This is a genomic window from Streptomyces djakartensis, from assembly GCF_014651075.1.
GTDB classification, from domain to species: Bacteria; Actinomycetota; Actinomycetes; order Streptomycetales; family Streptomycetaceae; genus Streptomyces; species Streptomyces djakartensis.
Genome location: NZ_BMWE01000009.1, coordinates 57,672 through 173,014 on the forward strand (window position 1 = coordinate 57,672; position 115,343 = coordinate 173,014).

Sequence of the window (115,343 nt, forward strand, 5' to 3'; positions counted from 1 at the left end):
GCCGCACCGTCCGCGGAGCCAGGCGCCTCGCCGGGCCGGGAGACCCACGATCCGGGCACCTCGCCCGGATCGGTGCCACCGGTGCCGGGCACGTCGCCGGTGCCCTCCTCCGTTGACCCGCCCACGGCCGGAGGCCTTGTGCCCGCTGTGGCCGACGCCTACCGCAGGGGGCGGCCCCTGTGGCTCCGGGGTGCCGCGCTCCCCGGCCGTACGGAAGCCGAAGCGGCCGGTTCCCCGCTCGGGGCGCTGCCGCTGGGGGCCGCGGGCGGGTGGCTGGGGTGCCTCGTGGTGGTGGGAGAGGCCGGGGAGCAGTTCGGCGGCGAGCAGCGGGAGTTTCTGGAGCGGTACGCCGATGCCGTGGCCGAGCGCCTGCGGGGGGAGGCCGACCGGTGCGCCCCCTCGCCCCTGCTGGCTTCCGCCCTGCGCGCCCTGGGAGTCGGTTCCTTCGCCCTGACGCCCGGCACCGGACTGGTCGAGACGGACGCGGCCCTGCTCGAACTCGTCGGCGTTCCCGAGGGCGGCTTCGACGGCAAGACCGACACGCTGCTCTCCTGCAGCGTGCCGGAGGACGTCCCCGCCCTGATGGCGGTCATCGAGCCGTCCGCGCAGACCCCGGCGCGGCGGGAGCTGGAGTTCCGGATCCGCCGGCCCACCGGCGAACTGTGCTGGCTGCGTCTGAGCTGCCGCGTGCTGAAGGAGCCCGACGGTGCTCCGAAGCGGGTGCTCGGGGTGGTGACCGCGGCCCCCGTGCTGCGCCGGAGCGCCAGTGACGTCGCCCGGATCCAGTGGCTGACGGCCGCGCTCGACGACGCGATGACGGTCCGGGACGTCAGCCGTGTGGTGGTCGCCGCGCTGCGCGAACCGCTGAGCGCCGACCGGGTGGCACTGGCCGAGCTGCTGGAAGACCGGCTGGCCGTCACCGTGCTGGATCCGCCGGGCGCCGGCGCCTGGCCGGAACTGTGGCGGTCCGAGTGGCGTTCGGAGTGGCCGGACGCGCCGGTCAGCGCCCTGCCCACACTCCAGGCGGCGCTGCGGGACGGGCGGACGAGCCTGTGGCCTGCGGGTGCCGAGCTGGAACCCGGACTGGCGGGGATCGGGCCCGGCGGACTCGCGGTCCTGCCGCTGCCGGCGAAGAGCAGGATGACCGGGGTCTGTCTGGTCGGCTGGGAAACGCCGCACGAGTTCACTCCCGAGGAGCGGGCCCTGCTGACGGCGACCGCGGGGCTGGTGGGGCAGGCCCTGAAGCGCGCGCACGCCTACGACGCGGAGCAGGAGCTCGCGACGATGCTCCAGCGGAGCCTGTTGCCGCGCCGCCTCCCCCGGCTGCCCGGGGGAACCGCCGTGGCCCGTTATCTGCCGGCCCGGCGCGGGCTCCAGGTGGGCGGCGACTGGTACGACGTGATCGCCCTGTCGGAGGCGAAGGTCGCCCTGGTCATCGGTGATGTGCAGGGGCACAGCGCCGGGGCCGCGACGATCATGGGCCAGATGCGCACCGCGGTCCGGGCCTACGCCGTGGAGGGTCATCCGCCGGACGTGGTCGTCGGGCACGCCAACCGGCTGCTCGTCGGTATGGAGACCGACCTGTTCGCCACGTGCTGCTACGTCGAGCTGGACATGGAGGAGGGCAACGCGCTGTTCGTACGGGCCGGGCATCTTTCCCCGCTGGTGCGTCACCCCGACGGCGGCACGGAGGAGGTCGCGGTCGAGGGCGGGCTTCCGCTGGGTGTCCTCGCGGACGCGGAATTCCCGCTGACGGCGCTGGCGCTGGCCCCGGGCACGGTGCTCGCACTGGTGACGGACGGGCTGGTCGAATCGGCGGATCTTCACTTGGACGAGGGGATGCGGCTGGTGCGCGAGGCACTCGCCGCGGCCGACCCGGCCGACCCGGGGCGGATGGCGGACGGTCTGCTCGGCGAGGCGGGCCGCCGGGAGGACGACGTGGCGCTGCTGCTGCTGCGCTACGACGGGATGCGGATTCGGCCGGTGCGGGCGGGGTGGGTGGTGTGGCGGCTGCCGGACGCGGTCATGCACGCCCGCCGGTTCAGCGCGCGCACGCTGCGTTCCTGGGATGTCGTGGAGGAGGCCGACACCGTCCTGCTCGTGGTGTCGGAGCTGGTCACCAACGCGCTGGTGCACACACAGGGCGCGGTCCGCCTGGACCTGACCCTGGCCGCCGACCGGCTGCGGGTGACGGTGAGCGACTCCTCACCCCGGGCCCCGGCCAAGCCGGTGGTCGTGGACTGGGAGTCGACGGGCGGCCGGGGCCTCTTCCTCGTCGAGGCGATGTCGTCGGCCTGGGGCTCGGTGCCGGTCGGCGGCGGCAAGCAGGTCTGGAGCGAGATCGTCGTGTCCCCTCCGGAGGCGGAGGGGACACCGGCGGCGGAGCCCGAACCGGCGGCAGAGCCGCGGATCGAGGCGGGCGAGGACCGGCCGCCGGGCAAGGACCGGCCGCGGGGCAAGGAGCGGGGCTGGAGCCTCGGCCGCGGCCGGAACCGGACCCCGGACCAGGACCGGGACCGGGTGTGGGGCATAGGCAGGAACCGGGACCGGACCAGAGCCCGGGGCCTGAGCCGAGACGGAGCCCCGGACCCCACCGCCCACCAAACCCGGGACCGGGACACGGACCCGGAACTCACCCAGGGCCGGAGCCGAGGCAGGGGCCCGGACCCCACCGCCCACCAGGACAGGAACCCGGGCACTACCCCGGCCCCGTCGGCCGCCCGGACCGGAATCGGGGCAGGGGGCCGGGTCTGGCCGCGGGTCAGCGACGGAAGTGGGGAGGGCCGGGATGAGAGGGCGTAGGTGGCGGGTGGTCGCCGGGCTGCTCGCGGGCGTGCTGGCGGTGTCCCTGGCCGGGTGCACCGAGGACGGCGGACAGGGCGATGACGCTCTGACCGTGGGGCTGCTGCTGCCGAGCCGTGCCGTGCCCCGGTGGGAGCAGTCCGACAAGCCTCTGATCGAGAAGCGGGTGAAGGAGCTGTGCTCCGACTGCACGGTGATGTACGCCAACGCCGAGAACGACGCGGCGAGCCAGCGGCAGCAGATGAACTCCATGATCACCAGTGGCGTCTCGGTCCTGATCCTGGATGTCGTCGACCCCGGGGCCCTGCGCTCCTCGGTCCGGGCGGCGGCACGGGAGGGCATCCCGGTCCTGGCCTACGACCGGCTCGCCGAAGGCCCGATCTCGGGTTTCGTCAGTTTCGACGGCGGCCAGGTGGGCCGGCTCCAGGGCCAGGCGCTGCTGAAGGGCATGGGAGCCAGGGCCGACGGTGGTGGCGTCGTCATGATGAACGGCGACCCGTCCAGCCCCAACTCCGCCTGGTACGAGGGCGGGGCCCGGTCCGTGCTGCGGGACAGGGTGCGGACCCTCAAGTCGTACAACACCCTGGGGTGGCGCACGGAGAACGCGCACGACCACATGTCCGCCGCGATCAGCGACCTCGGCCCGAACCAGATCGACGGTGTGCTGGCGGCCAACGACTCGATCGCCGCGGGCGTGGTCTCGGCGCTCAAGAGCGCCCGCATCTCGCCTCTGCCCCCGGTCACCGGCCAGGACGCCGACCTCAGCGCCGTGCGGCGCATCGTCGAGGGCGAGCAGTACATGACCGTCTACAAGCCGTTCCGGCAGGAGACCGAGGCCGCCGCCGCGATGGCCGTCGCCCTGGCACACGGCAACGATCTCGCCGCCCTGGTCACGACGCGTGTGGACAGCCCGACCACGAAGGAAGTCCCTGCGCGGCTGCTCGACCCGGTCTCCGTGACGCAGGACAACATCCGCACGACGCTCGTCCGGGACGGCGTCTACACGATCGACCAGATCTGCCCCCCGCAGCTCCGGTCGGCCTGTACCCGGATCGGACTCATCCGGTGAAGGAGGTGGTTCCCGGTGGTGGCCCATCCGCCCGTGCTGGCGTTGCGCGGCATCTCCAAGCGGTTCGGCGGCGTGCAGGCGCTGGTGGATGTCGACCTGCAGGTCCGGGCCGGTGAGGTCGTGGCCCTGGCGGGCGACAACGGCGCCGGCAAGTCGACACTCGTGAAGGCGATCTCGGGCGTCAGCCCGGCCGACCGGGGGATCATCGAGTGGGAGGGGCGGCTCGTGCAGATCAAGCGCCCCCACGACGCGCACGCCCTGGGCATCGCGACCGTCTACCAGGACCTCGCCATGTGCGACAACCTGGACGTCGTCGGCAACCTCTTCCTCGGCCGCGAGATCGACCGGGTGGGCGTCCTCGACGAGGTGGAGATGGAGCGCCGCGCCCGCGATCTGATGCGCGCGCTGTCGATCAGTATCCCCGACGTGCGCATACCGGTCGCGGCACTGTCCGCCGGGCAGCGGCAGGCCGTCGCGATCTCCCGCTCGCTCATGGGCGCTCCCAAGGTCCTGCTGCTGGACGAGCCGACCGCCGCCCTGGGGGTGGAGCAGACCAGCCATCTGCTCGACCTCATCGAGGAGGTGCGCGACCACGGTATGGCGATCATCCTCATCAGCCACAACATGGGCGACATCAAGGCCGTCGCCGACCGTGTCGCGGTGCTGCGGCTGGGACGCAACAACGGGTTGTTCGACGTGAGCACCGTGACGCAGGAGCAGATCATCTCCGCCGTCACGGGGGCGGCGGACAACGCCGTGGCGCATCGTGTGAAGGGCGACGAGGAGGCGTGGCCGTGAGCCGGGAGAGGCCGCACCGGGACGGCGGACCGGCCGGGGCGGATGGCGCCGGGCCGGTCACTGCGGACAGCCGGCCGCGCCCCCGCGGCTGGTCCGGCAACCTGCGCGACTACGCCCTGGAGGTCCGCGGCAGCGTCCGGGACGGCGAGCGGGGCCCGCTCCTGGTGATCGCGGGGCTGATCGTGATCTGGATCGTGTTCCAGGCACTGGACGACAAGTTCCTCTCGCCCCGCAACCTGTCCAACCTCAGTGTGGAGATCGTCGGCACCGGCCTGGTCGCCGTCGGCATCGTGTTCGTGCTGCTGATCCGCGAGATCGATCTGTCGGTCGGTTCCGTCAGCGGCCTGGCCGGGGCCGCGTTCGCCGTACTGAACGTGAACCAGGGGGTGCCGGAGTGGCTCGCGGTGATCGTGGCGGTGGCCGTCGGCATGGCCGTGGGCGCCTTCCACGGGTTCTTCTTCGCCTGGCTCGGCGTGCCCGCGTTCGTCGTGACACTGGCGGGGCTGCTGATCTGGAACGGCCTGACGCTCTACCTGCTGGGCGCGAGCGGCACGATCAACATCGACGAGGAAGGCCTGGTCGCCTCCCTCACCAGCCGGCACTTCGGCGACGACCTGGCGGCGTACGCGGTGGCGGCGCTGGGCACCGCCGGGTACTTCCTGGCCGCCCACCGCAAGCGCAGCCGCCACCGCGCCGCCGGGATGCCCTACCGGCAGACGCCCGAGATCTGGGTGCGCACCGGTGTCCTCGCGGCGGTCTCCTTCACCGCCGCCTACACCCTCAACCGGTTCCAGGGGCTGCCGTTCGCCCTGCTGATCTTCCTGACGGTCCTCGTCGTCTCGGACTACGTGCTGCGCCGCACCCGCTACGGGCGGCGTGTGTACGCGCTCGGCGGCGGGGTCGAGGCGGCGCGGCGCGCCGGTATCGGCGTGGAGCGGGTGCGGGTCGCGATGTTCATGGTGTCGGGGACGCTGGCCGCCTTCGGTGGGCTGTTCGTGGCCTCGGGTCTCACCTCGGCGAGCCCCACGACGGCCCGTGCCGCCGGCTCCGGGATGCTGCTGATCAACGCGATCGCGGCGGCCGTCATCGGCGGTACGAGCCTGTTCGGCGGACGCGGCTCGCCCTGGTCCGTGCTGCTCGGCGTGCTGGTGATCCAGTCGATCGCCTCGGGCATGGGGCTGCTCGGGGTGGAGGACGCCGTGCAGTTCATGATCACGGGAGGAGTACTGCTGGCCGCCGTCGCGGCCGACGCGCTCACCAGACGCACGGAGGCCCGGAGAGGCCGTCCGTAACACCCCTTACACCCGATAAACCTCTTTCCTTGTAAAATGTCTAGATGGGTGACGGGGGTGGGTAGGGGCCACGCGAGGGCCAAGGACCGACATCCTGTCCATCGGAGCGTCATGAAACGTAGCCGCCTCGCCCGGCTGGCCGTTGCTGCCGCGGCCGTCACCGGCCTGATCCTCTCGGGCTGCGCGGACGCGGACCCGCCGCCCGGCGGATCGAACGGCAGCATCAACGTACTCAGCGTCGGCAATCCACCGATGCAGAACCTGAAGAAGCTCACGAAGAAGTACTTCACCGCGGAGACCGGCATAGAGGTCAATTACACGCTGCTGCCGGAGAACGACGTCCGCAGGAGGATGGACCGCGAGTTCGCCCGCCAGGGCGGGCACTACGACGTGGCGAGCGTGAGCGCGTACGAGGTGCCGATCTACTCGGAGCGCGGTTGGCTCGCCCCGCTGGACTCCTACGTGAAGTCGGACGCGGACTTCGACCAGGGCGACATCTTCCCCAACCTCGTCGAATCCCTGACCGGGGCCGATGGCAGGATCTACGCCCAGCCGTTCTACGGGGAGGGCTCCTTCCTGGCGTACCGCAAGGACCTCTTCCGCAAGGAAGGGCTGTCCATGCCCGCGAACCCGACCTGGGAGCAGGTCGCCTCGCTCGCGAAGGAGATCGACGGCACCGACGGCTCAAGCGGCATCTGCTTGCGCGGTCTGCCCGGATGGGGGCAGAACCTGACCCCGATCAACACCGTCGTGAACACCTTCGGCGGCGCCTGGTACGACATGGAGTGGAACGCCCGGCTCACCTCACCGGAGTTCCGCAAGGCGGTGCGGTTCTACGTCGATCTGATCCGCGAGCACGGTCAGGCCGACGCTCACCGCATGGGCTTCCTGGAAGTCCTCGACGCCTTCGTGGCGGGCAGATGCGCCATGTGGTACGACGCCACCGTCCTGGCATCGTCGGTCGAGGCCGACGGCTCGGCGGTCAAGGGCAAGGTCGGCTACGTCCCGGCGCCGCATGACAGGACGGAGAAGGCCGGCTGGCTGTGGACCTGGGCCTGGGGCATCCAGGAGGCCAGCGAGAACAAGGACGCCGCCTGGAAGTTCATCTCCTGGGCCTCCTCGAAGGAGTACCAGGAGCAGGTCGCAGGGGAACTCGGCTGGACGTCGGCGCCCGCCGGGAACCGCAAGTCGCTGTACACCAACCCCGAGTACCAGCAGGCGGCCGAAGCCTGGTACCGGCAGGAGTACAAGGCGGCGACGGACTCCGCCGACCCGAGGAACCCGGGCGTCGGTCCCCGCCCCTACCCCGGCATCGGCTTCGTGGGCATCCCCGAGTTCGCCGTGCTCGGTACCGCGGTGTCCGAGCAGATCGCCGCGGCCATCGCGGGGCGGCAGTCGGTGGACGCGGCTCTGGAGAAGTCGCAGGACATCGCCCAGGCCGCGGTGGCGAAGTACCGCGGCGAGTGAGCCGGCGCCGGCCGGGCGGGCCGGCGCGGGCCCGGGAAACAGCGCGGCCCCGGGAAACGGCGCGGGCCGCGCCCCCGGTCACCCGGGAGCGCGGCCCTCGATCCGCCGTGAGGCGCCTCGCCGGTCCGCTTACTTGCGGATCAGGCTGCGCAGCACGTACTGCATGATGCCGCCGTTGCGGTAGTAGTCCGCCTCACCGGGGGTGTCGATGCGGACGACCGCGTCGAACTCGACGCCGGTGTCGGTGGTGACCTTCACCGTGCGCGGCGTGGTGCCGTCGTTCAGCTCGGTGACACCGGAGATGGAGAAGGTCTCCTCACCGGTGAGGCCGAGGGACTCGGCGGACTGGCCCTCCGGGAACTGCAGCGGCAGGACGCCCATGCCGATGAGGTTCGAGCGGTGGATGCGCTCGTAGGACTCGGCGATGACGGCCTTGACGCCGAGGAGCGCGGTGCCCTTGGCCGCCCAGTCGCGGGACGAGCCGGAGCCGTACTCCTTGCCGGCCAGGACGACCAGCGGAATGCCGGCGGCCTGGTAGTTCTGCGAGGCGTCGTAGATGAAGGAGACCGGGCCGCCGTCCTGCGTGAAGTCACGCGTGTAGCCGCCCTCGGTGCCCGGCGCGATCTGGTTGCGCAGGCGGATGTTGGCGAACGTACCGCGGATCATGACCTCGTGGTTGCCTCGGCGCGAGCCGTAGCTGTTGAAGTCGCGGCGCTCGACGCCGTGCTCCGTGAGGTACTTGCCGGCCGGGGTGTCGGCCTTGATGGCGCCGGCCGGGGAGATGTGGTCGGTGGTGACCGAGTCGCCGAGCTTGGCGAGCACGCGGGCACCGGCGATGTCCTCGACCGGGGCCGGGTCCATCTCCATGCCCTCGAAGTACGGGGGCTTGCGGACGTAGGTCGACTCGGCGTCCCACTCGAAGGTGTTGCCGGTCGGGATCGGCAGCGCCTGCCACTGGGCGTCACCGGCGAAGACGTCGCTGTAGGACTTGGAGAACATGTCCTCGCCGATGGCGCCCGCGACGACCTCGTTCACCTCGGCCTCGGAGGGCCAGATGTCCTTCAGGAAGACCGGGCTGCCGTCCTGGTCGGTGCCCAGGGCCTCCCGGGTGATGTCGACCTTCATGGAACCGGCGATCGCGTAGGCCACGACCAGCGGCGGGGACGCCAGGTAGTTCATCTTGACGTCGGGGTTGATACGGCCCTCGAAGTTCCGGTTGCCGGAGAGGACCGAGGTGACGGCGAGGTCGTGGTCGTTGACGGCCTTGGAGACCTCCTCCGGCAGCGGGCCGGAGTTGCCGATGCAGGTGGTGCAGCCGTAGCCGACGAGGTTGAAGCCGACCTTGTCGAGGTACGGGGTCAGGCCCGACTTCTCGAAGTAGTCGGTGACGACCTTGGAGCCCGGGGCGAGGGTGGTCTTGACCCACGGCTTGCGGGTCAGGCCCTTCTCCACCGCCTTCTTGGCCACCAGGGCGGCGGCGACCATGACGTACGGGTTGGAGGTGTTGGTGCAGGAGGTGATGGCCGCGACGGTCACGGCGCCGTGGTCGATCTCGTAGGTCGATCCGTCGGGGGCGGTCACGGTGACCGGGTTGGACGGGACGACGGCACCGGTGCCGCCGGCGTGCTGCGGCGCGCCGGCGCCGTTCTCCTGGCTGCCGTAGGCGGGGGCGTCGGAGGCCGGGAAGGACTCGGCGCTCGCCTCGTCGACCGGGGAGGCCGAGGCGGCGGCCTGCTGGGCGACGGGAGCGTCGACGTAGTTGAGGACGTCCTTGGCGAACTGCTGGGCGGCCTCGGCCAGGACGATGCGGTCCTGCGGGCGCTTCGGGCCGGCGATGGAGGGGACGACCGTGGAGAGGTCGAGCTCGAGCTTCTCGGAGAAGTCCGGCTCGGCCTTCGGGTCCAGCCAGAGGCCCTGCTGCTTGGCGTACGCCTCGACGAGTGCGACCTGCTGCTCGGAGCGGCCGGTCAGGCGCAGGTAGCTGAGGGTCTCGTCGTCGATCGGGAAGATCGCGGCGGTGGAGCCGAACTCCGGCGACATGTTGCCGATGGTGGCGCGGTTGGCCAGGGAGGTGGCCGCGACGCCCTCGCCGTAGAACTCGACGAACTTGCCGACCACACCGTGCTTGCGCAGCATCTCGGTGATCGTCAGCACCAGGTCGGTGGCGGTGGTGCCGGGCTGGAGCTCACCGGTGAGCTTGAAGCCGACGACGCGCGGGATGAGCATGGAGACCGGCTGGCCGAGCATGGCGGCCTCGGCCTCGATGCCGCCGACGCCCCAGCCGAGCACGCCGAGGCCGTTGACCATCGTGGTGTGCGAGTCGGTGCCGACGAGGGTGTCGGGGTACGCCTGGCCACCCCGGACCATGACCGTGCGCGCCAGGTGCTCGATGTTCACCTGGTGCACGATGCCGGTGCCGGGCGGGACGACCTTGAACTCGTCGAAGGCGGTCTGGCCCCAGCGCAGGAACTGGTAGCGCTCCTTGTTGCGGCCGTACTCCAGCTCGACGTTCTGCTTGAAGGCGTCGTTCGTGCCGAACTTGTCGGCGATGACGGAGTGGTCGATGACCAGCTCGGCCGGCGCCAGCGGGTTGATCTTGGCCGGGTCGCCGCCCAGCTCCTTGACGGCCTCACGCATGGTCGCGAGGTCCACGACACAGGGAACGCCGGTGAAGTCCTGCATGATCACGCGGGCCGGCGTGAACTGGATCTCCTGGGACGGCTGGGCCTGCGAGTCCCAGCCGCCGAGGGCGCGGATGTGGTCGGCGGTGATGTTCGCGCCGTCCTCGGTGCGGAGCAGGTTCTCCAGCAGGACCTTGAGGCTGTAGGGAAGGCGAGCCGAGCCCTCCACCTTGTCCAGCCGGAAGATCTCGTACGACTCGTCGCCCACCTGCAGCGTGCTGCGGGCGTCGAAGCTGTTCGCCGACACGACAGTCTCCTTCATTGATGTGCGCGTACCACCACGATCCTGCCGCCACGGCATCTCGGCCGATCCGCTAAGGTAAGACTAAGTTAGGTAACCCTTACCGGTGCGTGGCGGCTGCGGTGCTCTTCGGCAGATATCTCGATGTCGAGATAACTCTAGTACACCCGGGCCGGTTGGTCATGCCCCGGCGTCCGCTGTCCGCTGTCCGCTGTCATCCAAGGCGGAAGTCCGACGCACTCCTCACACCCTCAATCCAGGCGTCAGTCCTGCTCAGGGAAACGGCTCGCCAGGAACTGCTCGAACGTGACCTTGCCCACGGCCCGCTCCGGCGCCAGATGCCCGCCCGCGCGGAACCCGTGGTAGGTCTTGCCGGCCAGGGGCACGTTCAGCAGGGGACGGCGCCGTCCGCTCGCGCGCAGATAGGCCTGAGCCACCTCCGGAAACGTACGGACCTCGGGGCCGCCCATGTCCGGCACCCGGCCCCTGGGCTCCCCGGTGGCGATCTCGGCCAGCCGGGCAGCGACCTCCGCCACCTCGACCGGCTGGCCGGCGACTCCCGCCGGGAGCAGCATGACCGGCAGCTTCGCCGAGCCCCGCAGGAACCGCAGCATCAGGTCGTGGAACTGCGTCGTCCGCAGCACGCTCCAGCCGAGCCCCGACTCCTCGATGAGCCGTTCGACGGCGAGCTTGGTTCGGTAGTAGCCGAGCGGCACCCGGTCGACGCCGACGATCGAGATGTACACCAGATGCGGCACCCCGGCCCGGCGGGCCGCCTCGATCAGATTGAGGGCCGCCCGCTCGTCACCGCCACGCGGCGACGTCGCACAGTGCACGATCGTGTCCACGCCCGCGACAGCCGCGGCCAAGCCTGTGCCCTCACGAAGGTCCACGGCGTACGGCTGGGAGTGCCGGCTCAGCACTCGCACCTCGTGCCCGTCCGCGCGCAGCCGCTCGGTGAGGAGCCCGCCGAGCGTTCCGGTGCCGCCAGTCACCAGGATCGTGGTCATCGCAGTTGCCGTCCCTTCGGTGGGCGTGCGCTCCCCGGTGGAGCGCACGTCATCCGCTGGGAACCGACGACCGCCCGCAGATGTGACAGCTCCCCGGTGATCCCACTCCCCCGCGGGTCACGCCCCGGGAGACATCGCGGCGAACTGCCGGCCCGCGAACACGAGTTTGCCCGGGTTCACGACGACCTGCACCTGGACGATGCCGCTGTCGCGCAATTCGAAGGACGCGACGGCGACGAGCCGCCGCGCCGCGTGCGCCACCAACGCCGGCGCGCCGTTGACCTCGGCGACGGTGAGGTCCAGGCCGCTCGCGAACCGTTGCACGCCGCCCAGGAAGCGCATGACCTTTTCCCGGCCGACGATGGGACGCAGGGCCGCGCTGACCTTGCCGCCGCCGTCGCTCCACCAGATGGCGTCATCGGCGAGCAGTCGCTCCAGTCCGGCCAGGTCTCCCTCACGAGCCGCCGCCACGAAGGACTCGACGAGCGCGCGCTGCCGCCCGGGCGTGGGCTCGAAGCGGGTGCGCTCCGCCGCTACGTGCCGCACCGCCCTGCGGTACAGCTGGCGGCAGTTGGCCTCACCGAGATCGAGCACTTCGGCGATGTCCCGGTGGCTGTAGGCGAACGCCTCACGCAGGACGTAGACCGCGCGCTCGGTCGGCGTCAGCCGCTCCAGCAGCATGAGCAGGGCTGTCGACACGGCGTCGCGCTGCTCCGCGGACTCCATCGGACCGAGCGTCCCGTCCTCGGTGAACACCGGCTCCGGCAGCCACGACCCCACATACCGCTCGCGCTGCACACGGGCCGAGGTGAGTCGGTTGAGGCAGAGGTTGGTGACGACCTTGGCGAGCCAGGCCCCAGGGTGTCCGATCGCCGCACGGTCGGCGCCGCGCCAGCGCAGGTACGCCTCCTGGACGGTGTCCTCCGCGTCCTCGGCGGAACCAAGCAGTCGGTAGGCGAGGCCGAACACACGGGGGCGGTGCGAGGTGAACTCCTCGGCGGTGCCGGGCGCTTGCGTCATGCGCGCAGGATGTCAGAGACGCGGAACCGTGCGGCGCGGCCCCCTGGCCGGGACGCTGTCTGTCGATCGGGAGCGACAACGCCTCGTATCGGCGTCAGAAACAGCCTGGCCGGTGCTCGGCGGAGAGATCATCATGAGGGGATGCCTGAGAACCGATCCTCTGCGGCACCGGCTGTGCTGCGGCTTCCCCAGTACACGAAGGCGGACCAGGAAGAGATCCTTGGCAACGGTGATGACCCCTTCGGTGTCGCCTCGACCGGTCTGACCTGGCTGCCGAAAGAAGAACACTTCGGCATCCGTCACGAAGGCCGGCTCGTGGCACACACTGGCCTGCTGCGACTGCCTGTCTCCATCGGCGGCACCAAGACAGAGGTGGTGGGCGTCGGCGGAGTGGCCGTCGCCCCCGGCATGCAAGGTCAGGGGCTGGCACGGCTCGTCGTCACAGCCGCCCTGGAGCACGCCCGCACGATGGGTCCTCAGCACGCGCTCCTCTTCTGCCGACCTCCCCTCGTGCCGCTCTACCAGCGCCTCGGATGGCACCCGCTCGACAAGGACGTGATCGTCGAACAACCCGCAGGCCGCCTGGTGACCATGCCACTGCCGACCATGGTGACGCCCCTGCGCAACGGCGCCCGCTGGCCCTCAGGGCCAGTCCGACTGTTCTCGCTCCCCATGTGACGGACCCTCACTGAGGCCACAGTCCGCCATGCGGTCATGCACACCTCTCTCCGGGGTATCCGAACCAGGTATCCACCCGACGAACGGAGAGGAGACAGGCATGCCGCTCACGTTCCGCAAGAGTTTCCGGATCCTTCCCGGGGTGCGCCTGAACATCAACAAGCGCTCCTGGTCCATCACCACCGGCGGCGGAAAGAACGGCCCCCGGTACACCCGCAGCAGCACGGGACGTCGTACGACATCGATGGATTTGCCCGGACCTTTCGGATGGCGGCGTACACATACCGACAAGCGACACTGAGGCCACCGGGACGGATTGACCGCCCGTCACCCGAACGAACCTCCCATCGTGCGTCATCTCATATCTGAGATAACCTCAACCCCATGGGAGACGACTACCTCGTACGTATCGGCAGGCTCATCCGTGACGCCCGGCAGCACCGGGGCTGGACCCAGTCGCAGCTGGCCGAGGCGCTCGGCACCAGCCAGAGCGCCGTCAACCGGATCGAGCGCGGCAACCAGAACATCAGCCTTGAGATGATCGCGCGCATCGGTGAGGCCCTCGACAGCGAGATCGTGTCGCTCGGCTACGCCGGTCCGATGCATCTTCGGGTGGTCGGCGGGCGCCGGCTGTCCGGCGCCATCGACGTGAAGACGAGCAAGAACGCGTGCGTGGCGCTGCTGTGCGCCTCACTGCTGAACCGGGGGCGCACGGTGCTGCGCCGCGTCGCGCGCATCGAGGAGGTGTACCGCCTCCTGGAGGTGCTGGGCTCCATCGGCGTGCGCACCCGCTGGATCAACGACGGCGTCGACCTGGAGGTCGTGCCGTCCGCCGAACTCGACCTGGCGGCGATCGACGCGGACGCGGCACGCCGCACCCGCTCGATCATCATGTTCCTCGGTCCGCTGCTGCACCGCATGGACCGCTTCAAGCTGCCGTACGCCGGCGGCTGCGACCTCGGGACGCGCACGGTCGAGCCGCACATGATCGCGCTGCGCCGCTTCGGTCTCGACATCGCGGCGACCGAGGGCCAGTACCACGCCGTGGTGGACCGCTCGGTCCGCCCCGACCGTCCGATCGTGCTGACCGAGCGCGGCGACACGGTGACCGAGAACGCGCTGCTCGCCGCCGCCCGGCACGACGGCATCACGGTCATCCGCAATGCCTCCTCCAACTACATGGTCCAGGACCTGTGCTTCTTCCTGGAGGCCCTGGGCATCAAGGTCGACGGCATCGGCACCACCACGCTCACCGTGCACGGCGTGCCGGACATCGACGTCGACGTGGACTACTCCCCCTCCGAGGACCCGGTCGAGGCGATGAGCCTGGTGGCGGCCGCCGTCGTGACCGAGTCGGAACTGACGGTGCGCCGGGTCCCGATCGAGTTCCTGGAGATCGAGCTGGCCGTGCTGGAGGAGATGGGCCTCGACCACGACCGCACCCCCGAGTACTTCGCCGACAACGGCCGCACCCGGCTGGTGGACCTCACCGTCCGGCCCTCCAAGCTGCAGGCGCCGATCGACAAGATCCACCCCATGCCGTTCCCCGGCCTGAACATCGACAACGTCCCGTTCTTCGCGGCCATCGCGGCGGAGGCCCAGGGCAAGACCCTCATCCACGACTGGGTCTACGACAACCGCGCCATCTACCTGACCGACCTGAACCGCCTCGGCGGCCGGCTCCAGTTGCTGGACCCCCACCGCGTCCTGGTCGAGGGCCCGACCCGCTGGCGCGCCGCGGAGATGATGTGCCCGCCCGCCCTGCGCCCCGCGGTGGTCGTCCTGCTGGCGATGATGGCGGCGGAGGGCACGTCGGTGCTGCGCAACGTGTATGTCATCAACCGGGGTTACGAGGACCTGGCGGAGCGGCTGAACTCGGTGGGAGCGCAGATCGAGACGTTCCGGGACATCTAGCGACATGACGAAACCCCGCCAGGGACGACCTGGCGGGGTTTCGACTTCATCGATCTGCCGAGTTCACTACTCCTTACTCCTCCAAGGCCGCTCGCAGGTAAGCGATCAGATCGCCGGCCGACACCTCGGCCCAGGAGGCCCCGGGCACCCCAGGGCGAATGACCTCGTAGCGCTCCTCGTCCGGCTCATGCACGAGGACCTGACGGCTCGTCCCGTCGAACAGATCCACGCGCAGCCGGACGGCACCGTGCGAGATCGTCGGGAACATGTTCCGCAGCACCTCATCCGCATGAAGGCGACGGAGAAGGTTCCGTTGCCTCCGATGGAAGTCGGACGACAGAAGGTCGGCCCACTGCGACGAAGTGGGCTCTCCCCTCTCGATCGCCCTGGTGAATTCGTCGAGCTCCAGGAACGTGTATCTCGCCGCCATCTCGTCGAACGGCACACCTTCCCGCCATGCGGCGACCACCTCGACGAGCGATCCGAGATCGTCCGTCGAGCCGACCTCCCAGGTGAACCCGGGAACGTCCCAGGTGAACCCCGGAACATGGACACGCACCCGGAACAGACGCCTCTCGGCTGCGGGAACGACCGACACGAGACCCCTCGCCGTCTCGACGATGATGCCGTCGGTGGTCGAGGGTGCCGGCCAGATTTCGCCTTCGCCCGGTTTGACGGCCTCCTTCATCGCCGCCATGAGGCCGCCCGCAGCGGTCACGTCGGGGTACAGATCATTCCGATGGGTGCTCAATTTCGATTCCTCAGCAGTGGCAGTAACCGATGACCGAACCCTTCACCGGGGGAAGTTCTCCCAGCACCGACAGGTCCGGCATGCCGGTCGGGGAATCCAGGCGCATGGCCCCGTCTGGCCCTGACGGGGAGTAGAACTTTATGGAATCCCACGAGCGCTGACCATTGGCGAGGGCCCTCGCGATCATGGACATCTCGTAGTCGGTGGCATGTCCGGCCTCGCCGGCCCTCAGGCCGCGCCGGGCGGCCGCCATGAAGCCTCCGAGTTCGTTCAGTCCCGTCATGTTCACGTGGAGCGTCACGTTCGGGTCGGCGATCGCCATTTCCGCGATGCGCGCGAAGTCCCTCGGGGACGCGTTGGAGAAGGTGGTGAGCTTGTTCTCCCCGGCCCACTTGTCGAGCTTGCCGTTGTTCTGCCACCCCAAAGCGACTTTGCAGTTGTGAACGAGTATCGGAGTGACGCCCGCCAGCACGAAGAACGTATGCAAGTCGTCGACCGTGAGGTCGTAGACCGTGCGCGGGGCCAAGCCCGAGCGGTCGTGGAGGCCGGTCACCGCACGGACAGACCCGTCCGGAGTGCGCAGGCGGTCGCCGGCACGCAGGTCGGACACCAGCGTCCACCCATGATCCACCACGTAGAACTTGTGGCCGGCGGTGCTCTTCAGCCTCCCCCCACCGGCAACGGTGATGTCCACCAGCCGCTGGGTGTCGTGCTTGAAGGTGTCGGTGACCTTCCGGGCCCGCAACTGGCCGGTAGCCGGATCCGTGGCCTTGACGTGGTCCCCGACGCGCACCTGGCTGATGGGCCGGCGAGAGCCGTCCGCCATCAGCACCTCGGTAGTGCCAGGGAAGCTGTTCACCTTGCAGGCGGTGTACAGGTCCTCGTGGGCGTTGACGATGGCGTTGAGCTTGGCGAGGGTCCCTGGGTCCAGGTCGAGAGCCTTGAGGGCGTGGAACGCGTCACGTACCCCGGTGCCGGTCTTCATGGCGGCGTCCAGAGCCCGGATTCCTTCGAAGACCTTGCCGAAAGCCTTGCCGGGGACGAAGTTGCTCAGCGCCCAGGCGCAGCCGCTGGCGCTGCCGTGCCAGCAGTCGACGAAGTCCTGGACCAGGACCGCCTTGATGAGCTTGTAGGTGAGGGTCTGCTGGATGAGTTCCAGCTTGGAGAAGTACCGGGTGACGTCCTTCTTGAGGCCCGGGATGCGCTTGCTTTCGACGAGCAGCGTGTCCGCCCGCGGACAGCCGTCGGCGCTGGCCGTCGCGTCGGGGTTGGTGCAGAGGAAGAAGTCGACCACGGCGCTGAAGGTGACCGTGAACGTGGTGGTGCAGCCTTCGAAGCCGATGTCGATGACGCAGGGGTCGTGCTGTTTGGCGTCGGTGATCTCGATGCTGTCCTCGTCGACGACGTACCACGTACCGCCGACTCCGGTGCCCGCACCCGTCGAGACCTGCTTGTTCGAGGCCTTGCGTGCCGCTTCCTCGGCTGCCTTCTGTGCCTCCTTGGCATACTTCAGGGCGTCCTTGGCCGCTTGTTCGGCTTCGGTGGCGGCGGCATCGGCACGGCTGGCGGCGGCGCGGGCGTCCTTGGCGGCCTGTTCGGCCTGTGCGGCTGCGTCGCGTGCGGCCTGGGCGTCGAGGGCCGCCTGGTCGGCGGAGGCGCGGGCGTCCTTGGCGTGGGCTTCGGCGCGGCCGGCTGCCTTGTCGGCTGCGGCGGCGTCGGCGGTGGCCTGCCGGTTGTAGTCGATGGTGCGGGCCAGGGATGCCGATGCCTGTGAGGCGGCCTTGGCTGCCTCGGCGGCGTAGCCGAGTGCCTCCTTGGAGTAGGTGCGGGCGGTGGCCGCGTGGGCGGCGGCGTTGGCGGCGTGCTGGTAGGCGGCCTTGGCGTCGCCGGTCGCCTGTTCGGCGAGGTTCTTGGCCGCGGCCGCTTCGGCCTGCGCGTTCTTGGCGTGGGCGTCGGCGACGGCTTGCTGCTGTTCGGCGATCGATTTCGACGCCTGCCCGGTCAGTACGACCAGGCCGGCGGCCGAGTCGGTGGTCACGTAGGGAGAGCCGAGCTCGATCGCGTCGTTGGCCGGCTTGGCGACCTGGACGGCGGCGTTGCCCGCGTCGGTGGCGGCCCGCGCGGTGACGTGGGCGAAGCCTGCGGCCTTCGCGGCGGCGGCCAGAGCCTTGGCGGCTTCCTTGTTCGCCTCGTCCGCCTGGGTCTTGGCGGTCTTGGCCTGCTTCTCCGCCTCGTTCGCCAGCTCGACGGCTGTCTTGGCTTCGGCGGAGGCGTGCTCGGAGGCCTCGATGGCGTCGGCCGCCGCGCTCGTCGCGGTCTTCATCGCGGCGTCGGCCTTCAGTTTGGCGGCGTGGGCGGCGTCCGCGTGGGAGCGGGCCCGCTTTGCTGCGGCTTCGGCGCGGGTGGCCGCGGCGTCGGCCTCGGCCGCCGCCTCGGTGGCCGCGTTCGCGGAGGCCCGGGCCCGGCCGGCGGCTGCCTCGGCGTCGTCCGCGTGCGCGGAAGCCGCGTTCGCCGCCGCTCGGGACTCCTGGGCGTTGCTGTCGGACTCGTGGGCCTGGGCGAACGCCTCCTTCGCGTCCGCCTTCGCACGGGCGGCGTCCGCCTTCTGCTCCGCGTCCCAGGCGTCGTCGCGCAGCTCGCGTGCCTTGTCGCGGGCCTTGACCGCGTCGTTCTTGCGCGCGACCGCGGTCGCCTCGGAGGCTTCGGCCTTGTCCCTGGCTTCCTTGGCGTTCTCCGCCTCGGCCTGGGCGTTCTGCTTGTGCCGAGCCGCTTCGGCCTGCTTGGCCTCGGCGGTTTCCTTCTCCGCCTTGGCCGTCTTCTCCTCGGCCTCGGCCGCGAGCCGCTTGGCGTGCGCGTCGGCGGCGGCCGCCTTGGCGGCACCTTCGGCCTTCAGTGCCTCGGCCAGCTTGGCCTGCGCGGTCTCCGCGTCCTTCTTGGCGTTGTCGCGGTGCACCTTCGCCGCGTCAGCCGCGGCCTTGGCCTGGGCCTCGGCCATCGCTGCGGCGGCCTTGCGGAACTCCGCCTTCGACTGCGCGGCCTGGGCCAGTGCGCGCTGGGCGATGGTCTGGCTGTCGCCCGCGGAAGCCCTGGTCGCGGCCTCGGCGGTCTCAGCGGCCTTCACCATCGCCGTCAGCGCCGCCACCGACCCGTTGGTGACCTGCGCTTTCTGCTGGCCGACCAGGAGCCCGCGGCCCCGTGGCGCACCAGCGGCGTCCGCGATGTCGTACGCCGCCTGCTCCGCCTTGTCGGAGGCGGTGGCCGCCTTCTTGGCGTTCTCCAGGTGGGTCTTGAGCGCGGCCAGGTGCTTCTTCGCCGCTGCCTGGGCGTCGGTGACGAGCTTCTTCGCCTTGGCGAACTCCGCCTTCTCCGGGTACAGCGGGCTGTCCGTGCCCTTGCGGCCGGACGGCTTGATCAGGAACTTCTGCGAGGCGGCGTTCTTGCAGTCCCACAGCCGCGCGTCCGTGCTCTTGGTGAACGCGCTCAGGTCCAGGCACTTGCCCGTGCTGACGCTCTTCAGGGGCCCGGCGGCACGGACGTCGCCCTGCCACGACTGGCCCTTGGACTTGTAGCAGTCGTAGATCTGGATCTTCGTGCCGTTCGCCGAGTTGTTCCCGGCCACATCCAGACACTTGAAGGAGTTGACGTTGCGGAGGTGCAGGTCGTCCTCGTTACCCTCCAGAGTCCACTGCTGGGCCGCGCCGCCATTGCAGGTGTAGATCTGCACGGGCGTGCCGTTGGCTTCCTTGCCGCCCGCGACGTCCAGGCAGTTGCCCTTCGCGCCCGGCACCTCGATCGTGACGGGACTGTCGCCGATCCAGCCCAGTCCGCCGGCGGAGTAGTAGTCCTGCCAGCGCGCGGAATAGTCCGCGATCCACGACTGGCCGAGGATCTGCCCCAGGGTGAACGTGCCGTCCTGCAACGCCTTGGTGGCGGTGACGTTGGCGGCGAGAATCTGCTGGCGCTGCGTGGCCTGCGAGGCGATCTCCTGCTGCCACTCGGCGGACGCCTGCGCCACCTCCTTGCCCAGCACCCGGTTCGGGTCGATCGGGGCGTGCCAGGCACACGAGGCGAAGCGGGCCTTCAGATCCTCGACCGCGATGCGGTACTCCGGAGTGTCCGGGACCGGGGCCGTGCGGGGGAAGCCGCCGGAGGCCAGGAAGATACGGGCGTCATCGGCGAACACCCTCGGCACGAACAGCTCGTTGGGCTCGATCTTCCCCGAGTTCTTCTTCCACAGCTTCCACGCCTGCTGCTCCTGCGGCGTCCCCCCGGAGGTGTACAGCGGGTCACCGATCGCGAGGGCGGCGGCCTTCGTCTTGTCATCAGCGGTGGGCGACGGATCGTAGAACGGGGAGAACAGGTCGACCGACTTGAAGTACGACTGGTACAGCCACGGAACCAGGCCGGTCTGGTCGTAGATCTTGTCCTCTCCCTGCGGCTCGCCGGGGTAGGACGTCAAACCGCTGACCGAATCGGACCAGGCCCGCTCCTGGTCATTCGCCTTCTTGAGCCACTGATCGCTGCTGGCGCTGTCCGCGTAGGCGGCCTGATGCAGAGGGGAGTTGTTGTCGGAGAGGTCCCGCTTGAGCTTCTGGTGGAGCTGATCGGGCGATAGCCCGATGGCGCCCTGCGCCAGAGCGAACAAGCTGGGCCCGCCCTTGCGCAGGGCGTCGACGGCCACGCACTGGTCCTCGCGCAGCTGCTCAGCCGCCTTGGTGTCGAAGCCGTCGTACGAGTCGCCCGCCGCGGCGACAGGGACGGTGCGCTGTTCGGCGCCCCGGCCGAGCTGGCCAGGCTGGACGACCAGGCCACCGAGCACGGCCAGTGCGGCCACCGACGTGACAGCCGAAGTGACCATCGCGGACATGGGTGATCTGGGGTTCAACGACCCCGGTCTGAATCGCAAAGGGGGGCATCCTTCGTAGCGAGCGAACGAGAGCAGGCGGGGGCGACCGCCCGAACAGGCGGTGGCGAAACGCGCGGGTCGGTCAGCCCAGGGAGCAGGGGCAGCAGGCAGCAGCGGCCAGGCGGGCGTTCACGACGAGCCGGTATCGCGGCATGACGAAGCATTCCTCCCCGTAGCGGCACAGTCCCCGCCGCCGAATGACGAGCACACGTCACGACAGGGGATGGTCAAGGCCCCTGACGCGTTGCGCGGCGATCAACTAAGCCACAGGCCAACCAGGCAGGGCAAGCACTTCTCCAGGCGCCCGGACCACTCCACGGAAGCAGTGGGGCGCGGCCCCTCACGGCGCGGCATCTGCAAATGCCGAGCTCACAGCAGGAGTCACATGTGTGAAAGATGTAAGGAAGTAGGGCGCATGTCGAAGATTCCCCGCCAAAGGTTGACCGAAAGTCACCTACTCGCGGGTAATCCGTTGGTGCCGCACGCTGCGCGCAACCCATCGGCCGCGATACGGGGCAAGAAGCCGAAACCCACACCAGCCGCCCAGTCAGGCGGTAAGAATTCTGTCGCGAAGAAGTCGACGGCGAGCGCCACGGCGCGGAAGCCGAAGCTCACGCCTGCTCGCGACCTCGGCGACCGCTTCATCAACCGTGCGGCCCTCGGCCACGAGACGACCGACAAGGTCTGGGGCAGCGGCAAGGCCGACTGTCCCGAACCGAGAACAGCCCCGCACCACTCCGCAGCGAGGAGCGCCCATGGAACCACGCGGCTACCGCATGGTGGTTTCGACCGAACTCAACTACGTCAAGGCCTGCGGCATCGCGGAGCGGCAGCTGATCGAATGGATACGCGGCAAGGGGTACGACCCGTCAGGGCTCGACGAGGGGCGGACCGAGATCGCCCCGCACGCCACCCTCGACCGCGACTCGGAAGGCGGCCGCAAGGGCGCGTACAGCCGGTGGCGCATGCGGGAGACGCCCTCCTCGACCTCCGGCACCTGGCAGTCCACGCTCGTCGTGCGCTCCGGCCTGGAGGAGGACGGAGGCCGTACGTGGGTGCAGATCGACATCGAGCACCAGCCGGCCCGCGAAGGCGACGTGCCCAAACGCGCCAAGACGCCGAACATCGTCCGTTCCGTCCTGGACGCACTGGAGGCACGTGACGCTCTCGCCGATGTCGCCTCCGCGCCCGTCTTCATCGAGGCCGAGGACGTCGACGACGCCATCGAGGAACTCTGCGACACCAACCGCCGCCTGCCCGTCGTCATCGCCACGGTGCCGTACGGCAAGGATCCCGACGGCTGGTCCCGGTCGGTCGTCGAACCACTCTTCCACTGTCTGCACGGGCTGGCCGTGCTCTACGTCCTCACGCCGGAAGCGCAGGCCAAGTTCAACGCCGCACTGGAGTACCACCCCGTGTTCGGAGGTGGCGTCCGCACCTACCTGCCGGGGCTGGACCCGGCGTGGAAACCCGACGCGCAACGTCACCCCGTGATGTCGCGCCGCACCATCGAGGCCGATCCCCGCCGCGCCGCCTCCACCCTCGCGGCCCTCCCCCAGCGACTGTCCTCCCGGCAGCCGCTGCCCGCCGCTCTGCTCGGCATTCCGCGCCAGCGCACTCGTCCCCGCTCCGCCCCGGACGGCACGGACGTCGCCAGGCTCCGCTCCGACAGGGCCGCCCTGACCGCTCTGTTGGACGAGGCGGAGCGCGCCGAGCTCAGCCGGGTCAACGAGATCAACGACCTGTACGCGGAGCTCGCGAAGGCCGAACAAGCCAGCAACGAGCTGCGAGGCGAGAACGAGGAACTGTACGACAAGGCCCAGGAGTCCAAGCGGGTCATTCGGTTCCTGCGTGAACAACTGCAGGAAGCAGGGAAGTTCGCCGTCGCGCACATGGCAGCCGTCGCTGCCGACATCACCTACCCGACGACCTTCTCCGAACTGCTGGACCGCCTGGACGAGCTGCCCGGCGTCTCGTTCACGGGGAACCCCAAGACCACCCGGTCCCTCGACAGTCAGTCGGTGGACAACTGGCTGTACGTCGCCTGGGACGGTCTACTGGCCTTGGACCACTTCGCCCGGTCATCCGCCGACGGCGCGACCTCCGGCGATTTCCTCAGCTGGTGCAAGTCCGACGCCTCCAGCGCCTTTCCCTTCCCGGCGGCCAAGGTGGCCATGCGCGAGTCGGACACCGTCGCCCGCAGACCGAAACTACGCGTCGAGCGCATGCTCCCGGTTCCGAAGGCGGTGGACCCCGACGGCCGGGTCTTCATGCAGGCACATCTGAAGATCGGCGGGGGCAACACCATCGCCCCACGCCTGCACTTCTACGACGACTGTCCCCGCTCGGGGAAGGTGTACGTCGGTCACCTGGGCCCGCACCTGCGCAACACCCTCACCTGACGCCTCCCGCACACGAAGATGTGCTGTCCGCCGCCCCATCCTCAGACGCGGCGGCCAGCACACCTCAGGCTCAGCACTCCGACGCGAACCGCACGAACCGCCCCCAGCCGTCACGGCTCACCGCGAAGTCCGGCCGGCTCACGTCCTTGGAGTCCCTTACGCGGACGGTCTGTTCGGCGACCGCTACCTCCACGCAGTCGTCGCCCTGGCTACCGCTGTAGCTCGACTTGAACCAGGCGAGATACGACGGGGACTTCGACATGATCGCCTCCTTCACCGGCCAACCCACCGAATGGGTCGTCCCACCCGGCAGCGCCGACCGGTGAGCGCGTGGTTCAGGTCGCCCTGGGCCACGCGCTCTTCTCGTGGTCATCCCCGCCACCCCTCCTGACCTCAGGCAGCGCTCAGTCGAGCGGCAGCGCGTCCATGTAGCTGTTCGAGGGGCGCTGCACCTTCTTCACCTCGCGGGCGTCGAGGGCGACCTCGGCGGAGTCCGTGCCCAGGGTGCCGCCGGGGTGCCAGCTGCCCGTCACCGTCACCCAGGTGTCCGCCTTCGGCGTCGCGACGCCGTGCACCCGCACCTTCAGCGACTGGGCGTCAGCGGCGCAGCAGTTGAGCAGCAGGCGGGTCAGGTACCAGCCGTCGCCGTCGTCGGCGGGCGTCACGAAGCCCGTCATCCGCACGGTCCGCTCCTCGATCGCCCGGGTGCGGTCCTGCCGCACGCGCCGGGTGAAGTCGCCCAGGGTGATCGGGACGGGCGAGGTCGCGGGCAGTGGCTCGAAGTCGTCGTCCCCCGCGTCCCGCGTCTGGGTCGCCCGAGGCGCCTCGCGGGCCGCGGTGTAGGAGCCGAGAGCGGGTGGGGCGTAGAACAGGAGGCTCAGGGCGGGGAGGAAGAGCAGCCACGCGACGTGGGGAGGCGGGTGCCCCTCGTCGCGGCGCGCCGTGCGGTACGCGCTCCACGCCTCCGCCAGCCCCAGTGTCAGCAGCACGAGCCCGGAGACGATCAGCAGCGGGCGCATGCCCGGCTTCACGTACCGCAGGAACATGTCGGTGAAGAGCGACGCCTGCAGCAGGCCGAGACCGCTGAGGACGAGCAGGAGCGCCTGTACGGGCCGCTTCACAGCAGCACCCCTCCGATCAGCGCGCTGCACGCGATCGCCACCACCGTCGTGGCGGCGGAGAAGCGGACGGCGAAGGTCCGCCCGAACGTGCCGGTCTGCAGGGCGATCAGCTTCACGTCGACCATCGGTCCGACCACCATGAACGTCAGTTGGGCGACCGGCGAGAAACCGGACAGCGAGGCCGCCACGAACGCGTCCGCCTCCGAGCAGACCGCGAGCAGGATGGCCAGTGCGGCGAGGAACAGCACCGACAGCCAGGCCGAGTCGGCGAAGGTGCCGAGGACCGAGGGCGGTACGGCGACGTTGAAGGTGGCCGCGGCCAGCGCCCCCACCACCAGGAAGCCGCCGGCGTGGAGGAAGTCGTGCTGGAAGCCGCCTCGGAACTCGGCCCAGCGGCTGTGCCCCGGCTGGTGCCCGGTGTGCCGTACGGCCGGTCGCAGCCACTCCTCCTTGCCGAGCCAGAGCCACAGCCAGCCCATCGCGGCGGCCGCCAGGAGCGAGGCGAGCAGCCGCGCCGCCACCATCTCGGGCCGGCCGGGGAAGGCGATGGCCGTGGCGGTCAGGACGATCGGGTTGACGGCCGGGGCGGACAGCAGGAACGCGAACGCGGCGGCGGGCGCGACGCCGCGGCCGATCAGGCTGTTCGCGACCGGCACTGACGCGCACTCACAGCCGGGGAGCACCACCCCCGCGGCACCGGCGACCGGCACCGCCAGCGCGGGGCGCTTCGGCAGCAGCCGGGTGAACACCGATGCCGGCACGAACGCGTTGATCGCCCCGGACAGCGCGGTGCCCAGCAGCAGGAACGGCACCGCCTGCACCGTCACGGAGAGCGCGACCGTCCGCCAGGCCTGTAGCGCCGGGGCTTCCCCCCACCGCCCGACGAGGTAGAGCACCAGACCGGGCAGTACGGCGGCGCCCAGCAGGAGCGGCCAGTGCCGCGGCCAGGCGCGGGCACCCGGCTCAACAGCCGCGGGCGCTTCCGGGGAGCGTTCCTCTGTGTCCTGCATCCACGCTCCGACCCGTCACGGTTTCTCCATAAGACATAAGACCGGATCAACATATCGGGTGGGGCGTCCATCGTCCGACGCGGCTGACGGCACCGTCTTCGTTTGGGCGATGCGGGGCCGGGCAACCCGGACCGCCGCATGCAGCACGTGATACCCGGTCAGCAGGAGTCAGATGAGCCACGACCGTCTGGAGGCGATCTGGGACGAGCCCGGTCACCGGTGGCCGGCCGGTCCCTGACCGATCCTCCGACGAGCAGGAGCCACTTGTGGACTGGTACCCGCTGCGCCTGACCACCCCGGTCAAGAGCCACGTCTTCGGCGGCCGGGCGCTCGCCGAGCGGTGGGGCCGCGCCGGTCTGCCCGACGGGCCGGTGGCGGAGACCTGGGAGGTCAGTGACGTCGACGGCGAGGGCTCGCGGGTGACGGACGGCCCGTTGGCCGGACGCTCGCTGCGCGGCCTCACCGAGAGCAACCCCGACGAACTGGTCGGCCACGGGTGGCGCGGCCCGCGTTTCCCGGTCCTGACCAAGTTCATCGACGCGGCCGGCCCCCTCCCGGTTCATCTCCACGCCGACGACGCCACCGCACGCCGGCTGGAGGGCGAGCCGAACGGCAAGACCGAGGCATGGCACGTCCTCGACGCGGAACCGGGCGCCACCGCCCTGGTCGGGGTGAGGGCCGGCGTCGACCGGGACCGGCTGCGCCAGGCCCTGCTGGCGCAGGACTTCGACGCGGTCATGCGCCGGCTCCCCGTACGCGCGGGGCAGACGCTGTACGTGCCCGGCGGGACACTGCACAGCTTCGGGCCCGGCACCCTGGTGTACGAGATCGAACAGACCTCCGACATCCAGCAGCACGCGATGCCGTGGCGCATGGAGGACGGCTCGGCGCTGGACGAGGAGGAGCGGCGCGCCAATCTGGAGCGGCTGCTCGAGCAGTGGCGCCCCGATCCGCGCCCCGACTTCCGGCCAGGGCTGTGCGTCCCGGTGGACGACGGGGTGGAGCGCACGGTGCTGTGCGCCGGTCCGCACTTCGCCCTGGAGCGGTGGCGGGTGGGCACCGCGGCGCCGCTGGTGCGCGACTTCTCCACCGCGCTGGTGCTCAGCAACGCCGGGGCGGCGGTCACCGTGGAGTCCGGCGGGCAGCGGGTGCCGCTGGAGCGCGCCGGCTCCCTCCTGCTGCCCGCGGCGCTGGGCAGGGTGCGGATCCAGGGACCCGCCGACGTGCTCGCCGGGTATCTGCCCGACCTGGAGCGCGACGTCCGCTCACCGCTGCTGGCGGCCGGGCACGGGCAGGCCGCCGTCGCCGCGCTCGGCGAAGGGCTCGACGGGACCGGCTGACGGCTGACAGCGGAGCGACGTGTTCAACCGCACGGTGGCGGAGTTCCTCGTGGGGACATGGTCCGGTGGGCCCGTGCGGTCAGGCACTCCTCAGCGAACGCGAGCGCTTTGAGGTGGTACGCCCGGGCGGCCCAGCCGAGGCTGATGTTGTGGCCGGCGTGCGGGAGATGGTCGACGACGACCCGGGGAGCCGCGGACAACTGCCCCGTCAGGTCGGCGAGGTCGTCGTCCTCACGGCCCCACCACGCCTCATGCTGCGCGAAGGTGAGCCGGACCGGCACGCGGACGCGCGGCAGGATCGCCCCCGACAGCCGCAACCAGCCCGCCACCGTGCTGAACTCCCGGGCCGGCATGGGCGCCACGACCGTCCTGCTCATCCGGAACGTGTCGGACGGATACAGGCTCAGGGGTCCCCAGTTCAGACGCCGCAGCCCCTCGCCCCGGCCGGGGCGGAGCCGGCCCGCGGTCACGGCCAGCCTGCGGCCGCACCCGGAGACATCCACGCCCAGCAGCGCCGGAGCGTCCCAGTCGGCGGCCACGGCGAAGGCGACCTTGGCGCCGAAGGAATGGCCCAGCAGCAGCGTGCCGGTACCCGGAGCGTGGGCGGCGGTGAAGGCGGCGATCGCCGCGCGCACGGTGGTGGCCTGCGGGCCGAGTCTCTGGCCGCCCGGAAGGCCGGCGGCGGAGGCCCCGTAACCCGGGCGGTCCAGAGCCAGCACCGTGTAGCCCAGGCGCGCTCCCAGAGTCAGCAGGGACACATCGGGGTGGGCCTGGCCGTCGAAGTACCCGGCGTTCATGCCACCCCCGTGCAGGGCGACGATCACAGCGCGCGGCGGACCCTGTGCCGGCTCACTCAGCAAGCCCGAGAGGGCGACGCCGTCCGCGTCGAGGGTGACCGGGCGCACCCCGGGAGACAGCTGCCGCGGTTGCCGGCCACGTCCGGCGGCAGTGGCCATGCCCTGGCTGTCTTCCGTCTCTGACCACGAACACAAGGGGCGGACGTCCATGAATCCCAGCATGACCTGTGCACCCGTCGCTGCCGCCTGGACAGGGCCATATGCCGTACCGCGGCTCGACCGGGCAGGGGGGCGCCGTGCACCGAGACGGGCCGGGGCGCCCTCCGCCGCCGTCACCGCCCCCGCGACAGGGAGCCACCCGGCAGCCCCGGAACGCCCGCGGTGGCGTCCTCGCGGCCCACCTCGTGGTGGCGGCCGTCGGGCCGGGGCAGGGGCTTGAGGGCGACCTCGATGCGGTGCGTGGAGTCATGGCTCACCGAACCGCCCAGACGGGCCTCGATCACGCCCAGCCGCAGACCGGCCCCGCCCTCGCCGGCCCGGTGGAACTGCACCGAGAACTCCAGGCTGACCTGCTCCACGCTGAACCGCCAGTCGCTCTCCGCGCCTTCGGTCTGAGCCCGCGCCAGCTCCGCGCGAACCGCTCCGATCGCCTCCGCGAGACCGATCGGCTCCACGTCCCTCATGTCAACACCCCGCCCTGTTCCACTGATTGACCGATTCACCCTGCTCACGAGTCTAGGGAGGCACCACGTTCTGCGCGTAATGTGAGACAGCATGGGGGAATTGCGTGCTGACTGGAGGCTCAGGCTGCGCCGCGGGGACGCACACGGCCCGGTATGCGGGGCCGGCGTGCTCGTCGACCAGTACACGGCGCTGACCTGCGCGCATGTGGTGCGCCATCCGGATGCGGTCATGTGGCTGGAGTTCGCCGAGAACAGCGACCTCGAACCGGTCTCCGCACGCGTCATGCCCGGCGGCTGGCTGCCGGAGGGTGAGCGCGGTGAGGACGTCGCCGTGCTGCGCCTGGACAGCCCCCGCCCTCAGGCGCGCCGCGCCCCGCTCCAGCCCGGACTGTGGGCGGGGATGGAGGTGTACGCGACCGGTTACGCGGAGGGATTCGACGACGGCATGAGCCTGTGGGGGCGCATCGGCGGCGCCAGCGGTGAGCGGGTGCAGCTGGACGCCGTCACCAAGGCGGAGGTGGTGCGCGCCGGCTTCAGCGGTGCCGCCGTGTGCACCCGGCCCCGGGACGGCCGTCCCACCCGTGTGGTCGGTCTCGTCGTCAGCTGGCGCGGCGACCTGGGCGAGGTCCTGCCCGAGAACAACCGGCTCTCCTTCTCGTATCTGATTGCCGTCGACCGCATCGCGGAACTGTCGCCGCTTGTCGCGGAGTTGAGCGGTCCGGCTGCCTGGGACGAGCGTTTCGAGGAGCGGTTGACCCGGTGGTTCGACGACCCGGACGCGAATCCGGTGAAGATCACCGTGGTGCCGCCGGGCAGCGGCAAGGACCGCTCGCTGCGCCATCTGGCGCACCGTGCGCACGTCGTCCACCGCGGTGGCTCCGGCAAGCCGTACCTGATCGACCACGCCCTGGAGCAGGTCGCCTTCCCGGCCGGCGGGTACCTGGCGTACTGGGGCTGGCTGGACGGCACCAGGCCCCAGCCCGAGGGGGCGGCCCAGCGTGCTCCCGACCCGCCGGTCACGGTTCTCGTCGACGGCCTCGACGAGGAGCCCCGGCCCGACGCCCTGATCGACGTTCTGGCGCGGCTGCGGGTGTTCGGATTCCGGCTGCTGCTCGTCTTCCGCCACGAGGGCGGCCCCGGCTGGACCGCGGCCCGTGACCGGCTCCTGCGGCCCGCGCTGCTCCACCACGCGGATGCGCTGCTCGACCGTCTGCAGCAGGCGGAGGCCCGCTGGATGCAGAGGTACCGCATGGTCGACAGCGAATCCCTCGCCCCCGTGACCGCCACGGCCGAGGGGCACCGGGCCGCGCGCCGGCTGATCGGCGAGGTGAGGGATCCGCAACAGCAACTCACCCGGCTGCGCGCACTGGTCAGGGCCCTGCGCGCCGACCTGAGCGTCCATGGAGACCGGTGAGGGGCTGCGAGAGGATGATGACGACCTGCCCGCACCGGCGCTTCGCCGGAGGCCCCTGCGGCGGCACCGTACTGCCCACCGGCTACTGCGACGTGTGCGGCCGCGCGAAGAACGCCACGGGGCTGCCCGCCCTGCCCGAGGACCCGAGGGAACTCGGCCCTCTCCGGCTCCTCGAGCTTCCCGAGCGAGAGCCACGGCCGGCCGAGGAACGCCTCATCAGTCCCGAGGGCCCGCTGCGCATCAGCATGCGCTGCTCATCCACCGGCTGCGGCATCCCCTTCGCCCCGCCCTACACCGAGGGCCCCGTGCCGATCAAGGGGTTCTGCCCGGCCTGCGGCGAGCGCTACTCGTACGAGCCGGAACTCGCCAAGGGTGACATGCTGCGCGACCAGTACAAGATCATGGGCCCCATCGCGCACGGCGGCCAGAACTGGGTCTACCTCGCCGAGGACACCCATCTCGGTGACGTCGTCGCCGTCAAGGGTCTGCTCAACCGGTACGAGCAGGACGGCGCCCGGCTGGCCGACGTCGAACGCCGCAACCTGGTCGCCATCCGCCATCCCCGCATCGTCCAGATCCGCGACTTCGTCGCACGCAGCGACGACACCGGGGAGGTCACCGGCGGGTACACCGTGATGGACGACGTCGGGGACGGCACCCTCGCGAAAGTCGTCGAGGAGGTCCGGCGCGGTGAGTTCGTCCTCGACATCGAGCACGTCGCGGCGTACGGGTGCCAGATCCTCGAAGCCCTCGCCCACCTGCACGCCGACGGTGAGCGGGTCTTCGTCTACGGGGACATGAAGCCCTCGAACGTCGTCCACCACAGGGACGGCATCAAGGTCATCGACCTCGGTGGCATGCGCGAACAGGGCCAGCGGCAGCCGCCCGCTCATGTCACGCCCGACTACATGGCGCCCGAGGCCGGGACGTCGGGCCTGATCACCGTCGCCCACGACCTGCACACGGTCGGCGTCACCCTGGGGGAACTCGCCCGCTGGGCCGTCACCGAGGTGCCCGGGCTCGGCGCCGCCTCGTTCCACCGGGTCGTCGACCGCGCCGTCCGGACCGCCCCGTACCGGCGCTTCGCCGACGCCCGGGAGATGGCCGGCCAGCTGCGCGGCGCGCTCCGGGAGATCCGGGCGCTGCGCGGCAAGAGCGACCCGCCCGAGCCCTCCGACTACTTCCGGCCGTCCACGAGGCTGCTCGGGGCGCGGCTCGGCACGGTGCCGGGCATCGAGCACTGGCTGAACCGCCCCCGCCGCGACCGGTACGAGCCCCCCGTGGCACCGGCCCTCGACCTCGGCACCCCGACGCCCGCCGAGATCGCCGACTGTCTGCCGGTGCCCCGGCCGTACCCGGGCGACCCCCAGTCCACGCGGTTCGAGGTGAGCAGCGGCTACGACCCCGGCCAGCTCCTCGAACAGGAGGGCGAGAAGCCGCGCTCGGTGGAGATCTGCCTGCACAACGTGCGCGTCCTGCTGAGACGCGACACACGGGAGGCTGTGGAGCTGGCGCAGGAGGAGGTCGACACGGCCGACTCCATTCCCGGCCCGCCCGCCGTGCGCCGCTGGCGGCTGGAGTGGCACCGCGCCCTGCTGGCGCTGCGCGGCGCCGGCCTCGACGACGACCCGCGCCAGGTCGCCGAGGCGAAGGCGCGCTTCGCGAAGGTCCTTCTCGAACTGCCCGGCGAGTACGCGCCCAAACTGGCCCTCGCCTACTGCGCGGAGTGGCTCGGCGACGACACGGCCGAGCCCACGGCCAAGGAGCTGTACGAGGCGGTGTTCGCCCGCAACCCGGCGCACGGTGGCGCCGCCCTCGGCCTGGCCCGGCTCGCGCTGCGCGCGGGCGATCGCCGGGCGGCCGTCGACGTGCTCGGCAGGGTGCGGCAGGGCACGCTGGACCACACCGTCGCCCGGATCGCCTCCTTACGCATTCGCGCGGCCCGGCTGCCCGGGGACCGTGATCCGCTGCCCGCGCCCTCCGAGGTCGACGCGGCGCTGGCCGAACTGCACGGCCTCGTGGGCCGGAGACCGGGGGCCGGGGAGCCGAGCCTGTCGGAGGACGAGGCGCTGCGCCTGAGCACCGAGTTCCACGAATGGAAGCTGGACGCGGTGCACGGCCTGAACGACCGGACCGGTTCACCGGGAAGGGGGGCCGGACGACTCAGCGCCCGCGGCCTGAGACGTCTGAGCGCGCCGGAGCGGGAACTGCGCAAGCAACTGGAGTCGCACTACCGGCGCCTGGCGGAACGTCACCAGGAGCCGGCCGCCGTCCACGAGCACCTCGTGGACCTCATGCACGTGGTACGGCCTCAGACCCTGATCTGACCCAGGTGAAGGAGCGGTGACGTACGACATGAGCAGCCCCACCCGGACGCCGCAGCCGGGCATCCGACTGCGCGTCGACCTCGGTGGCGATCCGCGCCCCGACCGGAGCGCGAAGATCGAGGCCCATCTGCGGGTCGACGTGGCCGCCGACGGCGCGCCCACGGACCTTCCCGCGGTGAGGCTCGCCGTCATCATCGCGGTGGACGTCGCCGAATCCAACCGGGCAGCCGTACGGTACGCCCTGCCGGCCGCGCTGAAGGCCCTGCCCGACCGCATCTCCTTCGCCGTGCTCGGCAGCGGCCCCGAGCCCGTCCGGTGTTATCCGCGGGGCACCGACGAGTGGGCCGTCGCCGACCGGGACGAAAGACGCCGGGCCGCCTTCGTCTCGGGATCGCTCCCCCTGCACGGGGAGGAGCCGCGTCCTGCCGGATACGCCGCCTGGCTGGCCAGAGCGCGGGCCCTGTTAGCCGGCCGGCCGGTGTCCGTCCGGCATCTGGTGCTGATCACCGACGGCAGCAGCGCGGGCGCCGACCCCCGTCTCGACGAGGAACTGGACTCGTGTGCCGGGCAGTTGACCTGTGACGTGTTCGCCATCGGCGCGAGATTCGCTCCCGACCCCCTGCTGGCCCTCGCCGAACGCCTGCACGGCACGGCCGAGTTCGTGGACGACGGGCTCGGCCGTGCGATCACCGCCGCCATCCAGCGGCTGCGCCGGGTGCACACTCCCCAGCTGCCGATCGAAGTGGCCGTGAAGCCTTCCGTGCGCCAGGTCTCGCTCAGCGAGAAGGCGCCCCAGCCGCACCGCCTGCGCGGGCTGCCCCAGCCGGGACGGCCGCACAGCTGGAGCTTCCCCACCTACCAGTGGGAGCAGGGCACGCGCGACTACCTGCTCACCCTGGTCGCCGACTCCGGCGCCGACCCCTTGGAGACCGAGCTGCAGTTCGCCATGGTCTCCGTCGGAGAGGTCCACGCACCCGTCGTCGCCCGCTGGCACATCCCCGATCTGTCGCCACCGCAGGCCCTGACGGGCGCCGGCAGCGTGCGGGACCTCCAGGCGACCGTCAGGATGCGGAGTGCTCTTCGCCGGGGACTCGAAGCTCTGCAGGAAGGACGACTCGACGTCGCGAGGGAATGCCTGGGAGAGGCCGCCCGGCTGGCGGTGCGGTTCGGCGAGGAGTGGGTGCTGGACGAGATCCGTACGGTCGCCGACATCGAGGACGCGGCCTCGGGACGGGTCCGGCCGCGCATCGTCGACGCCGATGCCCTCGGCCCGATGATCCTGCGCGCCGGGTCCCGTCCCGGCGCGCCCTTGTCCGAGACCGCCGGTACGCGGCCGCGCCCGCTCTGCCGCCGTTGCCACACCCCGGCCGGCGCCGAGGCCCGTCACTGCGTCTCGTGCGGGGTGAAGCTGCTGTGACGGCCGGACACCCGGCCTCATGGCGCCGGTACTCCCTCGCCGCCTTCTGGCGCCGGCTGCTGAGTCCCTGGCGGACCCGCCGGCTGCTGGAGGCGCATCTCATCGTCCTGTTCGTTCTCGCGGCCGTGGCGTCGACCACGCTGTTCCTCTCCTGCCGCCAGGCCCAGCACGGCGCCGAAGCCCTCGCGTCCCGCGAGGCGCCGGCCGTGCAGGGACTCGCCGCCACCCGGCTCGCGGCCCTGCGCGCCGATCAGGAGGCGCAGGTCCTGGTGAGGATGAACCTGCTCGGCGTCGCGGGCTCGGACGAGCCCTACGAGTCCCAGCTCTCGGCCGCCGACCAGGGCCTGTCCCGGATCGCCGACCGTACGGATCAGGATCTCGGCACGGTCAAGGGAGTGCTCGACTCCTACAGCGACTCGCTCAGCCGCGCCGCGTCCCTCCGCGACGAGCCCCTCATGCAGAAGCACAAGCTCACGGAAGCGGACTCGATGCTCACCCGCCCGACCGTGGGGGTCGTACCGCGCCTCGACGCACTGCAGCGGGTCCAGATGGAGCACGCCGAAGCCACGGCCACCATGGGGCGGTGGCAGCACGGCGGGTGGTGGCTGGCCGAACTCGCGCTGGGCGCGATGGCGCTGACCCTGCTCTCGGCGCTGTTCGTGCTGCGTGACCGCTGCGGCCGTGACTGGAATCCGTACCTGCTCGCGGCCTTCGTTCTCACCGTGCTGCTCGCGGTGGTCCCGCTGACGACGACGCTCTCCACCGGGAACGACCTCAAGGAGGCGGTCAAGGACCTGCGCCAGATCACCGACGTCTCCCGCAACAGCGGCCCGCGACTCGCCGAGGCGCAGCAGCGCGTCACGGAGACGGCGGAGGAAGTCCGGCGGAAGACCGCCGACAGCGCCTGGACCGACGAGGTGTACCAGGGCACGCTCGTCGGCGGTCTGATGGCCATCGTCCTGCCCGTGCTGGGGCTCGGCCTGCGGCTCGACCACGACTACTGGAGGCGGCGGTGACCCGACGGTTCAGAGCGCTGGTCTTCGGCGTGGTGATGCTGCTGCTCGCCGCCGGCGGCATGGTGGTGGTCTGGGCGCAGCACGACGACGAGGAGCCGGTGACCATCCTCGGGACGTGGACGGCCGGGCAGGCGGAGCAGTTCGAGGCCGTGCTGCGCGGTTTCGGCATCCCCTTCCACTACCAGGGCACCGCGGCCCAGCGGGAGGTGCTGCTCTCCCAGGTGCAGTCGGGGGAGCCTCCGGACATCGTGATCATGCCGGGTATCGGCGAACTCGCCGAGTACGCGGGGCAGGATCTCCTCAAGCCGCTGAACGGTCTCTACGACCCGCGGGAGTACGGCCCGCCCTGGAAGTCGACCGGATCACCCTCCGAACCGGCCTACTGGGTCCCGGTCAAGGCGGATTTGAAAAGCATCGTCTGGCACCGCCAGGGAACCAAGCCCGCCAGGTCACCTGCCCCCATGCGGAGTTGGTGCATGGGCATGGGTGATGACGGCGCCTCCGGCTGGCCCGGGACCGACTGGATCGAGGACCTCGTGCTGCAACGGGCGGGTCCGGCCGTCTACGAGAAGTGGGCGCTGGGCGGCGGCAAGTCGGAGTGGTGGCGAAGTGACGCGGTGCGTGGCGCCTGGGAGGCCTGGGCCCGTCTGCTGGGGCAGGACAGGGAGGCGGCCCGGCAGGCGCTGCTCACCGACCACCGGGGCGCCCCGGACAGCAACGGGCTGCTTTTCGAACACCGGGACAGCTGCACCCTGGAGCACCAGGGCTCCTTCGCGCGCTCCTTCTACGGCAGCAAGGCGCGGCACGCGAGGCTGGTGGACTCGGCGCCGCTCCTGCCGGGAGGGGGCGGGCGGGTCAGGGCCCGCGAGGTGACCGGTGACTTCGCGGCGCTGTTCAGCGACCGACCGCAGGCCCGTGCGCTGATCCGGCGGCTTGCCTCCAGGGAGGGCCAGCAGAAGTGGGCCGATCTGGCGGAGGTCTTCTCGGCGAATCGCGAGGTGACGCACCGGGGCGGTGAGGTCGACGGCGAGATCGCGAAACGGCTGGGTGAAGGGCCGCGTTGCCTGGACGCCTCGGACGTGATGGCGCCCCCGGTGCGGGACGCCTTCTACGAAGCCGTCCTGCTGACCATCGCGAGGACCGCCGAGAAGCAGGACGTCGACGTCGAGGGTCTCCTCCGGGATGTCCAGAGCGTGCAGAACACCCACTTCCAGCAGAGCTCGCAAGGCACCGGTGACGGAGCCGCTCCCGAGACGGTGTGCAGCATGCGGTGACCGGCGGGCAGGTGCGGCGGGACAGGCCCGGCCCGTTCCGGGCGTAAAGCGACCGAAGAATGGATAGGGGCTATACGGCGAAACGCGGGGAGTGTCGGACGTGCCCGGATGCCGGGCGCGCGGCTTCAGGGGAGGGAGCGCGCATGGACGGCCGGCCCTTGTACCTCGAACCCCGGCTGGGACCACGGCTCAGGTCACTCCTGGCGGCGACCGGGACACTGCACACGCTCACCGACGCGCTCGGCTCGCCCCTGCACGTCGTGGTGCCGGACCAGATCGCGGAGAACCTGGCCGGGTTCCGGTCGGTGTACCGCAGGCACCATCTCTCCGGGCAGGTCTTCTACGCCCACAAGGCCAACCGGTCCAGCGCCCTGCTGCGCCGCCTCGCCGCCACGGACGCGGGCGTGGACGTCGCGTCCCTGGGCGAGTTGCAGCACGCCCTGGGGGCCGGTCTCACGGCCGACCGGATCACGGCCACGGGGCCGAAGAACCCCGAGTTCCTGTGGCTCGCGGCCCGTACGGGCGTGACCGTCAGCGTGGACGCGACCGCCGAGCTCGAGCAACTGGCCGCCTTGGTGCGGCGGTACGCGCTCGCCCCGGTGCGGGTGCTGCTGCGGCTGTCGGGGTTCGAGACGCCGGGCGTGAGGGTGCTGAGCCGCCGCAGCCGGTTCGGCACGCCGGTACGGGAGTCGGAGACCCTGCTGAAGGCGGTCGAGCGGCACGGTGACGCGGTCGACCTGACCGGCGTGGCCTACCACCTGGACACCACCAGCGTCGCGGAGAAGGCGACCGCCGTGGAGGGGTGTCTGGCCGTCCTGGAAGCCTGCCGGAGCCGGGGGTTGCGGCCCCGGGCGGTGGACGTCGGCGGCGGGTTCGGCGTCAGCTACCTCGCCGAGCGGGAACAGTGGGAGGCGTACACGACCGAGCTGACCTCGGCCGTGCTGGGCCGGCGCCCGCCGCTGACCTGGGGCGGTCACGGATACGGGCTGCGCGAGGAGTCCGGCACCCTGCGCGGCGCGCTCGGCCTCTACCCCGCCCACCGGTCCGTCGCGGGCGCGTCCTACCTGGACGAGCTGCTGTCCCGGCCCGCCGCCTCGCTCGGCGGCCGTCCGCTGGCCGCGCTGCTGCTGGAGCACCTGTACGACCTGCACACCGAACCCGGGCGGGCGCTGCTGGACCAGTGCGGGCTGACGCTGGCGAGAGTGCTGGAGGTCCGGACCCAGGAGACCGGCGGGGAACTCCTCGTGCGGCTGGCGGCGAAGGCGGACGACATCGCGCTGGAGGACCACGGAGTGCTCATGGACCCGGTCGTCCTCCCCCGCGGCGGAGCCGGGCCGGGTGGGGGGCCCGTCGCCGTGCACCTCTTCGGCAGTCTCTGTCTGGAGAGCGACCTGATCACCCGCCGTACGGTGTTCCTGCCGCGCCGCCCGGAACCCGGTGACCTGCTCGCTTTCGCCAACACCGCCGGTTACGCCATGGACTTCCACGCCACCCGCGCCCAGCACCAGCCCGCCGCTCGCAAGGTCGCCGCCTGGCAGGACGGCGACACGTGGCGCTGGTGCCTGGACGACCAGTTCTGGCCGATCACGCCCTCGGGGGGAGCCCAGTGAGGTACGACAGCATCACCGAGGCGATAGGCAACACCCCTCTGGTGCGGATAGACCCGGCCGTGCACGGCCTGCGCAACATCGACCTGTACGCCAAGCTGGAGATGCTCAACCCGTTCGGCTCGGTCAAGGACCGGGCCGCCTGGAGCATGGCGGGGCCCCTGCTGGCGGAGGCGGTCGAACACGGCAGCCAGGTCGTCGAGTTGTCCAGCGGCAACACGGCCAAGGCCCTCGCGGTCATCGCGGGCATGCACGGCCTGGGCTTCAGAAGCGTCACCAACCGGATGCGGGTGCCGGAGATCAAGGACCTTCTGCTGCTGCTCGGCGCGCAGATCGAGGAGCTGCCCGGGCAGAGCGAGTGCCTGGACCCGACCGCCACGGACGATCCGCTGACCCTGTTCCACCGGACGCTGTCCGCCTCCGGCAGCGCCTATCTCCACACCGACCAGTACTTCAACCCGCGCAACACCGAGGCCCACCTCACCGGCACCGGGCCGGAGATCGTCAAGGACCTGGACGGCCGGGTCCCGGACTGGTTCGTCGCCTGTGTGGGCACCGCCGGTTCCTCCACGGGGGTCGCCCGCGCCCTGCGCGAGGAGGACCCCTCGGTGCGGGTGGTCGGGCTCGTGGCGGCCAAGTCCGACTTCATCCCGGGGATCCGCACCATCGACGAGGTGCAGGAGGTCGGCCTGTTCGACCCGGACACGTACGACACGATGGAAGCGGTCGGCGCCGACGAGGCGATCGAGGGGATGCTGACACTGAACCGCCGTTGCGGCATCCTCGGCGGGCCCACCGGAGGGGCTGCCTACTTCGGCGCGGTCCGTCATCTGCGACCGCTGGACGAGGAGTCGGAGGAGCGGCGGACCGCCGTGTTCATCGTCTGCGACCGGGTGGAGAGCTATCTGAGCTACGTCCGGCAGCGGCGCCCCGATCTGCTGGGCCGGCCGCCCCGGAGGAACTCGCCCGCCGACCTGTCCGACGCCGAGATCGCCGGGGCGCCGTCGGTCAGCGTGGCCGAGGCCCGGAGCTGGATCGACACCGACCGGCCGCTCGTGGTCGACCTGCGCAGCCCGTACGCGTACGCGGCGCTGCACATCGACGGGTCGGTCAACATCGTCGACGAGCTCTTCGCCGAACTCGTCCGGGGCGGCCTGCCGTTCGGCAAGCGCCAGTCGGTGCTGCTGGCCTGTCCGGTCGGCGAACAGTCCGCGCGGTACGCGGCGCTGCTGACCCGGATGGGCCACCCCGACGTGCGCAGCCTGGCCGGCGGCATCATCGCCTGGCGGGACGCGGGCGCTCCCCTGGTGCGGGACTGACCGGCATGACCGCACCGCTCACCCGCGAGGATCTGCGCCCGTGGCAGCGGGCTCTGCGCGCCCAGTTCCCCATCGTCACCGGGCATCCGGAACTGGCGTACCTGGACAGCGCGGCCACGGCGCAGAAGCCGCAGGCCGTGCTGGACGCCGTGCACACGTATCTGACGACGTCCAACGCCAACTCCGCGCGTGGCACCTACACCTGGGCCAACCGCACCACGGAACTGGTCGAGCGGACCCGCGAGCGCGTGGCCCGGTTCCTCGGGGACCGCCGGCCCGAGCGCTCCACCGTGCACTTCACCAGCGGCACCACCGAGGGGCTGCGCACGATCGGCCGCGACTGGCTGCCGGGGTTCCTGCGCGACGGCGACGAGATCGTCGTCCCGGTCGCCGACCACCAGGCCAACATCGTGCCCTGGCTGGAGGTTCAGCGGCTGCTGGCCCGCGAGGGTGTGCACGTGCGGGTGGTGCCGATGCCGTACCAGAGCGGTTCCGGGGACTACGACCACCGGGCGCTCGCCGAACGCGCCGGTCCGCGCACCCGGTTCGTCGCCGTGACCCATGTGCACCACGTCTACGGCGGTGACATGAACGTGCACCGCATCCGCGAGGCCGTCGGCCCGGACGCGGTCATCTGCCTGGACGCCGCGCAGAGCGTCGGTCATCTGCCCGTCTCCGTGGCCGAGTTGGACGTGGACTTCGTGGTGTTCTCGGGCCACAAGGCGCTGGCCCTGCCCGGTTCCGGGGCGGTGTGGGCCCGGCAGGCGCGGGGGCCGGCGTTCGTACCCGGAGGCTGGAGCGGCACCCCGAACACCGTGGGCATCGCCTCACTCGAAGCGGCTCTGGACTGGCTGGACGCCGCCGGTCCCGACCGGATCGAGCGCTGGACGGCCGATCTCTCGACCCGCCTCACAGAGGGGCTGCGCCGGCTGGACGCCTACGAGATCCTCGGCTGCCCGCTCAGCCTGGCCGCCGGCACGACCGTACAGCGCCGCCGGGGCATCGTGACCCTGCGGCACCACGCCATCGACTCGGGCGACCTGGGGTTCATCCTGTTCAGCCACGGGTTCATGGTCCGCTCGGACCATCACTGCCAGGGTGACGCGGGCGAGAAGACCGGTTCGGTGCGGGTGAGTCTGCACGTGTACAACACCGTTGAGGAGATCGACCGGCTGCTGTCGGTTCTCGCCTCACTCTCCTGACACCGCCGACTATGCGTAATGGGAACCGTTTCCACCTGTAGGCTCTGGCCGGCAGGAGTCGGGTGCGATACGGCGAGGTGGCGCGACCGGATGGGGCTGAGTCTGGCGACGGCGCAGCGATGGGTGGAGCGCTGGGAGCTCCAGCAGCAGCGGTACGCCGTCGACCGCGAGGAGCGGTTCACGGTGATCGCCGATGTCATCGAGCACGCCACGGCCGGGTGCGCGACTCCACCCCTCGTCGTGGACCTCGGCTGCGGGCCCGGTTCCCTCGCGGCCCGGCTGATCCGGCGGCTGCCGGAAGCGGAGATCGTGGCCGTGGACCGGGACCCCCTCCTGCTGGAGCTGGGCCGCACCCACCACCCGGACGCGGCCCGCTACGTCGACGCCGAGATCGGCGCGCCCGGGTGGACGTGGGCCCTGGGTCTGGACCGGCCCCTGGACGCGGCCGTGTCCACGACGGCCCTGCACTACCTCGACCGTGACACCCTCCTGCGTACCTACCGGCAGCTCGCCACGCTGCTGCGGCCCGGCGGGGTCCTCGTCAACGGCGACCACCTCCCCCAGGACGACACGGGTCCGGCCGGGTTCGCCGCCCATGTCGGGCGGTGCCGGGCCGACCGGCAGCGGGTGTTCGCGCACGAGGACTGGGGCTCCTGGTGGGCCGCCGTCTCCGAGGACCCCGAGCTGGCGGACCTGCTCGCCGAGCGCCGCCGCCGTGAGGCGTCTCTCGACACCGGCCGCCCCGCCGAGCTCCCCCTCTCCGCCCATCTGGAGCTGCTGCGGCAGGCGGGTTTCACCACGGCGGGCCCGGTCTGGCAGTACGGCGAAAGCTGTGTGGTCGTCGCGGTCCGCTGATCCGGGCGTCGCCCCTGCGCCGCCCTCGGCTCGCGCGCGGCGCCGGCTGCGCCCGCACACAGTGCCCTCTGCGCGGGTCACGGGACGAGGGGGCGGACCTCCTCGGCCACGAAGCGGACGAAGCCCTCGGGGTCCGGCTCATCACCGGTGGGTTCGAGGACGACGGTGTCGGCACCGGCGGCGACCAGGCGCTGAACGGCCTCGGCCACCGCACCGGCGTCGCCGGCGACTCCCAGGCCGGGGATCCCGTCCGTGCCGGAGGCGGTGCGCTCGGCCTGGAGGCGGGCGGCGGCGTCCCGCCCGGTGGCGGTGAGGAGATAGACGACCACGCGATGGGAGCCGGTGCGGCCGGCCGCCGCGCGGCCCTCGTCGATGAGCCGGCGGGCCCTGCGCACGCCGTCCGGCGGGGTGGCCTCACTGAGCAGCGTGCCGTCGGCGGCCTCGCCCGACAGGCGCAGCGAACGGGGTCCGGTGACGCCGGCGAGCACATCGGGAGCGGTCGGCGGAGGCCAGTCGAGGCCGACGTCGTCCAGCTTCACGTACCGCCCGTCGACGGTGACGCGCTCGCCGCGCAGCAGCGCCCGGAGCGCGTCGAGGTACTCACGCAGCAGCGTGACCGGCGACTCGGCCCGCGCTCCGACCTGCCCCATCCAGTCCTGTACGCCGTGCCCGACGGTCAGCGTGAAGCGCCCGGGGAAGAGCCGGTCCAGGGTGGCGGCCTCCATCGCGGTGAGGGCGACGTTCCGCAGGGGCACGGGGATCAGTCCGATGCCCACCCGCAGCCGTTCGGTCCAGGCGAGCGCGGCCGACGCGGTGGCGACCCCGCCCTCCAGGAAGCAGTCCTCCCAGAACCACAGCTCCTCCAGCCCCGCAGCCTCGGCGGTGCGGGCTATGTCACGCAGCTTCTCGGGGGGCAGCTGAGGCCGGAAGACAGCACCAAGGGTAGTCATGGGGCCTTACTACCCTTGGCGCCCCGCCATGAACAACTGCTTTGCGGCGCCCGGCTCTTGGACCGGTGAGCCCCCGCGGACCCGGGCCGCTCTCCGGTTCGGTCCACCGTCGTGTTCAGCCCCGGGTCGGGGTGATGGCCTGGTCCCTCGACGCGGGCGGCACCGGGCACGAGTGCGCCGGTCAGGGGGGACCGCAGCTGATCCTCACCCCTTCGGTGAGGGTGCGCCGCTTCCCTACGGAAGCACGGCGAAGCCGTCCAGTTCCACCAGCGCCTCCTCGTCCCACAGCCGGACGACCTCGACGACCGCCATGGCGGGATAGTCGCGTCCCGCCAGTTTCCGCCACAGCCGGCCCAGTTCGCGGGCGTGGGTGCGGTACGCGGCGACGTCCGCGGCGTAGACGGTGACCCGGGCCAGGTCGGCGGGCGTGCCGCCGGCCGCCGCGAGGGCGGTCAGCAGGTTGGTCAGCGCCTTGGCGAACTGCTCGGGCAGGGTCCGTCCGGTCACCTTGCCGTCGGCGTCGAGCGCGGTCTGGCCCGCCAGGAACACCACGCGGGAGCCGGTGGCCACGACGGCGTGGGAGAAGCCGGCCGGCGGCGACAGGCCGGGCGGGTTGACACGCTCGCAGGTCACCGTGCCTCCTGGTGGGCCGCGTACAACTCCTTGGCGATGATGCCGCGTTGCACCTCGCTGGCGCCTTCGTAGATGCGCGGGGCGCGGACCTCGCGGTAGAGGTGTTCGAGCAGATGGCCGCGCTGCAACGCGCCGGCGCCGTGCAGCTGGACGGCCGAGTCGACCACGTACTGCGCGGTCTCGGTGGCGAGCAGTTTCGCCATGGCGGCGCGCTGCGGCACGTCGGGGGCGCCCGTGTCGTACGCGGTCGCCGCCGCGTAGACCATCAGCCGGGCCGCCTCCGTGCGCAGGGCCATCTCGGCCACCGTGTGAGCGACCGTCTGGAGGTCCCTCAGCTTGCCGCCGAAGGCGTCCCGGCCCGCGGTGTGGGCGAGGGTCGCGTCGAGGGCCGCCCGGGCCATGCCGACCGCGAAGGCGCCGACGCTCGGGCGGAACAGGTTGAGCGTGCCCATGGCGACCCGGAAGCCTCGGTCCACTTCGCCGAGCACGTCGTCGGCCGTCACCGGTACGGCGTCGAAGTCGAGCGCGCCGATGGGGTGCGGGGAGAGCATGTCGAGGCCGGTTCCGGTCAGGCCCGGGCGGTCGGCCGGCACGAGGAAGGCGGTGACGCCGCGGGCCCCCGCACCGGGAGCGGTCCGGGCGAAGACGGTGTAGAAGTCGGCCTCGGGGGCGTTGGAGATCCAGCACTTGCGGCCGGTGAGCCGCCAGTGGCCGGGGCCGTCGCCCTCCGCCCGCAACGCCAGCGCCGCCGCGTCCGATCCGGCGCCCGGCTCGCTCAGCGCGAAGGCCGCGACCGCCGTGCCGTCGGCCACCCGGGGCAGCCAGCGGGCTCGTTGGGAGCCGGTGCCGTGGGCGTGCACGGGATGTGCGCCGAGCCCCTGCAGGGCGAGGGCCGTCTCGGCCTCCGTGCAGCCGTGGGCGAGGGACTCGCGCATCAGGCACAGGTCGAGGGCGCCGGAGCTGAACAACCGGCCGAGCAGTCCCAGGCCGCCGAGTTCGGCGAGCAGGGCTCGGTTGACACGGCCCGGTTCGCCCTTGCCGGCTAGCGGGCGGAGCCGTTCCGCGGCCAGGGTGCGCAGTTCGGCGCACCAGGCGAGTTGTGCCGGTTCGAGTGAGAATGCGGTCATCGCCGGTCCCTTCTCCACCGCCCCGCCTCCCGGCCGGACCGCTCCGAGGCTATCGCGGACCGTTGACTGTCGTCACCAACACGATACGCTCCAGGAGCGAGCCCACCACGCCAAGGGGGCGAATCGTATGAATCCACGGGGTACGGCTCACGTCGACACCTTCGCCCGTGACCATCTGCCACCCCCGGACCAATGGCCCGAGCTCCGCTTCGACCTGCCGGAGCTGCGCTACCCCGAACGGCTCAACTGCGCCGCCGAACTGCTGACCGGCCCGCCCGACGACCATCCGGTCTTCCGCACCGATGCCGGCGAGCCATGGACGTACGCCGACCTGCGCGCCCGGGTCGACCGCATCGCGCACCTGCTCACCGGCGAGCTCGGCATCGTCCCCGGCAACCGGGTGCTGCTGCGCGGCCCCACCACGCCCTGGCTCGCGGCCTGCTGGCTGGCGGTGCTCAAGGCGGGAGCGGTGGCGGTCACCGTGCTGGCCCAGCAGCGTGCCCACGAGCTGAGCACGATGTGCGAGATCGCCCGGGTCCGGCACGCCCTGTGCGACATCCGGGCCGTCGACGACCTCGCCAAGGCCGAGATCCCGGATCTGCGGATCACGACCTACGGCGGTGACGCCCCGGACGACCTCCTGAGACGCCCGGCTCCCGGCACCGCGTACGCGGCCGTCGACACGGCGGCCGACGACGTGGCCCTGATCGCCTTCACCTCCGGCACCACCGGCCGCCCCAAGGGCTGTGCGCACTTCCACCGGGACGTCCTGGCGATCGCCGACACCTTCTCCCGGCATGTGCTGAAACCGCGCCCCGACGACGTGTTCACGGGCAGCCCGCCGCTGGGCTTCACCTTCGGCCTCGGCGGTCTGGTGGTCTTCCCGCTGCGGGCCGGGGCGAGCGCCCTGCTCCTGGAACAGGCCGGTCCCGGGCACCTGCTGCCCGCCATCGCCCGACACCGGGTCTCCGTCCTGTTCACCGCGCCGACGGCCTACCGCGCGATGCTCGACGAACTCGACGGGCACGACGTGTCGTCCCTGCGCCGCTGCGTCTCCGCCGGGGAGAACCTCCCGGCGGCCACCTGGCACGCCTGGCGGGAGCGCACGGGCCTGCGCGTGATCAACGGCATCGGGGCCACCGAGCTGCTGCACATCTTCATCTCCGCGGCCGACGAGCGGATCCGGCCCGGGACGACGGGTGTTCCGGTGCCGGGCTGGCAGGCGCGCGTGCAGGACGCGCACGGCGAGCCGGTGCCCGACGGGGAGCCGGGACTGCTGGCCGTGCGCGGGCCGGTCGGCTGCCGGTACCTCGCCGACCCGCGGCAACGGGAGTACGTGCGCGGCGGCTGGAACATCACCGGCGACACCTACGTCCGCGAACCCGACGGCTGGTTCCGGTACGTCGCCCGCGCCGACGACATGATCATCTCGGCCGGGTACAACATCGCCGGGCCCGAGGTCGAGGACGCGCTGCTGCGGCACCCGGACGTGGTGGAGGCGGCGGTCGTGGGGCGGCCCGACGAGGCACGCGGGCAGGTCGTGGTGGCCTTCACCGTCCTCAAGGAGGGCGCCGAGCGGGACGCCGAGGCACTGCGCGCCTTCGTGAAGCAGGAGCTGGCGCCGTACAAGTGCCCGCGCGAGATCGTCTTCCTGGACGCGCTGCCGCGCACCGCCACCGGCAAACTCCAGCGGTTCCGGCTGCGCGCCGAGGGAGTCCCGGCCGACGGCCGGGAAAAGGACCGGGAGTGATCCGTACGACCTAAGATGATCAACGTGTCCGACCAGCATGCACCACGGTCTCTCATCGTCACGTTCTACGGCGCGTACGGCCGGTTCGTGCCGGGCCCCGTGCCCGTCGCCGAACTGATCCGGCTGCTCGCCGCGGTCGGGGTGGACGCCCCGTCCGTACGCTCCTCGGTGTCGCGGCTGAAGAGACGCGGACTGCTCGCGCCCGCCCGGACCGCGCAGGGCGCGGCCGGGTACGAGCTGTCCCCGGACGCCCGGGAGTTGCTCGACGACGGCGACCGGCGCATCTACGCCACGGCCCCGCCCGGGGACGAGGGCTGGGTACTCGCCGTGTTCTCCGTGCCGGAGTCCGAGCGGCAGAAGCGGCACGTGCTCCGCTCCCGGCTGGCCGGTCTCGGCTTCGGCACGGCCGCCCCGGGCGTGTGGATCGCGCCCGCCCGGCTGTACGAGGAGGCCCGGCACACCCTGCAGCGGCTGCGGCTCGACGCGTACGTCGACTTCTTCCGCGGCGAGCACCTCGGCTTCGCGCCGACCGCGGACGCCGTCGCCCGCTGGTGGGACCTGGCCGCCATCGCCAAGCAGCACGAGGCGTTCCTCGACCGGCACGCGCGCGTACTGCGGGACTGGGACAAGCGCGAGGACACCCCGCCCGAGGAGGCCTACCGCGACTATCTGCTCGCCCTGGACTCCTGGCGCCACCTCCCCTACGCCGACCCCGGTCTGCCGACCGGACTGCTGCCCGCGGACTGGCCGGGGGCACGCTCGTCGGCGGTGTTCCGGGGCCTGCACGAGCGGCTGCGGGACGCGGGCGCCGACTTCGTGGGGCTGCTCGGCTCGCCGGGATGAGCGGCCCCGCCCGCGTGCTCAGCTCCCCAGGCTGAGCCGCGGTCTGGGCGCGTCCGTGCGTCCGGTCTGCGGGCGGCGGCTGCCCGCGCGGTAGGGGGCGGGCCACACGGCGCCCCGGCCCGAGTAGCCCTGTTCGGCCGCCGCGTGCAGCGTCCAGTGCGGGTCGTAGAGGTGCGGGCGGGCCAGCGCGCACAGGTCCGTACGCCCCGCCAGGATCAGGGAGTTGACGTCGTCCCAGGAGGAGATCGCGCCGACCGCGATCACCGGGACGCCGGTCTCGTGACGGATCCGGTCGGCGAACGGCGTCTGGTATGACCGCCCGAACTCCGGCCGTTCCTCCGCCACGACCTGCCCCGTCGACACGTCGATCGCGTCGGCTCCGTGCGCGGCGAAGGCCCGGGCGATCTCGACGGCCGTCTCGGCGGTGACGCCGCCCGCCGCCCAGTCGGTGGCGGAGATCCGGACCGTCATGGGGCGCTCCCCGGGCCACACGTTCCTGACGGCGTCGAAGACCTCCAGCGGGAAGCGCAGCCGCTTCTGCGGGGAGCCCCCGTAGGCGTCGGTGCGCCGGTTGGTGAGCGGGGAGAGGAAGCCGGAGAGCAGGTAGCCGTGCGCGCAGTGCAGTTCGAGCAGGTCGAAGCCGGCCCGGGCGGCGCGGGCGGCGGCCGAGGTGAACTGTTCGCGGAGGTCGGTGAGCTGGGCGCGTGACAGTTCGCGCGGGGTCTGGCTGAACGGCTTGTACGGGAGCGCGGAGGCGGCCACGAGCGGCCAGTTGCCCTCCTCGAGCGGCTCGTCCATGCCCTCCCACATCAGCTTGGTGGAGCCCTTGCGGCCGCTGTGGCCGAGCTGCACGCCGATCGCGGTGCCGGGCGCCTGCGCGTGCACGAAGTCGGTGACGCGCCGCCACGCCTCGGCCTGGCGGCCGGTGTAGAGGCCGGCACAGCCGGGTGTGATCCGGCCCTCCGCGCTGACGCACACCATCTCGGTCATCACCAGCCCGGCCCCGCCCAGCGCCCGCGCGCCGAGATGGACGAGGTGGAAGTCGCCGGGGACGCCGTCGACCGCCGAGTACATGTCCATGGGGGAGACGACGACCCGGTTGCGCAGGGTCAGGCCGCGCAGCCGGAAGGGGGTGAACATCGGGGGTGTGCCGGGCGGGCAGCCGAACTCGCGCTCCACGGCCTCGGTGAAGCGCGGGTCGCGCAGCCGGAGGTTGTCGTGCGTGACGCGGCGGCTGCGGGTGAGCAGGTTGAAGGCGAACTGGCGGGGCGGCTGGTCCAGGTACAGGGCGAGGTTCTCGAACCATTCCAGGCTGGCCCGGGCCGCGCGCTGCGTGGAGGCGACGACCGGCCGCCGCTCCGCCTCGTACGCTGCCAGGGCCTCCGCCGGCGTGTCGTGTTCCGCCAGGCAGGCGGCCAGGGCCAGGGCGTCCTCGACGGCGAGCTTGGTGCCGGAGCCGATGGAGAAGTGGGCGGTGTGGGCGGCGTCGCCGAGGAGGACCACGTTGCCGTGCGACCAGTGCTCGTTGACGACCGTGCGGAAGGTCGTCCATGTCGAGTTGTTGGACTTCAGGGGGTGGCCGCGGAGTGCTTCCGCGAAGATCTTGGCGCAGCGTTCGATCGACTCGGCTTCGCCGAGTTCGTCGAAGCCGGCCGCGTGCCAGACCTCCTCGCGCATCTCGATGATCACCGTGGAGGAGCCTGGGGCGTAGGGGTAGCCGTGCAGTTGCATCACGCCGTCTTCGGTCTCGGCGATCTCGAAGCGGAAGGAGGTGAAGGGGAAGTCCGTGGCGAGCCAGATGTAGCGGCAGCGGTGGGACGTGAGGTGGGGGCGGAAGGCGTCGGCGTGGGTCTCGCGGGTGGTGCTGTGGACTCCGTCGGCGGCGATGACCAGGTCGTGGCTCCGCGGGAGGTCCTTCGGGGCCTCGGTGCGGAAGCGGAGGTCCACGCCGAGTTCCCGGCAGCGGGTGTGGAGGATCTCCAGGAGCCGCTTTCTGCCGAGTGCGGCGAAGCCGTGTCCTGAGGAGGTGTGCCGGGTGCCGCGGTGGACGATGTCGATGTCGTCCCAGCGGACGAAGTCCTTCTGGAGGGCCTCGTAGACCTGCGGGTCGGCGTGTTCTATGCCGCCGAGGGTCTCGTCGGAGAGGACGACGCCGAAGCCGAAGGTGTCCTCGGGGGCGTTGCGTTCCCAGACGGTGATGTCGCGAGCCGGGTCGAGGCGTTTGAGGAGGGCGGCGGCGTAGAGGCCGCCCGGGCCGCCGCCGATGATCGCGATGCGCAGGGGGTGGTTCGGGTCGTGGGGTGGCTGCGGGTGCGTGGGGGCTTGTCGCGCCCCGCGGCGGAGCCGCAGATCGACACAGCCCCGCGCCCCTTTTGGGACATCCACTATCGTCCGCTCCATTTGGGAGGGCGTTTCTCTGTGAAGGCGGCGTGGAACTCGGCGTAGTCCTCTCCTGTCATCAGGAGGGCCTGGGTGGAGGCGTCGAGTTCGATCGAGGCCGCCAGGGGCATGTCCAGCTCCGCCGTGAGCAGGGCCTTGGTCTGGGCGTGGGCCAGGGCCGGGCCGTCGGCCAGGCGGCGGGCCAGGTGCCGGGCCGCCTCGTCGGCCTGTCCCTCCTCCGTCAGCTCGCTGATCAGGCCGATGCGCTCGGCCTCGGGGGCGCGGACCGGGTCGCCCAGCATGAGGAGGCGGGTCGCGTGGCCCAGGCCGACGACCCGGGGCAGGAGGTAGGCCGCGCCCATGTCGCCGCCGGAGAGGCCGACCCGGGTGAAGAGGAAGGCGAAGCGGGCCGTGGGGTCCGCCACGCGGAAGTCGGCGGCCAGTGCGAGCACCGCTCCGGCGCCCGCCGCCACGCCGTGCAGGGCGGCGATCACCGGGAAGGGACACTCCCGGATCGCGCGGACCACCTGGCCGGTCATCCGGTTGAAGTCCAGGAGCTGGGCGGTGTCCATCCCCAGGGTGGCACCGATGATCTCGTCGACATCGCCGCCGGAGCAGAAGCCGCGCCCCTCACCGGCCAGCACCAGGGCCCGTACGGACCGCTCCCGGGACAGCTCGGCGAGCAGGTCGCGCAGGTCGGCGTAGGCGCCGAAGGTGAGCGCGTTGAGCTTGGCGGGGCGGGCGAGGGTGACGGTGGCGACACCTTCCGTGACGCCGACGCGCAGGTGCTCCCAGCCCGTGGTGCGGGCGGCGGAACCGGTGAAGGGACTCATGACGGGCGGCCTCCTCGGGCGGGCACTGCCTCACTGAGTTCTGCCCCACGAAGTTATCACTCATTCGTGACTGTCGTCATGAGTACGCGATAGGCCGTTCGGGTATGGAGTGCGTAGGGGTTCCGGGCGCACTCCGGGCCGGTTACGTCCGTCACAGATCATCCACACCGGTGTAACGGCGGGAGCAGCTGTGCGCGGCACCGCTTTCACCTGGGTAAGCCGTGCGGCAAGGGAGCCGACGGCCCCCGACGGTGCCCCTCGGTCGCCTCCGGAAAGGGGCGCCGTACCATTCATCAGGTTGAAAGCAGGATGTCCTGCGCCATGAACGGACCCGCCTTGTACGAACTGCCCTCAGCCCCCGCCTCCTGGCGCGTCGCGCTGCCGCACACCGTCGCGGCGGTGCCCGTGGCCCGTGCCCTGGTCCGTACGGCGCTGGCCGAGCATGAGCACGGGGCCGACTGCGACACCGCGGAGCTGCTCACGGCGGAGCTGGTGGCCAACGCCGTGGAGCACACCTCCGGCGGGAAGCAGATAGAGCTCGTGGTGGAGCTGATGCCGTCGGGCTGCCAGGTCGAGGTGCACGACACCGACCCGGCGCCGCCCGGCGACCTCACGTGTCCGGCCGTCGAGATGCCCGACCCGTGGCAGGAGCACGGGCGCGGTCTGCTGCTGATCCGCGCCCTGAGCTCCTCGTGCGGGCACCGGTCCACCGATTCCGGCAAGGCGGTGTGGTTCAGGCTGCCCGTGGTGCCGGCTCAGCGGCGGTCCCCGGCCTGAGGACGGCCCCGTTCAGCCGAGCGTGGCGACCAGGACCGCCTTGATGGTGTGCAGGCGGTTCTCCGCCTCGTCGAAGACGACGGAGTGCGCCGACTCGAAGACCTCGTCCGACACCTCCAGGTACTCCAGGCCGTGGGCCGCGTGGATCTCCTGGCCGACCTTGGTGCCGAGGTCGTGGAAGGCGGGCAGGCAGTGCAGGAACCTCACGTCCGGGTTGCCGGTGGCGCGCAGGACGTCGGTGGTCACCGCGTAGGGGGCGAGGGCGGTGATGCGCTCCTCCCAGACCTCCTTCGGCTCGCCCATGGAGACCCAGACGTCCGTGGCGACGAAGTCGGCGCCGCGGACGCCCTCGTCCAGGGCCTCGGTGAGCGTGATGCGGGCGCCGCTGTTCCCGGCGAGCTCGCGGGCCCGGTCGACGACCTCCTCGGCCGGCCAGTACGCCTTCGGCGCGACGAGACGCACGTCCATGCCGAGCAGGGCGCCGGTGACCAGGTAGGAGTTGCCCATGTTGAAGCGGGCGTCGCCCAGGTACGCGAAGGCCATCGCGTTCAGCGGCTTGGCGCAGTGCTCGGTCATGGTCAGCACGTCGGCGAGCATCTGGGTGGGGTGCCAGTCGTCGGTGAGCCCGTTGTAGACCGGCACGCCCGCGTACGCCGCCAGCTCCTCCACCTTCTGCTGGCTGTCACCCCGGTACTCGATCCCGTCGTACATCCGGCCCAGCACCCGCGCGGTGTCCCTGACCGACTCCTTGTGGCCGATCTGCGAGCCGGACGGGTCGAGGTACGTCGTCGAGGCGCCCTGGTCGGCCGCCGCCACCTCGAACGCGCAGCGGGTGCGGGTGGAGGTCTTCTCGAAGATCAGCGCGATGTTCCTGCCCCGCAGGTACTGCGTCTCGGCCCCGGCCTTCTTGGCGGCCTTCAGTTCGGCGGCCAGCTCGACCAGGCCACGGAACTCCTCCTCGGTGAAGTCCAGCTCCTTGAGGAAGTGGCGGCCGGCGAGGGCGGTCGGGACTGTCGCCATGGGGGCGCTCCAGGGATGCGGATGGGGAACAGGACTCCTGGAATACTATACAAAGCTCAGCATGTCTATACAGTGGGCTCCGGGGGGCGCCTCCGGGGGGCCTACACGGGCTCCCGTTCGACCGGGCAGCTCATGCACCGCGGGCCGCCCCTCCCCCGCCCCAGCTCGCTCCCCGGGATCTCTATCACCTCGATGCCCTGTTTGCGCAGGTGGGTGTTGGTCGTGGCGTTCCGTTCGTAGGCGACCACCACGCCGGGTTCGACGGCCAGGACGTTGCAGCCGTCGTCCCACTGCTCGCGTTCGGCCGCGTGCACGTCCTGGGTGGCGGTCAGCACCCGGATCTCGTTGAGGCCGAGCGCGGCGGCGATCGCGCGGTGCATGTGCTCCGGCGGATGGTCGGTGACCTTCAGTTCCTTCTCCCCGACGCCCGGCTCGATGGTGTACGAGCGGAGCATGCCGAGGCCCGCGTACTGGGTGAAGGTGTCGCCGTCGACCATGGTCATCACGGTGTCGAGGTGCATGAACGCACGCCGCTTGGGCATGTCGAGCGCCACGATCGTCTCGGCGGACCCGGCGGCGAACAGCTTGTGGGCGAGCATCTCCACGGCCTGGGGCGTGGTGCGCTCGCTCATGCCGATGAGCACCGCCCCGTTGCCGATGACGAGGACGTCCCCGCCCTCGATGGTGGACGGGTAGTCGGCCTGGCCCTCGGACCAGACGTGGAAGGCCTCGTCCCGGAACAGCGGGTGGTGCCGGTAGATCGCCTCGAAGTGCACGGTCTCGCGCTGCCGGGCCGGCCAGCGCATGGCGTTGATGGAGACACCGTCGTAGATCCAGGCGGAGGTGTCCCGGGTGAAGAGGTGGTTGGGCAGCGGATCCAGCAGGAAGTCGTCCAGTTCCATGACGTGGAAGCGCACCGAGGTGGGCTCCGGGTGCACGTCCAGGAACTCGCGTTTGGTCATGCCGCCGATCAGCACCTCGGCGAGTTGCGGCCCGGGCAGGTTCTCGAAGGCGGCTCTGAGGTGGTCGGTGGCGAGCGGGCCGTACTCCTTCTCGTCGAAGACCCGGTCCAGGACGAGCGTTCTGGCCGCCGGGACCCCCAGCGTCTCGGCCAGCAGGTCACCGAAGAGGTGGACGGTGACGCCCCGGTCGCGCAGCACGTCGGCGAACCCGTCGTGCTCCGCGCGGGCCCTGCGCACCCACAGCACGTCGTCGAAGAGCAGCGAGGTCTTGTTGCTCGGGGTGAGCCTTTTGAGCTCCAGATCGGGCCGGTGCAGGATGACGCGGCGCAGCCGCCCGGCCTCGGAGTGGACGTGGTATGCCATGCCTCCATCCTGACCACCGGAGCGCGCGTTGACGCGCTCCTCACGCGTTTCCGCGCCCTCTAGTTACCGTCCGACTGACGACAACGGAACGCTGCCGGGCCCCCTGGGCAGCGGCCGAAGCAGCCCCGGCCGGGCCGGGGTGCGGCGCGTCGCCCGCCCCCGTTCGAGCGCGGCCGCCCGGGCGGCGATCCGGTCGGGGGCGGTCCGGCGGCATCTCCACCGCGGGATCGACGGTGCGCGAGCCACTCGGTTCGCGGTGCGGGGTGCGGCCGTGCGGCACGGATGAGCGCGGCGCGGCACCGCCTCACGCAGCCGGCGGCCGGGGGGTGCGGGCCGGGGACGGCAGCGCGGCCCTGCGCGGCAGGGCGGCCGCTGGTCAGCGGCGTGCACCGCCGGACGGCTCTACCGGCGGCGCAGCACGAAGCAGTACGCGGCCCCTCGGCCTCCTCGGCGCCCTCCGCACCGGCGGGCCCGGTCCCGCCGGAAGCCCGTGACGCCGGTGAAGGCGCAAACGGGACGGGAGACACCACGTCCGGCCGGGCCCGTCCCAAGCGGGACGGATCCGGCCGGAACCGCGTGGCGTCACAGCCGGGGGTCCACCGGCTCCGACTCCAGCGCCAGCACCCCGAACACCGCCTCGTGCACCCGCCACAGCGGCTCGCCCCCGGCCAGCCGGTCCAGCGCCTCCAGGCCCAGTGCGTACTCGCGGATCGCCAGCGACCGCTTGTGGTTCAGGAACCGCGAACGCAGACGGGCCAGGTTCTCCGGGCGCGTGTACTCGGGACCGTAGATGATCCGCAGGTACTCACGGCCGCGGCACTTGATGCCGGGCTGCACCAGACGGCCCGCCGGGTCGCGGACCAGTGCGCCGACCGGCTTCACGACCATGCCCTCGCCGCCGCGGCCGGTCATCTCCAGCCACCAGTCGACACCGGCCTGGACGGACTCCGGGTCGGCGGTGTCGACGTACAGCCGCCGCGTGGTCTGGAGCAGGCCGCTGCCGTCGTGCTCGACGATGCGGTCGAGCAGGGCGAGCTGCTCGTCGTGCGGCAGGGCGGCGAGGCTGCGGCCCTGGACCGCGAGGATCTGGAACGGGGCCAGGCGGACACCGTCCAGGCCGTCGGTGGTCCAGCAGTAGCGGCGGTAGGCGTCCGTGAACGCGGCGGCCTCGGCGGACCGTTCGCGGGTGCGGGCCAGCAGGCCGGTCACGTCGACGCCCCGCGCCGCAGCGCCCCGCAGCGCGGCCAGCGCGCCCGGGAACACCGCGCCGGACGCGGCCCCCACGGCGGCGTACTGCGAACGGAGCAGCCCGGACGCCTTCAGCGACCACGGCATCAACTCGGCGTCCAGCAGCAGCCAGTCCGTCTCCAGCTCGCCCCAGAGACCGGCCTCACCGACCGCCGTGCGCACCCGGTCGAGTATCTGCTCGGTGAGGGTGTCGTCGTCGAGGAAGGGACGTCCGGTGCGGGTGTAGAGGGTGCCGGTCGGGCCGTCCACCCCGAAGCGCCTGCGCGCCGCGTCCGCGTCGCGGCAGACCAGCGCCACCGCCCGCGAGCCCATGTGCTTCTCCTCGCACACGACCCGCGCGACGCCGTCCCGCGCGTACTGGGCGAAGGCCTCGGCCGGGTGCTCCAGATAGCCGTCGAGTTGCGAGGTCGCCGACGGCGCCATGGTCGGCGGCAGGTACGGCAGCAGCCGCGGGTCCACCGCGAAGCGGCTCATGACCTCCAGGGCCGCCGCCGCGTTCTCCTCGCGGATCGAGATCCGGCCCTGGTGCCGGGTCTCGACGACCCGGCGGCCGTGCACGTCCGCCAGGTCCAGCGGACGGCCGTCGTGCCCACCGGGCGCCTCGCTGCGCAGTGGCCTGGCCGGCTCGTACCAGACCCGCTCCGCCGGGACGTCGACCAGCTCGCGCTCCGGCCAGCGCAGCGCGGTGAGCTTGCCGCCGAACACCGCGCCGGTGTCCAGGCAGATGGTGTTGTTGAGCCAGGTGGCCTCCGGGACCGGGGTGTGCCCGTAGACCACCGCCGCCCGGCCGCGGTACTCCTCCGCCCACGGGTAGCGCACCGGCAGGCCGAACTCGTCGGTCTCGCCGGTCGTGTCGCCGTACAGGGCGTGGCTGCGGACCCGGCCGGAGGTGCGGCCGTGGTACTTCTCGGGCAGACCGGCGTGGCAGACGACCAGCCGGCCGCCGTCGAGGACGTAGTGGCTGACGAGGCCGTCGATGAACTGCCGTACCTCGGCGGCGAACTCCTCGCTCTCGCCCGCCATCTGCTCGATGGTCTCGGCGAGGCCGTGGGTGTGCTGGACCTTGCGGCCCTTGAGGTGACGCCCGAACTTGTTCTCGTGGTTGCCCGGCACGCACAGGGCGTTGCCCGACTTCACCATCGACATGACGCGGCGCAGCACGCCCGGGCTGTCGGGGCCGCGGTCGACCAGGTCGCCGACGAAGACGGCGGTGCGGCCCTCGGGGTGGGCCCCGTCGGTGTAGCCCAGCTTGCCGAGCAGTGTCTCGAGTTCGGCGGAGCAGCCGTGGATGTCGCCGATGATGTCGAAGGGGCCGGTGAGGTGGGTCAGGTCGTTGAAGCGCTTCTCGGTGACGACCGTGGCGTTCTCGACGTCCTCCACACCCCGCAGGACGTGCACCTTGCGGAAGCCCTCACGCTCCAGGTGCCTGAGGGAGCGGCGGAGTTCGCGGGTGTGGCGCTGGATGACCCGGCGGGGCATGTCCGCGCGGTCACCGCGGGCCGCGTTGCGCTCGGCGCACACCGCCTCGGGCACGTCGAGCACGATGGCTATCGGGAGTACGTCGTACCGCTTGGCCAGGTCGATCAGCTGCCGCCGGGCGTCGGACTGGACGCTGGTGGCGTCCACGACGGTGCGGCGGCCCGCGGCCAGGCGCTTGCCCGCGATGTAGTGCAGGACGTCGAAGGCGTCCTTGGTGGCGCTCTGGTCGTTCTCGTCGTCCGAGACGAGCCCGCGGCAGAAGTCGGACGAGATGATCTCGGTCGGCTTGAAGTGCCGGCGGGCGAACGTGGACTTGCCGGAGCCGGAGGCGCCGACGAGCACGACGAGGGAGAGGTCGGTGACGGGGAGCACCCGTCCCGTGGTCCTGGTCTCGGTGGTCATGCGGCCTTCGCCTCCTTCGGGTTCCTCATCATGAACACGGCCATCTGGGTGGGCGGCCCCACCTCCGGGTCGTCGGGCCCGACAGGCACGAAGTCGACCTCGTAGCCGTGCCGTTCGGCGACGGCCCCGGCCCAGGCCCGGAACTCCGCGCGGGTCCACTCGAAGCGGTGGTCGCCGTGCCGGACATGACCGGTCGGGAGGCTCTCCCACCGCACGTTGTACTCGACGTTCGGGGTGGTCACGAGGACCGTGCGCGGCCGGGCCGAGCCGAACACGGCGTACTCCAGGGCGGGCAGCCGGGGCAGGTCGAGGTGCTCGATGACCTCGCTGAGCACGGCGGCGTCGTACCCCTTGAGCCGGCGGTCGGTGTAGGCGAGCGAGCCCTGGAGGAGCTTGACGCGCGCGGCCTGCCGCTCCCCCATGCGGTCCAGCCTCAGCCGCCGGGAGGCGATGGTGAGCGCGCGCACCGACACGTCCAGCCCCACGATCTCGGTGAACGCCGGGTCCTTGAGCAGGGCCTGCGTCAACTGGCCCTGGCCGCAGCCCAGATCGAGCACCCGGGCCGCCCCGGATGCCTTGAGCGCGGCGGTGATCGCCTCCCGGCGCTGCTCGGCCAGCGGGGTCGGACGCTCCTCGGTCCCGGTCTCCGCCTCGACCGCGTTGTCGATCTCCTCGATCTCGCTGTCGTCCGTCTCCGCGAGGCGCACCAGCTCCAGTCGCTCGGCGGCCTGCCGGGTCAGCGACCAGCGGCGCGAGAGGTACCGGCTGGTGATCAGCTTCTGCTCCGGGTGACCGGCCAGCCAGCCCTCGCCGGCGCGCAGCAGCTTGTCGACCTCCTCGGAGGAGACCCAGTAGTGCTTGGCGTCGTCCAGGACCGGGAGGAGGACGTAGAGGTGCCGCAGCGCCTCGGCGAGGGTACGACCTGTGGACTCCAGTTCGAGCCGGACGTACCGGGAGTCCCCCCACTCGGGGAACTCGGTGTCCAGCGGCACGGGTTCGGCGGTGACCGTCCAGCCGAGCGGCTCGAAGAGCCGCCGTACGAGGCCGGGGCCGCCGCGGGCGGGCAGCGCGGGCACTTCGATGCGCAACGGCCGTGGCGCTGCGGGCAGTTCGGGCCGGGCGTTGCAGACGCCGCGCATCGCGCTGGAGAAGACGCCGCTCAGCGCCACCGCGAGCAGGGAGGAGGCCGCGTACGGGCGGTCGTTGACGTACTGCGCGAGTGCCGCGTCCGGGGCGCCGCCCCGGCCCTTGCCCTTGCCGCGCCGGACCAGCGCCACCGTGTCGACCTCAAGCAGCAGCGCCGCCGTGCAGCGCTCGGTGTCCGCCTCGGGGTAGAGGACGTGGGCCGTGCCGTAGGAGGTGGAGAACGTCTGCGCCTTCTCGGGATGCTTGTGCAGCAGGAAGCCGAGATCGGTGGCTGGGCGCTCCGGGGTGCCAAAGGTGCTGATGGTCAGGAACACGGTGGGTCGACCTCGATCAGTGGTCTGAACTGCGGATACGCCCCACCGTACCGACCGGGCACCGGCGGCACCCGGGATTTTCGCGGGCTCTACGACAGCTGGGACTGCACCTGCGAGGAGATCAGCTCCAGGTGGTCGAGGTCGTCCAGGTCGAGGATCTGGAGGTAGATCCGGCTCGCGCCGGTCTGCGCGTACCGGCCGATCTTGTCCACGACCTCGGCCGGGGAGCCGGCCAGGCCGTTGAGCTTCAGCTCGTCGGCCTCGCGGCCGATCGCGGCGGCCCGGCGGGCGACCTCCGCGTCGTCCCGGCCGACGCAGACGACCAGCGCGTTGGAGTAGATCAGGTCGTCACCGCTGCGGCCGGCCTCCTCGGCGGCGGCGCGCACCCGGCCGAACTGGCGCTCGGTGTCCTCGATCGAGGCGAAGGGGATGTTGAACTCGTCCGCGTACTTCGCGGCCAGCCGTGGGGTGCGGGTGGCGCCGTGGCCGCCGACGAGCACGGGGATCCTCGCCTGCGCGGGCTTGGGCAGCGCGGGAGATTCCGTGAGGTCGTAGTAGGTGCCGTGGAAGTCGTAGGTCTTGCCCAGCTCCGTCCCCCACAGGCCGGTGACGATCTCCAGCTGCTCCTCGAGGCGGGCGAACTTCTCCTTGGGGAACGGGATGCCGTAGGCCTTGTGCTCCTCCTCGAACCAGCCGGCTCCAAGGCCCAGCTCGACGCGTCCGCCGGACATCTGGTCGACCTGCGCGACCTGGATGGCGAGCACACCGGGCAGCCGGAAGGTGCCGGCGGTCATCAGGGTGCCGAGCCGGATGCGCTTGGTCTCGCGGGCGAGTCCGGCCAGGGTGATCCAGGCGTCGGTGGGGCCCGGCAGGCCGTCCCCGGATCCCATGCGCAGGTAGTGGTCGGAGCGGAAGAAGGCGTCGAATCCGAGATCCTCCGTGGCCTTGGCCACGGTGAGGAGGGTGTCGTAGGAAGCCCCCTGCTGGGGCTCGGTGAAAATGCGAAGATCCATGTTTCCATCCTGCACTCCGGGTCGCGCGACGAGGAGACCGGTCCTCCGTGCCGCCGGGTCCCCGGTCGGGTGAAATTACGTCCATACCGCGTGTGCCACGTGACCGGTCCGGTGACCGGCCCCGGTCATGATCGTTGGCTCGGGCGGAGCCGGGGCCCCCGGCTTCCGCACCGGCCGGCGAGCGCCGGGGCGTCATCCGCGTCGGCCTCCCCGGGGGCCAGGGGCCGAGGAGGTCGTCATGTCCGAAGAGACCGCGCCGCAGCAGGGCGGGGCCGGGCAGCCGAAAGGGCTGCTGCAGCAGATGGAGGAGCTGATGGCGGCGCTGAACGCGGACCTGTCGGCGCTGGACGCGGAACTTCAGGCGGCGGGGAACGCCGGGCGGGGGCCGGGCGGGCAGGAGCCGATCGGCTGAGACCGGGCCGGAGCGTGCGGGGCGGGGCCGAGCACGCGGGCACCTCCACTGCGGGCCCCTCCCCTACCCCGCCTCCATCTCCGGCAGTGCCTGCTCCCGGTCCGCGAGTCTGCGGAGCATCTCCAGGACGCGGTCGCGGGACTCGTCCGCCGCGTCGATGGCCTCCATGCACTGCCAGTACGTGCCCTCGTCGTCGGCCGCGCAGGCGAGGCCGACCAGGGCTATGCCCACCTCGCCCAGGAGGCCGCCGAGGTACATCAGGGTGTGGCGGGCGTCGCCCAACTCGGTGAGCTGGCCCGCCCGCAGCTCGCCGGGGGCCAGATCCGGCGGGTCGAGGACGCCGCAGCCGCGCCCCGCCAGCTCGGTCAACCCCAGGGCCTCACCGCGCAGTTCGGGCGGGCCGGCGACCGCCAGCCGACTCCCTATGGCCTGCGCCAGGGCCTGCGCCTGCCACACCTCGGCCAGGATCTCCAGCACTCCGCTTCCCGCGGCCAGGGACCGCCTGCTCGTCACGATGAGCCGCACCGCGTCCATGCGCTGCCCCCGTCCTGTCGCGACGCGCTCCGCGCGTCCGTCCGCCCTAACTCCCTTGTTCACTACCCAGAGTGAGGGCGCTTGAGACGAAAAGCCAGAGGAAGACGGAAATTAACGGACAACGATTCGGATTCGGGCCGCACTTTGGTTACTCACTGTACAAACGGATTGTGCGGCTCCTAGATCGGGAACCTCCGCTCGTTCCGATCGATCTTCGCGTCGAGCGCGGCGAGCGGGTCGACGCCGAGCACCTCGCACAGCTGGAGCAGGTACGCCAGCACGTCGGCGATCTCGTCGGTGACGCGGTGCGCGGTGTCCGGGTCGCTCATGACGCGGGCCGACTCCTCGGGTGTCAGCCACGTGAAGATCTCGACCAGTTCGGACGCCTCCACGCTCAGCGCGGCGGCCAGGTTCTTGGGGGTGTGGTACGGCTGCCAGTTCCGGGCGGCCGCGAAGTCGGCCAGCCGTCGCTGCAGTGTTGCCAGGTCCAGGGGTTCGTCACTCACGGTTCAGGTGTACCACCGTGACCCCCTTCACCCCGTCGGCCCACGAGGCCTCACCGACCGCGCCGACCAGGCGGATGTGCCCCCGCTCGCACATCCGGGCCGCCAGTCGCAGCAGCTCGTGCCGCTGCCCGGCGTCCAGACACCGGTCGAAGCCGTCGGCGAGGACGGTGAGGGTCTGGAAGGCGGCGGGGACCTCGCCGGCCGGGTCGACCTCCAGCACACCGGGGCCGGTGAGCAGGACCAGCGCGAGGGCGAGGTAACGCAGCTCGCCGTCACCGAGCCGCCGCAGGTCGGTGGTGATGCCGTCGCCGCGGTCCAGCATCGCGCGCAGAGGTGTGCCGGGCCCTTCGGGCATCGGGCCGGCGAACACGTCCGTGACCGGTCCGGCGCAGCCGGCGCGGACCGCGGCGACGAACTGCGCGTGCCGCCGCCCGCATTCGGCGCGGGTGCGCCCCAGGACGTCGGCGAGGTTGCCGCAGCGGCCGCCCAGCCGGCCGGAACCGGGCGGTACGGGGCCGCGCATGTCGCCGGGGTCGGGGTCGCAGGCGAAGACGGACCGCAGGGCGACCACCATCTGCTCGGCGGCGGCCAGCACCCTGCGCTGCCCGGGCGTCTTGCCGGCCACGCGCAACGGCAGCAGAGGGGTGCCCAGCCGGTCGTCCGGCAGGGGGCCACGGGTCACCGGCGTCGGCCCGGCGGTGTGCCAGGCGGCCTGTACGGCGCGCTTCCCGGGGTCGCGCAGGGCGGTCTCCAGCAGGACCAGTCCGTCGGCGCTCAACCGCTCGCCCACGACGCGCAGTTCGGGCTCGGCCTGCACGGCGACGTCGAGCCGGACCGGACCGGCCGGGCCGTCGGCCGTGCACCCGATCCGGAAGCCGCGCCGCCGCTGCGCGTCGGGCCGGGACCGCTCCGGCACACAGGCGACAGCATCCGGGAAGACCTCACCGAGCCCGGCGCCCCCGGCGAGCCGGGCGAGCGCCTCGTACGCCAGCAGCGCGCTGGACTTGCCGCAGCCGCTGGGACCGGCGAGCAGGGTGAGCGGCCCGAGCGGGAGCACGGCGCGGCGGTGGGCGGCGAAGGCGGACAGCCGCAGTTCGGTGATCCTGGGGCGGGCGGTGTGTGCGGCACCGGCCGTGGGAGGGCCGGGCGGCACCGGGGAGGCGTGAGCGGGGGGCTGGGTCATATCCGGACGGTAGGACTTCGCTCGACCCCACCGGCAGGACGAACCGTTCCCCCTGTGGGGCCTTCCTACGATCGAGCGACCCCTACTTCGGGCGGGGGGCTCGCACGGGACTCACATCCCCGGGATGCCGACGCCCTCCATGAGCCCCGTCACCTCGGTACCCGCCGGGGTGAGCAGGAACACGTTGCGGTCGACGCGGTGCATGCCGCTTCCCAGGCCGAAGACGACACCGGTGCTGAAGTCGAGGACGCGTTTGGCGACGTCCGTCTCCGCGCCGGTCAGGTCGAGCAGCACGGGCACGCCCGCCATCAGCCTCTCGGCGACGTCACGCGCGTCGGCGAAGACATTGACGCGCAGGACGACGAAGCGGCGCCGGGTCTCGGTCACGGCCTCGGGTATGGACCGCTGGCCGACGGAGGACGGCCAGGCGTCCCGGCCCCGCAGCGGCACGACCTGGGCGAGCCCTTCCCACTGTTCGTCGGTGACATCGCGGCTGTTCACCGGCATGCTCCGTCCTGGCTCGCACTGGCTGTCTGCATCGGCCAATTGTTGCGCACTGTCACCCGTTCGGCCCAACAGCGACACGCTCCGCGATCTCAATGCACCTCACAACGGCCGGGAGGCGGCTGTGTGACGGGCGTAACTCCTGGTGATCAAGCCGTGTGACAGAGGCGTAACGGGCGATTCGTACCGTCGAGGGCATGACCACCACCCCCGGACCCGGCAAGCGGACGCGGCAGGTGCGCACCGTCTGCTCGTACTGCGGTGTGGGCTGCGGCCTCCTCCTCGACGTCGCGACGGGGCCGGACGGGCGGCGCACGGTGCTGAAGGCGGCCGGCGACAAGGCGCACCCGGCGAACGCCGGCCGGCTGTGCACGAAGGGCGCGACCACGGCCGAGATGCTCGCCGCACCCGGCCGGCTGACCACCGCACTGGTCCGGGACGGCCGGGGCGAGGAGCCGGTGCCAGCCCCGGTGGGTGACGCGATCGCCGAGACCGCACGCCGCCTGCGCGGGATCGTCGACGCGCACGGGCCGGACGCGGTCGCCTTCTACGTGTCCGGCCAGATGAGCCTGGAGGCCCAGTACCTGGCGAACAAGCTGGCCAAGGGGTTCGTCGGGACCAACCAGATCGAGTCGAACTCGCGGCTGTGCATGGCGAGCGCGGGTACCGGCTACAAGCTGTCGCTCGGCGCGGACGGGCCGCCCGGGTCGTACGAGGACTTCGACCGGGCGGACGCCTTTCTCGTCATCGGGTCGAACATGGCCGACTGCCACCCGATCCTCTTCCTGCGGATGATGGAACGGGTCAAGGCGGGCGCCAAACTGATCGTCGTGGACCCGCGGCGGACCGCGACCGCCGCCAAGGCCGACCTGTTCCTCCAGATCAGGCCGGGCACCGATCTCGCCCTGCTGAACGGCCTGCTGCACCTGCTGCACGAGGACGGGCACACCGACCGGGAGTTCGTCGCGGCCCACACCGAGGGCTGGGAGGCGATGCCCGGGTTCCTCGCCGGCTACGCCCCGGCGGCGGTCGCGCGGATCACCGGGCTCGCCGAGGAGGACCTGCGCCGGGCGGCCCGGCTGATCGGCGAGGCCGGCCGGCGGTGGATGAGCTGCTGGACGATGGGGCTCAACCAGTCCACGCACGGCACCTGGAACACCAACGCCCTGGTCAACCTGCATCTGGCGACGGGGGCGATCTGCCGTCCGGGCGCCGGGCCGTTCTCCCTCACCGGCCAGCCCAACGCGATGGGCGGGCGTGAGATGGGCTACATGGGGCCCGGGCTGCCGGGCCAGCGGTCGGTGCTGGTGGCCGAGGAGCGGGCGTTCACCGAGGAGTTGTGGGAGCTGCCGCCCGGCACGCTGCGCGCGGACGGCGTGGGACAAGGCACGGTCGAGATGTTCCGGCGGATGGCCGACGGGGAGATCAAGGCCTGCTGGATCATCTGCACCAACCCGGTCGCCTCGGTCGCGGGCCGCCGTACGGTCATCGAGGGCCTGGAGGCCGCCGAGTTCGTCGTCACACAGGACGTGTTCGCGGACACCGAGACGAACGCGTACGCCGACGTCGTGCTGCCGGGCGCGATGTGGACCGAGGCGGAGGGCGTCTTCGTCAACAGCGAGCGCGGTCTCACGCTGACCCGGCAGGCCGCGGACCCGCCCGGGGAGGCGATGGCCGACTGGCGGATCATCGCGGAGGTGGCGCGCGCGATGGGGTACGAGAAGGGGTTCTCGTACGACAGCGCCGAGCAGGTCTTCGAGGAGATCCGGCGATTCTGGAACCCGAGGACCGGGTGGGACCTGCGCGGGGTGTCCTACGAGCGGCTGCGCCGGACGCCCGTGCAGTGGCCGGCCGCGCGGGAGGACGGGCCGGCGCGCAACCCCGTCCGCTACGTCGCGGAGGGAGAGCTGCGCTTTCCGACGGCCGATGGCCGTGCCGTGTTCTTCGCCCGGCCGCACCTGCCCGCCGCCGAGCTGCCCGACGACGACTACCCGTTCGTGCTCAGCACGGGGCGGGTGCAGCACCAGTGGCACACGCTCACCAAGACCGGAAAGGTAGCCAAGCTCAACAAGCTGAACCCGGGTCCCTTCGTGGAGGTGCACCCCCGGGACGCGGACACGCTCGGCCTCACGGAGGGCGATCTCGTGGAGGTCGCCTCGCGGCGTGGGCGGGCCGTGCTGCCGGCTGTCGTGACGGACCGGGTGCGGCCGGGGTGCTGCTTCGCGCCGTTCCACTGGAACGACCTGTTCGGCGAGTACCTGAGCATCAACGCGGTGACGAACGACGCGGTGGATCCGCTGTCGTTCCAGCCCGAGTTCAAGGTGTGCGCGGTGTCGCTGGTGAAGGTGGCGGCCCCCGTCCGGGAGGACCCCGGCCCCGACTCCGGCTCCGTCCCCGCCCTCACGCCGGCGACCGTGGCGCCGGGCGGCACCGGCCCGTTCGGTCTGGAGCCGTCCCCTCCGCCGGTGCTGTCCTCCCAGGAACGCCAGTACCTCACCGGCTTCCTGGCCGGGCTCGGCTCGGGCACCCCAGGTGTTCCCGTGCTTCCGCCCGACGCGCCCTTCTCCCCCGAGCACGCCCTGTGGGTCAACGGCGTCCTCGCGGGCATGTACTCCCGGACGGCGACCGCCGCGCCGGCGCCGGAGCGGGAACCGGCCGGCCGTGAGGTCGTGGTGCTGTGGGCCTCGCAGACGGGGAACGCCGAGGAGTTCGCCGCCGCCACCGCGCGGCGGCTGACCTCGACCGGGCACCGTACGACCCTGGTCGGCATGGACGAGGCCGACGTCGGGACACTCGCCCGCACGGCGGATCTGCTCTTCATCACCAGCACCTTCGGGGACGGCGACGCCCCCGACAACGGCACCGGCTTCTGGGACACGCTCGCCGGCGAACGGGCCCCGCGGCTGGACGGGGTGCGGTACGCCGTACTGGCCTTCGGCGACTCCTCGTACGACGACTTCTGCGGGCACGGGCGGCGGCTGGACGCGCGGCTCGACGAGCTGGGCGGGGTGCGGCTGGCCCCGCGTACGGACTGCGAGCCGGACTACGACACCTCCGCCGGGGCGTGGCTCGACCAGGTGCTCTCGGCGCTGGGCGGCACGGTCACCCAGAAGCCGGAGCCGACGCGCGGGGCCAGACCGCCGGTCACGACCGCCCGGCTCGTCGGCAACCGGCTGCTCAGCCGGCCCGGCGCGGGCAAGGAGGTCCGGCGGTTCACCTTCGACACGAGCGGCACGGACCTGACGTACGAGGCCGGGGACGCGCTCGGGGTGCGGCCGGTCAACGCGCCGGCGCTCGTCGAGGAGTGGCTGGCCGTGACCGGGCTGGACGCCGGGGCCGGCGTCGAGGTGGACGGTGTCGGCGAGGTGCCGTTCGCCGAGGCGCTGCACCGGCACCTGGACATCACGCGGATCACCCCCGACCTGCTGCGCTTCGTCGCCGAACGGACCGGCGACGACCACGAGTTGCGCAGGCTGCTGCGGCCCGACAACAAGGACGGTCTGGCGCGGTGGAGCTGGGGACGGCAGGCCGTGGACGTGGTCGCCGAGTACGCGGTGCGGGCGAGCGCCGGGGAGTGGGCCGGGGTACTGCGCAGGCTCCAGCCGCGGCTGTACTCCATATCGTCCAGCCCGCTGGTCGATCCGCGGCGGGTGTCGCTGACGGTCTCCGTGGTGCGGTACGAGAACCTGCGGGGCCGTGCGCGCGGCGGGGTGTGCTCGCCGTTCCTCGCCGACGCCGGGCCGGACACCGAGGTGCCGGTGTTCGTGCAGCGTTCGCCGCACTTCCGTCCCCCGGCCGACGGGGGGACGCCGATGGTCATGGTCGGCCCCGGGACCGGCGTCGCGCCGTTCGTCGGTTTCCTGCAGGAGCGGCAGGCCCTCGGGCACCAGGGCCCCAACTGGCTGTTCTTCGGGGAGCAGCACCGGGCGACGGACTTCTACTACGAGGAGGAGCTGACGGCCCTGCTCGACGAGGGCACGCTCACCCGCCTGGACACCGCGTTCTCCCGGGACCAGCGCAACAAGGTGTACGTGCAGGACCGGATGCGCGAGCACGGGCCGGAGCTGTGGCACTGGTTGCGGGACGGTGCGCGCTTCTACGTGTGCGGTGACGCCTCGCGCATGGCCAAGGACGTGGACCGGGCGCTGCGGGACATCGCGGTGACGCACGGCGGGCTGGGCGAGGCGGAGGCGGCCGCGTACGTGAAGCAGCTCGCGGCGGACAAGCGGTACGTGCGGGACGTGTACTGAACCGGAGCGGACCGGGGACACACGCACGTATGAGGAGTACTTCTTGTCCGTCGGGCCGACGGACCCTCCGGGACACAGTCCCCGACCGTCCCGCCACGGCATCAGTGATCGCGGCACGGCGGGGTGGTGTCGGATGAGTGCCGCCGAGGCCCTGACCGGCCTGCTCGCCGTGTTCCTGCTGACCGCCTGCACCGGCTACTTCGTCGCCCAGGAGTTCGCCTACGTCTGAGCGGACCAATCCATTGCGGTGCCGCGCCGACCGGGCGGTACCGGCACGGGCAACCCCCGGCGGCACAGCTGCGGCCCGAAGCCGTGCAACAGGAACCCGCCCGGACCGATCCCTCTTTCGGCGTCCCCGCGATCACACATCACCCCGGCGTGCGAGGCACCCGGCCCGTCCGCCCCGAAAGCCCTGGAACAGAGATGTCCGAACCCTCCCCGACCGACATCGCCGCCACAGAAGCGCCCGGACACCCGTCCCGGAACGCCGCCCCTACCGTGTGCCGCTTGTGCTGATCCTGGGCTCACTGACGGCGCTCGGCCCGCTCACCCCTGGTTACACCGCTGGATGGACATATCTGATCCATCAGAGGGGGCAGTGAACGAGGAGTCGTCTGCTGCTGTGCGGCATGATCGGTGAGCGGGACGGAAGGGGGCGCCACGACTGTGGACGAACAGGCGGAGATCTCGACGCCGAAGGATGCGGCGAACAACGCGCTGGTCCTGGCCTTCGGGCGGTTGCAGGGGGCGGCGAACCGGCTGGAGTACATCCTGGGCCGGGCTCTGGAGGCGGAGTGCGGCATCAGCCATCTGATGTTCGAGGTGCTGCTCATTCTGGGGCGCGCCGGTGAGCCGGGGCTGTCGATGCGGGCCATCGCCCAGGAGCAGGTGCTGACCACGGGAGGAGCGACCCGCCTGGTGGACCGCATGGCAGCGGCCGGCCTGGTCGAGCGCGTCGAGGACCCCGGTGACCGGCGCGGCCGGCTGGTACGTCTCACTCCGCTCGGGGAGCGGACCACGGTCGCCGCGTCACGGGTGCACGTGGAGAACATCAGGCGCTATTTCCTCGCGCCCCTGCCGGTCGAGGACCGGGAGCGGTTCGCCGAGAACCTGCGCATGCTGAGTCATGCGGCGCGGGACATGCTGCCCCGGCTTCCCTGACCGCGGTCTGCGCAGCCGAGCCGGGCCGCCCGGAAGGCCAGTGTGTGATGGCCGCCACTCCCACCGAGGAATTTCTGACTCGTCAGATACTGTTGCGTCAGGTGAAAGGCTCGCGTCAGCGGGCACCGCACCGTTCTGCCGAGGTCCTCGATGAAGCTTGTCTACGTTTTCGACGCCTACTGCGGCTGGTCGCACGGGTTCTCCCCGACGCTGCGCGAGGTGGCATCCCGGCACCCGGAGCTCACGGTGGACGTGGTCGCCGGCGGCCTGTTCACCGGAGAGCGCCGGGTGCCCATCCGGGAGTTCGGCTACGTCCAGGGCGCCAATGCCAAGATCCGTGAGGTGACCGGCGCGGAGTTCGGCGAGGCATACGAGCGGCTGATCGCCGACGGGTCGTTCGTGATGGACTCCGAGGCCGCCGCCTGCGGCGTGGCCGCCCTGCGCCAGGCCGCTCCCGCGCGGGCGACGGAACTGGCCGCCGCTGCCCAGCGGGCCTTCTATCTCGACGGCCTCAGCCTGTCCGATACGGCCACCTACCGGAAGATCGCTGAGCAGAACGGCCTGGACGCGGACGCTGTCACCGCCGCTTTCGAAGCGCCCGCAGCCCGGGCCGCGGCCGAGGCGGACTTCGCGCGCGCCGCCGAGCTGGGCGTCGAGGGCTTCCCCACGCTCCTCGCGGTCGACGGCGACCGCGTGACCGCCCTGGCTCGCGGCCATGCCACTACGGACGAGGTCGAGCGGCGTCTCGCGGCGTTCGCGGCCGCCCGCACCGTCTGACCTGCACCCCCGCCCCCGCAAGCCCTCAAGCCCTCAAGCCCTCAAGGAGGCAGCCATGAGCATCCTTTCCTTCAAGGTCCTCGACCTGGACTTCCCGGCCGGCAGCAAGAACAAGACCGCCACCCTGGTCACCGGCGAAGACGAGGCCCTGCTGGTCGACGCCGCCTTCACCCGCGCCGACGGCCACCGCCTGGCCGCCGAGATCCTCGACTCCGGCAAGAAGCTGACCACCGTGTTGGTCTCCCACGGCGACCCCGACTTCTACTTCGGCGCCGAAGTGCTCGCCGACGCCTTCCCGGAGGCGAAGTTTGTCGCCACCCCGATCGTCATCGAGCACATCCGGCACTCCTACGAGGGCAAGCTCAAGGCGTGGCAGGCTCTCGGCCCGAATCTGCCCACCCGCCTCGTCGAGTTGGAGCCCCTGACGGGCGAGCTCACCCTGGAGGGCCACCGCTTCGAGCTGAAGGGCGGCCCGGCCGGCCTGCCCGACCGGCACTACCTGTGGCAGGCCGAGCACAAGGCGGTCCTCGGTGGCGTCCTGCTGTTCCAGCAGGAGCACGTCTGGGTCGCCGACACCCCCACCCCCGCCGACCGCGCCGCCTGGATCGAGCTCCTGGACGAGATGGCCGCCCTGGAGCCGGATCTGGTCGTGCCCGGCCACCGCCTGCCCGGCGCCCCCGCCGACGCCTCCGCCATCTCCGCCACCCGCGACTACCTGCTCGCCTTCGGGGAGGAGCTTGACAGGGCAGCCGACGGCGCCGCTCTGACCGACGCGCTGGCCAAGCGATACCCGGACAACGGCATGCTGATCGCCGCCCAGATCGGCGCGAAGGTCGCCAAGGGCGAGATGAAGTGGGGTTGAGCACGATGACGCATGCCGGCGCCGACTTCGCCACTTCCACCGCCCCTTCCGACGTCGTACGCCGCCAGTACCTGGCCTCGGCGGCCGGTGATCTTCAGGCCCTGCGCGCCACGCTCGCCCCCGACGTCGAGTGGACCGAGATGGCCGGCTTCCCCCTCGCCGGCACTTACCGCACCCCCGAAGGCGTCACGTCCAACGTGATGGAGAAGCTCGGCCAGGACTGGGACGGCTGGACCGCCCACGACGACACCTACGTCGTCGACGGCGAGAACGTCGTCGTGCTGGCCCGCTACACCGCCACCAACAAGGCCACCGGCAAGCCGATCGACGTCCGCGTCGCCCACCACTTCGTCGTCCGCGGCGGCCTGATCGTCCGCTTCGAGCAGTTCGTCGACACCGCGCTCGTCCGTGACGCGATGACCGACTGACCTCCCGCGCCACCTCAAGGAGGTATCCCATGAACCCGACCGTCGTGCTGGTCCACGGGGCGATGCACACCCCGTGGATCTTCGAACCGCTGCGCGAGCGGCTCACCGCCCGCGGCGTCACCTCCCGCGCCGTGCAACTGCCCAGCAGCAACCCCGACAGCGCCGCGACCCGAGGGCTGACCGAGGACGTCGACGTGGTCCGCGCCGCCATAGAAGCCGCCGAAGGGCCCGTCGTACTGGCCGCCCACTCCTACGGCGGTGTCCCTGCCACCTGGGCTGCCGCAGAAGCAGACCGGGTCGCCGAACTCGTCTACCTCGCCGCGTTCGCACTCGACCCAGGAACCTCGATGCTGGAGTGGATGGGCGGCGACTTCCCGCCCACCTGGATCCACTCCCCCGACGGCCTGGCCGTCAAGGCAGCAGACGCGGAGCAGTCCATCTTCAGCGGCGTGGAGCCGGCCCTGACCGCCGAGGCTGTCAAACGCCTCAACTGGCAGGGCATGCGCGCCTTCACCGAGAAGCTGGGCGCCGCACCCACGAAGGTCCCCCTCACGTACGTCGTGGCGACCGAGGATCCGGCACTGCCGCCCGCCGTACAGGAACAGTGGGCAGCGCGTGCCGCCCACACCCTCCGCGTCCCCTCCGGGCACTCCCCCCACCTGTCCCACGCCGACCAGGTCGCCGACGCCGTCGCCGAGGCAGTCGCACGGGCCACCACCGAAGGGTGACGCCCCAGCTGGAGCACGAGTGGAGAATGCGGGCATGATGCCGACCCCAGCCCGTCAACGGACGTGACCTTTGCTGGTTGATCCGGGTGGTGACGGAGGCCACCACGGTCGCCGACGCGATCGAGGTGCTGCGCCGCCGCGCGTCCCTGGCGGTGACCCGCGACGCCGCCGGCCGGCTCACCGGCCTGGTGACCCTGGACGACCTGCTGGCCCGGCTGATGCACCGACCGCGGCCTGACCGGGGGCGGGGCTCCGAACCTCCAGCACATCTGCACACGGCGCGCCGGGGACCCCGCGCACAGCTCGCCGGGCGCCGGACACCGGTAGCGGCATGGGAACTTGGCGCCGATGTGCCCGCTTCGGGAATCGGGGCGCAACACCTCCCCGGTGCCGCTCGGTGACAGACTGTGTGAAGGAATGAGCGCATTTCGGTGTCCCCGTGGTCATGGTGGTGAAGACGGCCGCCGAAAGACGCGGGATACCGGTGGCGAGCGGTTGGCCGTCTCCCGCCGGGGGTGCTTTGATCCTGCGCACGGCGGATCGCCCGCCGACGGAACCCCGGATTCGGGAATCCGCCGGTCATCGGCGTTCACCGCCATGGCGAGACATTCACGCGAAGGGAAACACCCCCATGAACCTCACTCCTCAGGTCGACATGGCCGAGCTCTCCGACGCCGACCTGGAGAACGTGTCCGGCGGCATGGCGGGCGGCGCCTCCGCGGGCCTCGTGGGCAGCCTCTCCGGCGTGGTCGGACCGCTGGCCGGCGAGGTCTGCGGGAACCTCCAGGCGGCTGTGTCGCCCGAGGGCGGTGCGGGAAGCGGCAGCCTGAACGTCCAGACGACCTCGCTCTGACGACAGCCGCGCGAAGGGCCCCGGGACACTGTCCCCGGGGCCCTTTTCCGCTTCCCGCCCCCGCCGAACGGTCGCAAAGTTGAGGAATTCGCGAAGCACGTGACGGAAATATGGACATGACGGGGGTGAGTAACACCGCAGAAGGGCATGACGCAGACTTACACGGGCCCCGCAGACCCCGCCCGAAAAGCGATAGGAAAAGCCTGTGAAAACCGACTCGACCGGAATTGAAGAACTGCCGATCTACGAGAGCCTCGTACGCGAACGCGGTGACGTCGTGCAGGAGGCCCGCGTGGTGTCCGAGGAGACGCACGACCAGGTGACGCAGGCGCTGAACGGTGTCGCGCCGGTGGACCGTGCCCCCAGTGCGTGAGTGAGCGGCGCCACCGGGTGCGGCGCCGGTATCCCGCGCCGACTCACTTCTTCTTCAGCGCCGACGACTTGTGCACGGCGGTCCTGCCGGACTTGTCGCTGCGCACCTCGTACTGCGGCTCCTCGGGCGAGGCGTCGACCGTGCGGCCCGATGCCCTGGTCCGCTCGGTGATCTCCCTCTCCACCTCGCCCTCGGTCCGGCTGCCGTGGCTGCTCCAGGTGACCTTGTCGCCCCTCTTCGGCTTCCCGCCCTCGCGGCGCTTCGCCATGCCCTTACTCCCTGGCAGAGATGTGGTTCCGTCTCTCCAGCGTGCGGGCTCGGCGGTCACCGCGCAGCTCGGCGGTCAGCCGCGCCCCGGTGGAAGGCCCACTCCATCCCGGGTTCCGTCACACAGCGGAAGAGACGCCGCACGGACGGCGTGCACAGCCCGGTCATGACCGCGGCCGCGGCGGCGGTGACGACGACCATGCCCGCCGGCCCCCGGACCCAGGCCGGCTCGTACCAGCCCCAGTACTCGGCGGCCTGGGCGAGGAAACCGTGCAGCAGATAGCCGGACAGCGTGCCCGCGCCCAGCGCCGTGAACCACATCCGGCGCCCGGGCACCCAGGCCAGGAAGCAGGCCACCAGGACGGCCGAGCAGCCGAAGGCGGCGAGCGTCATCACGGGCCCGTACCAGAGGGGGGCGCCCAGTCCCCGGGCGCTGTCCGCGTGGAAGAACCAGGCGTAGTTCATCCGCGGAACCGCCCAGTACGCCACTCCGAGAGCACACGCGGCCACCGCGACGGCCAGGATCCGCGCCCGGCGGCGGCGCACCAGCCGGAAGTGCTCCGGGCGCAGCAGCAGGCCGAAGACGAAGTACGGCAGGAACTGCAGGGTGCGCTGGAGGTCCAGGTCGTGCCCGATGTCCGGCGAGAGCGTCGCCAGCATCGCGAGGACCAGGGCGACCGGCAGCGGCCACCTCACCCACCGCCAGACCGGTGTGGTCAGCCGCCAGACGAACAGCGCCGCGAGGAACCAGGTCAGGTACAGGGGATCCAGCAGGCTGACGGGCCGGTCCGGATCCTGGCTGGTCCAACGGGTGAACAGGCTGTAGGCCGTCTCGAAGACCACGTACGGGACGACGACACCGGTGACCAGGCGCCTGAGACGCCCCGGGCTCCCGTCGAAGGTGCGCGAGAAGTAGCCGGAGATGATGATGAACGCCGGCATGTGGAAGGCGTACACGAGCATGTAGAGGGCGGTGACGGCCCTGCTGCCCTGCCGCAGGGGCTCCCAGGCATGCCCCACGGCCACCAGCACGATCGCCAGGTACTTGGCGTTGTCGAAGAACGCGTCCCGCTGCCTGACCGGGCGGACCGCCACGGCAGGTTCCGCACTCCGCGGCTCCCGCGCCGCTTCCGTTCCGGCCACCGGGCGGGCCGTGCTCACGGTGTCACTCACGAGCCCTCCCGAAGGAGATCGAAGCGGCTGTGCCTCGTCTTGCCCGGGCTAAGGGAGTGGCGTCTGCGCAGAACATCGCCCGCACCCTAATCACAGGGCCGTGCCCTTGTTCAACTCGTAACGGCGGCGGCTCGCTTGGGTTCATGCCCTGTATACGTGTCCAGGCGGCCGATCGTCTCCCGGAGCGCGCGGGTGAAGGGCCCGACCACCTGATACGTGATCAGGTCTCCTTCCACAGCAGCACGGTGAGCACCACGCTCGCCACGGTGACCGGGTCGGCGGACTGGTTCAGCAGCCTGATGCGCATGCTCCGGCCCGAGGCAAGCCGTTTTGTCAGGGGTACGACCGCGAAGGTGCCACCGCCGGTTCCGATGATCTCGTGGATCGGGTGGTCCGCGCGGTGCTGGTCGCCCTGGTACTCCGACATGCGCACCTGGACCACCGCACCCACCGGCAGACCGTCGATGCGGAGACCGACACTCCCGCTGAACCGGGCCGGGCCACGGGCGAAGACGCTTCCCCCACTGGCGTGGTCGCCCGTCTCGTCGGCCCACTCCGAGGTGAACTCGATCGAGTCCCAGGCACCGGGCGCGAGCCGGTACGGCTGGGTGATACCGAGGTTGACGTACTGGGGCATGGGGTCCTCTCCTCTCCACCGGCCCGCCGGGAGGGCCAGGGCATCGGCGACGTCACGGCGGAAGCCGGCCATGTCGAATCCACGGGGATCGGGCTTCCAGTCGCTCCACTCCAGGTGGCCGATCGTGCTTTTGTGGCCCCAGCCGTGCGCGCGGCAGACGGCGGCGGTGGCCTTGACCATGGCGTCGTACTGGACCCGCGGCCACGGATCCGTGCCGTCGCCCTTGTTCTCGCACTCCCAGCCGTAGAAACGGGCGTTGCCGTCGACCGCGCCGGCCGAGCCCTGGTGTTCGTGCGTGGCGGGCGGGTAGTTGCCGTACGACTCGCCGATCACGGCGTTGAGCACGTCGCCGTCGCCGCCGCCGGCGTGGTTCGCCCGGCCGTTGCCGGTCAGGTGGACGACGCCGTCCTTGGTGATGCAGCCCGTGGCGAGCGGGCCGGGCAGGGCGCTGTGGCCGTGGTAGATGAGGTCCACGACGTCCGTGCCCGGGCCGGTGACGGTGTGATGGATCATCACGCCGTGCACGGGGCCCCACGGGCCCTTGTGGTTGCGGTTGTTGGTACGCCAGCCGCCGACCTCGTGGACGGCGCAGCCCTCGGCCTTCAGCGCGGCGACGAGCCGGGCGGCGGTGAGCGGAGTGGCCATGAGTCAGTCCTCCGTTCCGGCACGCGTGCGCGCCGGTCTGAAGACGGTGCGATGCACGATGCGATCGCAACTGGGGAGCCCTGGCCTGGGAGCGGGTCGGTCCACTGAATGTGTCCGGCGGTTCGTCCACGGTGCCTGCCACGCGAACCTCGCCAGGTATCCGTATTCTTCCGCCGCTCACCTCGTCACTCACCTCGCCCTGCCCTCATTCGCAAATTAGGCGGGATTACGACGCGCCTCGCCGGCAGGACAGGGGACTGTGAGTGGCCCCTGGGGCCGGCGGGCGTGGAGCGCCGGGTGCGGTATGAAAGTCGGCGTGGCTGTCCTGCCCGACGGGCGGGCAGTGTGGCCGGGCGCGGCAGGAACAGGCCGCACGCCGGAGTGAGCGCCCGCCGTGGCCGCAGTGGACGACACGGTCGCCGAGCCCGATGCGGTCCGCCTCGGCCAGGAGGGCGGCCAGGGGCGATTTCATCTCCGGCGGGGCCGAACTCGGGCATGCTGCCCATGACCGGTGGCAGCAGTCCGCGCAGCACCGGGTGGCCGGCGTGCCGGCCGGGCAGTGATCGTGACCTGCGCCCCGCTCCGGAGGAGGGTGATCCCCTGCCAGGTGCGCAGACCGGCGGTACGGCGGAAGCCGTGCGCCACCCGGAGCCGGCGGGCCGCGTGCGGTGTGGTCAGCACCGGCACCGTCCAGGTGCCGGCGGGCCCGGCGGTCCCAGTGGTCCCCGTGCAGGTGGGACAGCACGATGCCGTCCGGGCGGGGCAGCTCGTGCACGTCGGGGGCCGGTTCCGTCAGGCGTCGGCTGAGCAGCCCCTACCCGAGGTAGGCGTACTGTCCGCGGTGCAGGAAGTCCGGATCCGTGAGCACAGTGAGCCGTACCCGTGACGGGGCGGCTCACCCGGCCATCGCTACACCATTTCCGGTTGCGGTTCCGGCCGCGGCGCGGGCGCCGCCTTCGGGTCCCACCGGTTGACGGTGCGCACATAGCCGTAGATCACGGAGGCCATCGCCAGAATGACCAGTGGCCCGGCCACCCACGGATGTCCGGCCATCTGCACCGGCAGATAGCGGTAGGAGACCAGAAGCGCGGCGAAGACCAGGATGCCGTGGGCCACCAGCAGGGTTCCCGAGCGGTCCCAGCCTCGCTCGAGCGCACGCAGCGCGGCCTCGATGGTGAGCGTGAACACCACTCCGGCCACGAGGTCCACGCCGTAGTGGTAGCCGAATCCCAGGGTCGCGGTGAGCGTGGCGATCAGCCAGAAGGTGCCCGCGAAGCGCAGGGCGCGCTGACCGTTGCGGGTGTGGATGAAGATCGCGACGGCCCAGGCCGTGTGCAGGCTGGGCATGCAGTTGCGGGGCGTGATCCCGTCGAACGGCATGGGCTGCGGGCCGTCGGCCGGCGGCGGGATCTCCGGCCACAGGTTGGCCAGCGCCCACGGCTCGGTGCGCGGCGGGTCCGACCACCACAGGCTGATCGCGTCCCAGTGCTCGTTGCCGGTGCCGTAGGCGTAGACCGGTCCGACCACCGGGAAGATCATGTAGATGCCCGGCCCGAGGAGACCTATGACCAGGAAGGTGCGCACCAGGTGGTGGCGGGGGAAGCGGCGCTCGGCCGCCACGCCGCGCAGCTGGTACAGCGCGACGAGGACCGCGGCCACCGCGAGCTGACCGTAGACGAAGTCGAGGACGTTGAAGCCGACCACGCCGGTGGCCTCGACGATCCGGCCCGCCAGCCAGGACGGGCTGCCCAGCGCGTGGTCGGCGGTCGCCACGTACTGGTCGAGCACTGTCGGGTGGGCCTTCGACGTGATGTGCAGCCAGGTGTCGCCGGCCTTGCGGCCGGCCACGAGCAGCAGACCCAGCCCGACACCCTTGAGCAGCAGGACGCGTTCCGCGCCGGTGCGACGCGTGAGGGCGACGACCCCGAAGCCCAGAACCACCCACCACGCCCCGTTGCCGAAGGGATGCCCCTCGGTCACCTTGATACCGGCCGCCCACCGCACCAGCAGGAAGACGACGTCGATCCCGATCGCGGTGCCCAGAGCGATGAACCGCTCCCGCCGGGTGAGCACCACCATCATCAACGCCATGCCGGCGTACAGCAGGGCGCCCGACTTGGGCGGGACGACCAACTCCCGCACCTGGGTGCTGATCGGCCCCGGCACGTTGTAGTGGCGAGCGGCCGTCTCCAGCGCGATGAGGAATCCGAGGGTCACGACACCGGCTGCGGCCCACAGCGTGCCCCTGCGTCTTATGCGCGAGGATATTCGCGTTGTTATAGGTATCAATTGTTTTATTCGGTTTGTGTGACGATAGTCGAGTGATCGAACATGCTATCGGAGTAGTGTGCCCGGTCCGGCCGTTTTCCGGGACCCTCCACGATTGTTCAGCGGTGCTCCGGGTTGTCCGCCCCCGGGCGGCAGCCGGCGTCCCACTGTGAGCGCTGGTTGCCGTAGGCGGGGATGCCCCCGGCGCGCTTCAGCAGGGCGGCCAGGTGCATGAGGTTCCAGGTCATGAAGCTGGTGTTGCGGTTGGTGAAGTCGTTCTCCGGCCCGCCCGAGCCCGGGTCGAGGTACGACGGCCCCGGACCGGCCGCGCCGACCCAGCCGGCGTCCGCCTGGGGCGGGATCGTGTAGCCGAGGTGCTGGAGGCTGTAGAGCAGGTTCATGGCGCAGTGCTTCACGCCGTCCTCGTTGCCGGTGACCAGGCACCCGCCGACGCGGCCGTAGTAGGCGTACTGACCCTGGGAGTTGAGCAGCGAGGAGCAGGCGTAGAGACGCTCGACGATCTGCTTGGTGACGGAGGCGTTGTCGCCCAGCCAGATCGGGCCGGCCAGGACCAGGATGTCCGCGGCCATCACCCTTGCGTACAGGTCCGGCCAGGCGTCGGTGGCGAAGCCGTGCTCGGTCATGTCGGGGTAGACCCCGGGGGCGATGTCGTGGTCGACGGCGCGGATCACGTCGGTGGTCACACCGGCGGCGTCCATGATGGCCCGGCTCTTGTCGATCAGGCCCTGGGTGTGACTGAGCCCGGGGGACGGTTTGAGGGTGCAGTTGACGTAGAGGGCGGTCAGATCGTCGTAGCGGTGCACGGGGTCCCCGGAGGGTGCGGCGGTCGTCATGGAGGCAGCGTCGCGCGTGAAGTCCCGTTTATCCCGGTTCGACGCACCGGGCGCCTCCTTACGGAGTCATGACGTGCGGGCGCGGTCCCGTGGTGCGGCGCGGACTCGGGCCTAGCGTGGCCGTATGCGTGTACTGGTCACCGGCGGTGCCGGGTTCATCGGGTCCCATGTCGTCACCGCCCTCGGGGAGCACGGGCACGAGGCGGTCGTGTTCGACGTGCGGGATGATCCCGGCGCCGACGTACGGGACCCGGCGGCGGTCCGGCACGCGCTGGCCGGTGTCGACGCCGTGTGCCACCAGGCCGCGATGGTCGGGCTCGGTGACGGGGTCGCCGACGCGGCGGAGTACGTCTCGCACAACGATCTCGGGACCGCCGTACTGCTCGCCGCCATGGCCGAGGCGGGGGTGCGGCGTCTCGTGCTGGCCGGATCGATGGTGGTCTACGGGGAGGGCCGGTACGAGTGCCGTCGGCACGGCGTCGTACGGCCCGGGCCGCGAGCCGTCACCGACCTCGACGCGGGGCGGTTCGAACCGCCGTGTCCGGTGTGCGGGGCGGCCCTCGCCCCCGGGCTGGTCGGCGAGGACGCCCCGGCCGACCCCAGGAACGTGTACGCGACGACCAAGCTGACCCAGGAACACCTGGCCGCCGCCTGGGCCCGCTGCACCGGCGGGTCGGCGGTGTCGCTGCGCTACCACAACGTGTACGGACCCGGCATGCCCCGCGACACCCCCTACGCCGGTGTCGCCTCCTTCTTCCGCTCGGCGCTCGCCCGGGGCGAGGCCCCGCGGGTGTTCGAGGACGGGCGGCAGCGACGGGACTTCGTGCATGTGCGGGACGTGGCGGCGGCCAACGTGGCGGCCCTGGAGGCCTCGTCGCCCGCGGGGGTGCTCACCGCGTACAACACGGGCAGCGGCGACCCGCACACCGTCGGCGAGATGGCGCGGGCGCTGGCCACCGCGCACGGCGGGCCCGAACCGGTCGTCACCGGTGAGTACCGGCTCGGGGACGTTCGGCACATCACCGCGGACTCCTCGCGGCTGCGGGACGGGCTGGGCTGGAAGCCGGAGGTCTCCTTCGAGGAGGGCATGGCGGAGTTCGCCAGGGCCGGGATGCGACGAGGGGTCTAGACAGGAACCCCATGGAGCCGGTGGTGCTGCCCGTGTTCATGAAGCGGCGGCGGGCAGCACCACCTCGAAACGGCAGCCGCCGGGGATGTTGCGTACGGTGGCCCGGCCCTGGTGCGCCTCCACGATCCCCCGGACGATGGCGAGGCCCAGGCCCGCGCCGGCCGGAGGCGTCCGGGCGTGCGTGCCGCGCCAGCCGGTGTCGAAGACGCGCGGCAGGTCCTCCTCGGGAATGCCGCCGCAGGCGTCGGTCACGGACAGCACCACACCCTCGGCGGTCCGCTCCGCGGCGATGGCGACCGTGCCGTCGGCCGGGGTGCGGCGGATGGCGTTGACCAGCAGGTTGCCCAGCACCCGGCTCATCTCCTTGCCGTCCACCTCCACCGGCACCGGCTCGATCCGGCCGCCCACCAGCCGCACCCCGTACTCCCGGGCGAGCGGGTCGGCCCCCGCCAGCGCGTCACCGATCAGGTCGTAGAGCGAGATCCGAGCGCAGGACAGCGGCAGCGTGCCCGCGTGGATGCGGGAGAGTTCGAAGAGGTCGCCGACCATGTCGTTGAGGCGTTCGACCTCGGTGCGGATCTGCCTCAGATAGCGGGCGGGATCGGCGGCGACGCCGTCCTCCAGGGCCTCCGACATGGCACGCAGACCGGCCAGCGGGGTGCGCAGGTCGTGCGAGATCCAGGCGACGAGCTCGCGCCGCGAGGTCTCCAGGGCGCGTTCCCGCTCCCGGGACTCGGCCAGTCTTGCGCTGGTGGCGGCCAGTTCGCGGCTCAGGTGCTCCAGCTCCGCGGTGGCCGGGCCGTCGGGGACGGCGAAGTCCCCGCCGTCGCCGAAGGAACGGGCGGCCACGGCGAGCGCCCGGCTGCGGGCGACGACCCAGCGGCCCAGCAGCAGCGCGGTGGCCAGCGAGACGACGGCCGCCATGGCGACCACGGTCGTGACGACGGACAGGTCGTGCGGGGACAGGAACATCGCCCAGGCGACGGCGAGCGTGCCGGCGAGCATCGCGACGACCCCGACCGCCGCGACCACGGCGAGCGAGGCGGTGAGCGAGCGGCGCCGGATCAGGCGCAGCGCGACCGCCCCGGCCAGACCGGTGGCCGCGGCGCCGGCGAAGGCGTACAGGGCGATGAGGAGCGTGGCGTTCACGACCCGGCTTCCTCCCCTTCGGCTCCGGTGGCGTCGAAGCGGTAGCCGACGCCCCACACGGTCTGGATCAGGCGGGGCCGGGCCGGGTCGTCCTCGACCTTGCCGCGCAGGCGGCGGACGTGGACGGTGACGGTCGACAGGTCGCCGAAGTCCCAGCCCCACACCTCGCGCATCAGGTCCTCGCGGCTGAAGGCCCGTCCCGGGTGGCGCAGGAAGTAGGAGAGCAGGTCGAACTCCCTCAGTGTGAGGGCGAGTTCGGTGCCGTTCTTGGTGGCGCGGCGGGCCTGGGGGTCGACGGTCAGGCCGGCGGCCCCGAGCCGGTGCCCCGTGGTGGCGGGCCTGCTGCGACGCAGCACCGACTCCACGCGCAGTACCAGCTCGCGCGGGCTGAAGGGCTTGGTGACGTAGTCGTCGGCGCCGACCTCCAGGCCCAGGATGCGGTCGTCCTCGTCGCCGCGGGCGGTGAGCATGATGACCGGGACCGGCCCCTGCCCCCGCATCCGCCGGCAGACCTCCAGGCCGTCCATGCCGGGCAGCATCAGGTCGAGCACGACCAGGTCCGGCCAGTGCGCGGCGGCCCGGGTGAGAGCCGTCGGGCCGTCCTCGGCCCGGTCGACGACGTAACCGGCGCGGTCCAGGTACCCGGTGACGACCTCGGAGACGGTCGGATCGTCGTCGACGACCAGGATCCGCGGGGAGGCGCCGGGGGCCTCCTCGTGCTGATGGGGCGGCTGCATGCCTCCAGACTGGCACCCGGCCGCCTTCCATGCCGTGGCCGGGTGCCTCCGGGGCGCCGACGTCCGCGTTTCGTAAGGAGCGGTGGTCCGGTATGTGTTGATTCGTGTTCGTAGGGTGAGAGCCGTGACGACGACTCCATCAGACGTCGACGTGGTGCTGCCCTGTCTGAACGAGGCCGGGGCGCTGCCCTGGGTCCTCGAACGGATCCCGCCGGGCTGGCGCGCACTCGTCGTCGACAACGGTTCCACCGACGGCTCGGCCGAGGTCGCCCGCGCGTACGGCGCGACCGTCGTGCCCGAGCCCCGCCGGGGCTTCGGCGCGGCCTGCCACGCCGGGCTGACCGCGGCCGCGGCAGACGTGGTGTGCTTCTGCGACTGCGACGCCTCCCTCGACCCGTCGCTCCTCGTCCCCTTCGTGCGCGAGGTGCGCGAGGGCGGGGCCGACCTGGTCCTCGGCCGGCGGCGACCGCAGGGGCGGGGCGCGTGGCCCGCGCACGCCCGCGCCGGCAACCTCGCCCTGGCGCGGATGCTGCGCCGCCGTACCGGGCTGCGCCTGCACGACCTCGGCCCGCTGCGCGCCGCCCGCCGCGAGCCGCTGCTCGCCCTCGGTCTCACCGACCGGCGCAGCGGCTATCCGCTGCAGATGGTGGTCCGCGCGGCCGACGCCGGCTGGCGGATCGCCGAGTACGACGTGCCGTACCTGCCGCGCACCGGGGCCTCGAAGGTCACGGGCACCTGGCGCGGCACCTGGCAGGCCGTCCGGGACATGAGCCGCGTGCTGGCCGACGGGAGGGCCGGATGACCACGATCCTCGTCATCGCCAAGGAGCCGCGGCCGGGGAGGGTCAAGACACGACTCACCCCGCCGTTCACGCCCCAGGAGGCCGCGTCGCTCGCCGAGGCGTCCCTCGCGGACACCCTGGACGCGGTCGCGGCGACCCCGGCCGCCCGCCGGATCCTCGTCCTCGACGGGAAGCCGGGGCCCTGGCTGCCGCCCGGCTTCGACGTCGTACGGCAGTGCGCGGGCGGCCTGGACGAGCGGCTGGCGGACGCCTTCGCACGCTGCGACGGTCCCGCCCTGCTGATCGGCATGGACACTCCGCAGGTGACGCCGGAGTTGCTCACGACGGAACTCGCGGACTGTGACGCCTGCTTCGGCCCGGCGGAGGACGGCGGCTTCTGGGCCCTCGGCCTCGCCGATCCCGACCCGGCCCTGCTGCGGGGCGTGCCCATGTCCACACCGGTGACCGGGGTCGTCCAGCGGGAACGGCTCGTCGCGGCCGGGCTGCGGGTACGGGAGCTGCCCCGGCTCCGGGACGTCGACACCGCCGCCGACGCCCACGCCGTCGCCGCCCTCGCCCCGCACGGCCGGTTCGCCGCCCGGCTGGCCTCGTTCACCCCGGTCACCGCGCGATGAGCGCCCCGCCCGCCACCGCCCTCGCCTGGGCGAGTGCCGACCCCTACGCCGCCGCCCTGCGCGCCGGCCGCGGACCGCTGTTCCTGCGGCGCTCCGACGGCTGGCTGCTGCCACTGGAGGTGGAGCGCTGGTGCGCCCGGGCCGACGCGGTCGACCGGGACGTGCTGGACCGGTGCGAGGGGACCGTGCTGGACGTGGGCTGCGGGCCCGGGCGGCTGGTGGCCGAACTCGCCGGCCAGGGCCGGACCGTCCTCGGCATCGACGTCAGCGGAGCCGCCGTCGACCACACGATGCGGCTCGGCGGGCAGGCGCTGCGGCGCTCGGTGTTCGAACCGCTGCCCGGCGAGGGCCGCTGGGGCACCGTCCTGCTCATGGACGGCAACGTCGGCATCGGCGGAGATCCGCGTGCCCTGCTGGACCGGGCGGCCGGACTGCTGCGCCCCGGCGGCCTGCTCATCGCCGAGACCGCCCCGGTGGACATCGACGAACGCGTCGACGTCCGCATCACCGACGCCCGCACGGCGGCCGCCGGCGCCGCCTTCCCGTGGGCACGGATCGGCACGCCGGCGCTCCTGCGGTACGCGCGGGGGTGGGAGCGGTCCGGTCAGTGGACGGCCGGCGGGCGCCGCTTCGTCGCCCTGCGCAGCCGCAGTGCCAGCAGCAGTGCCGAGCACCCGAAGAGGACGGCGGTGATCAGCAGCCAGCGGGCGAGGAAGCCGTCCGGCGGGAGTCCGGTGGCGGACCGGTAGCGCCGCTCCACCATGCCGCTGATCAGCGGGAACCACACGAGCAGCAGCAGCCCGGAGAGGGCCGCCGGCACGCGCACGTACGGCACCCACTCCCGGCGCGCCCCCAGCCCTCGTACCAGCGCCCGGTCCGCCGCCGCGTACAACGGCAGCAGCACGAGGTCGTGCAGCAGGGCCGCGCCCACGAACCACAGGGTCACGCCCCACCAGTCACCGGCGAGCAGCCGCACCCCGGCGTACCCGGCCAGCGCGAAGGAGCAGGCGAGCAGCAGGAGCTGGAAGGGGCTTCCGGCGGGAAATCGCGGCCGGCGCATCACAGGTCTCCGAACGTCATCCGGGCCACCCACTTGGTGTTGAGCACACCAGGCGCGGCGGGCACGATGATCCGTGCCGGGTAGCCGTGGTCGGGGGACAGCTCCTCGCCGTTGACGTACAGGGCGAGCAGGGAACGCGGGTCGGCCACCTGGTTGGCGCGCAGGGCGGCTTTCCGGAAGGCACCGCGAGGCTGCAGGGACTCGACGAACAGGTCCGGCGGGTCGCCGTCGTACCCGACGAGCGCGGCGAGGTCCCGCAGCCGCACCCCGCGCCACCACTGGTCCGACGTCGACCAGCCCTCCACGCAGGCGATGGGCAACGCCGCGCTGTACAGCGGAAGTTCGGCGGCCAGCCGGGCGCGGCTGAGGCGGACGGTGCCCGTACGCCCCGTCACGACGAGCCGCCAGGCGTCCTCGCCCGTCTCCGCCGCGTCGATCCCGGCGTACGCGGCGGTCTTGTTGATCTGGAACCCGTTCGGGCCGCTGCCGGGGTCGCCGCCGCCGTGCGGTGCGAGGAGGGCGGTGCGCCGCAGGGCGTCGGAGTTCTGCCCGGCCGTCGTCGCGAACAGCAGCAGCGAGCCGCCTCCGACGAACCACAGGGCGCCCCGGCGGGAGACGGTCGGCTCGGCGGGACGTGGTGTCACCAGGATGTCCTTCTCCTCGTCCTCCCCCTTCTCCTCGTCCTCCCCCTGCCCCTCGTCCTCCCCCTGCCCCTCGTCCTCCTGCCGCAGCCGCCGCAGATTGCGCAGGGCGATGGGCGTCTTCAGCAGCGCGTGGGCGACGAACGCGGCGAAGAACACCCACGCTCCGTAGAAGTGCAGCGGGTAGAAGGAACCCGGGAAGACGTAGTCGAGCTGGACGTTGAGCACCCCGGTCACGAACTCGAACAGCGCGCCGCCCACCAGGAGCAGCAGGGAGACCCGCTCCAGGGCGTGCGCGAGCGAGCGGGCCGGCGGCAGCGCGAACAGCCTCGGGATCACGGACCAGAGCTTGGCGAGCAGCACGGGGATCAGGGTGATGCCGAGGGTGACGTGGACGCCCTGGTTGAGCCGGTACAGCCAGTGCGGGCCGGTCGGCCAGTCGAAGAGGTAGAAGCCGAGGATCCCCTTGTCCGGGGTCTTGTCGTTCACCGGTGACAGGCCCGGGTTGTAGGCGGCGTAGGAGACCAGGCCCGTCACGAACAGCACGGTGATGCCGACGAGTAGGACGAGGCCCAGCACCGAGGTGAACCGGGTACCGCGCAGGGGGCTGCGCCAGAAGCCGGGCGAGGAGGGAAGGAGTGGGTCGTCTCGCATGGCCCGACCGTAGGCCGGGAACACCCCCGGATCGGCTGCTCAACCCATGACGAAACGCTGACATCCGGCCCGGACGGCGGTCCGCGCCCGCCCTGTCGGCCTAGCGTTCCGGGCGTGACCCGCTCCCTCCGCCGTGACCTGTACGCCGCCATGGCCGCCACCGTTCTGGTGACGGTCGCCGTGCTGGTCGGCCGCCACATCCAGTTCACCCGCCACACGCTGTTCGTCAACTGGCCCCCGGTGCTGGGGTCCTGGGGACCCCACCTGGGCCCCGGCACTCCCCCGGCCCTCGTGGTCGCGATCGCCGCCGTGGCCTACGGCCCCACCCTCGCGGCCCGTCTCCCCTGGCGGGCCCTGCTGCCGACGGCCTGGGGCACGGCGACGGCGTGGATCCTCTCCCTCGCCCTGATCGACGGCTGGGACCGCGGCATCGCGCGCAGGCTCACCACCCGCTACGAATACCTCCAGGTCATCGACCGTTTCCACGACATCCCGGCGGCCCTGGAGACCTTCACCGACCACATCCTGCTCGACTCGCCCGACAACTGGCCCGCCCACATCGCCGGACATCCACCCGCGGCCACCCTCACCTTCGTGCTGCTCGACCGGATCGGGCTGCGGGGCGGGGGCTGGGCCGGCGTGTGGTGCATCGTCGTGGGGGCGACGGCCTGTGTGGCGGTGCTGGTGACGGTCCGCGCCCTGGCCGGTGAGGCACTCGCGCGCAGGGCGGCGCCCTTCCTCGTCCTGGCCCCGGCCGCCGTGTGGATGGGCACCTCGGCCGACGCGTACTTCGCCGCGGTGGCGGCGTGGGCGGTGGCACTGCTGGCGCTCGCGGTCACCCGCCGGTCCCTGTGGTGGGCTGGGGCGTCCGGGTTGCTGTTCGGCCTGACCTGCTACCTGTCGTACGGCCTCACGCTCGTCGCGCTGATCGCGGTGGCGGTGCTGGCGCTCGGCCGGCACGGGATCCGGGAACGCCCCGCCCTGCTGGTGCCGCTGCTCGCCGGACTGGCGGTGGTCCCGACGGCCTTCACGCTCGCCGGGTTCGACTGGTGGGAGGCGTACCACCTGCTGGTGACCCGGTACTACCAGGGCGCGGGCGGCACCCGTCCCTACGGCTACTGGGTGTGGGCCAACCTGGCCTGCACGGTGCTCATCACGGGTCTGGCGACAGCGGCCGGGCTGCGGCGGACGGGTGTCGTGCTGCTCCGGCACCGCACCGGGCCCCCTGCTGACGCACGCCTCGCGCTCCTGGTGTCCGCCGCGCTCCTCGCCCTGCTGGTCGCCGACCTGTCCGGCATGAGCAAGGCGGAGACGGAGCGCATCTGGCTGCCGTTCGCAGTGTGGCTGCTCCCGGCCTGCGCGCTCCTTCCCCGCCCCCGCGCCTGGCTCACCGCCCAGGCGCTGCTGGCCCTGCTCCTCAACCACCTGCTGCTCACCGGGTGGTGAGGAGCCCGCTCTACGCCCCGTCGCCCTCCAGGTCCCCCTCCGTCTCCAGGTACGCCTGCCGCAGGGCCTCCAGCACCGCCGGGTCGGGCTTCTCCCACATCCCGCGGGACTCCGCCTCCAGCAGCCGCTCGGCGATGCCGTGCAGCGCCCAGGGGTTGGCCTGCTGGAGGAACTCGCGGTTGACCGGGTCCAGGACGTACGTCTCGGTGAGCTTGTCGTACATCCAGTCGGCGACCACGCCGGTGGTGGCGTCGTAGCCGAACAGGTAGTCCACCGTGGCGGCGAGTTCGAAGGCGCCCTTGTAGCCGTGGCGGCGCATCGCCTCGATCCACTTGGGATTGACCACGCGGGCGCGGAAGACCCGGGACGTCTCCTCGACGAGCGTGCGGGTGCGGACCGTCTCGGGGCGGGTGGAGTCACCGATGTACGCCTCGGGGGCGGTGCCGCGCAGGGCGCGGACCGTGGCGACCATGCCGCCGTGGTACTGGAAGTAGTCGTCGGAGTCGGCGATGTCGTGCTCGCGGGTGTCCGTGTTCTTCGCCGCGACCGCGATCCGCTTGTACGCGGTCTCCATCTCCTCGCGGGCGGGGCGGCCCTCGAGTTCACGGCCGTAGGCGTAACCGCCCCAGACCGTGTAGACCTCGGCGAGGTCGGCGTCGGTGCGCCAGTCACGGGAGTCGATGAGCTGGAGCAGACCGGCGCCGTAGGTGCCGGGGCGGGAGCCGAAGATGCGGGTGGTGGCGCGGCGTTCGTCGCCGTGGTCCGCGAGGTCCGCCTGCACGTGGGCGCGTACGTGGTTGGCCTCGGCCGGTTCGTCCAGCGAGGCGGCGAGGCGTACGGCGTCGTCCAGCAGGCCGATGGTGTGCGGGAAGGCGTCCCGGAAGAAGCCCGAGATGCGCAGGGTGACGTCGATGCGGGGGCGGCCCAGTTCCTCGTACGGGATGGCTTCCAGGCCGGTCACGCGGCGCGAGGCGTCGTCCCAGACCGGGCGGACGCCGAGCAGCGCGAGGGCTTCGGCCACGTCGTCGCCGGCCGTGCGCATCGCGCTCGTGCCCCACAGGGAGAGGCCGACGGACGTGGGCCACTCACCGTTGTCGGTGCGGTAGCGCTCCAGCAGGGAGTCCGCGAGTGCCTGGCCGGTCTCCCAGGCGAGGCGGGAGGGGACTGCCTTGGGGTCGACGGAGTAGAAGTTGCGGCCGGTCGGCAGGACGTTCACCAGGCCGCGCAGCGGGGATCCGGAGGGACCGGCCGGGACGAAGCCGCCCGCCAGCGCGTGGACGGTGTGGTCGATCTCGGCGGTGGTCGCGGCCAGGCGCGGGACGACCTCGCGGGCCGCGAAGTCCAGGATGGCGGCGACCTGTTCGCCGTGCTCGGTGGGGACGGCGGCCGGGTCCCAGCCCGCGTCGTCCATCGCCTGGACCAGGGCCCGGGCCTTGTCCTCCGCCTCGTCGGCCGTGGTGCGGGTCGCCGCGGACTCGTCCAGGCCGAGTGCCTCGCGCAGGCCGGGCAGGGCCGTGGCGCCGCCCCAGATCTGGCGGGCGCGGAGGATGGCGAGGACGAGGTTGACGCGGTCGGCGCCCCGCGGCGGGTTGCCGAGGACGTGCAGACCGTCGCGGATCTGGGCGTCCTTGACCTCGCAGAGCCAGCCGTCGACGTGCAGGAGGAAGTCGTCGAACCCGTCGTCGTCGGGGCGGTCCTCCAGGCCGAGGTCGTGGTCGAGCCGGGCGGCCTGGATGAGGGTCCAGATCTGGGAGCGGATCGCCGGGAGCTTGGCCGGGTCCATGGAGGAGATCTGGGCGTACTCGTCGAGGAGTTGCTCCAGGCGCGCGATGTCGCCGTAGGAGTCGGCGCGGGCCATCGGCGGGACGAGGTGGTCGACGAGGGTGGCGTGGACGCGGCGCTTGGCCTGGGTGCCCTCGCCCGGGTCGTTGACCAGGAAGGGGTAGATCAGGGGGAGGTCGCCGAGGGCGGCGTCGGGGCCGCAGGCGGCGGACAGGCCGGCGTTCTTGCCGGGCAGCCATTCCAGGTTGCCGTGCTTGCCGAGGTGGATCATCGCGTCCGCGCCGAAGCCGCCGTCCTCGGCAGGGGCGGCGATCCAGCGGTAGGCGGCCAGGTAGTGGTGGGAGGGCGGCAGGTCCGGGTCGTGGTAGATCGCGATCGGGTTCTCGCCGAAGCCGCGCGGCGGCTGGATGAGGATCAGCAGGTTGCCGAAGCGCAGGGCCGCGAGGACGATGTCGCCCTCCGGGTCGCGGCTGCGGTCGACGAACATCTCGCCGGGGGCCGGGCCCCAGTGCTCCTCCACCGCCGTGCGCAGTTCCCCGGGGAGCGTGGCGTACCAGCGGCGGTAGTCGGCCGCCGGGATGCGGACCGGGTTGCGGGCGAGCTGCTCCTCGGTGAGCCAGTCCTGGTCGTGGCCGCCGGCCTCGATCAGCGCGCGGATCAGCTCGTCGCCGTCGCCGGAGGCCAGTCCCGGCACCTCGGCGTCCGTTCCGAAGTCGTAGCCCTCGTCGCGGAGCCGGCGCAGCAGCGCCACCGCGCTCGCGGGGGTGTCCAGGCCGACCGCGTTGCCGATGCGGGAGTGCTTGGTCGGGTACGCGGAGAGGACCAGCGCGAGGCGCTTGTCGGCGGGCCTGATGTGCTTCAGGCGGGCGTGGCGTACGGCGGTGCCGGCGACCCGGGCCGCGCGCTCGGGGTCGGCGACGTAGGCCGGGAGGCCGTCCTCGTCGATCTCCTTGAAGGAGAACGGGACGGTGATGAGGCGCCCGTCGAACTCGGGGACGGCGATCTGGCTGGCCGCGTCGAGCGGGGAGACGCCCTCGTCGTTCTCCTCCCAGTCGGAGCGCGAACCCGTGAGGCACAGGGCCTGGAGGATCGGGACGTCCAGCGCGGTGAGCGCGCCCGCGTCCCAGGACTCGTCGTCGCCGCCGGCCGACGCCTCGGCGGGCCTGGTGCCGCCCGCGGCGAGGACGGTGGTGACGATGGCGTCGGCGGCGCGCAGTTCCTCGATCAGTTCGGGCTCGGGGGCGCGCAGGGAGGCGACGTACAGGGGCAGCGGTCGGCCGCCCGCCTCCTCGATCGCGTCGCACAGGGCGCCCACGAAGGCGGTGTTGCCGCTCATGTGGTGGGCGCGGTAGTAGAGCACGGCGACGACCGGGCCGTCGGCGCCGTCGCGGGGCGTGCGCTCCAGCGGGCCCCAGGTGGGGGCGGGGGCCGGTGCCTCGAAGCCGTGGCCGGTCAGCAGCACCGTGTCGGAGAGGAAGCGGGCGAGCTGCTCCAGGTTGGCCGGGCCGCCGTGGGCGAGGTAGGCGTGGGCCTCGGCGGCGATGCCGACCGGGACGGTGGAGGCGGCCATCAGCTGGGCGTCCGGGGCCTGTTCGCCGGTGAGGACGACGACCGGGCGGCCGTCGGCGAGGAGCAGGTCGAGACCCTCCTGCCAGGCCCGGACGCCGCCGAGGAGGCGTACGACGACCAGCTGGACGCCGTCGAGAAGACCGGGGAGGTCGTCGAGGGCGAGGCGCGCCGGGTTGGCGAAGCGGTACGGGACCGGGCCGGCCGCCGCGCGTGCGCTGAGCAGGTCGGTGTCGGACGTCGACAGGAGCAGGATCATGCGGCGTCTGGCCTTCCTCGGGGTGTCCGCGCCCCGGGCGGTGGTAGGACGGCGGGAGTTCCTGGCTCACCCTGCCCCCTACGGGCCGGGCTCACAGTGGCGGGACCGCGCCGGACTCGCACCGGGCTTCCTCCCCTGTCGCCGTCATGGCGTCGGCGGACCGGATGATCCGCCGCGGATCATAGTAAGGGTCAGGGGAAAAGGGCAGGGCGTACACCTGGTGTGATGGTAGGTATGCTCGCCGCCATGCCCACGCCTGCCTTCCGTTCAACGCCCCAGGCCACAGCGGTCTCCCGGGACCGCGGTGACGCCTGCCCGGGGGCGCTCAGGCTGCACGCGGCGGACGACGGCGCGCTGGCCCGCGTCCGGATTCCCGGCGGTGTGCTGACCGTCCGCCAGGCTCGGACGCTGGGCGACGCGGCGGAGCGGCTGGGTGACGGGGACCTGCATCTGACCTCGCGCGGAAACCTGCAGCTGCGGGGTCTGGACGGCGGCTGCGGTGGTGAGTTGGCCGGGCTGCTGGAGGCGGCCGGGCTGCTGCCCTCGCACGGGCACGAGCGGGTGCGCAACGTCGTGGCCTCGCCGCTGTCCGGCCTGGACGGAAGGGGCGTGCTGGACGTACGCCCCTGGCTGACGGCCCTCGACGCGGCGCTGTGCGCGAGCGAGGCGGCACGGGCCCTGTCGGGGCGTTTCCTGTTCGCGCTCGACGACGGACGCGGGGACGTGGCGGGGCTCGGAGCCGACGTGACGGTACGGGCGGCCGCGGACGGCGGCGCGCGTCTCGGCCTCGGCGCGGCAGGGGACGTGCTGCACGTCGGCGCCGGGGAGGCCGCCCGGGCCGCGCTGGTTGCCGCGGAAACCTTCCTGGAGGCGGCGCGGACGAGCGGGACACATGTCTGGCGGGTCGACGAACTCGACCTTCCCGACGGACAGTTGCTCGACGCCGTCGGCCGGCGTCTGACGGCCGTGGGCATCCGCCACGAGCGGGGGGCCCGGGACACCGGCCGTGCCGACGGCCCGCTCCCGGGAGCCGTCGGCACCGGCCTCTGCGCGCACGTGCCGCTGGGACGGCTCTCGGCGCACCAGTGGCGCGAACTGGTCCATGTCGCCGCCGATGAACTGCGTCTGACTCCCTGGCGAGGTGTGGTTCTTCCCACACTGGGGGTTTCCACGGACGAGGCCCTCGCCCGCCTCGCCGCCGCCGGTCTCGTCACCGACCCCGGCTCCCCCTGGCTGCGCGTCGGTGCCTGCGTCGGCAGGCCCGGATGCGCCAAGTCGCGGGCCGACGTACGGGCCGACGCGGCCGGGGCCCTCGGCACGCTTGCGCCGCGCGGCCTCCCCCTGTACTGGTCCGGGTGCGAACGCCGCTGCGGGCATCCCCGGGGCGACCGCGTCGACGTGGTCGCCGCCGAGGGAGGCGGCTACCGGCTCTCCACGGCCCTGAGCGGCCGGGAACCCCGGACCACCTCGCTGGACGACCCCGCCCGACTCGCCACCGCCCTGGCGGCGATCACCCCATGAGCCGTATGACGACCGAGAGCAGCGTGAAGACCACCGTGACCACGTACGACTACGAGAAGGACGGCCCGGCCATCTACCGCCAGTCCTTCGCCACCATCCGCGCGGAGGCGGACCTGGCGGACCTGCCCGCCGACGTCAGCCAGGTCGCGGTCCGGATGATCCACGCCTGCGGGATGGTCGACCTCGTACGGGACCTGGCCTACACACCGGCTGTCGTGGCCCGCGCCCGCGAGGCGCTGCGCGCCGGCGCGCCGATCTTCACCGACGTGCGGATGGTGGCCAGCGGAGTGACCCGCAAGCGGCTGCCCGCCGGCAACGACGTGCTGTGCACCCTCTCCGACCCGTCCGTCCCCGAACTGGCGGCGCAGCTCGGCACCACCCGCAGCGCCGCCGCGCTGGAGCTGTGGCGGGACCGGCTGGAGGGCTCGGTGGTCGCCGTCGGCAACGCGCCCACCGCCCTGTTCCGGCTGCTGGAGATGATCGACGAGGGGGCTCCCCGTCCGGCCGCCGTCATCGGCGTCCCGGTCGGTTTCGTCGGGGCCGCCGAGTCCAAGGACGCCCTGGCCGCGCATCCGTCCGGCCTGGAACACCTGGTCGTGCGCGGCCGCCGCGGGGGCAGCGCCATCGCCGCCGCCGCGCTCAACGCGATCGCGAGTGAGGAAGAGTGAGCGGGAAGCAGTCCACCACGGGGCGGCTGTACGGGGTCGGGCTCGGCCCGGGCGACCCGTCCCTGATGACCGTACGGGCCGTCGAGGTCATCGCCGAGGCCGATGTGATCGCGTACCACAGTGCCCGGCACGGCCGTTCCATCGCCCGCTCGATCGCGGCGAAGCACATCCGCGCCGACCACATCGAGGAGCGGCTGGTCTACCCGGTCACGACCGAGACGACCGACCACCCCGGCGGCTACAAGGGCGCGATCGAGGAGTTCTACGCCGAGGCGTCGGCCCGGCTCGCCGCGCACCTGGACGCGGGGCGGACGGTCGCGGTCCTCGCCGAGGGCGACCCGCTCTTCTACGGCTCCTACATGCACATGCACAAGCGGCTCGCCGACCGCTACGACACCGAGGTGATCCCCGGCGTCACCTCCGTGTCCGCCGCTGCCGCCCGGCTGGGCACGCCGCTCGCCGAGGGCGAGGAGGTGCTGACCATCCTGCCGGGCACGCTGCCCGAGGAGGAGCTGACCGCGCGGCTCGCCGCGACGGACGCGGCGGTGGTGATGAAACTGGGCCGGACCTTCACCAAGGTGCGCAGCGCGTTCGCGGAGTCGGGGCGGCTGGGCGAGGCCCGCTACGTCGAGCGGGCCACCATGGCCGGGGAGCGCCTCGGCGAACTGGCGGACGTGGACGCGGACTCGGTGCCGTACTTCTCGGTGGCGGTGCTGCCCAGCCGGGTCGACGCGGAGCGGCCCGCGACCCCGGAGCGGGGCGAGGTCGTGGTGGTCGGGACCGGCCCGGCCGGTCCGCTGTGGCTGACGCCGGAGACCCGGGGCGCGCTGGCCGCCGCCGACGACCTGGTCGGCTACACGACCTACCTCGACCGGGTGCCAAAGCGGCCCGGGCAGGTCCGGCACGGCTCGGACAACCGGGTCGAGTCGGAGCGCGCCGAGTTCGCCCTCGACCTGGCCCGGCGCGGGCGGCGGGTCGCGGTGGTGTCCGGCGGTGACCCGGGCGTCTTCGCCATGGCGACGGCCGTCCTGGAGGTCGCCTCGCAGGAGGAATACGCGGACGTCCCGGTGCGGGTGCTGCCCGGCGTGACCGCCGCCAACGCGGCAGCGGCCAGGGCGGGCGCCCCGCTCGGGCACGACTACGCCGCCATCTCCCTCTCCGACCGGCTCAAGCCGTGGGAGGTCATCGCCGAGCGGCTGCGCGCGGCGGCCTCGGCGGACCTGGTCCTGGCCCTGTACAACCCGGGCTCGCGCAGCCGCACCTGGCAGGTGGGCAAGGCACGCGAACTGCTGCTGGAACACCGGGCGCCGGACACGCCGGTCGTGCTCGCGCGGGACGTCGGCGGCACCGGCGAACGCGTGCGGATCGTACGCCTGTCCGACCTGGATCCGGCCGAGGTCGACATGCGCACGATCCTGCTGATCGGCTCGTCCCAGACGCGGGCCGTACGACGCGGCGACGGCGAGGAGATCGTCTGGACTCCGCGCCGCTACCCGGAGGTCTAGCCCGGCGGGTCTCCCGGAAACGCGTCAGGCGGCGGAGCCGGCGAGCACATCGCCCGACCTCCGCGCCGCCGCGGGGAGACCGGGCCCGGCGAGAAGCCCCCCGGGGAGCGGGCGGATACGACACGGGAACCGCGAGGAGATCACCTGGCCTCCGCGCCGCCGTCCGGCGGCTGACTCCGCTGCGGGCAGTCGTGCCGCCGGGGCGATGGGCGCAGCGGCGCCCCGCGCCCCGGAACCGCGAGCACATCGGCGGAACGGCAAGCACATCGGCGCAACGGCGAGCGCATCGCCCGGACTCCGCGCCGGTGGGCCCGGCCGGTCTCCGGCGGGCTCGGGGCGCTCTCAGCCGGTGGTCGGGAAGTCGCTGCCGTGGAGGCGCTTCTGGACCCAACGGGCCGCCGCCTCCGGGTCGGGTACGACCGGGACGCCCTCGGGGACCGGCGGCCGGCGGACCACGAGCACCGGCAGCCCGGCCTCCCGCGCCGCCGTCAGCTTCGGCGCGGTGGCCGTCCCCCCGCTGTCCTTGGTCACCACGACGTCGACGCGGTGGCGGCGCAGCAGCTCGCGTTCGCCGTCGAGGGTGAACGGGCCGCGGTCGAGCAGCACCTCCATCCGGGCCGGATGCGGAGGCTCGGGCGGGTCCACGGACCGTACGAGGAACCACAGCTCGTCCAGGGCGGCGAACGCGGCCAGCCCCATCCGGCCGGTGGTGAGGAACACCCGCCGCCCCAGCGCGGGCAGCAGCCGCGCGGCCTCCTCCAGGGAGCCGGCGTCGTGCCAGTGGTCGCCCTCGACGGGGACCCAGCCGGGGCGCCGCAGGGCGAGCAGGGGAACATGGGCGGTGGCGGCGGCCAGCGCCGCGTGGAAACTGATCGTCCCGGCGAAAGGGTGGGTGGCATCGATGAGCACGTCCACCCGGTGCTCACGCACCCACGCGGCGAGCCCCTCCACCCCGCCGAAGCCGCCGACCCGCACCTCCCCCGGCGGCAGCCGCGGGCTGGCCACCCGCCCCGCGAGGGAGCTGGTCAGCCGCAGCCTGGGGGTCGCGTGGAGCAGTTCGGCGAGACGGCGGGCTTCCGAGGTCCCGCCGAGAATCAGTACGTGCATGGAAGTCCAGGTCCGTTCATGAGCAGCGAAGTCAAGGGCGGCCGCAGGGCCCAGCTGGAGCACACCGGCCTGCGGCCCGGCTGGACCACCGGCGCCTGTGCGACGGCGGCCACGGCGGCGGCGTACACCGCCCTGCTGACCGGTGAGTTTCCCGACCCCGTGACCATCACCCTGCCGAAGGGGCAGACACCGTCGTTCGCGCTGGCGGCCGAGGAGCTGGGCGACGGGTACGCGATGGCGGGGATCGTGAAGGACGCCGGCGACGACCCGGACGTCACCCACGGGGCGCTGGTCCGGGCCACGGTACGGCACCTGCCCGCGGGTGCCGGGGTCGTCTTCAGGGCGGGCCCCGGGGTCGGCACGGTCACCCGGCCCGGCCTGCCGCTGCCCGTCGGCGAGGCGGCCGTCAACCCCGTCCCGCGCCGCATGATGGGCGACCACGTCGCCGAGGTCGCCGCCCGGCACGGCGGTCCGGGGGACGTCGAGATCACCGTCTCCGTGGACCACGGCGAGGAGATCGCCCGCTCCACCTGGAACCCCCGGCTCGGCATCCTGGGCGGCCTGTCCATCCTGGGCACCACCGGCATCGTCGTCCCGTACTCCTGCTCGGCGTGGATCGACTCCATCCGGCGGGGCGTGGACGTGGCCCGGGCGGCGGGCCGTACGCATGTCGCCGGCTGCACCGGGTCGACGTCGGAGAAGACGGTCGTGGCCGAGTACGGCCTGCCCGAGGACGCCCTGCTCGACATGGGCGACTTCGCGGGCGCGGTGCTGAAGTACATCCGCCGCCACCCCGTCGACCGCCTGACCATCTGCGGCGGCTTCGCCAAGCTCTCCAAGCTCGCCGCCGGCCACCTCGACCTGCACTCCGCCCGATCCCAGGTCGACAAGGGCTTCCTCGCCGGGCTGGCCCGGCGCGGCGGCGCGGACGAGGCGCTGGCCGCCCGGGTGGCCGACGCCAACACCGGCCTGGCCGCGCTCCAGTCGTGCCTCGCCGCCGGGGTACCGCTCGGCGACCTGGTCGCGGCCACCGCCCGCGACGAGGCCCTGGCGGTGCTGCGCGGCGCACCGGTCGCGGTCGACGTGATCTGCATCGACCGGGCGGGGACGGTGGTGGGGCGCAGCACCGTGGCCTGACGGGCCTTCACCGTGCTCAGCACACGTGGCGTTCCCGCTCCGGCGAGTACAGGTGGCTGTCCCGGAACTGCTCCGCTCCGAGCGTCCGGCCCACCATGATCACCGCCGTGCGCAGCACACCGGCCTCCTTCACCTTCCCGGCGATCTCCTCCAGCGGGCCGCGGATGATCAGCTCGTCGGGCCGGGAGGCGTAGGCGACGACCGCGGCCGGGCAGTCGGCGCCGTAGTGCGGGAGGAGTTCCTCCACGACACGGTCCACGTACTTGGCGGCCAGGTGCAGCACGATCAGCGCCCCGCTGCGGCCGAGGGTGGCGAGGTCCTCGCCGTCGGGCATGGGGGTGGCCCGGTTGGCGACGCGGGTGAGGATCACGCTCTGGCCGACGGTCGGCACCGTCAGCTCCCGTTTCAGGGAGGCCGCCGCGGCGGCGAAGGCCGGGACGCCCGGGACGACCTCGTACGGCACCCCGGCCGCGTCCAGCCGCCGCATCTGCTCGGCCACCGCACTGAACACGGACGGATCCCCGGAGTGCAGCCGGGCCACGTCGTGTCCCTCCTCGTGGGCGCGCAGCAACTCGGCGGTGATCTGGTCCAGGTCGAGCTGCGCGGTGTCCACCAGCCGGGCGTCCGGCGGGCATTCGGCGAGCAGTTCCCGCGGGACCAGACTGCCCGCGTACAGGCAGACCCGGCAGGCGGCGAGCGTACGGGCCCCGCGCACCGTGATCAGGTCGGCGGCACCGGGGCCCGCACCGATGAAGTACACGGTCATCTGTCTGCTCCTGGTAGGTGGTCGAGGGTTCGCTGCGCGTCCCTGTATGTCTCTGCGTGTCTTCACGCGTCCATGTCTCCGCGCGTCCTCACGCGGTCATGTCTCCGCGCGTCCTCACGCGTCTTTCCGCACGGCCCACTGGGTGACCGGCATCGCCTGCCGCCACCCGGTGAAGCCGCCCACGGGGACGGCGTGGGCCACGGCGAGCCGCACCAGCTCGCCTCCGAGGCGGCGGCAGGCGTCGGCGAGCAGTGCCTCGGACTCCAGCGTCACGGTGTTGGCGACGAGGCGTCCACCGGCGGGCAACGCCTCCCAGCAGGCGTCCAGGAGACCGGAGGCGGTGAGCCCGCCGCCGATGAACACGGCGTCCGGCGGCGGAAGTTCGGCCAGCACGGCGGGCGCGGCGCCGGTGACGACACACAGCCCCGGCACGCCCAGCCGCTCGGCGTTGCGCCCGATGCGGTCGGCACGCACCGGGTCGCGTTCCACGCTCACCGCCCGGCAGGACGGGTGGGTCCGCATCCACTCGACGGCGATGGAACCGGACCCGCCGCCGATGTCCCACAGCAACTCACCGGGCGCGGGCGCGAGCACGCCCAGGGTGGCGGCGCGGATGTGCCGTTTGGTGAGCTGCCCGTCGTGCTCGTACGCCTCGTCCGGCAGCCCGGGCACGGCGCCGAGCCGCAGGGCGCCCGGGGCTCGGCGGCATTCGACGGCGACGATGTTGAGGGGGTCGCCGGGCGGGTGCGGCCAGTCGTCGGCGGTGGACTCGTCGGTGGCGCGTTCCTTCTCCCCGCCGAGTTGTTCGAGGACCCGCATCCGGCTGGGCCCGAAGCCCCGGTCGCGCAGCAGCGCGGCGACCTCGCCGGGGGTGGTGGCGTCCGCGCTGAGGACGAGGAGGCGCCGGCCGTGGTGCAGGGCGGCGGCCAGACGGGCGGAGGGCCGGCCGACGAGCGTGACGACCTCCACGTCTTCCAGCGGCCAGCCGAGCCGGGCGGCGGCGTAGGAGACGGAGGACGGGTGCGGCAGGACGCGCAGCGCGTCGGTCTCCTCGGCGAGGGCGCGTCCGATGCCGTAGAACATCGGGTCCCCGCTGGCCAGCACGGCGATGCGGCGGCCGGCGTGCGCGGCGAGCAGGCCGGGGACGGCGGGGCGCAGCGGCGAGGGCCAGGCGATGCGCCGCCCTGTGCACTCGGGCGGCAGCAGGTCCAGCTGGCGCGCACCCCCGATCAGGACTTCGGCCTCGGACAGCGCGGCGCGGGAGTCGCCGGGCAGCCCGGCCCAGCCGTCGGCCCCGATCCCGACGACGGTCACGGCGGCGGTCGGTGCGGGGAGTGCGGGCGTCACTGCTCGATACCTCGGCGTTCGGGGGCAACAGAGGCGCACTCTACTGGGCGCTGACCAGCGCACTCCCGCTCGGGTACGCGTCCCGGGCGCCCGGCCGCGGCGAGTGGTCCCGTGGCCGACGGGAGACCACGGACGTAATATGAGGAAGCGATTGGCTCACGCGCCGGGAATCGGCATCACTCCCGTGACCGTGAAACAAAGGTGCTCCGTATGACGACACTGACGGAATACACGGAAAAAATCGGGGAACCAACCGTCGCGGACGGTCCCGCCGTCTGGCGCATCGCCCGCGAATCCGGGAAACTCGACGTGAACTCCCCCTACAGTTACCTCCTGTGGTTCCGCGATTTCGCAAACACCTCCGCGGTGGCGCGCGGCGACAACGGCACACTGGCGGGCTTCACCACCGGATACCGGCGCCCGGACCGGCCCGACGTACTCGTCATCTGGCAGATCGCCGTGGCGGGGGGCGAACGCGGACGCGGCCTCGCCGGCGCCATGCTCGACCACCTCACCGGCCGACTGCACGCGCAGAGCGCGCTCCACCGGCTGGAGACCACCATCAGCCCCGGCAACACCGCTTCCCACCAGCTGTTTCTCTCCTTCGCCGAACGACACAAGGCACCGTTGAAACGTGAACTGCTCTTTCCAGCGGAGCTGTTTCCGGATGCCCACGAGCCCGAGTACCTGTACCGCATCGGACCGCTGCGCTGAACAGACCGCGGCGTGACCGGTGGGCGCACCGGGGCTCGGACTTCTCCCGCACCTAGGAGTGTCATGACGAAAAGGCAGCCGGATCTGAGTGTTTTCGAAGCCCTGGAATCCGAGGTACGAAGCTACTGCCGAGGCTGGCCCACCGTCTTCGTCCACGCACGGGGAAGCCACCTCCGCGACGAGAGCGGCCGTACCTACGTCGACTTCTTCTCGGGTGCCGGATCGCTCAACTACGGCCACAACGATCCCGCACTGAAAAGGGCCCTCCTCGACTACATCGAGGCCGACGGAATCACCCACGGCCTCGATATGGCCACCACTGCCAAGCGGGTGTTTCTGGAGACTTTCCAGAAACTGGTGCTGCGACCGCGCGGACTGCCGTACAAGGTGATGTTCCCCGGCCCGGCCGGCACCAACGCCGTCGAGGCGGCGCTGAAGCTGGCCCGCAAGGTGAAGGGGCGCGAGGCGATCGTCTCCTTCACCAACGCGTTCCACGGCATGTCCCTGGGTGCGCTGGCCGTCACCGGCAACGTCGTCAAGCGGGCCGGAGCAGGCATTCCGCTGGTGCACGGCACACCCATGCCGTTCGACCACTACCTCGACGACCGGGTCCCCGACTTCCTGTGGTTCGAGCGGCTGCTCGCCGACCAGGGCTCGGGCCTGAACAAGCCCGCCGCCGTGATCGTCGAGACGGTCCAGGGCGAGGGCGGTGTCAACGTGGCCCGCGGCACATGGCTGCGGGAGCTGGCCGCGCTCTGTCACCGGCACGACATGCTGCTGATCGTGGACGACATCCAGATGGGCTGCGGACGCACCGGCGCCTTCTTCTCCTTCGAGGAGGCCGGCATCACGCCGGACATCGTCACGCTGTCGAAGTCCATCAGCGGTTACGGCCTGCCGCTGTCCGTGTGCCTGTTCAGGCACGACCTGGACGTGTGGGAGCCGGGCGAGCACAACGGCACCTTCCGCGGCAACAACCACGCCTTCGTCACGGCGACCGCCGCGCTCGAGACGTACTGGACCGACAACCGGATGGAGAAGCAGACCATGGCCCGCGGTGAGCAGGTCGAGCAGGCGCTGCGGGACATCCGCGACGAGCATCCGCAGCTCGGCGCCGCCGTCCGCGGACGCGGGCTGGTGTGGGGGCTTGCGTTCCCGGACGAGTGGCGCGCGGCGGCCGTGGCCCGCCGCGCCTTCGAACTCGGGCTGCTGGTCGAGACGTCCGGGCCCCGCGACGAGGTCGTCAAGCTGCTGCCCGCCCTCACCACCGGCCCGGAAGAGCTGGACGAGGGGCTGCGGCTCCTCGCCCGATCGGTACGGGAGACCACGTGATAGTCCGGTCACTGAACGAGATCGAGAACACCGAACGCCACGTCAGGGCCGCCTCCGGTACGTGGGAGAGCAAACGCCTCGTGCTCGCCAGGGAGAAGGCCGGCTTCTCACTGCACGAGACCGTGCTCTACGCGGGCACGGAGACGTCGATGTGGTACGCGCACCACGTCGAGGCCGTGCTGTGCGTCGAAGGCGAGGCCGAACTCACCGACCACGAGACGGGCGAGACCCACTGGATCAAGCCCGGCACGATGTACCTGCTCGACGGTCACGAGCGGCACACCCTCCGCCCCAAGACCGACTTCCGCTGCGTGTGCGTCTTCAACCCCCCTGTCACCGGCTGGGAGGACCACGACGAGAACGGTTCCTACCCGCCCCCCGAGCCCGACGCCTGACGGAAGGGGACCGCCCCATGACCACCACCACGGCCGTCCAGGACCTGTACCCGACCCGGGGCCCCGCCGAGGTCGTCACACCGCGCAGGGACCCGGTCGTCTGGGGCCCGTCCTCCCCCGGCCTGGAATCCTACGAACGCGACGGCTTCCTGACCGACGGGAACCTGCTCTCCGACGACGAGACCGAGAGGTACCGCGCCGAACTCGACCGGCTGATCCACGACCCGGCGCTCGCCACCGACGAACGCCGGATCGTCGAACCGAAGACCCGGCAAGTCCGGTCGGTGTTCGAGGTACACAAGATCAGCGAGGTCTTCGCGAACCTGGTACGCGACGAACGCGTGGCGGGCACCGCCCGCCGCATCCTCGGCTCCGACGTGTACGTCCACCAGTCACGGATCAACGTCAAGCCGGGCTTCGGGGCCTCCGGCTTCTACTGGCACTCGGACTTCGAGACGTGGCACGCCGAGGACGGCCTGCCGCGCATGCGCACGGTGTCGGTGTCGATCGCGCTCACCGAGAACTTCGCCACCAACGGCAGCCTCATGATCATGCCGGGTTCGCACCGGACGTTCATCGGGTGCGCCGGCCGGACACCCAAGGACAACTACAAGAAGTCCCTCCAGATGCAGGACGCGGGCACGCCGTCCGACGAGGCGCTGACCAAGTTCGCCTCCGAGCACGGCATCAAGCTCTTCACGGGCAAGGCCGGTTCGGCGACCTGGTTCGACTGCAACTGCATGCACGGCTCCGGCGACAACATCACGCCGTTCCCGCGCAGCAACGTCTTCATCGTGTTCAACAGCGTGGAGAACACGGCGGTGGAACCGTTCGCGGCGCCGGTGCGGCGGCCGGAGTTCATCGGGGCGCGGGACTTCACGCCGGTTCGGTGACAGAGGGGGCATACGACGCGGGGCGGCGGCAGAGGTGTGCCAGCTGCCTGCGCGCGCCGGAAGCGGCCTTGTGGGTCACGAGGAATGCAGCCGGATGCCCGGCGGTTCTCAACGGACCCGGCCCCATCAGCCGTCGCCCGTACCTCCGCTGTACCGCGGTCAGCCGTGGGCGCCGGCCTGACCGGTTCCGTCGACCTGTGTGGGCGGCGCACCGAGCGTCGGGAGATGCGGGCGTGCCTGCGCGAATGAGTCGTTCTGCCAGGCGCTGACCACGCCGGTGTCTCGGACCACCAGGTAGTCGCTGCGGCAGGGGCGGGTCAGTGCGCCGGGAGCGTCCACACCCGGGTGAGGCCGCTGTCCGATGCCGCGAGGCGGTCTCCCCGGCCGCTGATCGCCAGGGCGTCGATGCTCGTGACCGGGCCGGTGAGGTCCGCGACCTCGGTGCCGTTACCGGTGTCCCACACCCAGGCGCGGTTGTCGTCGGTGGTGGCCAGCCGACGTCCGTCGGCGCTGAGCGCCACCTCGCTGACGGGTCCGGTCGACGGACTGACTTTTCGGCCCCGGTCGTCGATGTGCCAGATGTGCACCGGGCCCTGCTTGCCGTTCTTGTCGGTGACGGCCAAGGCGCAGGTGTCTCCGAGCGCGTCCAGCATCAGCCGTTGCACACGGGGCCGGATGCCGTTCACTTTCCGTGGATCCAAGAGGAGCCGGCCGGAATCCACGTCCCACAGCCGGACCGTGATCGACTTTTCGTCGGACGTGGCGACCGCCATGCGCTTTCCGCCGTCACTGAGAGCCACGGTCACCTTGGCGTAATCGTTGTAGCCGTAGGCTCCGGCCAATCCCGGTACGTGGACGGCGGGGCCGCTCTTGACGCCGGTTCTGGTGTCCAGGACGGCCACGTAGCCAGGCTCGGCATGAACAGCGCGCCGGGAGCCGTCCCCGCTCAGCACCAACGGGGGGAACCTGTACGGCCACTTCTCACGCCCCTTCGACGTTCCGGTCCGGGCGTTCCAGGATTCGACCAAGTCAGAGCCCTCACCACCCAGTTTCTGGGTCGTCACAGTGGTGCCGTCCGAGGACAGACTGACTACTGGGCCTCTGTTCTCCCCGTCGTCCCACACGGTCCGTTCGTCGCCTGCCTCGATGTTCCACCGGCGTAGGCTGGACCAGTTGCCCGTCACGAGGGTGTTCCCATCGGGACTGAAGGCCATGGCGCTGACGGTTCCTGTGGTCAGTGTCGTATCCGAGGAGTCGGCGGGCAGCCCGCCGGAGACCAGCCCGAGGCCGCACAGCACCAACGCCCCGGCAGCCACCGCGCGCAGACGGCGGCGCCTGGCGGCCGCCTCGGTCACGGCCCGCTCCTGGTCCTGGGCCAGGGACTTGTTGGCGAGGCGCTCCTGCAGTCTGATGTGCCGGAACTGGTAGGTGCCGCCGGACTGGCGCAGCAGTCCTCTGCGCTGTGCGTCGGCCAGGAAGCCCATGAGACGCAGCGGCAGTTGCCCCCGTGCCGCGAGGACGAGCCGCACCAGGAGAAATCTCGGCCAGGCCCGCGTGAGCAGGATCAGGATGCTGAAGACCAGCCCAGGCAGGACCGTCATGGCCGCGACCACCAACGGGCTCCAGGAGCTGTCCTCGATCCCGTCGGGGTCGGCGAGGAATCCCGCCAGGTCCGCCACGGAGGGTTCGTTCGACCAACCGGTCACGAGAAGTACCGCCAGCTCCCCGGCGAGCGAGCCGAGGAAGGCCAGCGGGATCCCGGTGGCCCCGAGGACGACACCGGCCGCGGCGGCTCCGGTCAGCGCCGAACCGCGGTCGCGTGCCAGGAGGCCGGCCGGGCTCACCACGGTGGAGCCCTGCGGGGGCGCTGCGAGCCAGCTGTGGACGGCCAAGGCGATGCCGACCGCACCGGCCGCCCCGGCCGCCGCGGTCACCGCCATCACGAAGTTGTGCAATGCATCGGGCGACCAGTGCGTCGTGACGGAGGTCGTGACCGCGGCCGCCGCCAGCAGCGGTACCAGAGGGACGGCCGCCAGCCCCACGCCGGTACCGAATCCCCGGCGCAGTCGGGCGAACGAGCCCGGCAGGGCGAACACCAGCCGCCCGGGCACGGGGTCAGGAGCGGCGTACCAGATCACCATGGCCAGGACGGCGAACCCGCCGCCGACTGAGGCGCCGACGGCGAGGACGTCCTCGAGCTCATCCGCCTTGGGGTCCAGCACGGACACCGCGGCCGCCACGGCGACCATCAGCAGGACGCCGAGCCCGATGCCGATGACGGGTCCCGTCCACCGGGACAGCAGGCGCTGGCTCATCACCGACCAGTCGAGGTCCCGCTCCCGCTCAAGATGGAGGTACTTCGCCAGGTACATCAGCCGCTTCATGGCCTCCTGGCCCTCCCGCTCCCTGTCGGGTCCCGGAGGCGCACCGGCGTCGGGTGCGTACGCGGACCCGATCAGGTGGTCGAGCAGATGCTCCTCCACCTTGTGGCGGGTATCGAAGCCGAGCAGTTCCCGCGGATCGCGGTCGCCGCTCTGGTAGACCGCGCGGGTCAGGGACACCATCAACGGAGTGGCGAGTGCGGTTGCCAGCGCACCGTGCGGCTCGTTGCGCAGGTGGTTTTCGATCTCCCCCAACGCCTCGCCTGTCAGACCCGCTCCGCGGAGGTGTGCGATCGCGTCCGCGGCCGAGACGGAAGCGATCTCCACCACCGGAGCGCGGCGCAGAACCTGGGCGCCGCCTTGGATCACGTCCTCGTACTCGGCCGCCCGGCAGGTCACGACGACCCTACGAGAGCCGGCGCACGTCTCGTTGATCTTGTCGACCGCGCTGCGCCGTGAGGATTCCGGGATCTCGTCCAAGCCGTCAAGGATCGGGATCAGCAGGTTGGCGTGGAGCAGCCGCCGGGCCACGTCGGGCCGGCCGGGAAGGTGGGTCTCGGCCAGCCGGTGGGCGATCCAGTCGTCGAGCGAGTCGCGCACCGGGTCCCAGCTGGATACCGGCAGCAGGACGGGCAGCGCTTCCGGGGCGCGGTCGGACTCGGTGCCGAGGAGGCCGAGGGCGAGGGTGAGGGCGACGACCGACTTGCCCGCTCCCGGCTCGCCGATGACAACCAGACGACCGCTGGGTATGCCGCGATAGGCTTCGCCGAGTCGCAGCCTGACGTTCTCGAAGTCACCGTCCAGCCGCCCGTCGAGGAGGCGCACGCCCCTGGTCTCCGGCCGGCCGAGGATCGCGGCCGGGGAGTCGGAGACCTGCCGGGCGGTCGCGGACCATGCTATCGGCAGCAGTTGGGCGTTGCCCAACTGCCGCTCGCTCGCCTCCTGCCATCCCTGGTCCCTGAGTGTGCTCGTCAGGTCGCTCACCCACTCCTCCAGAGTCTTCTCGGGAGGGGGGCAGAAAGCGTCCCAGATCGCGACCGCCAGGGCGGCGATCGCCACGAAGAGACTGCTGACGGCAGCAAGGGTGTTGTTGTCCTCGGCACCGGCCCCCGCCATCGTGGCAACGAGACCGACGGTGACTGCGGCGAGCAGGCCCAGGATGATCGTACGGACGTACCGACTGCGCCGGTTCCGCTCGGATAGGAGCACCATGCACGCAGCTTGGCCGATCCGGAGATGCGGCAGGGCGGTTGTGGTCCGCTTCACTCCCAAGGGTGAAGTCATGCCGATGTGTTGAGAAATGTCCGGGGTTTCTGCTTAACGCAAACAGCGACCGCCCGGTCGCCAGTGTGCTCACTCGCAGGCACTGCGACTCCGGCCGTGATCCGAAGGTGCTGCTCGAGCTGTTCGACATCTGCCTTCATCACCGGGGGCGGACTCAGCGCGAGCCGCCGGCCCAACCCGGACCGGTGGGAGTGGGCCTGTTGGTGGCCCACCCTCACCGGTCCTGCTCAGCGCAGCCATCCGTGGTCGCGGACGACCGGGAGCCGGGCCCAGAGCCGGCCGAGGCCGAGGGCGTCACCGGCCGAGGCGGCGGCCAGGGCGATGAGCACCACCGCGTAGACCAGGTGGTAGTCGGCGAACGGGTTCGTCGACATGCTCGGGGAGCCGTCCGACAGGTGCCACTCGGCCATCCACATCAGGGCCATCATCACGGTCCCCGCGAAGGCCGCCAGGCGCAGCGCCACTCCGGCGGTCAGGGCGAGCCCGATGCCGAGCAGCCCCAGCATGAACAGCCAGTCCGCCCACGCGGCGCCGGCCCAGGCGTGGAAGGTCGACTCCATCGGACCGGCGGCGACCTGGCCGAGGAAGCCCTCGGTGGGCGAACCACCGTCGATCCAGCCCTTGCCGGACCGGGTGGCGTAGCCGAAGCCGAAGGTCTTGTCGAGGAAGGCCCACAGGAAGACGAAGCCCATCAGCACGCGGGCCGAGGCGAAGACGCAGGCCCGTGCGGTGAGCGTCTCGGTACGTGCCGACGCGGCCGGCTCCGGTCCGGAAGCGGCGTGGTTCCTGCGGAAGGACGGCAGGTGGAAGCCCCCACTGCGGTGGGTGGGCTGATGCACGGCCATGGCGGTGATCCCTTCGGGAAAGGTGCGGTTGGTCTCCGGCACCGCTCACTCTCCCGGCCGGCACCGGCCCGCACCCGATGCCGATGGTCCGCACTCAGGGTCCCAACAGCCCTCTTCGGCAGGGACGTTCGGCCGCGTCCGGCGCGACAGGTGCCGCAACGGTACCGACGCTGTTGGCGGATCCGATCGGCGACCACAACTGTCGTTCGGGTCTCAGCGACACGCTGGGCGTACGGCATGTCGCTGAGACTGAGCGGACACTTACCGATCGCAGCCCGGATTCGCCGGCAGCATGGAACCGAGCGGGGGGTTCGTCGGCCCCCACACCCGGCCCTGGCGCACCCGGCCGTGCGGCCCTCGATCTACGGACCCCTGCTCACCCACCGTGCCTCGCGTCACAGGGCGTCACGGGGCCGCCGGCGCCCGCCTGGTGGCGCCCGGGGACGGGTCCACCGGCGCATGCCAGACGAGCCGTGTCCCCTTCCCCTCCGGACTGTCCGTCTCCATGCCGCCGCCGAGCTTCCGTGCCCGCTCCGCCATGTTGGCCAGGCCACTGCGGCGTCCCGCGGGCGGGATGCCGACGCCGTTGTCAGTGACGGTCAGGCGGACCTGCTTGCCGTCGGTCTCCAGCACGACGTCGGCGCGGTCGGCGTGGGCGTGCCGGGCGATGTTGGTCAGGGACTCGGTCAGGACGGCCACGAGGTGGTCGGCGGTCTGGCCGGGCACGTGCGTGTCGAGCAGGCCCTCCATGCGCAGGCCGGGGGCGAAGCCCAGGACCGGCGCGGCCTCGCCGACCGCGCGCACCGCACGGGCCCGCAGACCGGACGCCGCCGTCCCGTCGTCCCGGGAGCGCAGCCCGAAGATCGTCGAGCGGATGATCTTGATGGTCTCGTCGAGCTCGCCCACCGCGCGCTGGACCCGTTCGGCGGCCCCGTCGTGCTGGATGAAGCGGCCGGCGCTCTGCAGTGTCATGCCGGTGGCGAAGAGCCGCTGGATGGCGAGGTCGTGCAGATCGCGGGCGATCCGGTCGCGGTCCTCCAGCAGCGCGATCTGCTCGGCGTCCTGGCGGCGCTCGGCCAGTTCCATGGCCACGGCGGCCTGCGCGGCGAAGACCTGCAGTGGTTCGATCTCCTTGTCGGTGAAGCCGAGCCGGCCCGTTTCCCGCGCGAGCAGCGCCACGCCGCGGACCTGGTCGCCCGAGCCGATCGGGACGGCCACCGCGGGCCCGAGTTCGGCGAAGCGCGGCGGGCCGCCCGAGACGCGCGGGTCCCGGGAGGCGTCCGGGCTGGTCACCGGCGCACGCCGGTCGAAGGCCTCTCCGACGAGGCTGCCGCGGACCGGCAGCACCATCCCGTTCAGCGCCTCGGCCTCCCGGCCGATCGCCAGCTCCACCACGAGCGTCTCGGTGCCGGGCACGGGCATGGCCACCAGGCCCAGGGCGGAAGCCGTGATCTCCCGGGTGCGCTCGGCGATCAGCCGCAGCACATCGGCCTGGCCGGCGCCGGACATCAGAGTGTGGGTGACTTCGGCGTTCACCTGGAGCCAGCGTTCCCGCAGCCGGGACTCCTCGTACAGGCGGGCGTTGTCGATCGCCACACCGGCCGCCACGGCCAGCGTCGCCAGCACCGACTCGTCGTCCTCGTCGAACTGCTGTCCGCCGCGCTTCTCCGTGAGGTACAGGTTGCCGAAGACGTGGTCCCGTACCCGGATGGGGACGCCGAGGAAGGTGTTCATCGGCGGGTGGTGGGCCGGGAAACCGTAGGAGGCCGGGTGATCGGACAGTACGGGGAGGCGCAGCGGCTCGGGGTGGCGGATCAGCTCGCCCAGGATGCCGTGACCCTCCGGGTAGGGCCCGATCCGCGCGATCTGCTCCTCGTCCACGCCCACCGTGTGGAAGGCCGACAACCGCTTGCCGTCCGGGCCGATCACGCCGAGCGCCGCGTACTCCGCGTCGACCAGCGCCGCCGCCGCCTCCACGATGCTGCGCAGTGCCTGCTCCAGCTCCAGCTCACGGCCGACCGAGAGCACCGCCTCCAGCAGGCTGTGCACCCGGTCCCGGGTGCCGCGCGCCGCGTCCAGGCGGGCCTGCAGTTCCTCCAGCAGTTCATCCAGCTGCAGTTGCGGCAGTCGCACCCGCGCCTCGCGGGCTTCCTCGGCACTTCCCACCCGCTGATCCTCCAACGTCCCACCGCCTGCCGGCGGTCTCACCGTTCGGCTGCCCACCGTAGCGGCTCGAACGGGGAGACGATGAGGGATCACCGCCGCCGGGCGGGCGGACCGGCCCGGTGTGCCGTGGGTCAGTCGTGCGGGACCACCGCCACCGGGGAGGCGGAGTGGTGCAGCAGAGCCTGGGTCACCGGCCCGATGTGAGCGCCGATCGCCGCCCGGCGGATCCGGCGGCCGACGACCACCAGCGACGCCTCGTGGGAGGCGTCGACCAGGTGGCGGCCCGCGCCACCGACCGTGGCCTGCGGGCTGATCTCCACGTCGGGGTACTTCTCCCGCCACGGCCGCAGCATGTCGGCCAGTTCGCGCCGCACCCGCGTGGCCGGCTCGTCGTTCAGGCCGGGCATGAGCTCGCCACCGTAGTAGTAGGGCGGCACCGTCCAGCCGTGGACGATCCGCAGACGCGCCGCGCGCCGCGAAGCCGCGTCGAACGCGAAGTCGATCACCGCGTCGCCGGGCTTGTGCAGGTCGAGGCCGAGGACGACATCGCGGTGGCCGGGGGTGGCGGGGAGGCCGGACGCCGAGAGTGCCGGCGACGGTTCCTCCTCCCGCTGCCCGCCGGACCGCACGAGGACCACCGGACGCTCGCACCGGGCCAGGACGGCCACGGAGACGGAGCCGAGCAGGAAGCCGGTGACCTTGCCCAGACCGCGGGATCCCAGTACCAGTAGCTCGGCGTCCTCGGAGGCTTTCAGCAAGGCCGGGACGGGCAGACCGCCGATCGCGTCGACGTCGATCCGCAGCCCGGGACGACGGCCGGCGACACGGCTCCGCGCCTCCTCCAACAGGCGCTGCGCCTCCGCACGCTGGAGGTCGCTCGGCGGCACCGGCACACCGAGCCCGGGCGCGGGCGCGTAGACGGGCGGCTGCCACTCCCAGGCGTTCACCAGCCGCAGGGTCAGATCACGGAGCTGTGCTTCGCGCGCGGCCCAGTCGGCGGCGGCCAGGCTCTCCGGCGAGCCGTCGAGTCCGGCGGTGATGGTGCGGGTCATGGGTACCTCCCTCAGGCTGCGTCAAGTCTTCGGTCCGCGCGGGCGTCGACGGGAGGGCCCACTGGTCCCGGCCCCGGCGGCCGACGGTCCCCGGCCCCGGTCCGAACCGGCCCACGAACGCAGGCCGCTCAGGGGCGAGTTCGGGTCGTAAGGGGGGCGCGACGCCGAAGTGCCCCGTGAGCGTTCGGCCTACGCGGCGTCGAGGGCACCGGTGGGGCAGCCGTGCCGTCCGCGCCGGCCTCAGTCGTGCGGGATCACCGCGACGGGGCACTCGACGTGGTGCAGGACGGCGTGTGTGACCGGGCCCGTGTGGGCGCCCGCCCGGTGGCCGGTGGTGCGGCGGCCGACCACGAGGAGTCCGGCGTCCTTGGCGGCATGCACCAGGGTGACGGCGGCCCGGCCCTCGGTGACCACCTCGGTCAGCGGGACGGTCGGGTACTTCTCCCGCCAGGGACGCAGCACCGCCGTCACGGTGTGCTGTTCGTCGGCCAGATCCTGCGCGTACGGCCGCGGATCCGGTGCCGGGCCCTCGGGTGCCGCGGAGACGAGCGGGACCGACGGACCGGAGGCGGGTGGGACCGACGGGCCGGAGGCGGGCCGGGCCGGCGTCCGGAAGGCGTGGACCACCCGCAGGCCGGTCCCGCGCCGCCGGGCGGCGTCGAACGCGAACTCGATCAGCTCGTCACAGGGACGGCCGACGTCCAGGCCCAGGACGACGTCGCGGTAGGGCGTCTGCGGGATCTCTTCCGGGGCCACACCGTCCGCCGCCGGCAGGTGCTCCCCGGCGGCTCCGTGTCCGGCCCGCACCAGCACCACGGGGCGGGTGGACCGGCTGACGACGCGCTGGGAGACGGAGCCCGTCACGAACCCGCCCACGGGGCCGAGTCCGAGGGAGCCCAGGACCAGCAGGTCGGCGTCGGCCGCCGCGGCGAGCAGCGCGGCCACCGTCGCGTCGCAGACGAGACGTTCGGTGATCCGCAGACCGGGATGGGCGGCGCGCAGACCCCTGACGGCCTCCCCCAGGACCCGCTCCGCCCAGTCGTGCTCGCTGAAGTCCATGGGGACGTACGGCGCGGGGCGCGCGTGGCGGTACCAGGCGTGCACCACGCCGAGCCCGGTCCCCCGCCGCTGGGCCTCCTGCGCCGCCCAGTGCGCGGCGGCGAGGCCCGCGGGCGATCCGTCGACCCCCACCACGATGTCGTGCGGCATGACGTGTCCCCTCCCAAGTCGACGGACGTCCCTACGACTTCGAGCCTCCTCCTGGTCGCACCGGAGGTCCAAGGGGCCGTACAGCCCTGGCCAAGGGACCCTTCGACCCTGGGTGCCCTGAAGACCGAGCACAAGTTGCACACATCTCTTCTTCAGGTGGGTCCGCATGGTCTACATTGACCCCTGCTTCACCTGTTTGGACACCAGGCGACAAAAGATGATCTATCGATCCGGCGCTGTGCAAGGCCAGTAGTCGCAACCCCGGCGCCGGACCTGGGGATGATCGATCGGTGATGCCCGGGACGGGGCCTCGAGCGCGGGGAGCGCACGAGGCAGCCCTGAACGAACCGGGATTCATGCGCGGCGCGGGAGGCGGGGGCCTCTCGCGGGTGGAAAGAGCGCGGCGCGGGGGGCGGGGGTCTCCCGCAGGCACAGTGTTGGGCGAACCGTCGTACCACTGGGGACCTGGGGGGTTCTGTGCGGCAGGGGGGATTAGCCAGCCCGTTTCCGTCGGCGCGCGGGCAGCTGACGGACGGGGCCATCGGACAGCCCGCGATCGACTGGGAGCAGCGGTACCGCCGTACCGTGATCACCGGCGATACCGTGGCCACCGCCGTCGTGGTGGCGGCGATCGGCAACTTCTTCGGGGCCCGGGACGCGGCCAACTGGCATGAGAAGTGGGGGATTCTCGCGTTCGGCACCTGGCTGCTGGTGCTGGGGGCCCTCGCGGTGAGCCGGGCGTGGGCTCCGGCCGTGCTCGGCCAGGGCGCCGAGGAGTTCCGCCGGCTGGGACGCTCACTGTTCATGGCGACCGTCGTCCTGGCGCTCGGCGGGATCGCCCTCACCTCGCGCAACATCAAGCTGTGGATCTTCGTCGCGGTCCCCGCGATCGCGCTCATCGTCATGACCGCGCGGTATCTGCTGCGCCTCTGGCTGCACAGACAGCGGAAGGACGGACGGTGCCTGCGGCCGGTGCTCGCCGCCGGGAGCCCGGCCACCGTGCGCGACCTGATCACCCGGACCCGCAAGTTCCCGCACCTCGGCTGGCGGGTGGACGCGGTGTGCACGGCGGACGGTCGCGGGCTCGACGGTGACGAGCTGGACGGAGTGCCGGTGGTCGGTCGGCTGACGGACGTGGCCAAGCACGTCCGCCACGACGGCTACCGCGTCGTCGCGGTCACACCGGACCCGCACTGGTCACCGGACCGGCTGCAGCGGCTGGCCTGGAACCTCGAAGGCGGCGACACCGAAATGGTCGTGGCTCCCGTGCTGATGGAGGTGGCCGGTCCACGGCTGCACGTCGACGCGGTGCTCGGGATCCCGCTGCTGCGGGTCAGCATGCCGGCCTTCACCGGCGGCCGCCGGGCGGTCAAAGGGGTCGTCGACCGAGTAGGCGCAACGTTTCTGCTGATGGTGTGCGCGCCGCTGATGGCCGTCGTCGCGCTGCTCGTGCTGGTGGACAGCCGGGGCGGGGTGTTCTACCGGCAGCGCAGGGTCGGCAAGGACGGCCGCGAGTTCACCATTCTCAAGTTCCGCACCATGGTCGCCGGGGCCCACGAGGCACGGGGTGAGCTGGCCGACCGCAACGAGGGCTCCGGCCTGCTGTTCAAGCTCCACCGGGATCCGCGGGTGACCCGGGTGGGTGCGGTGCTGCGCCGGTACTCGATCGACGAGCTCCCGCAGCTCTTCAACGTGCTCGGCGGATCGATGTCGCTCGTCGGTCCGCGGCCTCCGCTACCGGAGGAGTCCGCAGCGTACGGACCGGACATCCGGCGGCGGCTGCTGGTCAAGCCGGGGCTCACCGGCCTCTGGCAGATCAGCGGACGCAGCGACCTGTCGTGGGAGGAGGCGGTCCGGCTGGACCTGCGGTACGTGGAGGACTGGTCGCTCGCCCTGGACACAGTGATCTTGTGGAAGACGCTGCGTGCGGTGCTCTCCGGGCAGGGGGCCTACTGATGGCGGGGCTGCGGCGGGGCGGTCCCGCCGACGCGCGGAACGCAGGCCGCAGGGGCCTGACTTGGGGGGAGGACGCGTCATGAGAATCAGCGTTTTCGGGCTGGGCTACGTGGGCTGCGTGTCGGCCGCGTGCCTGGCCGGCATGGGGCACGAGGTCATCGGGGTGGACGTGAACCAGGTCAAGGTCGGCCTGGTCAACGACGGCAAGGCCCCGGTGGTCGAGGAACGGATCGGCGAGCTCATCGCCGAGGCCGTGCGGACCGGGGCGTTACGCGCCACCGGCGACGTCCGCGAGGCCATCACGGGCAGCGAGGTGTCGCTGATCTGCGTGGGCACGCCGTCGGAGCCCAACGGCAGCCTGTGCACCACCTACCTGGAGCGGGTCACCGAGGAGATCGGCGCCGCACTGGCGGAGCGGGCCGGGCAAGGGGGACGGCACACCGTCGTGTTCCGCAGCACCATGCTCCCGGGCACCTGCCTGAACCTGCTGGTGCCGCTCCTCGAGAAGTACGTCGGCGGTACGGCCGGGGCCGACTTCGGGGTCGCGGTCAACCCGGAGTTCCTCCGCGAGGGCACGAGCGTGCGGGACTTCTTCGACCCGCCCAAGACCGTCATCGGCGAACTCGACCCGGCGAGCGGCGACGTGGTGGCGGCGCTGTACGAGGGCTTGCCCGGCGAGGTGTTCCGGGTGCCGGTCCCGACGGCCGAGGCGATCAAGTACGCGGACAACGCGTTCCACGGTCTCAAGATCGGCTTCGCGAACGAACTGGGCGCGGTGTGCCAGGCGCTCGGAGTGGACTCGCACCAGGTGATGGACGTGTTCCTGGCCGACCGCAAGCTGAACATCAGCCCCGCCTACCTGCGGCCCGGTTTCGCCTTCGGCGGCTCCTGCCTGCCGAAGGACCTGCGCAGTCTGGTCCACGCGGCGCGGCGGGCCGACGTCTCGGTGCCGATCCTCTCCCATGTGCTGCCCTCCAACTCCGACCATCTGCAGCGGGCGGTGGAGCTGGTCGAGCGGACCGGCAAACGCCGGGTCGGCCTCTTCGGGTTGTCCTTCAAGCCCGGCACCGACGACCTCCGCGAGAGCCCGCTCGTCGAACTGGCGGAGAGGCTCTTCGGCAAGGGCTACGACCTGCGGATCCACGACGCCAACGTGAGCCTGGCCCGGCTGATCGGCGCCAACCGCGAGTACGTCGAGACCCGGCTGCCGCACCTGGCGCAGCTGCTCGCGGACTCCGTCGGGGAGGTGCTCGATCACGCCGAGGTGTGCCTGGTCGGGACCAGGGATCCGGCCGTGCTGTCGGCGCTGCCCCATGGGGACGACCCGGTGATCGTCGACCTCGTCCGCCTGCCCGACGCCGAGGCGCGCCGGGCCGAGCCGGGGTACGTGGGCCTTGCCTGGTGACGCGGTCGGCGGTGACGGGGCGGGCCGGCGCGCGCTCATCCTGGTGGAGAACCTGTCGGTGCCGTTCGACCGGCGTGTGTGGCAGGAGTGCACGACGCTGCGCGACGCGGGCTGGGAGGTGCACGTCATCTGCCCGCAGGGCGGCAAGCGGGACACCGAGGCGGAAGCCGAGATCGACGGTGTGCGGATCCACCGCTACCCGTTGCGCGCGGCCACCGGAGGCCCGGCCGGCTACCTGCGGGAGTACGGAACGGCCCTGTGGCACACGGCCCGGCTGGCCCGCAAGGTCGGACCCGTGGACGTGGTCCACGCCTGCAACCCGCCCGACCTGCTGTTCCTGCCGGCCCTGTGGCTGAAGCGGCGCGGCGCGCGGTTCGTCTTCGACCAGCACGACCTGGTACCCGAGCTGTACCTCTCCCGGTTCGGACGCGGCGAGGACCTGCTCTACCGCGCCGTGTGCGCGCTGGAACGGTGGACCTACCGGGCCGCGGACATCGTGCTCGCCACGAACGAGAGCTACCGGGACGTCGCGGTGCGCCGTGGTGGCCGGCGGCCGGAGGACGTCTTCGTGGTGCGCAGCGCCCCCGCGAGCGACCGGTTCCGACCGGTGCCGCCTGAGCCGGAGTTGAAGCGCGGGAAGCCTCATCTGCTGTGCTACCTCGGTGTGATGGGTCCGCAGGACGGAGTCGACTACGCCCTGCGCGCCCTGGCGAAGCTGCGCGACGAGCTCGGACGGACCGACTGGCACGCGGTGTTCGTCGGCGCCGGCGACGCCTTCGACGCGATGGTGGAGCTGTCCCGGCGGCTCGGGCTCACCGATCAGGTGCGGTTCACCGGGCGCGTTCCGGACGCCGACCTGGTGCGCCACCTGTCCACCGCGGACGTGTGCCTCTCCCCCGACCCGCGCAACCCGCTCAACGACGTGTCGACCATGAACAAGGTCCTGGAGTACATGGCGATGGGCCGGCCGATCGTCTCGTTCGACCTGAAGGAGGCGCGCGTGTCCGCCGGTGACGCCGCCGTCTACGCGCCCGCCGACGACGAGGCCCAGTTCGCCAAGCTCATCGCGGTGTTGCTGGACGACCCGGAGAAGCGGGCCCGGATGGGCGAGATCGGCCAGGAGCGGATCAGCGGGCCGCTGTCCTGGCGGAAGTCGCAGGAGTCGCTGCTCGCCGCCTATGCCGCCGCCTGCCGTGGCCGCACTCCGGTGTCGGCGAACCGCCCGGTACGAGCAGGGAAGAGGCCGCGCAGTTGAGCGATGACACGATCCGCCTCGTCACGATCGGGCGGATACTCCGCCGGCGATGGCGGCTGCTCGCCGTCCTCGCCGTGGTGGGCGCACTGGTCGGCTACGGCACCTCGGTGGTGGTCCTCCCACCGCGGTACACCGCGTCGGCGTCGGTACTGCTGCCGGGGCAGTGGGAGGAGCGCGAACTGCTCACCCAGGTGGACATCGCGACCAGTTCGGCGGTGGCCGACCGCGCGGCCGCGGCTCTGCACTGGCCCGGCTTCGACGGCACCGAGCTGCGGGAGCGCGTGAGCGCCAAGGCCGCCGACGGGAACATCATCACGGTCTCGGGTACGGCCGGCACCCCGGAGCGCGCCCAGCGGCTCTGCGACCAGGTGGCCGGGGAGTTCGTGGCCTTCGCCGCGCGGGTCGCGGGCGGCGGCACCGACGCCGCGGCGGCCACGGACGCCGAGGCGCTGCGGAAGAAGGTCCAGGAGACCGACCGCCGCATCACCGAGCTGGCCGAGGCGGCCGATCCGGGACGGAGCGTGGAGAGCGTGCAGGCCCGCACCGCGCTGGAGAACCTGCGCACCTCCCTGGAACAAGCCATGAAGAAACTGGACGAGGCCGGCCCGGCGACCGGCAAGGCCGGCATGGTCGTGATGGGCCCCGCCGCCCGGCCGGCCGGCGAGGCGCCGCCGACGCGGACGCAGCTCGTCGCCGCCGGGGCGCTGCTGTCCTTCCTGCTCACCGTCATCGGCCATCTCGTCACCGCACGGATGAACCGCAGGCTGCGCACCGAACCGGAGATCGCCGCGGCGCTCGGCTCGACGCTCCTCGGCACCGTCGACGTGCCGGGTGAACGGGACCCGCACCGGCCCGGAGCCGGCGGCCCACGAGCCCGGATCCGCCGGCTCCTCGGCGTCGACACCCGGTGGGACCTGCCGGCCCCGCGGAAGTCCGGCGACGAGGCCGGCAGACGGCTCCGCTACCGGCGGGTGTGCGCCCGCCTGAGGGACCGGCTGCCGGCGTCCGGACCGCTGCTGGTCGTCGTACCGGACGGCGACGGGACGGCCCGCCGGGCCGCGGGGCAGCTCGTCGCCGAGGCCAGGGGCGGTCCGCCGCTGCGGGTGGTGGAGGTGCCGGTGGACCGGCCGCTGGTGCCGGACGGCGACGCCGAGTCCGGCGCCCTGGTGATGCTCAGCGCCGGCAGCTGGACCGCGGAGGAGCTCGCCGGTGTCGCCGAGGCGTGCGCGGACGGCGGACACGAGGTCGTCGGCTTCGTCATCGCCCATCTGGTCCAGGCCGGCCCCGCACGGTCCGCCGGCCGGCTTTCGGACGACGCCACTCCGGCGCTCGCGGTGCGCGGCCACGCGACGGGGGGTTCGGCGTGACGACGAGTACGACGTCACAGTCGTCGGCCGCTGTTCCGCTCCTCGACCTGCAGGCGCTGGTGGTGGCGGTGCGCAGGCGCCGCCGCCTGTGGTGCGCCATGGCCCTGCTCGGCCTGCTGCTCGGCGCGGCGGTGGCGGTCCTGCTCCCGCCGCCGCCGAGCGCGGTGACCAAGGTGCTGGTCACGCACGAGGACGACCAGCCGAACGACACAGGAACGCTGATCCGCACCGACGTCGCGCTGCTGGAGACCACGCGGGTCGCCGGCATGGCCCTGAAGTCCCTCAAGTCCCCGGAAAGGCCCGAGGACTTCATGCGCGACTACCGGGGCACGGGCCTGACCAACAACCTGCTGCAGATCGAGGTGAACGGCGACAGCGACGCGGAGGCGGTGGCCCGGGCCCGGGCGCTGGCCGACGCGTTCGTCACGGACCACGTGCGGCGGATGCGGCGGGCCGCGAACGCCGAGGCCGAGGCACTGCTCGACCAGCGTGACCGCATGCGGGAGGAGCTCGCCCGGGTCAACAAGGAGATCGGAGACCGGCCGCCGGGCAGCGACCCGAAGGCCTCGGCGAGCATCGAGTCGCTCTTCGCCCGCCGGGCCGAACTCAACTCGCGCATCGCGGATTTCGACCAGCGCGCCACTCAGGCGCGTACCGGCACGCCCGAGGTCATCGCCGGTACCCAGATCGTGGACGCCCCGCGTGCGGTGCGGCACTCCCTGCCGAAGGCCGCTGTCACGGACGCCGGGATCGGGCTCGTCCTCGGGCTCGTCCTCGGACTCGCGCTGGCCGCGGTCACCACGGTCGTGGCGGACCGCCCCGTGCTGCGCCGGGACATCGCGGCGAACCTGGGCGCCTCGGTCATCGCGGAGCTGCCCCGCGCGTCCCTGCGGCCGGGCGGCGGGTGGCGGCGCCGGCGGACCCGGGCGGCACGCGAACGGCTCACCACGACCCTCACCCGCTGCGTGCGCGGCTCCGAGGAACCGGTGTCGCTGCTGGAACTGGGCTGTGCGCGCGGCACGTGTGTGATCGCCCTGGACGTCGCCCGGGTCCTGGCGAAGGAGGGGCCGCTGGTCGTCGTCGACGGCCTGCCCGGCCCGCGGCTGGCGGACCGCCGCCCGAAGCCGGGAGA

Annotated in this window: 90 protein-coding genes, 2 pseudogenes and 1 riboswitch (2 of these 93 cut by a window edge); of the genes and pseudogenes, 51 read left to right on the plus strand and 41 right to left on the minus strand. The window is 72.1% G+C overall.

Annotated features, from left to right (window positions below; translation table 11 throughout):
• From IE212_RS17015 to IE212_RS17035, 5 genes are all read left to right on the plus strand, one after another.
• Positions 1-2,802, plus strand: partial view of a SpoIIE family protein phosphatase gene (locus IE212_RS17015; RefSeq protein WP_229864385.1) — the 3' portion only. Its footprint begins 267 nt before the window's first position; only the last 2,802 of its 3,069 coding nucleotides appear in the window; its start codon lies beyond the left edge, outside the window; the stop codon is at positions 2,800-2,802.
• A complete protein-coding gene (locus IE212_RS17020; RefSeq protein ID WP_190198707.1) occupies positions 2,789-3,871 on the plus strand; it encodes a sugar ABC transporter substrate-binding protein in 1,083 nt (360 codons plus the stop codon). The genes IE212_RS17015 and IE212_RS17020 overlap by 14 nt, the downstream gene beginning before the upstream one ends.
• Positions 3,872-3,889: 18 nt before the next feature.
• Entirely contained in the window at positions 3,890-4,669 is a 780-nt protein-coding gene (locus IE212_RS17025; RefSeq protein ID WP_190198912.1) for an ATP-binding cassette domain-containing protein, read from the plus strand.
• On the plus strand, positions 4,666-5,961 hold the full coding sequence (locus IE212_RS17030; protein ID WP_373301399.1) for a sugar ABC transporter permease: 1,296 nt from the start codon (positions 4,666-4,668) through the stop codon (positions 5,959-5,961). The genes IE212_RS17025 and IE212_RS17030 overlap by 4 nt, the downstream gene beginning before the upstream one ends.
• Before the next feature lie 111 nt (positions 5,962-6,072).
• Positions 6,073-7,428 carry an ABC transporter substrate-binding protein gene (locus IE212_RS17035; protein WP_190198709.1) on the plus strand — a complete coding sequence of 452 codons (1,356 nt, stop codon included), beginning with the start codon at positions 6,073-6,075 and terminating at the stop codon, positions 7,426-7,428.
• A 129-nt stretch (positions 7,429-7,557) separates the two neighbouring features.
• Here IE212_RS17035 and IE212_RS17040 read toward each other — a convergent pair whose 3' ends face one another.
• The 3 genes from IE212_RS17040 to IE212_RS17050 form a co-directional block, all read right to left on the minus strand.
• Complete coding sequence (locus IE212_RS17040) at positions 7,558-10,356, minus strand: aconitate hydratase (protein WP_308430220.1); 2,799 nt, start codon at positions 10,354-10,356, stop codon at positions 7,558-7,560.
• Positions 10,357-10,613: 257 nt separating this feature from the next.
• A complete protein-coding gene (locus IE212_RS17045) occupies positions 10,614-11,360 on the minus strand; it encodes an SDR family oxidoreductase (protein ID WP_190198711.1) in 747 nt (248 codons plus the stop codon).
• A 117-nt stretch (positions 11,361-11,477) separates the two neighbouring features.
• Positions 11,478-12,380: an RNA polymerase sigma-70 factor gene (locus IE212_RS17050; protein ID WP_190198712.1), complete on the minus strand. Its 903-nt coding sequence runs from the start codon at positions 12,378-12,380 to the stop codon at positions 11,478-11,480.
• A gap of 141 nt (positions 12,381-12,521) precedes the next feature.
• Here IE212_RS17050 and IE212_RS17055 point away from each other — a divergent pair, with 141 nt between their 5' ends.
• The 3 genes from IE212_RS17055 to IE212_RS17065 all read left to right on the plus strand — a co-directional run bounded on the left by IE212_RS17055 (position 12,522) and on the right by IE212_RS17065 (position 14,972).
• Positions 12,522-13,058 carry a GNAT family N-acetyltransferase gene (locus IE212_RS17055; protein ID WP_190198713.1) on the plus strand — a complete coding sequence of 179 codons (537 nt, stop codon included), beginning with the start codon at positions 12,522-12,524 and terminating at the stop codon, positions 13,056-13,058.
• A 100-nt stretch (positions 13,059-13,158) separates the two neighbouring features.
• Positions 13,159-13,359, plus strand: coding sequence for a DUF4236 domain-containing protein (locus IE212_RS17060; RefSeq protein ID WP_190198714.1), 201 nt, complete (start codon positions 13,159-13,161; stop codon positions 13,357-13,359).
• A gap of 83 nt (positions 13,360-13,442) precedes the next feature.
• Positions 13,443-14,972 carry a helix-turn-helix domain-containing protein gene (locus tag IE212_RS17065; protein ID WP_190198715.1) on the plus strand — a complete coding sequence of 510 codons (1,530 nt, stop codon included), beginning with the start codon at positions 13,443-13,445 and terminating at the stop codon, positions 14,970-14,972.
• A gap of 73 nt (positions 14,973-15,045) precedes the next feature.
• Here IE212_RS17065 and IE212_RS17070 read toward each other — a convergent pair whose 3' ends face one another.
• Both IE212_RS17070 and IE212_RS17075 read right to left on the minus strand, forming a co-directional pair.
• Complete coding sequence (locus tag IE212_RS17070) at positions 15,046-15,723, minus strand: hypothetical protein (protein ID WP_190198716.1); 678 nt, start codon at positions 15,721-15,723, stop codon at positions 15,046-15,048.
• 10 nt (positions 15,724-15,733) lie between these two features.
• Positions 15,734-20,581 (minus strand): ricin-type beta-trefoil lectin domain protein, encoded by a 4,848-nt coding sequence (locus tag IE212_RS17075; protein WP_229864388.1) that lies wholly within the window; start codon positions 20,579-20,581, stop codon positions 15,734-15,736.
• An 803-nt stretch (positions 20,582-21,384) separates the two neighbouring features.
• Here IE212_RS17075 and IE212_RS17080 point away from each other — a divergent pair.
• Positions 21,385-23,031: a hypothetical protein gene (locus IE212_RS17080; RefSeq protein ID WP_190198718.1), complete on the plus strand. Its 1,647-nt coding sequence runs from the start codon at positions 21,385-21,387 to the stop codon at positions 23,029-23,031.
• Between the two features lie 70 nt (positions 23,032-23,101).
• On the opposite strand, the gene IE212_RS17085 is transcribed toward IE212_RS17080, so the two are convergent.
• Positions 23,102-23,293 (minus strand): DUF397 domain-containing protein, encoded by a 192-nt coding sequence (locus tag IE212_RS17085; RefSeq protein WP_190198719.1) that lies wholly within the window; start codon positions 23,291-23,293, stop codon positions 23,102-23,104.
• On the opposite strand from IE212_RS17085, the pseudogene IE212_RS35630 reads away from it, so the two are divergent.
• Positions 23,274-23,357: pseudogene (locus tag IE212_RS35630) on the plus strand (VapC toxin family PIN domain ribonuclease); the annotation flags it as partial. The gene IE212_RS17085 and the pseudogene IE212_RS35630 sit on opposite strands and share 20 nt — an antisense overlap.
• A 78-nt stretch (positions 23,358-23,435) precedes the next feature.
• Here IE212_RS35630 and IE212_RS17090 read toward each other — a convergent pair.
• Together IE212_RS17090 and IE212_RS17095 are read right to left on the minus strand one after the other, a co-directional pair.
• Entirely contained in the window at positions 23,436-24,152 is a 717-nt protein-coding gene (locus IE212_RS17090) for a TIGR03943 family putative permease subunit (RefSeq protein ID WP_190198720.1), read from the minus strand.
• Complete coding sequence (locus IE212_RS17095; RefSeq protein ID WP_190198721.1) at positions 24,149-25,162, minus strand: permease; 1,014 nt, start codon at positions 25,160-25,162, stop codon at positions 24,149-24,151. Before IE212_RS17095 ends, IE212_RS17090 begins: the two co-directional genes overlap by 4 nt.
• 266 nt (positions 25,163-25,428) lie before the next feature.
• Here IE212_RS17095 and IE212_RS17100 point away from each other — a divergent pair, with 266 nt between their 5' ends.
• Complete coding sequence (locus tag IE212_RS17100) at positions 25,429-26,502, plus strand: class I mannose-6-phosphate isomerase (RefSeq protein ID WP_190198722.1); 1,074 nt, start codon at positions 25,429-25,431, stop codon at positions 26,500-26,502.
• Between the two features lie 23 nt (positions 26,503-26,525).
• On the opposite strand, the gene IE212_RS17105 is transcribed toward IE212_RS17100, so the two are convergent.
• Both IE212_RS17105 and IE212_RS17110 read right to left on the minus strand, forming a co-directional pair.
• Positions 26,526-27,458, minus strand: a complete 933-nt coding sequence (locus IE212_RS17105; RefSeq protein ID WP_190198723.1) for an alpha/beta fold hydrolase — start codon at positions 27,456-27,458, stop codon at positions 26,526-26,528.
• Between the two features lie 173 nt (positions 27,459-27,631).
• The gene (locus tag IE212_RS17110) at positions 27,632-27,982 is read right to left on the minus strand and encodes a trypco2 family protein (protein WP_190198724.1); all 351 of its coding nucleotides are present in this window, start codon (positions 27,980-27,982) and stop codon (positions 27,632-27,634) included.
• Positions 27,983-28,073: 91 nt separating this feature from the next.
• On the opposite strand from IE212_RS17110, the gene IE212_RS17115 reads away from it, so the two are divergent.
• The 9 genes from IE212_RS17115 to IE212_RS17155 all read left to right on the plus strand — a co-directional run bounded on the left by IE212_RS17115 (position 28,074) and on the right by IE212_RS17155 (position 40,413).
• Entirely contained in the window at positions 28,074-29,396 is a 1,323-nt protein-coding gene (locus IE212_RS17115) for a S1 family peptidase (protein ID WP_190198725.1), read from the plus strand.
• A 14-nt stretch (positions 29,397-29,410) separates the two neighbouring features.
• Positions 29,411-31,723 (plus strand): tetratricopeptide repeat protein, encoded by a 2,313-nt coding sequence (locus tag IE212_RS17120; protein ID WP_229864389.1) that lies wholly within the window; start codon positions 29,411-29,413, stop codon positions 31,721-31,723.
• A 28-nt stretch (positions 31,724-31,751) separates the two neighbouring features.
• A complete protein-coding gene (locus IE212_RS17125; RefSeq protein WP_190198726.1) occupies positions 31,752-33,140 on the plus strand; it encodes a vWA domain-containing protein in 1,389 nt (462 codons plus the stop codon).
• Positions 33,137-34,156, plus strand: a complete 1,020-nt coding sequence (locus tag IE212_RS17130) for a hypothetical protein (protein WP_229864391.1) — start codon at positions 33,137-33,139, stop codon at positions 34,154-34,156. The genes IE212_RS17125 and IE212_RS17130 overlap by 4 nt, the downstream gene beginning before the upstream one ends.
• Positions 34,153-35,430 carry an extracellular solute-binding protein gene (locus tag IE212_RS17135; protein WP_190198727.1) on the plus strand — a complete coding sequence of 426 codons (1,278 nt, stop codon included), beginning with the start codon at positions 34,153-34,155 and terminating at the stop codon, positions 35,428-35,430. The genes IE212_RS17130 and IE212_RS17135 overlap by 4 nt, the downstream gene beginning before the upstream one ends.
• A 143-nt stretch (positions 35,431-35,573) precedes the next feature.
• Positions 35,574-37,040: a Y4yA family PLP-dependent enzyme gene (locus IE212_RS17140; RefSeq protein ID WP_190198728.1), complete on the plus strand. Its 1,467-nt coding sequence runs from the start codon at positions 35,574-35,576 to the stop codon at positions 37,038-37,040.
• Positions 37,037-38,356, plus strand: a complete 1,320-nt coding sequence (locus IE212_RS17145) for a pyridoxal-phosphate dependent enzyme (RefSeq protein WP_190198729.1) — start codon at positions 37,037-37,039, stop codon at positions 38,354-38,356. Before IE212_RS17140 ends, IE212_RS17145 begins: the two co-directional genes overlap by 4 nt.
• 5 nt (positions 38,357-38,361) lie before the next feature.
• Complete coding sequence (locus IE212_RS17150; RefSeq protein ID WP_190198730.1) at positions 38,362-39,558, plus strand: aminotransferase class V-fold PLP-dependent enzyme; 1,197 nt, start codon at positions 38,362-38,364, stop codon at positions 39,556-39,558.
• Positions 39,559-39,648: 90 nt separating this feature from the next.
• On the plus strand, positions 39,649-40,413 hold the full coding sequence (locus IE212_RS17155; protein ID WP_190198731.1) for a class I SAM-dependent methyltransferase: 765 nt from the start codon (positions 39,649-39,651) through the stop codon (positions 40,411-40,413).
• A gap of 77 nt (positions 40,414-40,490) precedes the next feature.
• On the opposite strand, the gene IE212_RS17160 is transcribed toward IE212_RS17155, so the two are convergent.
• The 3 genes from IE212_RS17160 to IE212_RS17170 form a co-directional block, all read right to left on the minus strand.
• Positions 40,491-41,363: an LLM class flavin-dependent oxidoreductase gene (locus IE212_RS17160; protein WP_190198732.1), complete on the minus strand. Its 873-nt coding sequence runs from the start codon at positions 41,361-41,363 to the stop codon at positions 40,491-40,493.
• Positions 41,364-41,597: 234 nt separating this feature from the next.
• Positions 41,598-41,996: a RidA family protein gene (locus IE212_RS17165; protein WP_190198733.1), complete on the minus strand. Its 399-nt coding sequence runs from the start codon at positions 41,994-41,996 to the stop codon at positions 41,598-41,600.
• Complete coding sequence (locus IE212_RS17170; protein WP_190198734.1) at positions 41,993-43,123, minus strand: acyl-CoA dehydrogenase family protein; 1,131 nt, start codon at positions 43,121-43,123, stop codon at positions 41,993-41,995. The genes IE212_RS17165 and IE212_RS17170 overlap by 4 nt, the downstream gene beginning before the upstream one ends.
• Before the next feature lie 127 nt (positions 43,124-43,250).
• Between IE212_RS17170 and IE212_RS17175 the strand changes: the two genes are divergently transcribed.
• Positions 43,251-44,873: an AMP-binding protein gene (locus IE212_RS17175; protein ID WP_190198735.1), complete on the plus strand. Its 1,623-nt coding sequence runs from the start codon at positions 43,251-43,253 to the stop codon at positions 44,871-44,873.
• A gap of 15 nt (positions 44,874-44,888) precedes the next feature.
• Positions 44,889-45,716, plus strand: coding sequence for a PaaX family transcriptional regulator (locus IE212_RS17180; protein ID WP_190198736.1), 828 nt, complete (start codon positions 44,889-44,891; stop codon positions 45,714-45,716).
• Positions 45,717-45,734: 18 nt separating this feature from the next.
• Here the strand turns inward: IE212_RS17180 and IE212_RS17185 are convergent, their stop codons facing one another.
• Together IE212_RS17185 and IE212_RS17190 are read right to left on the minus strand one after the other, a co-directional pair.
• Entirely contained in the window at positions 45,735-48,101 is a 2,367-nt protein-coding gene (locus tag IE212_RS17185) for a bifunctional salicylyl-CoA 5-hydroxylase/oxidoreductase (RefSeq protein ID WP_373301400.1), read from the minus strand.
• Complete coding sequence (locus IE212_RS17190) at positions 48,101-48,928, minus strand: enoyl-CoA hydratase family protein (RefSeq protein ID WP_190198738.1); 828 nt, start codon at positions 48,926-48,928, stop codon at positions 48,101-48,103. The genes IE212_RS17185 and IE212_RS17190 overlap by 1 nt, the downstream gene beginning before the upstream one ends.
• Before the next feature lie 321 nt (positions 48,929-49,249).
• Here IE212_RS17190 and IE212_RS17195 point away from each other — a divergent pair, with 321 nt between their 5' ends.
• Positions 49,250-49,705, plus strand: coding sequence for an ATP-binding protein (locus tag IE212_RS17195; RefSeq protein ID WP_229864393.1), 456 nt, complete (start codon positions 49,250-49,252; stop codon positions 49,703-49,705).
• Positions 49,706-49,717: 12 nt separating this feature from the next.
• Here IE212_RS17195 and argF read toward each other — a convergent pair whose 3' ends face one another.
• The 5 genes from argF to IE212_RS17220 all read right to left on the minus strand — a co-directional run bounded on the left by argF (position 49,718) and on the right by IE212_RS17220 (position 57,652).
• Positions 49,718-50,725, minus strand: a complete 1,008-nt coding sequence (gene argF / locus IE212_RS17200) for an ornithine carbamoyltransferase (RefSeq protein WP_190198740.1) — start codon at positions 50,723-50,725, stop codon at positions 49,718-49,720.
• 101 nt (positions 50,726-50,826) lie between these two features.
• On the minus strand, positions 50,827-52,050 hold the full coding sequence (locus IE212_RS17205) for an arginine deiminase (protein ID WP_190198741.1): 1,224 nt from the start codon (positions 52,048-52,050) through the stop codon (positions 50,827-50,829).
• Positions 52,051-52,632: 582 nt separating this feature from the next.
• Positions 52,633-55,179: a polynucleotide kinase-phosphatase gene (locus IE212_RS17210; protein WP_190198742.1), complete on the minus strand. Its 2,547-nt coding sequence runs from the start codon at positions 55,177-55,179 to the stop codon at positions 52,633-52,635.
• Positions 55,176-56,639, minus strand: a complete 1,464-nt coding sequence (locus IE212_RS17215; protein WP_190198743.1) for a 3' terminal RNA ribose 2'-O-methyltransferase Hen1 — start codon at positions 56,637-56,639, stop codon at positions 55,176-55,178. Before IE212_RS17215 ends, IE212_RS17210 begins: the two co-directional genes overlap by 4 nt.
• Before the next feature lie 89 nt (positions 56,640-56,728).
• Positions 56,729-57,652 carry an LLM class F420-dependent oxidoreductase gene (locus IE212_RS17220; RefSeq protein WP_190198744.1) on the minus strand — a complete coding sequence of 308 codons (924 nt, stop codon included), beginning with the start codon at positions 57,650-57,652 and terminating at the stop codon, positions 56,729-56,731.
• Positions 57,653-57,890: 238 nt separating this feature from the next.
• On the opposite strand from IE212_RS17220, the gene IE212_RS17225 reads away from it, so the two are divergent.
• A complete protein-coding gene (locus tag IE212_RS17225; protein WP_190198745.1) occupies positions 57,891-58,064 on the plus strand; it encodes a hypothetical protein in 174 nt (57 codons plus the stop codon).
• A 63-nt stretch (positions 58,065-58,127) separates the two neighbouring features.
• Here IE212_RS17225 and IE212_RS17230 read toward each other — a convergent pair whose 3' ends face one another.
• The 4 genes from IE212_RS17230 to IE212_RS17245 all read right to left on the minus strand — a co-directional run bounded on the left by IE212_RS17230 (position 58,128) and on the right by IE212_RS17245 (position 60,794).
• Positions 58,128-58,598 (minus strand): DUF6099 family protein, encoded by a 471-nt coding sequence (locus IE212_RS17230; protein ID WP_190198746.1) that lies wholly within the window; start codon positions 58,596-58,598, stop codon positions 58,128-58,130.
• Between the two features lie 179 nt (positions 58,599-58,777).
• On the minus strand, positions 58,778-59,104 hold the full coding sequence (locus IE212_RS17235; protein WP_190198747.1) for a nucleotide pyrophosphohydrolase: 327 nt from the start codon (positions 59,102-59,104) through the stop codon (positions 58,778-58,780).
• On the minus strand, positions 59,097-60,287 hold the full coding sequence (locus tag IE212_RS17240; RefSeq protein ID WP_190198748.1) for an AAA family ATPase: 1,191 nt from the start codon (positions 60,285-60,287) through the stop codon (positions 59,097-59,099). Before IE212_RS17240 ends, IE212_RS17235 begins: the two co-directional genes overlap by 8 nt.
• Positions 60,288-60,398: 111 nt before the next feature.
• Complete coding sequence (locus tag IE212_RS17245) at positions 60,399-60,794, minus strand: cell division protein SepF (protein ID WP_190198749.1); 396 nt, start codon at positions 60,792-60,794, stop codon at positions 60,399-60,401.
• Positions 60,795-60,988: 194 nt separating this feature from the next.
• Here IE212_RS17245 and IE212_RS17250 point away from each other — a divergent pair, with 194 nt between their 5' ends.
• From IE212_RS17250 to IE212_RS17290, 9 genes and pseudogenes are all read left to right on the plus strand, one after another.
• Complete coding sequence (locus tag IE212_RS17250; RefSeq protein WP_190198750.1) at positions 60,989-65,041, plus strand: bifunctional nitrate reductase/sulfite reductase flavoprotein subunit alpha; 4,053 nt, start codon at positions 60,989-60,991, stop codon at positions 65,039-65,041.
• A gap of 666 nt (positions 65,042-65,707) precedes the next feature.
• Entirely contained in the window at positions 65,708-66,202 is a 495-nt protein-coding gene (locus IE212_RS17255) for a MarR family winged helix-turn-helix transcriptional regulator (protein ID WP_190198751.1), read from the plus strand.
• Positions 66,203-66,352: 150 nt separating this feature from the next.
• Positions 66,353-66,979, plus strand: a complete 627-nt coding sequence (locus IE212_RS17260; RefSeq protein ID WP_190198752.1) for a DsbA family protein — start codon at positions 66,353-66,355, stop codon at positions 66,977-66,979.
• 55 nt (positions 66,980-67,034) lie between these two features.
• Positions 67,035-67,841, plus strand: a complete 807-nt coding sequence (locus IE212_RS17265; RefSeq protein WP_190198753.1) for an MBL fold metallo-hydrolase — start codon at positions 67,035-67,037, stop codon at positions 67,839-67,841.
• Between the two features lie 5 nt (positions 67,842-67,846).
• The gene (locus IE212_RS17270) at positions 67,847-68,269 is read left to right on the plus strand and encodes a nuclear transport factor 2 family protein (RefSeq protein WP_190198754.1); all 423 of its coding nucleotides are present in this window, start codon (positions 67,847-67,849) and stop codon (positions 68,267-68,269) included.
• Between the two features lie 29 nt (positions 68,270-68,298).
• Positions 68,299-68,997, plus strand: a complete 699-nt coding sequence (locus IE212_RS17275) for an alpha/beta fold hydrolase (protein ID WP_190198755.1) — start codon at positions 68,299-68,301, stop codon at positions 68,995-68,997.
• 92 nt (positions 68,998-69,089) lie between these two features.
• Positions 69,090-69,218 (plus strand): annotated as a pseudogene (locus IE212_RS34965) (CBS domain-containing protein); the annotation flags it as partial.
• 410 nt (positions 69,219-69,628) lie between these two features.
• A complete protein-coding gene (locus IE212_RS17285) occupies positions 69,629-69,850 on the plus strand; it encodes a hypothetical protein (protein ID WP_190198756.1) in 222 nt (73 codons plus the stop codon).
• Between the two features lie 205 nt (positions 69,851-70,055).
• Positions 70,056-70,223, plus strand: a complete 168-nt coding sequence (locus IE212_RS17290) for a hypothetical protein (RefSeq protein WP_190198927.1) — start codon at positions 70,056-70,058, stop codon at positions 70,221-70,223.
• Between the two features lie 43 nt (positions 70,224-70,266).
• Here the strand turns inward: IE212_RS17290 and IE212_RS17295 are convergent, their stop codons facing one another.
• The 5 genes from IE212_RS17295 to IE212_RS17315 all read right to left on the minus strand — a co-directional run bounded on the left by IE212_RS17295 (position 70,267) and on the right by IE212_RS17315 (position 76,067).
• Complete coding sequence (locus tag IE212_RS17295; RefSeq protein WP_190198757.1) at positions 70,267-70,491, minus strand: hypervirulence associated TUDOR domain-containing protein; 225 nt, start codon at positions 70,489-70,491, stop codon at positions 70,267-70,269.
• Between the two features lie 56 nt (positions 70,492-70,547).
• A complete protein-coding gene (locus IE212_RS17300; protein ID WP_190198758.1) occupies positions 70,548-71,663 on the minus strand; it encodes an acyltransferase family protein in 1,116 nt (371 codons plus the stop codon).
• 220 nt (positions 71,664-71,883) lie between these two features.
• Positions 71,884-72,945, minus strand: a complete 1,062-nt coding sequence (locus IE212_RS17305) for a peptidoglycan recognition protein family protein (protein WP_190198759.1) — start codon at positions 72,943-72,945, stop codon at positions 71,884-71,886.
• A gap of 909 nt (positions 72,946-73,854) precedes the next feature.
• Positions 73,855-75,183 (minus strand): phosphatase PAP2 family protein, encoded by a 1,329-nt coding sequence (locus tag IE212_RS17310; protein WP_190198915.1) that lies wholly within the window; start codon positions 75,181-75,183, stop codon positions 73,855-73,857.
• Between the two features lie 149 nt (positions 75,184-75,332).
• Positions 75,333-76,067, minus strand: a complete 735-nt coding sequence (locus IE212_RS17315) for a flavodoxin family protein (RefSeq protein WP_190198760.1) — start codon at positions 76,065-76,067, stop codon at positions 75,333-75,335.
• 124 nt (positions 76,068-76,191) lie between these two features.
• Here IE212_RS17315 and IE212_RS17320 point away from each other — a divergent pair, with 124 nt between their 5' ends.
• Positions 76,192-77,196 carry an NAD-dependent epimerase/dehydratase family protein gene (locus IE212_RS17320; protein WP_190198761.1) on the plus strand — a complete coding sequence of 335 codons (1,005 nt, stop codon included), beginning with the start codon at positions 76,192-76,194 and terminating at the stop codon, positions 77,194-77,196.
• 36 nt (positions 77,197-77,232) lie between these two features.
• Here the strand turns inward: IE212_RS17320 and IE212_RS17325 are convergent, their stop codons facing one another.
• Positions 77,233-78,345 carry a sensor histidine kinase gene (locus IE212_RS17325; protein ID WP_190198762.1) on the minus strand — a complete coding sequence of 371 codons (1,113 nt, stop codon included), beginning with the start codon at positions 78,343-78,345 and terminating at the stop codon, positions 77,233-77,235.
• The gene (locus tag IE212_RS17330; protein WP_190198763.1) at positions 78,342-79,082 is read right to left on the minus strand and encodes a response regulator transcription factor; all 741 of its coding nucleotides are present in this window, start codon (positions 79,080-79,082) and stop codon (positions 78,342-78,344) included. Before IE212_RS17330 ends, IE212_RS17325 begins: the two co-directional genes overlap by 4 nt.
• A 115-nt stretch (positions 79,083-79,197) precedes the next feature.
• Here IE212_RS17330 and IE212_RS17335 point away from each other — a divergent pair, with 115 nt between their 5' ends.
• Genes IE212_RS17335 through IE212_RS17345 form a run of 3 tightly spaced genes read left to right on the plus strand, consistent with a single transcriptional unit; the run spans position 79,198 to position 81,247 of the window.
• Positions 79,198-79,884, plus strand: coding sequence for a glycosyltransferase family 2 protein (locus tag IE212_RS17335; protein ID WP_190198764.1), 687 nt, complete (start codon positions 79,198-79,200; stop codon positions 79,882-79,884).
• A complete protein-coding gene (locus tag IE212_RS17340; protein ID WP_190198765.1) occupies positions 79,881-80,498 on the plus strand; it encodes a TIGR04282 family arsenosugar biosynthesis glycosyltransferase in 618 nt (205 codons plus the stop codon). The genes IE212_RS17335 and IE212_RS17340 overlap by 4 nt, the downstream gene beginning before the upstream one ends.
• Positions 80,495-81,247 carry a class I SAM-dependent methyltransferase gene (locus IE212_RS17345; protein ID WP_190198766.1) on the plus strand — a complete coding sequence of 251 codons (753 nt, stop codon included), beginning with the start codon at positions 80,495-80,497 and terminating at the stop codon, positions 81,245-81,247. The genes IE212_RS17340 and IE212_RS17345 overlap by 4 nt, the downstream gene beginning before the upstream one ends.
• Before the next feature lie 310 nt (positions 81,248-81,557).
• Here the strand turns inward: IE212_RS17345 and IE212_RS17350 are convergent, their stop codons facing one another.
• Positions 81,558-82,853: a molybdopterin-dependent oxidoreductase gene (locus IE212_RS17350; RefSeq protein WP_190198767.1), complete on the minus strand. Its 1,296-nt coding sequence runs from the start codon at positions 82,851-82,853 to the stop codon at positions 81,558-81,560.
• Between the two features lie 114 nt (positions 82,854-82,967).
• Here IE212_RS17350 and IE212_RS17355 point away from each other — a divergent pair, with 114 nt between their 5' ends.
• Positions 82,968-84,299, plus strand: a complete 1,332-nt coding sequence (locus tag IE212_RS17355; RefSeq protein WP_190198768.1) for a hypothetical protein — start codon at positions 82,968-82,970, stop codon at positions 84,297-84,299.
• Positions 84,300-84,309: 10 nt separating this feature from the next.
• Here the strand turns inward: IE212_RS17355 and cobN are convergent, their stop codons facing one another.
• Complete coding sequence (cobN, locus tag IE212_RS17360) at positions 84,310-87,906, minus strand: cobaltochelatase subunit CobN (protein WP_190198769.1); 3,597 nt, start codon at positions 87,904-87,906, stop codon at positions 84,310-84,312.
• A 36-nt stretch (positions 87,907-87,942) separates the two neighbouring features.
• Positions 87,943-88,095: riboswitch (cobalamin riboswitch) on the minus strand.
• Positions 88,096-88,140: 45 nt separating this feature from the next.
• Here cobN and cobG point away from each other — a divergent pair.
• From cobG to IE212_RS17375, 3 genes are read left to right on the plus strand one after another with little or no spacing between them, the layout of a single operon-like run.
• Positions 88,141-89,427 carry a precorrin-3B synthase gene (gene cobG, locus IE212_RS17365; RefSeq protein ID WP_190198916.1) on the plus strand — a complete coding sequence of 429 codons (1,287 nt, stop codon included), beginning with the start codon at positions 88,141-88,143 and terminating at the stop codon, positions 89,425-89,427.
• Positions 89,424-90,095, plus strand: coding sequence for a precorrin-8X methylmutase (locus IE212_RS17370; protein ID WP_190198770.1), 672 nt, complete (start codon positions 89,424-89,426; stop codon positions 90,093-90,095). The genes cobG and IE212_RS17370 overlap by 4 nt, the downstream gene beginning before the upstream one ends.
• Positions 90,092-91,600 (plus strand): precorrin-2 C(20)-methyltransferase, encoded by a 1,509-nt coding sequence (locus IE212_RS17375; protein ID WP_190198771.1) that lies wholly within the window; start codon positions 90,092-90,094, stop codon positions 91,598-91,600. The genes IE212_RS17370 and IE212_RS17375 overlap by 4 nt, the downstream gene beginning before the upstream one ends.
• A gap of 342 nt (positions 91,601-91,942) precedes the next feature.
• Here the strand turns inward: IE212_RS17375 and IE212_RS17380 are convergent, their stop codons facing one another.
• Positions 91,943-92,707: a cobalt-precorrin-6A reductase gene (locus tag IE212_RS17380; RefSeq protein WP_190198772.1), complete on the minus strand. Its 765-nt coding sequence runs from the start codon at positions 92,705-92,707 to the stop codon at positions 91,943-91,945.
• 18 nt (positions 92,708-92,725) lie between these two features.
• On the opposite strand from IE212_RS17380, the gene IE212_RS17385 reads away from it, so the two are divergent.
• Positions 92,726-93,844: a cobalt-precorrin-5B (C(1))-methyltransferase gene (locus IE212_RS17385; RefSeq protein WP_190198773.1), complete on the plus strand. Its 1,119-nt coding sequence runs from the start codon at positions 92,726-92,728 to the stop codon at positions 93,842-93,844.
• Between the two features lie 16 nt (positions 93,845-93,860).
• Here IE212_RS17385 and cobM read toward each other — a convergent pair whose 3' ends face one another.
• A complete protein-coding gene (cobM, locus tag IE212_RS17390; RefSeq protein ID WP_190198774.1) occupies positions 93,861-94,610 on the minus strand; it encodes a precorrin-4 C(11)-methyltransferase in 750 nt (249 codons plus the stop codon).
• 114 nt (positions 94,611-94,724) lie between these two features.
• Positions 94,725-95,957 carry a precorrin-6y C5,15-methyltransferase (decarboxylating) subunit CbiE gene (cbiE, locus tag IE212_RS17395; RefSeq protein ID WP_190198775.1) on the minus strand — a complete coding sequence of 411 codons (1,233 nt, stop codon included), beginning with the start codon at positions 95,955-95,957 and terminating at the stop codon, positions 94,725-94,727.
• Positions 95,958-96,167: 210 nt separating this feature from the next.
• On the opposite strand from cbiE, the gene ectA reads away from it, so the two are divergent.
• The 4 genes from ectA (at position 96,168) to thpD (ending at position 99,291) form a co-directional block, all read left to right on the plus strand.
• Positions 96,168-96,671 carry a diaminobutyrate acetyltransferase gene (gene ectA / locus IE212_RS17400; protein ID WP_190198776.1) on the plus strand — a complete coding sequence of 168 codons (504 nt, stop codon included), beginning with the start codon at positions 96,168-96,170 and terminating at the stop codon, positions 96,669-96,671.
• Between the two features lie 63 nt (positions 96,672-96,734).
• Complete coding sequence (gene ectB, locus IE212_RS17405) at positions 96,735-98,003, plus strand: diaminobutyrate--2-oxoglutarate transaminase (protein WP_190198777.1); 1,269 nt, start codon at positions 96,735-96,737, stop codon at positions 98,001-98,003.
• Positions 98,000-98,398 carry an ectoine synthase gene (locus IE212_RS17410; protein ID WP_190198778.1) on the plus strand — a complete coding sequence of 133 codons (399 nt, stop codon included), beginning with the start codon at positions 98,000-98,002 and terminating at the stop codon, positions 98,396-98,398. The genes ectB and IE212_RS17410 overlap by 4 nt, the downstream gene beginning before the upstream one ends.
• Positions 98,399-98,415: 17 nt before the next feature.
• Positions 98,416-99,291, plus strand: a complete 876-nt coding sequence (thpD, locus tag IE212_RS17415) for an ectoine hydroxylase (protein ID WP_190198779.1) — start codon at positions 98,416-98,418, stop codon at positions 99,289-99,291.
• A 317-nt stretch (positions 99,292-99,608) separates the two neighbouring features.
• Here the strand turns inward: thpD and IE212_RS17420 are convergent, their stop codons facing one another.
• The 5 genes from IE212_RS17420 to IE212_RS17440 form a co-directional block, all read right to left on the minus strand.
• On the minus strand, positions 99,609-102,884 hold the full coding sequence (locus IE212_RS17420; RefSeq protein ID WP_190198780.1) for an NACHT and WD40 repeat domain-containing protein: 3,276 nt from the start codon (positions 102,882-102,884) through the stop codon (positions 99,609-99,611).
• Between the two features lie 299 nt (positions 102,885-103,183).
• The gene (locus IE212_RS17425) at positions 103,184-103,801 is read right to left on the minus strand and encodes a DoxX family membrane protein (protein ID WP_190198917.1); all 618 of its coding nucleotides are present in this window, start codon (positions 103,799-103,801) and stop codon (positions 103,184-103,186) included.
• A 405-nt stretch (positions 103,802-104,206) separates the two neighbouring features.
• Positions 104,207-105,967, minus strand: a complete 1,761-nt coding sequence (locus IE212_RS17430) for a GAF domain-containing sensor histidine kinase (RefSeq protein ID WP_190198781.1) — start codon at positions 105,965-105,967, stop codon at positions 104,207-104,209.
• A gap of 131 nt (positions 105,968-106,098) precedes the next feature.
• The gene (locus IE212_RS17435; protein WP_190198782.1) at positions 106,099-107,019 is read right to left on the minus strand and encodes a universal stress protein; all 921 of its coding nucleotides are present in this window, start codon (positions 107,017-107,019) and stop codon (positions 106,099-106,101) included.
• A 240-nt stretch (positions 107,020-107,259) separates the two neighbouring features.
• Positions 107,260-108,228: a universal stress protein gene (locus IE212_RS17440; protein WP_190198783.1), complete on the minus strand. Its 969-nt coding sequence runs from the start codon at positions 108,226-108,228 to the stop codon at positions 107,260-107,262.
• A 477-nt stretch (positions 108,229-108,705) separates the two neighbouring features.
• Between IE212_RS17440 and IE212_RS17445 the strand changes: the two genes are divergently transcribed.
• The 5 genes from IE212_RS17445 to IE212_RS17465 all read left to right on the plus strand — a co-directional run.
• Positions 108,706-110,184 carry a sugar transferase gene (locus tag IE212_RS17445; RefSeq protein ID WP_190198784.1) on the plus strand — a complete coding sequence of 493 codons (1,479 nt, stop codon included), beginning with the start codon at positions 108,706-108,708 and terminating at the stop codon, positions 110,182-110,184.
• 79 nt (positions 110,185-110,263) lie between these two features.
• Entirely contained in the window at positions 110,264-111,589 is a 1,326-nt protein-coding gene (locus IE212_RS17450) for a nucleotide sugar dehydrogenase (protein WP_190198785.1), read from the plus strand.
• A complete protein-coding gene (locus IE212_RS17455) occupies positions 111,579-112,844 on the plus strand; it encodes a glycosyltransferase family 4 protein (RefSeq protein ID WP_190198786.1) in 1,266 nt (421 codons plus the stop codon). The genes IE212_RS17450 and IE212_RS17455 overlap by 11 nt, the downstream gene beginning before the upstream one ends.
• Positions 112,841-114,211 (plus strand): Wzz/FepE/Etk N-terminal domain-containing protein, encoded by a 1,371-nt coding sequence (locus IE212_RS17460; protein ID WP_190198787.1) that lies wholly within the window; start codon positions 112,841-112,843, stop codon positions 114,209-114,211. The genes IE212_RS17455 and IE212_RS17460 overlap by 4 nt, the downstream gene beginning before the upstream one ends.
• Positions 114,208-115,343: the 5' portion of a Wzz/FepE/Etk N-terminal domain-containing protein gene (locus tag IE212_RS17465; protein ID WP_190198788.1), read on the plus strand. 427 nt of this gene lie beyond the right edge of the window; the window shows 1,136 of its 1,563 coding nt (coding positions 1-1,136); its start codon is at positions 114,208-114,210; the stop codon falls past the right edge of the window. The genes IE212_RS17460 and IE212_RS17465 overlap by 4 nt, the downstream gene beginning before the upstream one ends.

Coding starts and splice junctions, on each gene's coding strand:
- IE212_RS17020 (WP_190198707.1), top strand. CDS start 2,789: ATGAGAGGGCGTAGGTGGCGGGTGGTCGCCGGGCTGCTCGCGGGCGTG.
- IE212_RS17035 (WP_190198709.1), top strand. CDS start 6,073: ATGAAACGTAGCCGCCTCGCCCGGCTGGCCGTTGCTGCCGCGGCCGTC.
- IE212_RS17045 (WP_190198711.1), bottom strand. CDS start 11,360: ATGACCACGATCCTGGTGACTGGCGGCACCGGAACGCTCGGCGGGCTC.
- IE212_RS17050 (WP_190198712.1), bottom strand. CDS start 12,380: ATGACGCAAGCGCCCGGCACCGCCGAGGAGTTCACCTCGCACCGCCCC.
- IE212_RS17055 (WP_190198713.1), top strand. CDS start 12,522: ATGCCTGAGAACCGATCCTCTGCGGCACCGGCTGTGCTGCGGCTTCCC.
- IE212_RS17060 (WP_190198714.1), top strand. CDS start 13,159: ATGCCGCTCACGTTCCGCAAGAGTTTCCGGATCCTTCCCGGGGTGCGC.
- IE212_RS17065 (WP_190198715.1), top strand. CDS start 13,443: ATGGGAGACGACTACCTCGTACGTATCGGCAGGCTCATCCGTGACGCC.
- IE212_RS17075 (WP_229864388.1), bottom strand. CDS start 20,581: ATGGTCACTTCGGCTGTCACGTCGGTGGCCGCACTGGCCGTGCTCGGT.
- IE212_RS17080 (WP_190198718.1), top strand. CDS start 21,385: ATGGAACCACGCGGCTACCGCATGGTGGTTTCGACCGAACTCAACTAC.
- IE212_RS17085 (WP_190198719.1), bottom strand. CDS start 23,293: ATGTCGAAGTCCCCGTCGTATCTCGCCTGGTTCAAGTCGAGCTACAGC.
- IE212_RS17095 (WP_190198721.1), bottom strand. CDS start 25,162: ATGCAGGACACAGAGGAACGCTCCCCGGAAGCGCCCGCGGCTGTTGAG.
- IE212_RS17105 (WP_190198723.1), bottom strand. CDS start 27,458: ATGGCCACTGCCGCCGGACGTGGCCGGCAACCGCGGCAGCTGTCTCCC.
- IE212_RS17110 (WP_190198724.1), bottom strand. CDS start 27,982: ATGAGGGACGTGGAGCCGATCGGTCTCGCGGAGGCGATCGGAGCGGTT.
- IE212_RS17115 (WP_190198725.1), top strand. CDS start 28,074: ATGGGGGAATTGCGTGCTGACTGGAGGCTCAGGCTGCGCCGCGGGGAC.
- IE212_RS17120 (WP_229864389.1), top strand. CDS start 29,411: ATGATGACGACCTGCCCGCACCGGCGCTTCGCCGGAGGCCCCTGCGGC.
- IE212_RS17125 (WP_190198726.1), top strand. CDS start 31,752: ATGAGCAGCCCCACCCGGACGCCGCAGCCGGGCATCCGACTGCGCGTC.
- IE212_RS17140 (WP_190198728.1), top strand. CDS start 35,574: ATGGACGGCCGGCCCTTGTACCTCGAACCCCGGCTGGGACCACGGCTC.
- IE212_RS17150 (WP_190198730.1), top strand. CDS start 38,362: ATGACCGCACCGCTCACCCGCGAGGATCTGCGCCCGTGGCAGCGGGCT.
- IE212_RS17155 (WP_190198731.1), top strand. CDS start 39,649: ATGGGGCTGAGTCTGGCGACGGCGCAGCGATGGGTGGAGCGCTGGGAG.
- IE212_RS17160 (WP_190198732.1), bottom strand. CDS start 41,363: ATGACTACCCTTGGTGCTGTCTTCCGGCCTCAGCTGCCCCCCGAGAAG.
- IE212_RS17170 (WP_190198734.1), bottom strand. CDS start 43,123: ATGACCGCATTCTCACTCGAACCGGCACAACTCGCCTGGTGCGCCGAA.
- IE212_RS17175 (WP_190198735.1), top strand. CDS start 43,251: ATGAATCCACGGGGTACGGCTCACGTCGACACCTTCGCCCGTGACCAT.
- IE212_RS17180 (WP_190198736.1), top strand. CDS start 44,889: ATGATCAACGTGTCCGACCAGCATGCACCACGGTCTCTCATCGTCACG.
- IE212_RS17190 (WP_190198738.1), bottom strand. CDS start 48,928: ATGAGTCCCTTCACCGGTTCCGCCGCCCGCACCACGGGCTGGGAGCAC.
- IE212_RS17195 (WP_229864393.1), top strand. CDS start 49,250: ATGAACGGACCCGCCTTGTACGAACTGCCCTCAGCCCCCGCCTCCTGG.
- argF (WP_190198740.1), bottom strand. CDS start 50,725: ATGGCGACAGTCCCGACCGCCCTCGCCGGCCGCCACTTCCTCAAGGAG.
- IE212_RS17205 (WP_190198741.1), bottom strand. CDS start 52,050: ATGGCATACCACGTCCACTCCGAGGCCGGGCGGCTGCGCCGCGTCATC.
- IE212_RS17210 (WP_190198742.1), bottom strand. CDS start 55,179: ATGACCACCGAGACCAGGACCACGGGACGGGTGCTCCCCGTCACCGAC.
- IE212_RS17220 (WP_190198744.1), bottom strand. CDS start 57,652: ATGGATCTTCGCATTTTCACCGAGCCCCAGCAGGGGGCTTCCTACGAC.
- IE212_RS17225 (WP_190198745.1), top strand. CDS start 57,891: ATGTCCGAAGAGACCGCGCCGCAGCAGGGCGGGGCCGGGCAGCCGAAA.
- IE212_RS17230 (WP_190198746.1), bottom strand. CDS start 58,598: ATGGACGCGGTGCGGCTCATCGTGACGAGCAGGCGGTCCCTGGCCGCG.
- IE212_RS17240 (WP_190198748.1), bottom strand. CDS start 60,287: ATGACCCAGCCCCCCGCTCACGCCTCCCCGGTGCCGCCCGGCCCTCCC.
- IE212_RS17245 (WP_190198749.1), bottom strand. CDS start 60,794: ATGCCGGTGAACAGCCGCGATGTCACCGACGAACAGTGGGAAGGGCTC.
- IE212_RS17250 (WP_190198750.1), top strand. CDS start 60,989: ATGACCACCACCCCCGGACCCGGCAAGCGGACGCGGCAGGTGCGCACC.
- IE212_RS17260 (WP_190198752.1), top strand. CDS start 66,353: ATGAAGCTTGTCTACGTTTTCGACGCCTACTGCGGCTGGTCGCACGGG.
- IE212_RS17265 (WP_190198753.1), top strand. CDS start 67,035: ATGAGCATCCTTTCCTTCAAGGTCCTCGACCTGGACTTCCCGGCCGGC.
- IE212_RS17270 (WP_190198754.1), top strand. CDS start 67,847: ATGACGCATGCCGGCGCCGACTTCGCCACTTCCACCGCCCCTTCCGAC.
- IE212_RS17275 (WP_190198755.1), top strand. CDS start 68,299: ATGAACCCGACCGTCGTGCTGGTCCACGGGGCGATGCACACCCCGTGG.
- IE212_RS17285 (WP_190198756.1), top strand. CDS start 69,629: ATGAACCTCACTCCTCAGGTCGACATGGCCGAGCTCTCCGACGCCGAC.
- IE212_RS17295 (WP_190198757.1), bottom strand. CDS start 70,491: ATGGCGAAGCGCCGCGAGGGCGGGAAGCCGAAGAGGGGCGACAAGGTC.
- IE212_RS17305 (WP_190198759.1), bottom strand. CDS start 72,945: ATGGCCACTCCGCTCACCGCCGCCCGGCTCGTCGCCGCGCTGAAGGCC.
- IE212_RS17315 (WP_190198760.1), bottom strand. CDS start 76,067: ATGACGACCGCCGCACCCTCCGGGGACCCCGTGCACCGCTACGACGAT.
- IE212_RS17320 (WP_190198761.1), top strand. CDS start 76,192: ATGCGTGTACTGGTCACCGGCGGTGCCGGGTTCATCGGGTCCCATGTC.
- IE212_RS17330 (WP_190198763.1), bottom strand. CDS start 79,082: ATGCAGCCGCCCCATCAGCACGAGGAGGCCCCCGGCGCCTCCCCGCGG.
- IE212_RS17340 (WP_190198765.1), top strand. CDS start 79,881: ATGACCACGATCCTCGTCATCGCCAAGGAGCCGCGGCCGGGGAGGGTC.
- IE212_RS17345 (WP_190198766.1), top strand. CDS start 80,495: ATGAGCGCCCCGCCCGCCACCGCCCTCGCCTGGGCGAGTGCCGACCCC.
- IE212_RS17350 (WP_190198767.1), bottom strand. CDS start 82,853: ATGCGAGACGACCCACTCCTTCCCTCCTCGCCCGGCTTCTGGCGCAGC.
- cobN (WP_190198769.1), bottom strand. CDS start 87,906: ATGATCCTGCTCCTGTCGACGTCCGACACCGACCTGCTCAGCGCACGC.
- cobG (WP_190198916.1), top strand. CDS start 88,141: ATGCTCGCCGCCATGCCCACGCCTGCCTTCCGTTCAACGCCCCAGGCC.
- IE212_RS17370 (WP_190198770.1), top strand. CDS start 89,424: ATGAGCCGTATGACGACCGAGAGCAGCGTGAAGACCACCGTGACCACG.
- IE212_RS17380 (WP_190198772.1), bottom strand. CDS start 92,707: ATGCACGTACTGATTCTCGGCGGGACCTCGGAAGCCCGCCGTCTCGCC.
- IE212_RS17385 (WP_190198773.1), top strand. CDS start 92,726: ATGAGCAGCGAAGTCAAGGGCGGCCGCAGGGCCCAGCTGGAGCACACC.
- cobM (WP_190198774.1), bottom strand. CDS start 94,610: ATGACCGTGTACTTCATCGGTGCGGGCCCCGGTGCCGCCGACCTGATC.
- ectA (WP_190198776.1), top strand. CDS start 96,168: ATGACGACACTGACGGAATACACGGAAAAAATCGGGGAACCAACCGTC.
- ectB (WP_190198777.1), top strand. CDS start 96,735: ATGACGAAAAGGCAGCCGGATCTGAGTGTTTTCGAAGCCCTGGAATCC.
- thpD (WP_190198779.1), top strand. CDS start 98,416: ATGACCACCACCACGGCCGTCCAGGACCTGTACCCGACCCGGGGCCCC.
- IE212_RS17420 (WP_190198780.1), bottom strand. CDS start 102,884: ATGGTGCTCCTATCCGAGCGGAACCGGCGCAGTCGGTACGTCCGTACG.
- IE212_RS17425 (WP_190198917.1), bottom strand. CDS start 103,801: ATGGCCGTGCATCAGCCCACCCACCGCAGTGGGGGCTTCCACCTGCCG.
- IE212_RS17435 (WP_190198782.1), bottom strand. CDS start 107,019: ATGACCCGCACCATCACCGCCGGACTCGACGGCTCGCCGGAGAGCCTG.
- IE212_RS17440 (WP_190198783.1), bottom strand. CDS start 108,228: ATGCCGCACGACATCGTGGTGGGGGTCGACGGATCGCCCGCGGGCCTC.
- IE212_RS17450 (WP_190198785.1), top strand. CDS start 110,264: ATGAGAATCAGCGTTTTCGGGCTGGGCTACGTGGGCTGCGTGTCGGCC.